106 protein-coding genes, 2 tRNA genes, 2 pseudogenes and 1 riboswitch are annotated in these 107,497 nt (G+C 63.3%); of the genes and pseudogenes, 81 read left to right on the top strand and 29 right to left on the bottom strand.

Going from position 1 to position 107,497, the window contains the following annotated elements; translation table 11 throughout:
• Positions 1-131 precede the first annotated feature (131 nt).
• Both J8G26_RS13335 and J8G26_RS13330 read right to left on the bottom strand, forming a co-directional pair.
• Complete coding sequence (locus J8G26_RS13335; RefSeq protein ID WP_210569477.1) at positions 132-992, bottom strand: HAD-IIB family hydrolase; 861 nt, start codon at positions 990-992, stop codon at positions 132-134.
• On the bottom strand, positions 992-2,620 hold the full coding sequence (locus J8G26_RS13330) for a peptide chain release factor 3 (RefSeq protein ID WP_210569475.1): 1,629 nt from the start codon (positions 2,618-2,620) through the stop codon (positions 992-994). The genes J8G26_RS13335 and J8G26_RS13330 overlap by 1 nt, the downstream gene beginning before the upstream one ends.
• A gap of 156 nt (positions 2,621-2,776) precedes the next feature.
• A riboswitch (S-adenosyl-L-homocysteine riboswitch) is annotated at positions 2,777-2,856 on the top strand.
• Between the two features lie 68 nt (positions 2,857-2,924).
• On the opposite strand from J8G26_RS13330, the gene ahcY reads away from it, so the two are divergent.
• From ahcY to J8G26_RS13310, 4 genes and pseudogenes are all read left to right on the top strand, one after another.
• A complete protein-coding gene (gene ahcY, locus J8G26_RS13325) occupies positions 2,925-4,361 on the top strand; it encodes an adenosylhomocysteinase (RefSeq protein WP_087743752.1) in 1,437 nt (478 codons plus the stop codon).
• 111 nt (positions 4,362-4,472) lie between these two features.
• The gene (locus tag J8G26_RS13320; protein WP_210569473.1) at positions 4,473-5,471 is read left to right on the top strand and encodes a TlyA family RNA methyltransferase; all 999 of its coding nucleotides are present in this window, start codon (positions 4,473-4,475) and stop codon (positions 5,469-5,471) included.
• The gene (metF, locus tag J8G26_RS13315; protein WP_087743757.1) at positions 5,468-6,319 is read left to right on the top strand and encodes a methylenetetrahydrofolate reductase [NAD(P)H]; all 852 of its coding nucleotides are present in this window, start codon (positions 5,468-5,470) and stop codon (positions 6,317-6,319) included. The genes J8G26_RS13320 and metF overlap by 4 nt, the downstream gene beginning before the upstream one ends.
• Positions 6,320-6,781: 462 nt before the next feature.
• Positions 6,782-7,117, top strand: a pseudogene (locus J8G26_RS13310) (septal ring lytic transglycosylase RlpA family protein); the annotation flags it as partial.
• A gap of 74 nt (positions 7,118-7,191) precedes the next feature.
• Here J8G26_RS13310 and rlmJ read toward each other — a convergent pair.
• Positions 7,192-8,079 (bottom strand): 23S rRNA (adenine(2030)-N(6))-methyltransferase RlmJ, encoded by an 888-nt coding sequence (gene rlmJ / locus J8G26_RS13305; RefSeq protein ID WP_087743760.1) that lies wholly within the window; start codon positions 8,077-8,079, stop codon positions 7,192-7,194.
• A 395-nt stretch (positions 8,080-8,474) separates the two neighbouring features.
• Here rlmJ and rplM point away from each other — a divergent pair, with 395 nt between their 5' ends.
• The 3 genes from rplM (at position 8,475) to erpA (ending at position 9,891) form a co-directional block, all read left to right on the top strand.
• Positions 8,475-8,906 carry a 50S ribosomal protein L13 gene (rplM, locus tag J8G26_RS13300; RefSeq protein ID WP_056414298.1) on the top strand — a complete coding sequence of 144 codons (432 nt, stop codon included), beginning with the start codon at positions 8,475-8,477 and terminating at the stop codon, positions 8,904-8,906.
• An 11-nt stretch (positions 8,907-8,917) separates the two neighbouring features.
• Positions 8,918-9,310 carry a 30S ribosomal protein S9 gene (rpsI, locus tag J8G26_RS13295; RefSeq protein WP_024814064.1) on the top strand — a complete coding sequence of 131 codons (393 nt, stop codon included), beginning with the start codon at positions 8,918-8,920 and terminating at the stop codon, positions 9,308-9,310.
• Positions 9,311-9,525: 215 nt separating this feature from the next.
• On the top strand, positions 9,526-9,891 hold the full coding sequence (gene erpA / locus J8G26_RS13290; protein WP_087743762.1) for an iron-sulfur cluster insertion protein ErpA: 366 nt from the start codon (positions 9,526-9,528) through the stop codon (positions 9,889-9,891).
• Between the two features lie 36 nt (positions 9,892-9,927).
• Here erpA and J8G26_RS13285 read toward each other — a convergent pair whose 3' ends face one another.
• On the bottom strand, positions 9,928-11,037 hold the full coding sequence (locus tag J8G26_RS13285; RefSeq protein WP_210569484.1) for an anhydro-N-acetylmuramic acid kinase: 1,110 nt from the start codon (positions 11,035-11,037) through the stop codon (positions 9,928-9,930).
• Between the two features lie 38 nt (positions 11,038-11,075).
• Positions 11,076-12,434 (bottom strand): M23 family metallopeptidase, encoded by a 1,359-nt coding sequence (locus J8G26_RS13280; RefSeq protein WP_210569471.1) that lies wholly within the window; start codon positions 12,432-12,434, stop codon positions 11,076-11,078.
• Positions 12,435-12,635: 201 nt separating this feature from the next.
• On the opposite strand from J8G26_RS13280, the gene tyrS reads away from it, so the two are divergent.
• Positions 12,636-13,868: a tyrosine--tRNA ligase gene (gene tyrS / locus J8G26_RS13275; RefSeq protein ID WP_087743765.1), complete on the top strand. Its 1,233-nt coding sequence runs from the start codon at positions 12,636-12,638 to the stop codon at positions 13,866-13,868.
• A 259-nt stretch (positions 13,869-14,127) separates the two neighbouring features.
• Here tyrS and J8G26_RS13270 read toward each other — a convergent pair whose 3' ends face one another.
• On the bottom strand, positions 14,128-15,123 hold the full coding sequence (locus J8G26_RS13270) for a LysR substrate-binding domain-containing protein (protein WP_087743767.1): 996 nt from the start codon (positions 15,121-15,123) through the stop codon (positions 14,128-14,130).
• A gap of 122 nt (positions 15,124-15,245) precedes the next feature.
• Here J8G26_RS13270 and J8G26_RS13265 point away from each other — a divergent pair, with 122 nt between their 5' ends.
• Positions 15,246-15,797 (top strand): DUF2917 domain-containing protein, encoded by a 552-nt coding sequence (locus J8G26_RS13265; protein WP_210569469.1) that lies wholly within the window; start codon positions 15,246-15,248, stop codon positions 15,795-15,797.
• 14 nt (positions 15,798-15,811) lie between these two features.
• Here J8G26_RS13265 and J8G26_RS13260 read toward each other — a convergent pair whose 3' ends face one another.
• The gene (locus tag J8G26_RS13260) at positions 15,812-16,210 is read right to left on the bottom strand and encodes a BLUF domain-containing protein (RefSeq protein WP_210569467.1); all 399 of its coding nucleotides are present in this window, start codon (positions 16,208-16,210) and stop codon (positions 15,812-15,814) included.
• 161 nt (positions 16,211-16,371) lie between these two features.
• Here J8G26_RS13260 and J8G26_RS13255 point away from each other — a divergent pair, with 161 nt between their 5' ends.
• The 3 genes from J8G26_RS13255 to J8G26_RS13245 all read left to right on the top strand — a co-directional run bounded on the left by J8G26_RS13255 (position 16,372) and on the right by J8G26_RS13245 (position 19,549).
• Positions 16,372-17,127, top strand: coding sequence for a Crp/Fnr family transcriptional regulator (locus tag J8G26_RS13255; protein WP_087743772.1), 756 nt, complete (start codon positions 16,372-16,374; stop codon positions 17,125-17,127).
• A 168-nt stretch (positions 17,128-17,295) separates the two neighbouring features.
• Entirely contained in the window at positions 17,296-18,726 is a 1,431-nt protein-coding gene (glmU, locus tag J8G26_RS13250; RefSeq protein ID WP_210569466.1) for a bifunctional UDP-N-acetylglucosamine diphosphorylase/glucosamine-1-phosphate N-acetyltransferase GlmU, read from the top strand.
• Between the two features lie 28 nt (positions 18,727-18,754).
• On the top strand, positions 18,755-19,549 hold the full coding sequence (locus tag J8G26_RS13245; RefSeq protein ID WP_210569464.1) for an ATP-binding protein: 795 nt from the start codon (positions 18,755-18,757) through the stop codon (positions 19,547-19,549).
• 113 nt (positions 19,550-19,662) lie between these two features.
• Here J8G26_RS13245 and J8G26_RS13240 read toward each other — a convergent pair whose 3' ends face one another.
• From J8G26_RS13240 to J8G26_RS13225, 4 genes are all read right to left on the bottom strand, one after another.
• Positions 19,663-20,730: a GGDEF domain-containing protein gene (locus tag J8G26_RS13240; RefSeq protein ID WP_210569461.1), complete on the bottom strand. Its 1,068-nt coding sequence runs from the start codon at positions 20,728-20,730 to the stop codon at positions 19,663-19,665.
• 124 nt (positions 20,731-20,854) lie between these two features.
• Positions 20,855-21,199 carry a chaperone modulator CbpM gene (locus J8G26_RS13235; protein WP_210569459.1) on the bottom strand — a complete coding sequence of 115 codons (345 nt, stop codon included), beginning with the start codon at positions 21,197-21,199 and terminating at the stop codon, positions 20,855-20,857.
• A 2-nt stretch (positions 21,200-21,201) separates the two neighbouring features.
• The gene (locus tag J8G26_RS13230; protein ID WP_210569457.1) at positions 21,202-22,200 is read right to left on the bottom strand and encodes a DnaJ C-terminal domain-containing protein; all 999 of its coding nucleotides are present in this window, start codon (positions 22,198-22,200) and stop codon (positions 21,202-21,204) included.
• 206 nt (positions 22,201-22,406) lie between these two features.
• Positions 22,407-22,895 (bottom strand): Lrp/AsnC family transcriptional regulator, encoded by a 489-nt coding sequence (locus J8G26_RS13225; RefSeq protein WP_210569454.1) that lies wholly within the window; start codon positions 22,893-22,895, stop codon positions 22,407-22,409.
• Positions 22,896-23,033: 138 nt separating this feature from the next.
• Here J8G26_RS13225 and glmS point away from each other — a divergent pair, with 138 nt between their 5' ends.
• Positions 23,034-25,019, top strand: a complete 1,986-nt coding sequence (glmS, locus tag J8G26_RS13220; RefSeq protein ID WP_210569451.1) for a glutamine--fructose-6-phosphate transaminase (isomerizing) — start codon at positions 23,034-23,036, stop codon at positions 25,017-25,019.
• Here the strand turns inward: glmS and J8G26_RS13215 are convergent.
• A complete protein-coding gene (locus J8G26_RS13215) occupies positions 25,006-26,040 on the bottom strand; it encodes a bifunctional nicotinamide-nucleotide adenylyltransferase/Nudix hydroxylase (RefSeq protein ID WP_210569448.1) in 1,035 nt (344 codons plus the stop codon). The genes glmS and J8G26_RS13215 overlap by 14 nt on opposite strands.
• A gap of 82 nt (positions 26,041-26,122) precedes the next feature.
• Positions 26,123-27,313, bottom strand: coding sequence for a methionine adenosyltransferase (metK, locus tag J8G26_RS13210; RefSeq protein ID WP_087743789.1), 1,191 nt, complete (start codon positions 27,311-27,313; stop codon positions 26,123-26,125).
• 132 nt (positions 27,314-27,445) lie between these two features.
• Between metK and J8G26_RS13205 the strand changes: the two genes are divergently transcribed.
• Both J8G26_RS13205 and J8G26_RS13200 read left to right on the top strand, forming a co-directional pair.
• The gene (locus J8G26_RS13205) at positions 27,446-28,294 is read left to right on the top strand and encodes a lysophospholipid acyltransferase family protein (protein ID WP_210569446.1); all 849 of its coding nucleotides are present in this window, start codon (positions 27,446-27,448) and stop codon (positions 28,292-28,294) included.
• A complete protein-coding gene (locus tag J8G26_RS13200; RefSeq protein WP_210569443.1) occupies positions 28,291-29,160 on the top strand; it encodes a lysophospholipid acyltransferase family protein in 870 nt (289 codons plus the stop codon). Before J8G26_RS13205 ends, J8G26_RS13200 begins: the two co-directional genes overlap by 4 nt.
• Positions 29,161-29,209: 49 nt before the next feature.
• Here J8G26_RS13200 and J8G26_RS13195 read toward each other — a convergent pair whose 3' ends face one another.
• Together J8G26_RS13195 and yihA are read right to left on the bottom strand one after the other, a co-directional pair.
• Positions 29,210-30,118, bottom strand: a complete 909-nt coding sequence (locus J8G26_RS13195; RefSeq protein WP_087743795.1) for an alpha/beta fold hydrolase — start codon at positions 30,116-30,118, stop codon at positions 29,210-29,212.
• A 50-nt stretch (positions 30,119-30,168) separates the two neighbouring features.
• Positions 30,169-30,912: a ribosome biogenesis GTP-binding protein YihA/YsxC gene (gene yihA, locus J8G26_RS13190; RefSeq protein WP_210569440.1), complete on the bottom strand. Its 744-nt coding sequence runs from the start codon at positions 30,910-30,912 to the stop codon at positions 30,169-30,171.
• A 72-nt stretch (positions 30,913-30,984) separates the two neighbouring features.
• Here yihA and J8G26_RS13185 point away from each other — a divergent pair, with 72 nt between their 5' ends.
• The 5 genes from J8G26_RS13185 (at position 30,985) to J8G26_RS13165 (ending at position 37,087) form a co-directional block, all read left to right on the top strand.
• Entirely contained in the window at positions 30,985-31,626 is a 642-nt protein-coding gene (locus tag J8G26_RS13185) for a c-type cytochrome (protein ID WP_087743801.1), read from the top strand.
• Between the two features lie 132 nt (positions 31,627-31,758).
• On the top strand, positions 31,759-33,897 hold the full coding sequence (locus J8G26_RS13180) for a cytochrome c biogenesis protein ResB (protein WP_210569438.1): 2,139 nt from the start codon (positions 31,759-31,761) through the stop codon (positions 33,895-33,897).
• Positions 33,898-33,905: 8 nt separating this feature from the next.
• Complete coding sequence (gene ccsB, locus J8G26_RS13175; RefSeq protein ID WP_210569436.1) at positions 33,906-35,240, top strand: c-type cytochrome biogenesis protein CcsB; 1,335 nt, start codon at positions 33,906-33,908, stop codon at positions 35,238-35,240.
• Positions 35,241-35,393: 153 nt separating this feature from the next.
• Complete coding sequence (gene msrP, locus J8G26_RS13170; RefSeq protein ID WP_210569434.1) at positions 35,394-36,398, top strand: protein-methionine-sulfoxide reductase catalytic subunit MsrP; 1,005 nt, start codon at positions 35,394-35,396, stop codon at positions 36,396-36,398.
• Positions 36,399-36,445: 47 nt separating this feature from the next.
• Complete coding sequence (locus J8G26_RS13165; RefSeq protein WP_087743808.1) at positions 36,446-37,087, top strand: protein-methionine-sulfoxide reductase heme-binding subunit MsrQ; 642 nt, start codon at positions 36,446-36,448, stop codon at positions 37,085-37,087.
• Positions 37,088-37,176: 89 nt separating this feature from the next.
• Here the strand turns inward: J8G26_RS13165 and J8G26_RS13160 are convergent, their stop codons facing one another.
• Positions 37,177-38,004 carry an MBL fold metallo-hydrolase gene (locus J8G26_RS13160; protein WP_087748156.1) on the bottom strand — a complete coding sequence of 276 codons (828 nt, stop codon included), beginning with the start codon at positions 38,002-38,004 and terminating at the stop codon, positions 37,177-37,179.
• 124 nt (positions 38,005-38,128) lie between these two features.
• On the bottom strand, positions 38,129-38,332 hold the full coding sequence (locus tag J8G26_RS13155; protein ID WP_210569432.1) for a lipoprotein: 204 nt from the start codon (positions 38,330-38,332) through the stop codon (positions 38,129-38,131).
• 12 nt (positions 38,333-38,344) lie between these two features.
• On the opposite strand from J8G26_RS13155, the gene cyaY reads away from it, so the two are divergent.
• Complete coding sequence (gene cyaY / locus J8G26_RS13150; RefSeq protein ID WP_210569429.1) at positions 38,345-38,674, top strand: iron donor protein CyaY; 330 nt, start codon at positions 38,345-38,347, stop codon at positions 38,672-38,674.
• A 141-nt stretch (positions 38,675-38,815) separates the two neighbouring features.
• Here the strand turns inward: cyaY and J8G26_RS13145 are convergent, their stop codons facing one another.
• The gene (locus J8G26_RS13145) at positions 38,816-41,215 is read right to left on the bottom strand and encodes a penicillin-binding protein 1A (protein WP_210569428.1); all 2,400 of its coding nucleotides are present in this window, start codon (positions 41,213-41,215) and stop codon (positions 38,816-38,818) included.
• A gap of 269 nt (positions 41,216-41,484) precedes the next feature.
• Between J8G26_RS13145 and J8G26_RS13140 the strand changes: the two genes are divergently transcribed.
• The 43 genes from J8G26_RS13140 (at position 41,485) to tatC (ending at position 82,683) form a co-directional block, all read left to right on the top strand.
• The gene (locus tag J8G26_RS13140; RefSeq protein ID WP_087743816.1) at positions 41,485-42,564 is read left to right on the top strand and encodes a pilus assembly protein PilM; all 1,080 of its coding nucleotides are present in this window, start codon (positions 41,485-41,487) and stop codon (positions 42,562-42,564) included.
• On the top strand, positions 42,561-43,181 hold the full coding sequence (locus J8G26_RS13135) for a PilN domain-containing protein (RefSeq protein ID WP_087743818.1): 621 nt from the start codon (positions 42,561-42,563) through the stop codon (positions 43,179-43,181). Before J8G26_RS13140 ends, J8G26_RS13135 begins: the two co-directional genes overlap by 4 nt.
• 3 nt (positions 43,182-43,184) lie before the next feature.
• Positions 43,185-43,853, top strand: coding sequence for a type 4a pilus biogenesis protein PilO (locus J8G26_RS13130; protein WP_087743821.1), 669 nt, complete (start codon positions 43,185-43,187; stop codon positions 43,851-43,853).
• Positions 43,850-44,392: a pilus assembly protein PilP gene (locus tag J8G26_RS13125; RefSeq protein WP_087743824.1), complete on the top strand. Its 543-nt coding sequence runs from the start codon at positions 43,850-43,852 to the stop codon at positions 44,390-44,392. The genes J8G26_RS13130 and J8G26_RS13125 overlap by 4 nt, the downstream gene beginning before the upstream one ends.
• Positions 44,389-46,527 carry a type IV pilus secretin PilQ gene (locus J8G26_RS13120; protein ID WP_210569426.1) on the top strand — a complete coding sequence of 713 codons (2,139 nt, stop codon included), beginning with the start codon at positions 44,389-44,391 and terminating at the stop codon, positions 46,525-46,527. Before J8G26_RS13125 ends, J8G26_RS13120 begins: the two co-directional genes overlap by 4 nt.
• Before the next feature lie 23 nt (positions 46,528-46,550).
• Positions 46,551-48,110, top strand: coding sequence for a hypothetical protein (locus J8G26_RS13115; protein WP_210569423.1), 1,560 nt, complete (start codon positions 46,551-46,553; stop codon positions 48,108-48,110).
• Positions 48,111-48,227: 117 nt separating this feature from the next.
• The gene (gene aroB, locus J8G26_RS13110; RefSeq protein WP_210569421.1) at positions 48,228-49,346 is read left to right on the top strand and encodes a 3-dehydroquinate synthase; all 1,119 of its coding nucleotides are present in this window, start codon (positions 48,228-48,230) and stop codon (positions 49,344-49,346) included.
• A 102-nt stretch (positions 49,347-49,448) separates the two neighbouring features.
• Positions 49,449-50,603, top strand: a complete 1,155-nt coding sequence (locus tag J8G26_RS13105) for a deoxyguanosinetriphosphate triphosphohydrolase (RefSeq protein ID WP_246881391.1) — start codon at positions 49,449-49,451, stop codon at positions 50,601-50,603.
• Positions 50,604-50,694: 91 nt separating this feature from the next.
• Positions 50,695-51,318, top strand: a complete 624-nt coding sequence (locus J8G26_RS13100) for a DUF1415 domain-containing protein (protein ID WP_246881390.1) — start codon at positions 50,695-50,697, stop codon at positions 51,316-51,318.
• Positions 51,315-52,262 (top strand): SAM-dependent methyltransferase, encoded by a 948-nt coding sequence (locus J8G26_RS13095; protein WP_246881389.1) that lies wholly within the window; start codon positions 51,315-51,317, stop codon positions 52,260-52,262. Before J8G26_RS13100 ends, J8G26_RS13095 begins: the two co-directional genes overlap by 4 nt.
• Positions 52,263-52,341: 79 nt before the next feature.
• A complete protein-coding gene (locus J8G26_RS13090) occupies positions 52,342-53,046 on the top strand; it encodes a transposase (RefSeq protein ID WP_087743838.1) in 705 nt (234 codons plus the stop codon).
• 175 nt (positions 53,047-53,221) lie between these two features.
• Positions 53,222-57,955: a glutamate synthase-related protein gene (locus J8G26_RS13085; protein WP_210569416.1), complete on the top strand. Its 4,734-nt coding sequence runs from the start codon at positions 53,222-53,224 to the stop codon at positions 57,953-57,955.
• 48 nt (positions 57,956-58,003) lie between these two features.
• Positions 58,004-59,482, top strand: a complete 1,479-nt coding sequence (locus tag J8G26_RS13080) for a glutamate synthase subunit beta (RefSeq protein WP_210569413.1) — start codon at positions 58,004-58,006, stop codon at positions 59,480-59,482.
• Between the two features lie 276 nt (positions 59,483-59,758).
• Positions 59,759-60,553, top strand: a complete 795-nt coding sequence (locus J8G26_RS13075; protein ID WP_087743844.1) for an amino acid ABC transporter substrate-binding protein — start codon at positions 59,759-59,761, stop codon at positions 60,551-60,553.
• Positions 60,554-60,724: 171 nt separating this feature from the next.
• Complete coding sequence (locus J8G26_RS13070; RefSeq protein ID WP_087743846.1) at positions 60,725-61,378, top strand: amino acid ABC transporter permease; 654 nt, start codon at positions 60,725-60,727, stop codon at positions 61,376-61,378.
• Entirely contained in the window at positions 61,359-62,150 is a 792-nt protein-coding gene (locus J8G26_RS13065; protein ID WP_282598173.1) for an amino acid ABC transporter ATP-binding protein, read from the top strand. The genes J8G26_RS13070 and J8G26_RS13065 overlap by 20 nt, the downstream gene beginning before the upstream one ends.
• Positions 62,151-62,474: 324 nt before the next feature.
• The gene (locus J8G26_RS13060; RefSeq protein WP_086928070.1) at positions 62,475-63,308 is read left to right on the top strand and encodes an ABC transporter ATP-binding protein; all 834 of its coding nucleotides are present in this window, start codon (positions 62,475-62,477) and stop codon (positions 63,306-63,308) included.
• Entirely contained in the window at positions 63,305-64,087 is a 783-nt protein-coding gene (mlaE, locus tag J8G26_RS13055; RefSeq protein ID WP_210569411.1) for a lipid asymmetry maintenance ABC transporter permease subunit MlaE, read from the top strand. Before J8G26_RS13060 ends, mlaE begins: the two co-directional genes overlap by 4 nt.
• A 33-nt stretch (positions 64,088-64,120) precedes the next feature.
• Positions 64,121-64,609 carry an outer membrane lipid asymmetry maintenance protein MlaD gene (mlaD, locus tag J8G26_RS13050; protein ID WP_114654717.1) on the top strand — a complete coding sequence of 163 codons (489 nt, stop codon included), beginning with the start codon at positions 64,121-64,123 and terminating at the stop codon, positions 64,607-64,609.
• Positions 64,610-64,671: 62 nt separating this feature from the next.
• A complete protein-coding gene (locus J8G26_RS13045) occupies positions 64,672-65,400 on the top strand; it encodes a VacJ family lipoprotein (RefSeq protein WP_236637002.1) in 729 nt (242 codons plus the stop codon).
• Between the two features lie 126 nt (positions 65,401-65,526).
• Positions 65,527-66,171: an ABC transporter substrate-binding protein gene (locus J8G26_RS13040; protein WP_114654715.1), complete on the top strand. Its 645-nt coding sequence runs from the start codon at positions 65,527-65,529 to the stop codon at positions 66,169-66,171.
• 16 nt (positions 66,172-66,187) lie between these two features.
• Positions 66,188-66,460 carry an STAS domain-containing protein gene (locus J8G26_RS13035; protein ID WP_210569407.1) on the top strand — a complete coding sequence of 91 codons (273 nt, stop codon included), beginning with the start codon at positions 66,188-66,190 and terminating at the stop codon, positions 66,458-66,460.
• Positions 66,461-66,564: 104 nt separating this feature from the next.
• Positions 66,565-67,503, top strand: coding sequence for an ABC transporter ATP-binding protein (locus tag J8G26_RS13030; RefSeq protein ID WP_210569404.1), 939 nt, complete (start codon positions 66,565-66,567; stop codon positions 67,501-67,503).
• On the top strand, positions 67,500-68,255 hold the full coding sequence (locus tag J8G26_RS13025; protein WP_210569402.1) for an ABC transporter permease: 756 nt from the start codon (positions 67,500-67,502) through the stop codon (positions 68,253-68,255). Before J8G26_RS13030 ends, J8G26_RS13025 begins: the two co-directional genes overlap by 4 nt.
• A 1-nt stretch (position 68,256) precedes the next feature.
• The gene (locus tag J8G26_RS13020) at positions 68,257-68,499 is read left to right on the top strand and encodes a BolA family protein (RefSeq protein WP_210569400.1); all 243 of its coding nucleotides are present in this window, start codon (positions 68,257-68,259) and stop codon (positions 68,497-68,499) included.
• 94 nt (positions 68,500-68,593) lie between these two features.
• Complete coding sequence (murA, locus tag J8G26_RS13015; protein ID WP_210569398.1) at positions 68,594-69,868, top strand: UDP-N-acetylglucosamine 1-carboxyvinyltransferase; 1,275 nt, start codon at positions 68,594-68,596, stop codon at positions 69,866-69,868.
• 2 nt (positions 69,869-69,870) lie between these two features.
• A complete protein-coding gene (gene hisG, locus J8G26_RS13010; protein WP_087748159.1) occupies positions 69,871-70,518 on the top strand; it encodes an ATP phosphoribosyltransferase in 648 nt (215 codons plus the stop codon).
• Positions 70,519-70,537: 19 nt separating this feature from the next.
• Positions 70,538-71,908: a histidinol dehydrogenase gene (hisD, locus tag J8G26_RS13005; protein ID WP_210569396.1), complete on the top strand. Its 1,371-nt coding sequence runs from the start codon at positions 70,538-70,540 to the stop codon at positions 71,906-71,908.
• Between the two features lie 91 nt (positions 71,909-71,999).
• Positions 72,000-73,136, top strand: a complete 1,137-nt coding sequence (locus tag J8G26_RS13000) for an aminotransferase class I/II-fold pyridoxal phosphate-dependent enzyme (protein ID WP_210569394.1) — start codon at positions 72,000-72,002, stop codon at positions 73,134-73,136.
• The gene (gene hisB / locus J8G26_RS12995) at positions 73,133-73,768 is read left to right on the top strand and encodes an imidazoleglycerol-phosphate dehydratase HisB (RefSeq protein ID WP_210569392.1); all 636 of its coding nucleotides are present in this window, start codon (positions 73,133-73,135) and stop codon (positions 73,766-73,768) included. The genes J8G26_RS13000 and hisB overlap by 4 nt, the downstream gene beginning before the upstream one ends.
• Before the next feature lie 52 nt (positions 73,769-73,820).
• Positions 73,821-74,498 (top strand): imidazole glycerol phosphate synthase subunit HisH, encoded by a 678-nt coding sequence (hisH, locus tag J8G26_RS12990; protein WP_210569390.1) that lies wholly within the window; start codon positions 73,821-73,823, stop codon positions 74,496-74,498.
• A 67-nt stretch (positions 74,499-74,565) separates the two neighbouring features.
• Entirely contained in the window at positions 74,566-75,312 is a 747-nt protein-coding gene (gene hisA, locus J8G26_RS12985) for a 1-(5-phosphoribosyl)-5-[(5-phosphoribosylamino)methylideneamino]imidazole-4-carboxamide isomerase (RefSeq protein ID WP_210569388.1), read from the top strand.
• Positions 75,302-76,180, top strand: coding sequence for a D-hexose-6-phosphate mutarotase (locus tag J8G26_RS12980; RefSeq protein ID WP_210569386.1), 879 nt, complete (start codon positions 75,302-75,304; stop codon positions 76,178-76,180). Before hisA ends, J8G26_RS12980 begins: the two co-directional genes overlap by 11 nt.
• Positions 76,181-76,401: 221 nt before the next feature.
• A complete protein-coding gene (gene galE / locus J8G26_RS12975; RefSeq protein WP_210569383.1) occupies positions 76,402-77,424 on the top strand; it encodes a UDP-glucose 4-epimerase GalE in 1,023 nt (340 codons plus the stop codon).
• A 78-nt stretch (positions 77,425-77,502) separates the two neighbouring features.
• The gene (gene hisF / locus J8G26_RS12970; protein WP_210569382.1) at positions 77,503-78,303 is read left to right on the top strand and encodes an imidazole glycerol phosphate synthase subunit HisF; all 801 of its coding nucleotides are present in this window, start codon (positions 77,503-77,505) and stop codon (positions 78,301-78,303) included.
• A 122-nt stretch (positions 78,304-78,425) separates the two neighbouring features.
• Entirely contained in the window at positions 78,426-78,815 is a 390-nt protein-coding gene (hisI, locus tag J8G26_RS12965) for a phosphoribosyl-AMP cyclohydrolase (protein ID WP_087748162.1), read from the top strand.
• Positions 78,816-78,835: 20 nt separating this feature from the next.
• Positions 78,836-79,210 (top strand): phosphoribosyl-ATP diphosphatase, encoded by a 375-nt coding sequence (locus tag J8G26_RS12960; protein WP_087748161.1) that lies wholly within the window; start codon positions 78,836-78,838, stop codon positions 79,208-79,210.
• Positions 79,207-79,593: a hypothetical protein gene (locus J8G26_RS12955; RefSeq protein ID WP_210569380.1), complete on the top strand. Its 387-nt coding sequence runs from the start codon at positions 79,207-79,209 to the stop codon at positions 79,591-79,593. The genes J8G26_RS12960 and J8G26_RS12955 overlap by 4 nt, the downstream gene beginning before the upstream one ends.
• Positions 79,586-80,617, top strand: a complete 1,032-nt coding sequence (locus J8G26_RS12950) for a patatin-like phospholipase family protein (protein ID WP_087743888.1) — start codon at positions 79,586-79,588, stop codon at positions 80,615-80,617. The genes J8G26_RS12955 and J8G26_RS12950 overlap by 8 nt, the downstream gene beginning before the upstream one ends.
• A 41-nt stretch (positions 80,618-80,658) precedes the next feature.
• On the top strand, positions 80,659-81,015 hold the full coding sequence (locus J8G26_RS12945; RefSeq protein WP_114654698.1) for a histidine triad nucleotide-binding protein: 357 nt from the start codon (positions 80,659-80,661) through the stop codon (positions 81,013-81,015).
• 89 nt (positions 81,016-81,104) lie between these two features.
• On the top strand, positions 81,105-81,347 hold the full coding sequence (tatA, locus tag J8G26_RS12940; RefSeq protein WP_086913273.1) for a Sec-independent protein translocase subunit TatA: 243 nt from the start codon (positions 81,105-81,107) through the stop codon (positions 81,345-81,347).
• A gap of 20 nt (positions 81,348-81,367) precedes the next feature.
• The gene (gene tatB, locus J8G26_RS12935; protein WP_210569378.1) at positions 81,368-81,829 is read left to right on the top strand and encodes a Sec-independent protein translocase protein TatB; all 462 of its coding nucleotides are present in this window, start codon (positions 81,368-81,370) and stop codon (positions 81,827-81,829) included.
• 56 nt (positions 81,830-81,885) lie between these two features.
• The gene (tatC, locus tag J8G26_RS12930) at positions 81,886-82,683 is read left to right on the top strand and encodes a twin-arginine translocase subunit TatC (protein ID WP_087743894.1); all 798 of its coding nucleotides are present in this window, start codon (positions 81,886-81,888) and stop codon (positions 82,681-82,683) included.
• A 136-nt stretch (positions 82,684-82,819) separates the two neighbouring features.
• On the opposite strand, the gene J8G26_RS12925 is transcribed toward tatC, so the two are convergent.
• Positions 82,820-83,965 carry a trypsin-like peptidase domain-containing protein gene (locus J8G26_RS12925; protein WP_087743896.1) on the bottom strand — a complete coding sequence of 382 codons (1,146 nt, stop codon included), beginning with the start codon at positions 83,963-83,965 and terminating at the stop codon, positions 82,820-82,822.
• Positions 83,966-84,104: 139 nt separating this feature from the next.
• Between J8G26_RS12925 and J8G26_RS12920 the strand changes: the two genes are divergently transcribed.
• Complete coding sequence (locus J8G26_RS12920) at positions 84,105-84,857, top strand: Nif3-like dinuclear metal center hexameric protein (RefSeq protein ID WP_210569376.1); 753 nt, start codon at positions 84,105-84,107, stop codon at positions 84,855-84,857.
• 97 nt (positions 84,858-84,954) lie between these two features.
• Positions 84,955-85,983 carry a 4-hydroxythreonine-4-phosphate dehydrogenase PdxA gene (pdxA, locus tag J8G26_RS12915; RefSeq protein ID WP_210569374.1) on the top strand — a complete coding sequence of 343 codons (1,029 nt, stop codon included), beginning with the start codon at positions 84,955-84,957 and terminating at the stop codon, positions 85,981-85,983.
• A 78-nt stretch (positions 85,984-86,061) separates the two neighbouring features.
• Here pdxA and mscL read toward each other — a convergent pair whose 3' ends face one another.
• Entirely contained in the window at positions 86,062-86,490 is a 429-nt protein-coding gene (gene mscL, locus J8G26_RS12910; RefSeq protein WP_086913264.1) for a large conductance mechanosensitive channel protein MscL, read from the bottom strand.
• Positions 86,491-86,634: 144 nt separating this feature from the next.
• Between mscL and petA the strand changes: the two genes are divergently transcribed.
• The 6 genes from petA (at position 86,635) to J8G26_RS12880 (ending at position 90,841) form a co-directional block, all read left to right on the top strand.
• Positions 86,635-87,231, top strand: a complete 597-nt coding sequence (gene petA, locus J8G26_RS12905) for a ubiquinol-cytochrome c reductase iron-sulfur subunit (protein WP_086913263.1) — start codon at positions 86,635-86,637, stop codon at positions 87,229-87,231.
• 11 nt (positions 87,232-87,242) lie between these two features.
• Positions 87,243-88,658 carry a cytochrome bc complex cytochrome b subunit gene (locus J8G26_RS12900; protein WP_086913262.1) on the top strand — a complete coding sequence of 472 codons (1,416 nt, stop codon included), beginning with the start codon at positions 87,243-87,245 and terminating at the stop codon, positions 88,656-88,658.
• 18 nt (positions 88,659-88,676) lie between these two features.
• Complete coding sequence (locus tag J8G26_RS12895; protein WP_210569372.1) at positions 88,677-89,438, top strand: cytochrome c1; 762 nt, start codon at positions 88,677-88,679, stop codon at positions 89,436-89,438.
• Positions 89,439-89,539: 101 nt separating this feature from the next.
• On the top strand, positions 89,540-90,151 hold the full coding sequence (locus tag J8G26_RS12890) for a glutathione S-transferase N-terminal domain-containing protein (protein ID WP_086913260.1): 612 nt from the start codon (positions 89,540-89,542) through the stop codon (positions 90,149-90,151).
• Positions 90,152-90,197: 46 nt separating this feature from the next.
• A complete protein-coding gene (locus tag J8G26_RS12885; RefSeq protein WP_210569370.1) occupies positions 90,198-90,713 on the top strand; it encodes a ClpXP protease specificity-enhancing factor in 516 nt (171 codons plus the stop codon).
• Between the two features lie 52 nt (positions 90,714-90,765).
• Positions 90,766-90,841: transfer RNA gene (locus J8G26_RS12880), tRNA-Thr, on the top strand.
• Between the two features lie 49 nt (positions 90,842-90,890).
• On the opposite strand, the gene J8G26_RS12875 is transcribed toward J8G26_RS12880, so the two are convergent.
• Positions 90,891-91,190: a hypothetical protein gene (locus tag J8G26_RS12875; RefSeq protein ID WP_210569368.1), complete on the bottom strand. Its 300-nt coding sequence runs from the start codon at positions 91,188-91,190 to the stop codon at positions 90,891-90,893.
• A gap of 228 nt (positions 91,191-91,418) precedes the next feature.
• Here J8G26_RS12875 and secA point away from each other — a divergent pair, with 228 nt between their 5' ends.
• From secA to J8G26_RS12855, 4 genes are all read left to right on the top strand, one after another.
• The gene (secA, locus tag J8G26_RS12870) at positions 91,419-94,172 is read left to right on the top strand and encodes a preprotein translocase subunit SecA (protein WP_210569366.1); all 2,754 of its coding nucleotides are present in this window, start codon (positions 91,419-91,421) and stop codon (positions 94,170-94,172) included.
• 97 nt (positions 94,173-94,269) lie between these two features.
• On the top strand, positions 94,270-95,499 hold the full coding sequence (gene argJ, locus J8G26_RS12865) for a bifunctional glutamate N-acetyltransferase/amino-acid acetyltransferase ArgJ (protein WP_210569364.1): 1,230 nt from the start codon (positions 94,270-94,272) through the stop codon (positions 95,497-95,499).
• A gap of 56 nt (positions 95,500-95,555) precedes the next feature.
• Complete coding sequence (locus J8G26_RS12860; protein ID WP_210569363.1) at positions 95,556-96,428, top strand: ATP-binding protein; 873 nt, start codon at positions 95,556-95,558, stop codon at positions 96,426-96,428.
• A complete protein-coding gene (locus J8G26_RS12855) occupies positions 96,421-96,840 on the top strand; it encodes an NUDIX domain-containing protein (protein WP_210569361.1) in 420 nt (139 codons plus the stop codon). Before J8G26_RS12860 ends, J8G26_RS12855 begins: the two co-directional genes overlap by 8 nt.
• A gap of 90 nt (positions 96,841-96,930) precedes the next feature.
• On the opposite strand, the gene J8G26_RS12850 is transcribed toward J8G26_RS12855, so the two are convergent.
• The 8 genes from J8G26_RS12850 to J8G26_RS12815 form a co-directional block, all read right to left on the bottom strand.
• Positions 96,931-97,149, bottom strand: a complete 219-nt coding sequence (locus J8G26_RS12850; protein ID WP_210569360.1) for a DNA gyrase inhibitor YacG — start codon at positions 97,147-97,149, stop codon at positions 96,931-96,933.
• A gap of 13 nt (positions 97,150-97,162) precedes the next feature.
• On the bottom strand, positions 97,163-97,918 hold the full coding sequence (gene zapD / locus J8G26_RS12845) for a cell division protein ZapD (protein ID WP_210569358.1): 756 nt from the start codon (positions 97,916-97,918) through the stop codon (positions 97,163-97,165).
• An 83-nt stretch (positions 97,919-98,001) separates the two neighbouring features.
• Positions 98,002-98,610, bottom strand: coding sequence for a dephospho-CoA kinase (coaE, locus tag J8G26_RS12840; protein ID WP_210569355.1), 609 nt, complete (start codon positions 98,608-98,610; stop codon positions 98,002-98,004).
• 2 nt (positions 98,611-98,612) lie between these two features.
• Positions 98,613-99,485 carry an A24 family peptidase gene (locus J8G26_RS12835; RefSeq protein ID WP_210569353.1) on the bottom strand — a complete coding sequence of 291 codons (873 nt, stop codon included), beginning with the start codon at positions 99,483-99,485 and terminating at the stop codon, positions 98,613-98,615.
• Positions 99,485-100,705, bottom strand: a complete 1,221-nt coding sequence (locus tag J8G26_RS12830; protein WP_087743915.1) for a type II secretion system F family protein — start codon at positions 100,703-100,705, stop codon at positions 99,485-99,487. The genes J8G26_RS12835 and J8G26_RS12830 overlap by 1 nt, the downstream gene beginning before the upstream one ends.
• Positions 100,706-100,725: 20 nt before the next feature.
• On the bottom strand, positions 100,726-102,462 hold the full coding sequence (pilB, locus tag J8G26_RS12825) for a type IV-A pilus assembly ATPase PilB (protein ID WP_210569351.1): 1,737 nt from the start codon (positions 102,460-102,462) through the stop codon (positions 100,726-100,728).
• A 124-nt stretch (positions 102,463-102,586) separates the two neighbouring features.
• Positions 102,587-102,663: transfer RNA gene (locus J8G26_RS12820), tRNA-Pro, on the bottom strand.
• Positions 102,664-102,709: 46 nt separating this feature from the next.
• Complete coding sequence (locus tag J8G26_RS12815) at positions 102,710-103,639, bottom strand: polyprenyl synthetase family protein (RefSeq protein ID WP_210569481.1); 930 nt, start codon at positions 103,637-103,639, stop codon at positions 102,710-102,712.
• A gap of 230 nt (positions 103,640-103,869) precedes the next feature.
• On the opposite strand from J8G26_RS12815, the gene rplU reads away from it, so the two are divergent.
• The 5 genes and pseudogenes from rplU to J8G26_RS12790 form a co-directional block, all read left to right on the top strand.
• Positions 103,870-104,181 (top strand): 50S ribosomal protein L21, encoded by a 312-nt coding sequence (rplU, locus tag J8G26_RS12810; protein WP_024814187.1) that lies wholly within the window; start codon positions 103,870-103,872, stop codon positions 104,179-104,181.
• Between the two features lie 15 nt (positions 104,182-104,196).
• Entirely contained in the window at positions 104,197-104,454 is a 258-nt protein-coding gene (rpmA, locus tag J8G26_RS12805) for a 50S ribosomal protein L27 (RefSeq protein ID WP_087743920.1), read from the top strand.
• A 167-nt stretch (positions 104,455-104,621) separates the two neighbouring features.
• Complete coding sequence (gene cgtA / locus J8G26_RS12800) at positions 104,622-105,692, top strand: Obg family GTPase CgtA (RefSeq protein WP_210569349.1); 1,071 nt, start codon at positions 104,622-104,624, stop codon at positions 105,690-105,692.
• A 93-nt stretch (positions 105,693-105,785) separates the two neighbouring features.
• Complete coding sequence (gene proB, locus J8G26_RS12795) at positions 105,786-106,928, top strand: glutamate 5-kinase (RefSeq protein ID WP_210569479.1); 1,143 nt, start codon at positions 105,786-105,788, stop codon at positions 106,926-106,928.
• Between the two features lie 90 nt (positions 106,929-107,018).
• A pseudogene (locus J8G26_RS12790) lies at positions 107,019-107,497 on the top strand (transposase); the annotation flags it as partial.

Genomic DNA, 107,497 nt, shown 5'->3' with positions numbered 1-107,497 from the left:
AAAGGCGCTGATCGAGAAGCTGGGGCTGGCGAAGCCACAGTGACATCGCCACGGCAGCTCGGGCAGGAGCTGCGGGTTGTTGCGAATGAATGCTATGAAAAATGAAGCTACTTGCGCTTTGGTGGCAAGCGCTACAGCCATTTTTGATTCAAGATCACCCGCGCCAGCTCGGCAAAGCCCGCGCCGCGCTCGCCCTGCGTCACATAGCGCGGCAGGTGCGTGAGCTGCGGCACAAAGCGCGCGATGTTGGCCACGCCCACGCTGTGCGGGAAATGCGCAAACATGCGCTGATCGTTGGTCGAGTCGCCCACGTACACCCAGCGGTCGATCTCGGCATCGAGGTCGCGCCCGAACAGTTCGCGCACGATCCAGCGTGCGCCCTCAAGTTTGTTGTGCGCCCCAAACCAGCCGTTGATGTGAATGCTGCTCACCGTGGCGTTCATGCCCGCACTGCGCAGGATGCGCACGGCGTGGTCGATGGCGTCTTGCGGCAGATGGGTGAATTCGCTGTGGTCGATGGCGATGTCGGTCTCGCGGCCCGGCGAATCGGTGGCGCGGCGGGCACCGGGCACCTCGCGCTCAATCTGGGCCAGAACCTGCTGCATGCGGGTGTAATTGGCGGCACGCGTGGCGGGGTCCTGTTGGTATATTTTTGATAGCTGCTGGCGCTTATTGGATAAGGGCTTGATGCCGATTTGACCATTATTTTCATCTGCGGGCAGCAGTGCCACCGCGCCGTTCTCGGCCACGATGGCATCCACGGGCCAGGCAGCGGCAAACGGCTCGCTCCAGCCCACCGGCCGGCCGGTGATGGGAATCACCTGCAGGCCGCTGGCCTTCAGCGCCGCCAGTGCCTGCAGCGCATCGGGCGTGATGGCGCCGTCGGTGGTCAGGGTGTCGTCGATGTCGGTGAGCACGCCCAGCAGCTGGCCCGGCGCCGGTGCCGGCCACTCGCTCAGGGGGCGCAGGAATGCCGGCACGGGCGCCGTCATCAGTGGTTGCTGTCCAGCGCCAGGCCCGCGTGCTCGCGCAGCGGATGAAAGTGGATTTTCGGAAACCGCTCCTGCGCCAGCCGCACGTCATAGGGGCTGGTGCACAGGTAGGCCAGCGCATTGGCCGCGTCGTGCGACAGGCGCATGGGGTAGGCGTCGGTAAAGGCGCGCAGGTCGGCCGGGCTGTCGGCGCTGATCCAGCGCGCGCCCGTGTACTGGCAGCCTTCCAGGCGCACATCGGCGTCGTATTCAGCCTTCAGGCGGTGCTGCACCACTTCAAACTGCAGCTGGCCCACGGCGCCCAGCAGCATGGGGCCGCCCACGTCGGGCCGGAAGACCTGGATGGCGCCTTCCTCGCCCAACTGCGCCAGGCCCTGCTGCAGCTGCTTGGTGCGCAGCGGGTTCTTCAGGATCACCGTCATGAACAGCTCGGGCGCGAAGAAGGGCAGGCCGGTGAACTGCAGGTTGGCGCCGTCGGTGATGGTGTCGCCCAGCTGCACGCCGCCGTGCGTGGTGAAACCGATGATGTCGCCCGCGTAGGCTTCTTCCACGGCTTCGCGGCGCTGGCTCATGAACGTGACCACGCTGGTGGGGCGCAGCTCCTTGCCAGTGCGCTGCACCTTGAGCTTCATGCCCGGTGTGTATTTGCCCGAGGCCACGCGCACAAAGGCGATGCGGTCGCGGTGGTTGGCGTCCATGTTGGCCTGCACCTTGAACACCACGCCGGCAAAGCCTTCGTCCTCGGGCTGGATGGTCTTGACGACCGGCTGCTTGTTCACCTGCAGCGTGCTCACGCGCGGGCCCGGCGGGGGCGACATGTCCACCACGGCATCGAGCACTTCCATCACACCGAAGTTGTTCACGCCCGAGCCGAAGAACACGGGCGTGAGCTTGCCCGCCAGAAAATCTGCGTGGTTCCACGCGGCCGAGGCGCCCACGGCCAGCTCCATGCTCTCGAGCGCATCGTCAAACGGCTGGCCAAAACGCGCGCGCAGCCGGTCGGCCTCGGCCAGCGGCACCACTTCAAAGTCTTTCGGGCCGCGATCGCTGCCGGGGGTGAACACCGTCATGGTCTGCGTGCGCAGATTGATGATGCCGCCAAAGCTTTTGCCCTGGCCCACGGGCCAGGTGATGGGGCAGCAGGGCATGCCCAGCTCGCGCTCGACCTCGTCGAGGATGTCCAGCGGGTCGCGCACCTCGCGGTCCATCTTGTTGACGAAGGTGATGATGGGCGTGTCGCGCTGGCGGCACACTTCGATCAGGCGGCGCGTCTGCGCTTCCACACCGTTGGCCGCGTCGATCACCATCAGGGCCGAGTCCACGGCGGTGAGCACGCGGTAGGTGTCTTCCGAGAAGTCCTTGTGGCCGGGGGTGTCGAGCAGGTTGATGACATGGTCGCGGTACAGCATCTGCATCACGCTGGAGGCCACCGAGATGCCGCGCTGCTTTTCGATTTCCATCCAGTCGGACGTGGCGTGGCGGCTGGCCTTGCGGCCCTTGACGGCGCCGGCGATCTGGATAGCGCCCGAGAACAGCAGCAGCTTTTCCGTCAGCGTCGTTTTACCGGCGTCGGGGTGGGAAATGATGGCAAAGGTACGGCGGCGCCGGGTTTCAGAGGCGTAGGACACGGGGGTTCCATAAGGTGGGCGGGGCGCAGGGGCCCTGCAGGGGAAAACGGTGGGCCAGACTCTGCACAGCGTGGGACAGGGCGGCCGAACCCGCGATTTTACCGGGCATGCGAGCGGCCGGGCCGGGGGCAACGCAAGTGCTTTTATAATCGCCGGCATCCGAGGAGCGTTGCAGCGCCCCCAGCTACTGGCGGGGCGTGAGGCTCGGAGTCATCCAGCAACGACGCTCATCCACTTATCGTGCGGTGAGCTCTCTGTGTCTCCCCGCGTCAAGTGGCTTTTCAAACATGCTTTGGAGCACACCATGAACGCACGCGTCAACGCCCCTGTCAACACCGACTGCATCATTGCCGACATCGGCCTGGCCGAATGGGGCCGCAAAGAGATCCGCATCGCCGAAACCGAAATGCCCGGCCTGATGGCCATCCGCGAGGAATTCGCCGCCAAGCAGGCCCTCAAGGGTGCGCGCATCACGGGCTCGCTGCACATGACGATCCAGACCGCCGTGCTGATCGAGACGCTGCAGGCGCTGGGCGCCCAAGTGCGCTGGGCCTCGTGCAACATCTTCTCGACGCAGGACCACGCCGCGGCCGCCATTGCCGCAGCCGGCACGCCCGTGTTCGCGATCAAGGGCGAAACCCTGGCCGAGTACTGGGACTACACCCACCGCATCTTTGACTTTGGCCCCGCCGGCAGCGAAGGCGAAGGCCCCAACCTGATTCTGGACGACGGCGGCGACGCCACGCTGCTGATGCACTTGGGCAAGCGCGCCGAAAAGGACGCCTCGCTGATCGCCAACCCCACCAGCGAAGAAGAAACCTGCCTGTTCGCCTCCATCAAAGCCAAGTTGGCCGTGGACCCGACCTGGTACAGCCGCAAGAGCGCACAGATCATCGGCGTGACCGAAGAAACGACCACCGGCGTGCACCGCTTGAAGGAAATGTCGGCCAAGGGCAGCCTGATGTTCCGCGCCATCAACGTGAACGACTCGGTAACCAAGAGCAAGTTTGACAACCTGTACGGCTGCCGCGAGTCGCTGGTGGATGGCATCAAGCGCGCCACCGATGTGATGATCGCCGGCAAGGTGGCCGTGGTGGCGGGCTACGGCGACGTGGGCAAGGGCAGCGCCCAGGCCCTGCGCGCCCTGAGCGCCCAGGTGTGGGTGACCGAGATCGACCCGATCAACGCCCTGCAGGCCGCGATGGAAGGCTACAAGGTCGTGACCATGGAATATGCCGCCGACAAGGCCGATATTTTTGTGACCACCACGGGTAACCGTGACGTGATCACCTTCGAGCACATGCAGGCCATGAAGGACCAGGCCATCGTCTGCAACATTGGCCACTTCGACAACGAAATCCAGGTGGCCAAGCTCGAAGCGCACTGCCAGTGGGAAGAGATCAAGCCCCAGGTGGACCATGTGATTTTTGCCGACGGCAAGCGCATCATCCTGCTGGCCAAGGGCCGCCTGGTGAACCTGGGTTGCGGCACGGGCCACCCCAGCTTCGTGATGTCGTCGAGCTTTGCCAACCAGACCATCGCCCAGATCGAGCTGTTCACGCACAGCGATTTCTACGAAAACGGCAAGGTCTATGTGCTGCCCAAGCACCTTGACGAAAAGGTGGCGCGCCTGCACCTCAAGAAGGTGGGCGCCATGCTGACCGAGCTGAGCGACGAGCAGGCCGCCTACATCGGCGTGCCAAAGCAAGGCCCTTACAAGCCTGACACCTACCGGTATTGAACCGTGCTTGCTGCTGCCATGCTCCTGTTTTTGGAGCTGGTAGCGCAAGCGGTACAAGGGCTAGAGCTTGTTTTTATTGAAATGAATCGTCTGCTGACGAGAGAGTGACGCATGCGCGCAGATGTTTTTTTGGTGGATGGAGGCCATGCGGCCACGCGCTCGCAGGCGCAGCGGCTGATTGCCTCGGGCGTGGAGTGGCGTCTGTCGCCGCTGGCGCCGTGGCAGAAGGTCGTCAAGAACGGTGATGAGATTCCGTCCGTGGCCGAGGTGCGGCTGCTTGACGATGCCGAGGCCAAGTACATCTCGCGCGGTGGGCTCAAGCTCGAAGGGGCGCTGCGGGCCACCGGCCTGTCGGTGGCGGGGCTGCGCTGCCTGGATGTGGGGCAGAGCACGGGCGGGTTCACCGATTGTTTGCTGCAGCACGGCGCCGCGCAGGTGATCGGCGTGGACGTGGGCCACGGCCAGTTGCACGAACGGCTGCGCAGCGATCTGCGCGTGGTCTGCGTGGAGGGCGTGAATGCACGGTCGCTGACGGCGCAGGCCTTGCAGCAAGCGTGTGAACTGGCCCTGTCCGAAGTCATCGAGGTGGAAGAGGACAACGAGACCCAGCCCGAGGCGCCCTACAGCTGGATGCGCAATGGCGGGCAGGTGGACGAGGCATACGACGACAGCAACGACGCCAAGGACCAGGACATCGAGACCTTCAAGTCTGAGCGCGCCGCCCGTGCCAAGGCGCGCGAACAGGGCACGCTGCCGGTGGAGCGCCGCCGCCGCGCCGAATGTGCTGATGTCGATATCACGCCGGTTTTTGACGTGGTGACGGGCGACCTGTCGTTCATCTCGCTCACGCTGGTGCTGCCCGCGCTGGTGCCGTTGCTGGCGCCGGGCGGCAGCCTGCTCATGCTGGTCAAGCCGCAGTTCGAGTTGCAGCCCGGCCAGGTGGGCAAGGGCGGCATCGTGCGCGATGCGGCGCTTTATGCAGTGGTCGAGCAGCGCATCCGCGACTGCTGCGCCGAGCTGGGCCTGCAGGTGCAAGCCTGGCTGGACAGCCCCATCAGCGGCGGCGACGGCAACCACGAGTTTTTTGTTTTTGCGAGGAGGGGCGCATGACCGCGGCCAACGCACCAGCCACCGGTTTGCCGGTGAGTTTTGAATTCTTTCCGCCCAAGACGCCCGAGGGCGCGGGCAAGCTGCGCGCCGTGCGCCAGCAGCTGTATGCGCAGCGGCCCGAGTTCTGCTCGGTCACCTACGGTGCGGGCGGTTCCACGCAAGAGGGCACCTTCGGCACCGTGCAGGAGATCCTGGCCGAGGGCGTGAGCGCGGCCTCGCACTTCTCGTGCGTGGGCGCCACGCGCGAGTCGGTGCGTGAGCAGCTGGCCACGCTCAAGGCCATGGGCGTCAAGCGCCTGGTGGCCCTGCGCGGCGATTTGCCCAGCGGCTATGGCATGGGGGGCGAGTTCCACTACGCCAGTGACCTGGTGGCCTTCATCCGGGCCGAGACGGGGCGCGATTTCCACATCGAGGTGGCCGCCTATCCCGAGGTGCATCCCCAGGCCAAGTCGGCCGATGCCGACCTGCAGGCCTTTGCCGCCAAGGTGCGGGCCGGGGCCGATTCGGCCATCACGCAGTATTTCTTCAATGCCGATGCGTATGAGCGCTTTGTGGACGATGTGCGCCGCCTGGGGCTGGATGTGCCCGTGGTGCCCGGCATCATGCCCATCATGGGCTCATCGCAACTGATGCGGTTTTCCGACGCCTGCGGCGCCGAGATTCCGCGCTGGATCCGGCTGCGCCTGCAAGGCTTTGGCGACGATACGGCGTCGATCCGGGCCTTTGGCCTGGATGTGGTGACTTCGCTGTGCGAGCAACTGCGCCAGCGCGGCGTGCCGGGGCTGCACTTCTACACCATGAATCAGAGTGCAACCACGCTGGAGTTGTGCCGGCGCCTCGGTTTGTAATGGGGCGCCTGGTGGCTTGGGCGTCGGGGGGCGGGTTGCGTTGTCGCTGGAGAAGGTGGATGCAATTGTTACCTCGCGGTGGGTGTGTTTGTTTTTTTTCTGGAAGAGGTGATGGATGCAACTGTCTGACCGGATACGGCGCTGGCGCGACCTGTTGGGCCCGGGGGTTGTTGCATGTGTTCTGGCGGCCTGTGCACCGATGCCGGTGCCAGAGAAGGTGGCTCGCGAAGCGGCCCCCTTGGTGGCCACTGAGGCCCCCCCCCCGAGGCGTCGGCCGAGCCTCGCAATGCTTGCGAGCTGGCCCAGCAGCGTGGCGCGCCCCGCTCGCGGTTTTGTGCGCCCTTGGCGGATAAGCCGGGCGAGCGGCTCCCCAAGGCCGCGTTGCCCGAGCCGGTTCGCAGCGATGCCGCCCGGCGCGGTGCCGCCGGCGCGGTGCCTCCAGAATCCCCGGTGGAATCCGTGCGCGAGAGCGACCAGCAGGGCCTGGCCTCGTGGTACGGCCCGCGCTTTCATGGCCGGCGCACGGCCAGTGGCGAGATCTTCAACCGCCGCGATTTCACCGCCGCGCACCGCACCCTGCCTTTTGGCACCCGGGTGTGCGTGCGCAGCCAGCTCACCGGCCGCGCCGTGGTGGTGCGCATCAACGACCGCGGCCCGTTTGCCATGAACCGCGTGATTGATGTGAGCCAGGCCGCCGCCCAGGAACTGGGCATGCAGGGCCTGGGCATCAAGCCCGTGGAGCTGTGGCTGCTGGAGGAAGGCGAGGGCGACTGTCCTCAGTCGGTGTCGGCGCCGTAGCCCCGTAGGGCCTTGACCGTACAAGAACCGCTGCCAACCCGCCCACTGCCCCGGTCGGGCGGGGGGCGCGGTTTTCAGCCGCCCGATTCGAGCGTGTGGGTGGCGTGCTTGTCTTGCGCCAGCAGTTCCACCATCTGGGGCAGTGCCGTCTTCAAGGCGGCCTTGAGGGTGAAGGGCGGGTTGATCAAAAACATGCCGCTGGCGGGCAGGCCGGGGCGCTTGACTTCGCCCTCCGCAGTCTCGGTGAGCTTGCTCGATTTGACGGTCAGCGTGGCGTGCAGCCAGCTCTTGCCCGCCTTGGTGGCCAGGGTTTTGAGGCGGCGCGGCAGATCGTGCGCTTCGGGGCGCGGAATGATGGGGTACCAGACGGCATAGGTGCCGGTGGCAAAACGCTTGAGCGAATCGGCCGCCATGTCCAGCACCTTGGCATAGTCGCTCTTCATTTCATAGCTGGGATCGCACAGCACCAAAGCGCGGCGGGCCGGCGGGGGCAAAAATTTGCGGATGCCTTCAAACCCGTCTTCGTGCAGCACGGCCACTTGCCGGCCGGCTTCCAACTGTGCCACGTTGCCGGCCAGCGCGCGCAGGTCGGTCGGGTGCAGTTCAAACAGCTTGAGCTTGTCGTGGTCGCGCAGTAGCCGCTGGATGATGAAGGGCGAGCCGGGGTACACCTTGGTGGTGGCGCCCTGGTTGAAGGCCTTCACCATGTCCACATAGGCCTGCAGCGCGGGCGTGAGGGCGGCAATGCCGGGTGCCGTGAGGCGCAAGATGCCGTCCCCCGCCTCGCCGCTGGTGCTGGCGTAGTCGCCATCGAGCCGGTACAGGCCCGCGCCCGCATGGGTGTCGAGCACGGTGAGGGCCGCGTCTTTTTCGGTGAGGTGTTGCAAGGTGGCAATCAGCACGGTGTGCTTGAGCACATCGGCGTGGTTGCCCGCATGAAAGGCGTGGCGATAACTGAACATGGCGCAATGGTAACGACTTGGGTAACGACTGGGCCCCAGGCCGTTAGGGGGGGCGCCTTGCATGCAACGCAGGGTTGCGGTGGAAAACCTTGCTGAGGGCTCGCCCATTGTGCATCTTCGCTGAAGGCGAAAGCCGGGATTGGCCGGGCGTCCGCAGGACCCAGCGGCCCAGCGGCGGCACCAGGCCCAGGCAGCGCCGACGGAGGCGAAGCGGACGCAGAAGCCTGTTTCAGGCGGGTTGCTTGCCTAAAAAGCGCGCAGCTTCGTATAATGGCAGGCTTCGCAGCGATTTAGTGGTCCCGCGGCGAAGATTCAACCCCACCTAAGAGGCTTCCGAAAGAGAAGCACCGACCGTGGAAAAGGACCCGCCAAACCCTCTTCATAAGAGAAAACTCATGACTACTACTTTCAGCGCAAAGCCCGCTGAGGTCGTGCACGAGTGGTTTGTGATTGACGCGACCGACAAGGTCCTCGGACGAGTAGCCAGCGAAGTTGCTCTCCGTTTGCGCGGCAAACACAAGGCCATTTACACGCCTCACGTCGACACCGGTGACTTCATCGTCATCATCAACGCCGCCCAGCTCAAGGTCACCGGCACCAAGTCCCTGGACAAGGTGTACTACCGCCACTCGGGTTATCCCGGCGGTATCACGGCCACGAACTTCCGCGACATGCAAGCCAAGCACCCCGGCCGCGCGCTGGAAAAGGCTGTCAAGGGCATGCTGCCCAAGGGCCCCCTTGGCTACGCGATGATCAAGAAACTCAAGGTGTACGGTGGTGCTGAGCATCCCCACACCGCCCAGCAGCCCAAAGCGCTGGAAATCTAAGGAGCCTTGAGATGATTGGTGAATGGAACAATGGCACCGGCCGTCGCAAGTCCAGCGTCGCCCGCGTGTTTCTGAAAAAAGGCTCCGGCAAGATCACGGTGAACGGCAAGGACATCCAGTCCTATTTCGGCCGCGAAACCTCGATCATGATTGCCAAGCAACCCCTCATGTTGACCAACCACGCCGAAACCTTCGACGTGATGATCAACGTGCACGGTGGTGGTGAATCCGGCCAGGCCGGCGCCGCCCGCCACGGCATCACCCGCGCCCTGATCGACTACGACGCGACGCTCAAGCCCGTCCTGAGCCAGGCCGGCTTCGTGACGCGTGACGCCCGCGAAGTGGAGCGTAAGAAGGTCGGTCTGCACTCTGCACGCCGCGCCAAGCAGTTCTCGAAGCGTTAATCCGCTTTTCCTGCTGCCAGCAAAGCCGCACTGGGTTCGCCTGGAGCGGCTTTGTTGTTTTGGGCGGGCGGAGACGGCCCTTGGTGATGCCGTGCGTAATGCTGTGTGAAGTGGGCAATGCCCCTATCGCCCTTGCGTCCAATGCGCCGGGTGGCGCAATGGCCGAGCGTTTTACCTTACTATTGCATCCAAATATTGAACCTCGGAGTCTCCCCATGAGCGCAGTTGCCGAAAACATCCAGACCGAAATGCCCACCCCCATCGTGTTCACCGACAGCGCGGCGGCCAAGGTGGCGGATCTGATCGCTGAAGAGGGCAATCCCGACTTGAAGCTGCGCGTTTTCGTGCAGGGTGGCGGTTGCTCGGGCTTCCAGTACGGCTTCACCTTTGACGAAATCACCAACGAAGACGACACCACCATGACCAAGAATGGTGTTTCGCTGCTGATTGACGCCATGAGCTACCAGTACCTGCTGGGCGCCGAGATCGACTACAAGGAAGACCTGCAAGGCGCCCAGTTCGTGATCAAGAACCCGAACGCCACCAGCACCTGCGGCTGCGGTTCCAGCTTCTCGGCCTGATCTGCCAGTCGGTTTCCTCTCTTCTTCTCTTCTTTCTCAGGCCGGGTAGACGGCCCCCAGAACACGGGCGCCTTGGGCGCCCGTGACGCTTTGGCGGCTGCCAGTTTGCCCCCGTACCGTCTGGCGAGCCAGCCAGGCAAAGGCGGCGGCCTCCACTTGCAGCGCGGGCAGGCCCAGGGCATCGGTCGGCAGCACCGATGCGCCCGGGAGCAAGGCCTGCAGGCGCTGCATCAGGTGCGTATTCAAGGCGCCGCCACCGCACACGGCGAGTAACTTGCTATTTTCTCCATAGCTTGATGCGCTTGTTGCACAAGCGCTGGCGGTCAATTCGGTCAATGTGGCTTGCACATCCACGGGCCGGGCTCCGGCGTGTGCCGCGAGCGCGCCCGCCAGCCAGGCCGGGTTGAACAGATCGCGCCCGGTGCTTTTGGGTGGTGGCTGGCGCAGAAAGGGTTCTTGCAGCAGTGTGGCCAGCAGGTCGGGCAGCACCCGGCCCTGGGTGGCCCAGGCACCATGGTTGTCAAACGCCTGGCCGGTGTGCAACTGGCACCAGTAATCCATGAGTGCATTGCCTGGGCCGCAATCAAACCCCTGCACGTTGCCATCGGCGCCCAGCACGCTGAGGTTGGAGATGCCGCCGATATTGAGCACCAGCACCGTCTCGTCCGTACGGCCAAACACCCCTTGGTGGAAGGCTGGCACCAGCGGGGCGCCCTGGCCGCCCGCAGCCACATCGCGGCTGCGGAAATCGGCCACCACGGCGATGCCTGTGCGCTCGGCCAGCAGGGAGGGGTTGTTCAGCTGCAGGGTGTAGCCCGTGCCGTCGAACTCCTGGGGGCGGTGGCGCACGGTTTGCCCATGGGCGCCAATGGCGCGCACGGCGCTGGCGCAGGTGCCCGTGCGCTCCAGCAGGCGGTGCACAACGTCGGCATAGGCCCGCGCCAGCGCATTGCCCGCAAGGGCCGCGCGGTGCAGTTCGTTGGGGCCAGGGGTGTTGAGGGCGAGCAGTTCTGCTCTTAAATCAGGAGCTAGCGGCGCTGACACATGGCCCACAACGGCCATTTTTTCTTGCGAAAAATCGGCCAGAACGCCATCGATGCCGTCGAGCGAGGTGCCCGACATGAGGCCGATGTACAAGCCGGGTATCTCCTGCAACTGCACCAGAACGGCGTGCCGGCTGCGGCTTATTCCGCGCTGGCCTGCTGCACCAGGGCGGCGGCAGACAATTGCACGCGCATGAGGCCGGCCAGTCGGTCGAAGGCGGGCCGCGCTGCCTTGGACACCGGGGCGGCGGATTCGCTTTGCTGGGCGATGGTCTGGGGGTCTTGCTGCTGTCCGTTCACGCGGAATTCGAAATGCAGGTGTGGCCCTGTGGCCCAGCCCGTGGCGCCCACGGCGCCGATGGTCTGGCCCTGCTCGACGGTCTGGCCCTTTTCCACATCCATGCGGCTCAGGTGTGCGTACACGGTTTCATGCTGGTTGCGGTGCCTCACGAAGACCACGTTGCCAAAGCCGTTTTGCACACCGGCAAACTCGACCACTCCGTCGCCCACTGCGCGCACGGTCGTACCCGTGGGGGCGGCATAGTCGGTGCCCAGATGGGCGCGCCACTTTTGCAAAATGGGGTGAAAACGCATCTTGAAGCCGCTGGAAACGCGCGAGAACTCCACCGGCGAGGTCAGGTAGGCGCGGCGCAGGCTTTCGCCGTCGAGGGTGTAGTAGGCCCCCTTGGCGGCGCCAGGGTCCTGGAACCATATCGCCTGATGGGTCTTGTCGTTGTTCTGGAACTCGGCGCTCAGCACGCGGCCGCTGCGCAGGGGCTCGCCGTCGGCTTCCAGGGTTTCGTAAACCACCGAAAAGCGGTCGCCCTTGCGCAGGGAGCGGTGAAAGTCGATGTTGCCCGAGAACACCTCGGCCAGCTGCACGGCCACAGAGTCGGGGATGTTGGCAGCATCGGCGGCGTCAAAGAGCGAGCTGCGGATCACACCGCCCGCCAGGCGGCTGCCGGTGGTGAGGGGGGCGGACTCGATGCGCGAGGTGAACATTTCGCCCGTGCGTTCCACCACAAGGCGGCTGAAATTGCTGCTGTCGTCCTGGGCCCAGCGGGCCGTCAAGCGCAGCAGGCGGTGGTCGTCGGTGGTCTCGGCTGAGACCGAGCGTCCGGCGCGGCCCAGCAGGTTTTGGCGAATCTGTGCGTCTTGGCGCAGGAAGGCGGCGGCTGCCGGATCGGCCACGCCCATGCGCTGCAGCAAGGATTCGGCAGTGTCGCTGCTACGGGTCTGCTCCGAGCGGTACAGCGAGAAGCCGGGCGATTCCAGAGCCTCCAGCACCGGGTTGGCCGCCAGCGACTCGACGGCGTAAGTGATCTCGCTGACCGGAAGATCCGATGGATCGGGGGCCAGCGAGGCCACGGCAAAAGCGCCACCGCCGCCGGTCAGCAGCAGGGCCGCCACGGCGGCGGTGATACGTTTCGGGTGTGTCTGGACACTGTGAGTCAGCCGGGCAATCAATGCCATGCTGGCGGTGGTGAAGCCGTTAATCAAAGGTCTGTCCCCATGGTTGATGGTGCGACCGGCAGTTCTTCCCATGGCAAAGCGAGGGGGGCCGGGGGCACAAGCTGTCAGTTTGCAGGCTTTCGACAGGGCTACCAGGGTGTCGAAACGGCGAGACCACTAGAATCCGCCCACTGCAATGTGGGCTGAAGTATAGCGGCGCATGCTGTTCGGACATCCCAGAAAACCCTTATGAATCAATCTCTTGTTACAAAAAACCCGGTATCCGATGGTGTAAGGCAGGCCCTCGAAACCTCGTTGCGCGGCGTGGAAGAACTGCTGCCGCAGGATGAGTGGATCAAGAAACTGGCCCGATCCGAAGCCACAGGCCAACCCCTGCGCATCAAGCTGGGGCTGGATCCCACGGCGCCAGACATTCACATCGGCCACACGGTGGTGCTCAACAAGATGCGCCAGTTGCAAGATCTGGGCCACCAGGTCATCTTTTTGATCGGCGACTTCACCAGCCTGATCGGCGACCCTTCGGGCCGCAACAGCACGCGACCGCCGCTCACGCCCGAGCAGATCAAGCTGAACGCCGAAACCTACTACCGCCAGGCCAGCCTGGTGCTGGACCCGGCGCGCACCGAGATTCGCTACAACAGCGAGTGGTGCGAGCCGCTGGGCGCCACCGGCATGATCCAGCTGGCCGCAAAGTTCACTGTGGCGCGCATGATGGAGCGCAACGATTTTCACGACCGTTTCAAGGCGGGCAACCCCATTGCGGTGCACGAGTTTCTCTACCCGCTGATGCAGGGCTACGACTCGGTGGCGCTCAAGAGCGATCTGGAGCTCGGCGGCACCGACCAGAAGTTCAACCTGCTCATGGGCCGCCACCTGCAGCAGGAATACGGTCAGGAGCCGCAGTGCATTTTGACCATGCCGCTGCTCGAAGGCCTGGACGGCGTCGAGAAGATGTCCAAGTCCAAGAACAACTACATCGGCATCAGCGAAGACGCCAACACCATGTTCGCCAAGGTGCTGAGCATTTCCGACACGCTGATGTGGCGCTGGTACACGCTGCTGTCGTTCCAGTCGCTCGCGCAGATCGAGGCCCTGAAGGCCGAGGTGGCGGGCGGGCGCAACCCCAAGGACGCCAAGGTGGCGCTGGCCAAGGAAATCACCGCGCGCTTTCACAGCGCGGCGGCGGCCGACGCGGCCGAGCAGGATTTCATTAACCGCAGCAAGGGTGGCGTGCCCGACGAGATTCCCGAGGTGGCCTTGTCGGGCGCGCCGCTGGGCATTGGCGCTGTTCTGAAGCAGGCCAACCTGGCGCCTTCGACCAGCGAGGCCCATCGCCTGATCGACGGCGGCGGCGTGCGGGTGGATGGCGGCGTGGTCAGCGATCGTGGTCTCAAGCTTGATGTCGGCACCTACGTGGTGCAGGTGGGCAAGCGCAAGTTTGCCCGTGTGACTTTGGCCTGATTTTTTGATCAAAATGGCCGCTAGTGCTTGATAAATAAGCGCTGGCAGCTATCAAAATAAAAGCGCTGAACCCCGCTGGATCAGCGCTTTTTTGTTGTCAGAGGCTGAGAGTTTTTCGGCCGTGCCCGAAAGGCGCGTCAAAACGCGCCGGGTCTAGGCGCAAAACACAGCCATAGCTCGGGCTATGGCGAGTATTTGCAACGACGAACCGGTGTGTTTTGGCGTGCAAGGCGGGCATGGATGAAAGACTCTCAGCCTCTCAGTCCAGGTTGTCGTTCAAGTCCGGGTCCGGCACATCGCCAATCGCCTCGCGCGTGGCCTGCGCCTGGAGCTCCAGCCAGGCGCAGAACGCCTTGATCTCGGGCCGCTGGCTGCTGCGTGGCCCGACCATGAGCCAGTAGGCCAGCGGCGAATCGATGCGGTGGCCGGGCAGCACCTCCACCAGGTCGCCAGAGGCCAGCGCATCGGCAATCAGCGGCATGCGCGCCAGCGCCAGGCCCTGGCCTGCCAGCGCGGCCTGCACGATCTGCTGCGCATAGTTGAAGTAAAGCCAGCGCTCGGGCTGCAGCTTGGCCAGGTCGCGCCCCTCCAGCCAGCGGCGCCAGCTGAGCCATTCCAGGTGCTGGCTGCGGTGCGCGTCGCCCGCCTCGATCAGGGTGAACTGGGCCACGTCGGCGGGCGTGCGCAGGGGTTTGCCGCTTTTGAGCAGCCAGGGGCTGGCCACCACCGCCAGCTGCTCGCCAAACAGGCGCTGCCCGCCCTGCGTTCCGGGGCCGGGCAGGCTGTAGCGCAGGGCCAGGTCCACGTCTGAGGTTTCCAGATCGACCTGCACGTCGCTCGCATCGATGCGGATGTCGATGCCCGGGTTGTCGCGCTGAAACTCTTCCATGCGCGGAATCAGCCACATCGACGCAAAGCTGGCCCAGGTGGTGACGGCCACGCTGCGGCGTCCGGCCGTCTGGCGCACCAGGCGCACGGCGGCGTCCATGCGTTCGAGCGCCGGGCCCACGGCGCGCTGCAGCTGCGCGCCCGCGCCGGTCAGTTCCACCGCCCGCGTGTGGCGCAGGAACAGCGCCACGCCCACTTCGTCTTCCAGCGCCTGGATCTGGCGGCTGACAGCGGATTGCGTCAGCGCCAGCTCATCGGCTGCCGCGCGAAAGTTCAGGTGCCGCGCCACGGCCAGAAAGGCGCGCCAGTGGCCGGTGGCCACGGGGCGGGTGCGCAGCACGGCGGGGGCGTATTCGGCAGCAGGCATGGGGTGGGTTATTAATGCGTGGATGGAATGAATAGCGTAGCGCGTTTTCATTGGACTGTGTGCATGGGGCGGCGCACCATTCGGTCTCTTCAATACACATTGCTCGTGCCAAGGAGGCTGCCATGTCATCCCATCATGTTCTGAAATTGCAACAATCCGTTCAGGCCAGCCTGGCGGGCTGCGCGGCGGCCGGTGGCTGGAAACTGGCCGCTGGCCAGGCCGTTTCGCTGCGCACAAACACACCCGGCGTGCTGGAGATTGCCCGGGGCCGCGTGTGGCTCACCCTGGGCGGGTCGTTCAACCATCTGCCTGGTGCCGCGGTCGATCATGTGCTGCACGCGGGCGAGCGCCTCGCCATCGCGCCGGGCCAGCAGGTGGTGATGGAGGCGTGGAACCCATCCGGCGGCGGCGATGTTGCCGCATTCCGCTGGGAGGCCGGGACGGCACCGGCCAAGGCACCGGCTGCCAGCGCGGTCGCCCGCGACTGGGAAAATGGCGTGGTGCAACCACTGCGCGACCTGGTGCACGCCCTGGCCCAGGGCAGGCGGGCCATGGGCGCAGCAGTGGTGAATGTGGCGGGCGCGGGCGGGCGGTGTGCCGCTGGCCTGGCGCGGTTTGTGGGGCGTTGGATCACCCACCAGCGCCAGCGGACAACCTGCTCTGTGCTGCCGTGAACCATCCTTTGAACTTAGCGCACCAGCTCGCCGCGCACGGTATCAAACGCGGCCAGCGCTGCGTCTCCGTCCAGGGTCTCCATGCGGGCCAAGGCGTCCACGTCTTCCACCGTGCTGAAGGCCAGGCTGAAATGCTGAAAGCGCCGCCCCGCCAGCGGGCCGTGGTGCAGCACCTCGACGTTGATGTGGCGCGGGTCGTTGCGAATGCGTTCAATGAGTTTGAGCACGGCCTTTTGCGGGCCTTCCAGCTGCTGGCAAAAGCGCTGGCCGTCAAAGATCAGCAGCCCGGTGATGTTGTGTTGTGCATTGGCCAGGCGCGCGCGCCCGGCGATCTGTGCCACCACGCTCAGCGGTTGCGTGGGGGCGAGGGTGCTCACATAGAGAACCTCGTAGAGGGCGGAGCAGGGTTTCATAAGTGCGGCCCAATGTAGGGGGGGCCGACCCACCGCGCAATGTCAAAAGACATAGATGTAACCATCGATTGATCGACCGATCGCACCTCGGTGCCGCGCCTGCGGGTGGGCGCTGTTGCACGATCGGCGTGGGGGCTGCTCATCCCTAGAATCGGCACACCATGAATGCATCTCTGCCGTCCCACGCATGCCCTCCCTCGTGCCAGCAATGCCGCTTGCGCAAAACGGGCGCGTTCACGGCGGTCAAGCCCGAGGTGCTGGATTTCATTGAGGGGTTTCGCACCGATAGTGTGGCGGTGGCTGCCGGCGGTGCACTGGTGCGCGAGAACCAGACCAATGCCAAGCTGTTCACGCTGTATTCGGGCTGGGCGTTTCGCTACAAGACGCTGAGCGACGGGCGCCGCCAGATTCTCAATTTCTTGCTGCCCGGTGACCTGGTGGGGCTGCAGCAGGAGTTTGGCGATGTGTCCGCCCATGGCATCGAGGCGCTGACCGATTGCTCGCTGTGCGTGTTCCAGAACGACAGCCTGTGGGCGCTGTTTCGTGAGCACCCGCGCCTGGGTTACGACATCACCTGGCTGTCGGCCCATGAAGAAGGCCATGTGGACGACAACCTGCTGACCGCTGGGCGCCGCAACGCCACCGAGCGCGTGGCCATGCTGCTCATGCACCTGTACCGGCGGCTCGACCGCATCGGGCTGGTGGAAGATGGCTCGGTGGCGTTTCCGCTCAACCAGCAGCACATTGCCGACGCGCTGGGGCTGTCGCTGGTGCACACCAACAAGACGCTGCGGCGCCTGTCGCTGCTGGGCCTGCACGAGCTGAAGAACGGGCGGCTGCGCCTGCTCAACACCCGCGCGCTGGCGCGTATTGCCGAGTATTACGACACGCCGCCGCGGCTGATGCCGCTGCTGTAGGGGTTGCCTGTTGCGGCAAAAATGTGATCAAAATCGCCTCTAGCGCTTGCCAGATAAGCGCTGGCAGCTATTGTTTAACTAGCGTTTGATGCCCGGTATGCCGCAACCGATAATCCACGCCATGCCCGCGCACCGGGCTTGCGTTGCGCACACCAACATTTCTTTTCCATGACCTCACTCGACATCCTCATCATGGCGGCCGGCAAGGGCACGCGCATGAAAAGCCGTATCCCCAAAGTGCTGCAGCGCCTGGCCGGGCGCCCGCTGCTGCACCATGTGCTCGATCAGGCGGCCCACCTGCAGGCGCGCAGCGCCATCGTCATCACGGGCCACGGTGCTACAGAAGTGGAAGCTGCTACCGCAGGCGCAGCAAGCGCTACAGGCCAATTTGATCTGAAGTTTGTGCGCCAGGAGCCCCAGCTGGGCACCGGCCACGCCGTGCAGCAGGCCGTGCCGCAGCTGCAGGACGATGGCACGGTGGTCGTGCTGTCGGGCGATGTGCCGCTGACCCAGGCCGACACCCTGCGAGCGCTGGTGGCGGCCAGTGCCGGCGAACGATTGGCGCTGCTGACCGTGACGCTGCCTGATCCGACGGGCTACGGCCGCATCGTGCGCAATGCAGAAGGCGCCGTGCAAGGCATCGTCGAGCATAAAGATGCAACGGACGCCCAGCGCGCCATCACCGAGGTCTATAGCGGCATCATGGCCGTGCCCGCGCGGTTACTCACGCCCTGGCTGGCGCGGCTGAAGAACGACAACGCCCAGGGCGAGTACTACCTCACCGACATCGTCGCCATGGCCGTGGCCGACGGCGTTCCCGTGGCGGCCCACCGCATCACCGATGCGCTGCAGGTGGCCGGCGTGAACAGCCCGCTGCAACTGGCCGAGCTGGAGCGTGCCCACCAACTGCGCCAGGCCCGCGCCTTGATGGAGCAGGGCGTGCGCCTGGCCGACCCGGCGCGCTTCGATCTGCGCGACGATGCCCGCACCGGCGTGCGCGGCGAGCTGGTGTGCGGGCAGGACGTGGAGATCGACGTGAACTGTGTCTTCACCGGCCGTGTGGAGCTGGGCGAGGGCGTGGCCATCGGCGCGAACTGCTGCATTGCCAATGCGCGCATCGCGGCAGGCGCCGTGATCCACCCCTTCACCCACATCGACGGCGAAAAGCTGGGCGCCACCGTGGGCGAGGGCGCGCTGGTCGGCCCCTTTGCCCGCCTGCGCCCGGGCGCGCAACTGGGCCGCGAGGTGCACATCGGCAACTTCGTGGAAGTGAAGAACTCCACGCTGGCCGATGGCGCCAAAGCCAACCATCTGGCCTACCTGGGCGACGCCACCGTGGGCGAGCGCGTGAACTACGGCGCCGGCAGCATCACCGCCAACTACGACGGCGCCAACAAGCACCGCACGGTGATCGAGGCCGACGTGCACATCGGCAGCAACTGCGTGCTGGTGGCGCCGGTGACCATTGGCGCGGGGGCCACGGTGGGCGGTGGCAGCACCATCACCAAGGATGTGCCTGCGGGGGCGCTGGGCGTGGCGCGGGGCAAGCAGATCACCAAGGAATGCTGGCAGCGCCCCGCCAAGTTGCCCAAGGCATGAAGCGGGCTGAAATAGGCATGAAACAGGCATGACGCAGCCCGCCGCCAGCCCCGCCGAGGTCGCGCAACTGCGCGCCGCGCTGGCCCGCAGCCAGCAGCAGGTGGCCGACATGGCCGCCGCGCAGGACGAGTTCTTGCGCGCCGTCTCGCACGACCTGCGCGCGCCGCTGCGGCATGTCACCTCGTACGGCACGCTGGTGCGCGAGGTGCTGGCCGACCTGCCGCCCGAGGTGGCGCAGGGCGCCGAGGTGCAGGAGGCGCTGGGTTTTCTGGCCACCATGGACCAGTCCGCCCGGCGCATGGGGCTCATGATCGACGGCCTGCTGGCCCTGGTGCGCGCCAGCCGTGCGCCGCTGCACCCGCAACCCGTGCCGCTGGCAGATGCCATCGCCCGTGCGCGCGCGGCGCTGCCCCCCGATGGCGCGGGCCGCGCCGTGGAATGGCGCGTGGCCGCACAGTTGCCCACGCTGCAGGCCGACCCGGCGCTGCTGCAGGTGCTGCTGGTGCAGTTGCTGGGCAATGCCCTCAAGTTCACGCGCCCTGTGTCTCAGCCCTGCATCTGCGTGCAGGCCGATGCCGCGCCCGCAGGCCAGGTGGCCTTCACGGTGCAGGACAACGGCGTGGGGTTTGACCCCGCGCGTGCGGGCTCACTCTTCGGTGTGTTCCAGCGCCTGCACCGGGAAACCGAATTTGACGGCGTGGGCACCGGGCTGGCCCTGTGCCGCGCCATTGCGCAACGCCACGGCGCGCACATCAGCGCCACGGCGGTGCCGGGCGGCGGCTGCACGGTGCGGGTGGAGTGGCCGCAGGTGCCGGCTGTCTGATTTCTCCAGCCGCTGGTGCGTGCACCGGTAGCCGCCGGGAGTGTTTGCCGAATTCCTGGGCGGAGTGCCGGCGCCGGATTCGCGGGGTTGACCGGCGGCTGAACCGCAGGTGCCTACATCAGCGGCGCCTGCACCCCAGGCACCAGTGTCGGCATGGCACCGGCCGACACCCGGTTGCGCCCCGCTGCCTTGGCCTGGTAAAGCGCGGCGTCGGCGGCATTGGTCCAGGCGCGCAGGCCGTCGTGGCGGTGGTCGGCCGCTGCCACGCCCAGGCTGCTGCTGAAGCGCAGGGTGGGCAGGTCGTGCAGCTGCAGGGCCTGCACCTGTTCGCGGATGCGCTGGGCCACCACCATGGCATCGTCCAGGCGCATGCCGCGCAGCACGATGGCAAATTCGTCGCCGCCGTAGCGGCCTGCGCAGTCGGTGGCGCGCACGTTGCTCAGCACGATGCGCGCCAGCGCGCGCAGCACTTCGTCGCCCACGGTGTGGCCATGCTGGTCGTTGATCTGCTTGAAATGGTCAATGTCCAGCATCACCAGGCAGGCGGGCTCGCCGGTGGCGTGGTGGCGGCGCAGCGTGGCTTCGGCCTGCTCCTGCCAGTGACCGCGGCCACACAGGCCGGTGAGGGCGTCGATGCGCCCCAGCGCGTCGAGCTGCTGGTTTTGTTGCGACACCTTACGGATCAGGCGGTAGCTCATCACGCTGACCGACAGCGTGTGCAGCGCCATCACGGGCAGGCACGCAATGATCACCGGCATGGATGTCTCTGGCGCCCAGTGCAAGCCGGTCAAGGCCGCACTGGCCGCCGCCGCGCCCGCCATACCGGGCAGCGAGCGCGCCCACAGGCCGCGGATGCCGGTGGTGATCTTGTCCACCATGGTCAGGGTGAGCAGCAACACGCTGGGCAGCAAATTGAAGTGCATCAGCGGCACCAGAGACGCCACCAGCGCTGAATCGGCCAGCAGATTGCGAATTTCTGCGCGGTAGGGGTCGGCACTGCGGCGGCTTAACTGGTAGGCCACATGGGGCCAGACCAAGGCGATCAGCGCCAGGTAAAGCCAGCCCGGCAGGCTGGCCTGGCGTTCCCACAGCACCACGCCCACCACCACGCTGCCGAGCCCCATGCCCAGCACGCGCAGGGGGTAGACCCGGCGATGGAGTTGGCGTTTGGCATCGGACATGGTGGAGCGGTCAGGGGTTGCCGCCACTTTGGCGCGGCGTGTTGGGCGCAACAGGGGCGGGAATTCGTTACGAAAGCCTACATGAACGGCACCGCCAGCGCCAGCCATCAATGTCCATGGCATGTCACCCCGGCATGGGGCCGTGGCCCGTTGCGGCTTCCAGGTGTTGCAGGCGCTGGCGCAGTTGTGCCACTTCTTCGATCAGGTCAGCCGTGAGGGCGGCGAGCTCGGGGTCGGCGTCGAAGGTGGTTTCCAGCTGGGCCAGCCGGCGCGCGCGCACCACGGTGGCGCTGGCAAAGCGCCAGTGGCCGCCCAGGCTGTCGGCCTGCAGCAGGCCGGCCTCCAGCCGCGCGCTGACCCAGTTCGGCGCCACATGGCAGATGCGGGCCAGGTCCTCCAGCGAAAACAGCGCGGTGTCGTCCAGCAGTTCGCCCGGCTGCACGGTGGGGGTGTGGTGGGCAGTTGTCATGGTCAGGCTCCCGGGGTGGCGCGCGGGTCGAAGCGGGGAAAGGCCTTGGCCAGCGCGGTGTAGGCGGCGCGTTCGGCATCGCTGTGGGCCGGGGGCAGGGCGACGGTCAGTTCCAGGTACAGATCCCCGGGCGTGGCGGCCGGAATGCCCCGGCCCTTCAGGCGCAGCTTGCGCGCGGATTTCCAGTGCGCGGGCACGGTTACCTCCAGGGCGCCGGCGGGGGTTTGCACTTCGATGGCGGCGCCCAGTTCGGCCTCCCAGGGGGCCACGGCCACGGGCTGGTAAACATCGCGGTCGATGGCGCGCCAGCGGGGGTCGGGTTTGAATTGCACCTCCAGAAACAGGTCGCCCGCAGGCGCCCCGCCCATGCCGGGGCTGCCCTGGCCCGTCAGGCGGATAAGCTGGCCTTCGCGCACGCCCTTGGGTATCTTGACCTGCAGGTTGCGTTGTTCGTGCACCATGCGGCCCGCCTCGTCGAGCCGCGCGCCGCGCAGCGTCAGGCTGCGTTCGGCGCCCTGGTAGGCGTCCAGCAAGTCGAGCTCGATCTTGGCGTGGTGGTCGCTGCCGCGCGATGGCGGCGGTGCGCCTGCCCATTCGGCATCCCGTGGTGCTTCATGGTGTTGTGGGCCCCGGCCACGCTGCGCGCGCGCGTGGCGGCCAAAGAGTTGCTCGAAAAAATCGCTGAATTCGCCGTCGGGCCCGCCGGCTGCACCGGCCCCGTCGGAGAACTCGAAGCCCGCGTCCCAGTTGGGCGGCGGGCGGAAATCCTGCCCCGGGCGGTGTGGCGCCTGGCGGCCCAGGGCGTCGTAGGCTTCGCGCTTTTCGGGATCGGAGAGCACGGCGTTGGCCTCGTTCACCTCGGCCATGCGGGCTGCGGCGTCGGCCTCTTTGCTGACGTCGGGATGGTATTTGCGCGCCAGCTTGCGGTAGGCCTTCTTGATGCCATCGGCGGTGGCCGTTTTGCTGACACCCAGCACCTGGTAGTAGTCCTTGAATTCCATGCGGCGTTTCCTTCGCGGTGGGGCTGCGCGGGGCAGTTGCTGGGAGGCTGTCGGACTTGGAGCGTCGATTTGCAGCCGACGATTTCCAAGTCCGACAGCCTCCTATGGCTACTGTATGCCCCGGGCTGGCGCCGTGGCAATCCGGGGCGCTTGCCGCAGGTGGCATGCGTTCGGATTACTTCAAAAATGATAGCTGAAAGTGCTTGTCAGATAAGCGATAGAAGCACTTTTGTCTCAAATTTTGCGCGGCGCGTGGCAAAAAAGGCTTTGACGTTGCGCACATTGGCATCGCCCGTGAACAGGCGCTGCGACAGCGCCAGGTAGCCCGGCATGTCGCGCGTGTGCACCACCAGCACGAAGTCTGGGCCCGGCGACACGCGCCAGCACTGCTGCACGCAGTCTTCGGCCACGGCGCGGGCCTCAAAGGCGTCCAGCCATTCGGCGCCCTGGCGGTCGAGCGTCACTTCCACGATGGCCGACAGCCCGTGGCCCTGCAGCGCCGCCAGCCGGTCGGGTTGCAGCAGGGCCACCTGGCGCTCGATCAGCCCGGCATCGTGCAGGCGCTTGACCCGCCGCAGGCAGGTGGGTGGCGACACATGCACCTGCTGCGCCAACGACTGGTTGCTCTGCGCGGCGTCGGTTTGCAGAAGGTTGAGCAGCTGCAGGTCTGTGGCATCTAGCGATATTTGTTCCATGCATTGATTAGAAATGAATTTAAATTTCATTCATAACGACTGGTGAAATTTAAGTTCAAATCTTTGCAAATATCAATCGAATATTTTTCGGTAGGCTGCCTACCATCGCCCCATCTTTTTCCAATTGAGGCAACCACCATGTGCGGCATCGTCGGCGCGGTCTCCACGCGCAACATCGTTCCCATCCTCGTCCAGGGCCTGCAGCGGCTCGAATACCGGGGCTATGACTCGTGCGGCGTGGCCGTGCATGCCGCCAGTCTGGATGCCACGCGCCATGGCACGGCAGACGGTGGGCTGCAGCGCGCCCGCAGCACCGCCCGTGTGGCCGAGCTGCTGGAACAGGTGCAGGCCGACCACCTGGAAGGCGCCACCGGCATTGCCCATACCCGCTGGGCCACGCACGGCGCGCCAGCGGTGCACAACGCCCATCCCCATTTCAGCCACGGCACGGGCAGCGACGCCGCTGCCGGTCCGGCGCTGCCGGGCCAGCCAGCTGAAAGCGACCCGGCGCGGCCGGGCCGCGTGGCCCTGGTGCACAACGGCATCATCGAAAACCACGAAGAGCTGCGTGCCGCCCTGCAGGCGCGCGGCTATGTGTTTGTGAGCCAGACCGACACCGAAGTCATTGCGCACCTGGTGGACAGCCATTACAGCGGCGACCTGTTCGACGCCGTGCGGGCCGCCATCGCCGAACTGCAGGGTGCCTACGCCATTGCCGTGATCCACAAGGACGAACCCCATCGCGTGGTGGGCGCGCGTGCGGGCTCGCCCCTCATCCTGGGTGTGGGCAAGGATGCGAGCGAAGGGGGTTCTGCGTCCCGCGAGCATTTCCTGGCCAGCGACGCCATGGCCCTGGCCGGCGTTACCGACCAGATCGTGTACCTCGAAGAGGGCGACTTGGTGGATCTGCAACTGGGCCGCTACTGGATCGTGGGCAAAGACGGCGCGGCGTTGACGCCCGCACAACGCCCCGTGCGCACCGTGCAGGCGCACAGCGGCGCGGCTGAGCTGGGGCCTTACCGCCACTACATGCAAAAGGAAATCTTCGAACAACCGCGCGCCATTGCCGACACGCTCGAAGGCGTCGCGGGCATCGTGCCCGAGCTGTTTGACGGCGCGGGCCTGCATGGCGAGCCGGGCGCTGCCGCCTGGCGCGTGTTCAAGGAGATTGACAGCGTGCTCATCCTGGCCTGCGGCACCAGCTATTACAGCGGCTGCGCGGCCAAATACTGGCTGGAGGAAATCGCCGGCATTCCCACCCAGGTGGAAGTGGCCAGCGAATACCGCTATCGCACCAGCGTGCCCAACCCGCGCACGCTAGTGGTCACCATCAGCCAGTCGGGCGAGACCGCCGACACCCTGGCCGCCTTGCGCCACGCGCAAAGCCTGGGCATGCAACACACGCTGACCATCTGCAACGTGGCCACCAGCGCCATGGTGCGCGAATGCAAGCTGGCCTACATCACCCGCGCGGGTGTCGAGATCGGCGTGGCCAGCACCAAGGCCTTCACCACGCAGCTCGCTGGCCTGTTCTTGCTGACGCTGGCGCTCGCCCAGTCCAAAGGCCGCCTGAGCGAAGCGCAGGAAACCGCCCACCTCAAGGCCATGCGCCACCTGCCCGTGGCCCTGCAGGCCGTGCTGGCGCTCGAACCCCAGGTCATCAGCTGGTCCGAAGACTTTGCCCGCATGGAAAACGCCTTGTTCCTTGGCCGTGGGTTGCATTACCCCATCGCGCTCGAAGGTGCCCTCAAGCTCAAGGAAATCAGCTACATCCACGCCGAGGCCTATCCTGCGGGCGAGCTCAAGCACGGCCCCCTGGCCCTGGTGACCAGCGCCATGCCGGTGGTCACCGTGGCGCCCAACGACGCGCTGCTTGAAAAGCTCAAGAGCAACATGCAGGAAGTGCGCGCGCGCGGCGGCGTGTTGTATGTGCTGGCCGATGCCGACACCCACATTGAAAGCAGTGAGGGCATCCACGTCATCCGCATGCCCGAACACTACGGCCACCTCAGCCCGTTGTTGCATGTGGTGCCGCTGCAGCTGCTGGCGTATCACACGGCCTGCGCGCTCGGCACCGATGTGGACAAACCCAGAAACCTGGCCAAGTCGGTTACGGTGGAGTAATGATCAGAAAATGGTCCAGCATGTGGAAGTGGTCTTCAAAGAACTCTTCCTCCATCGCGGCCAGCTTTGCCACAGCAACCCACTCCACCTGCATGGCGTCGTCATCGGCCCGCACGGCCGGAAACGGCGCATCGCCCAGGTCGAAGTAATGCGCATGCGTGATGGTGCGTCCGCGCTGGCTGCGGTCGGGGTGGTCGAACACCGCCACCGACTGCAGCGCCGCTCGCATGCGGGCTTCGGGAAGTGTGCAATGGGTCTCTTCGGCCAGCTCGCGCAGGCATGACTGCCACACGGTCTCACGCTGCTCGATGAAGCCCCCCGGCACCGCTCGCTGGCCCTTGCCGGGCGCGTGGGCGCGGCGGATCAGCAGCACATGGTTCTGGCAGCGCACCACGGCATCCACGGTGACGAACACCGGTGGGTAGGGCGCTGCAGACCACGCCTCGCTGTAGCCGCGCAGCATGCGCCACTCTTCCTGCAGCGCAGGGTAGTGGGCGGTTTGGGCAAAGCGTTCCAGAAAGCCCAGGGTGCTTTCGGGCATCTGGGTGGCCAGGTCGTCCAGACTGGCACGCACGGTGCCAGGCGTGGCGCCAAAGTATGCATCGCGGATGGCCGTGGCATCGATGCGGCCCTGGCGGTCCACGTTGATCAGCTCCCAGCCAGGAAAGGCGCTCAGATAGCTGCTGGTCGCATCCTTGAAGTGGCCCACCAGGCCGATGCGCGCATCCGTCGGTGTCATCTGGGCCACGCCATTGCGCACGGCCCGCACCCACACGGCCTCGTCGTAGTAGTCGCGCATGGGCAGCACCTGCACACGGGCCCGGTCGGGCCCGGTCAGGGCGCCCAGCATCATGTCGGCGCGCTCATGCCAGGTGAATGGGTTCTTGGGCGAGCGTGCCTGCCAGGCCGACCCCATCACCACGATCACGCTGCGGGCGCTGGCGAGTGCACGCTGCAGCAAGGCCATGTGGCCGTTGTGGACGGGCTCAAAACGCCCGATGTAGATGGCGGTGTCGTACATGTGTCTCCGTTCTTTTGGGGCGTTCGGCACGTTGACGGGCCGGTCGCTGCCCACCGTGCCGCAGCACGGTGGGCTCAGACTCTCAGAGCCCCGCAGCCGCGCGCAGCGCCGCAGCCTTGTCTGTGCGTTCCCAGCTGAACTCGGGCTCTTCACGCCCGAAGTGGCCGTAGGCGGCCGTCTTTTCGTAGATGGGGCGCAGCAGGTCCAGCATCTGGATGATGCCCTTGGGGCGCAGGTCGAAGTGCTCGCGCACCAGTGCGGCCAGGCGCTCGTCCGACACCACGCCCGTGCCTTCTGTGTACACCGTGATGTTCATGGGCTCGGCCACGCCGATGGCGTAGGCCACCTGGATCTGGCACTGGCGCGCCAGGCCTGCAGCCACGATGTTCTTGGCCACATAGCGGGCGGCGTAGGCGGCCGAGCGGTCCACCTTCGTTGGGTCCTTGCCGCTGAAGGCACCGCCGCCGTGGGGGCAGGCGCCGCCGTAGGTGTCCACGATGATCTTGCGGCCGGTCAGGCCGCAGTCGCCCTGCGGGCCGCCGATGACAAAGCGGCCCGTGGGGTTGATCAGGTAGCGCGTGTTCTGCAGCCATTCCTTGGGCAGCACGGGCTTGATGATCTCTTCGATGACGGCTTCAGTGAAGCTGGCCTTCATCTTGGTTTGCGTTTCGCTCTGGTCGGGGTGGTGCTGGGTGGAGAGCACCACGGTGTCGATGCTGTGCGGCTTGCCATCCACATAGCGCATCGTCACTTGCGACTTGGCATCGGGGCGCAGGAAGGGCAGGCGGCCGTCCTTGCGCAGCTGGGCCTGGCGTTCCACCAGGCGGTGCGCATAGTAGATGGGCGCGGGCATCAGCTCGGGCGTCTCGTCGCAGGCGTAGCCGAACATCAGGCCCTGGTCGCCGGCGCCGGTGTTCAGGTGGTCGTCGCTCGCGTGGTCCACGCCCTGGGCGATGTCGTTGCTTTGCTTGTCGTAGGCCACCAGCACGGCGCAGCCACGATAGTCAATGCCGTAGTCGGTGTTGTCGTAGCCGATGCGCTTGATGGTGTCGCGCGCAATTTGAATGTAGTCAGGCGTCTGGGCATCGGACCGGATGCTGATTTCGCCCGCCAGAACCACTAACCCGGTATTGGTCAAGGTTTCTGCTGCAACCCGTGCTCGTGGGTCTACCTTGAGGATCGCATCGAGAATCGCATCCGAGATCTGGTCAGCCACCTTGTCGGGGTGGCCTTCGGAGACGGATTCCGAGGTAAAGAGAAAGTCGTTCGCCATTTGAATAAACTCCTGTGTTCCGGCATCTGGGGCGTTGCCCTCACCCCGAAGGAGCTTTGGCGAACGCTTTAGCAGATTTTTTTAACGTCGCCCTGCAAGTTGCTCATTTAACTCAGCGACCCGTCTATTTTAATGCCAGTCGTCTTTCGATTTTTTTCTGCATTTCCACTGTGGTTGCTGCATGTCATGGGTGCGGCCATGGGCTGGGTGGCGTTTTGTGCGTCGCCCGCGTACCGGCGCAGGTTCCTGGCCAACTCGGCGCTGGCCGGTTATTCGTTTGGCGCGGTGCGCGCGGCTGTGGCGCATGCGGGCCGCATGGTGGCCGAGTTGCCTCGGCTGTGGCTGGGTGCGCCCTTGCCCTGCGCCATGTCGAACGAGGCCTGTGTGGAGCAGGCCTACGCCGCCGGGCGCGGCATTGTGTTCCTCACACCTCACCAGGGCTGTTTCGAGCTGTCCGCGCAAGTCGCGGCGCGGCACTGGAGCGCGGCGCGCGGGCCCATCACGGTGCTCTACCGCCCGGCGCGCCAGCCGTGGCTGGCCACCGTGATGGCCACCGCACGCAATCGCCCCGGCATGCTGGCGGTGCCCACCACGCTGTCGGGTGTGCGCCAGATGATCAAGGCGCTGCGCCGTGGCGAAGCCGTGGGCCTGTTGCCCGACCAGGTGCCGCCCGATGGCCAGGGCGTGTGGTCGCCCTTTTTTGGCCGCGATGCCTACACCATGACGCTGGCTGTGCGCCTGGCCCAGCAGACCGGCGCGGCCGTGGTGCTGGCGCGCTGCGAGCGCCTGCCCTGGGGCTGTGGTTTTGTCACCCACTTCGAAACCTTGCCCGCGCCGCTCGATGAGCGGCTGGAGGCTGCTGTCTTGCAAATCAATCAGGCCATGGAACATCTCATCCGCCAATGTCCCGAGCAATACCTGTGGGGCTATGCCCGCTACAAGCAGCCGCGCGCTGAAGCCGCTGCCGGGGGCGCCGCATGACGGGGCGCCTGGGTGTGTGGTTCATGCGGGTGCTGGCGCATGTGCCCTTGCCCGCGCTGCGGGCGCTGGGCTGGTGTCTGGGCCAGTTGGCGTACCTGCTGGCCGTGCCGCGCCGCAAGGTGGCCCTGCGCAATCTGGCGCTGTGTTTCCCCGATGAACCCGTTGCGCAACGGCGCCGCTGGGCGCGCGAAACTTTCGTGGTGTTCAGCCAGGCCTGGCTCGATCGCAGCTGGCTGTGGTTTGCCCCGCGCGAGGTGGTGCAGCGGCGCGTGAGCTTGCAGGGTGCGCTGGCCGAACTGGAGGGCGACACCCCCACCATCATCTTTGCCCCGCATTTCTATGGCATGGATGCCGGGGGCACGGCGCTTACGCTGCACACGCCGCGCGCATTCACGTCCATCTTTTCCACCCACCCCGATCCGGCCGTGGATGCCTGGTTCATGGCGGGGCGCCAGCGCTTTGGCGATGTGCGCATGCTCAACCGGGCCGATGGCGTCAAGCCCATCATTTCCAACCTGCGCAAGGGCGGGCTGCTGTACCTGCTGCCCGACATGGACTTTGGCCGCAACGACTCGCTGTTCGTGCCGTTCTATGGCGTGCAGGCCGCCACCGTGCCATCGCTGCCCCGGTTTGCGCGGCTGGGGCGCGCCAAGGTGATTGCCATGGTCACCCGCCTCACGCCCACGGGCTACTGCGCCGAGATTTCACCCGCCTGGCCCGGCTACCCCAGCGACGATGTGGCGACCGACACGGCCCTCATGAACGCCAACCTGCAGCGCTACATCGACGTGTCGCCCGGGCAGTACTACTGGGTGCACAAGCGCTTCAAGACGAGGCCCGAAGGCGAGCCTTCTGTGTATTCCTGAAAATTTGAATCAAATTGGCCGCCAGCGCTTATATATCAAGCGCAGGCAGCTATTGTTTTGATTGCAAAAAGCGCTGCAACTCCAAGGCTACGCGTTCCGGGTGTTCATGGACGATCCAGTGCGATGCGCCTTCCACACGCTGCAACTGCAGCTGCGGCACCCAGCCCGGCAGACCGTCGAGCAGACCCGGCAGCAGCGCGGGGTCGTCCATGCCCCACAGCACCAGCGTGGGCACATCCACCGTCAGCATCGATTCGGGCAAGGTGATGGCTTGTGCGGCCGGGTCACCCGCGCGCGGTGGGCGCAGGGGGCTGGCGCGGTAGTAGTTGCAGGCGCCGGTCAGGCCGCGCTGCCACAGGTCGCGGTATTGGGCGCGCACGGCGGGGGTGAGCCAGTCGGGGGCGCGGCCATCGGGGGTGTTGAAAAAGGCGAACAGGCGGTGAAAGTCGTCTTCGGCCAGCAGCGCCTCGGCATCGGGTCTGCACAGAAAGTGCATGTACTGGCTGGCCGCCTGCTGCGCGGGGTTGTGCTGCAGTTCGCGCACAAAGGCGCCCGGGTGCGGCGAATTAAAGATGGCCAGCCGCTTGAGCCACTGCGGTTGCTGGTTGGCCAGGTTCCAGGCCACCGCACCGCCCCAGTCGTGGGCCACCAGGCATTCCAGCGCGCCGCCAGGGCATTCGGCGGCGATCAGCGCGACAAGATCCTGCACGAGGTGCCTGGCGCGGTAGGCCGCCAAGTCGGTTGGACTGCTGGATGCGCCAAAGCCGCGCAGGTTGGGCGCCACGCAGCGGTAGCCGCCGTTTTCAGGGCGCGAAAAATGCAGCAGCAGTTCGTCCCAGATGAAGGCTCCCTCGGGGAACCCGTGCAGAAACAGCAGCACCGGGCGCCCGGGTGCGCCGCTCACGCGGCATTGCAGGGTGATGCCATGCGGCAGGGCCAGGTCTTGAATAGAAATCATGGTGCTATGCATTCAGTAGCTGCTGCCGCTTTATGCATAAGCGCCAGCGCCTAGTTTGGCTGAGAATCCTCTGGGGCTGCTGGGGCGGGCTCGGGCGCTGCTTCTGGGGCCTCGCCTGCGGGCAACACCGGGTGTGCCCATTGCCACAGCAGCTGTGCCACTTCGTCCACACCCTGCTTCTTGAGGGCCGAGAACATCTTCACCTCGCCGCCGCCCGCGTGCAGTCGCGTAATCGACAGGATCTTGGCCTGCTCGGCGCGCGTGAGCTTGTCGGCCTTGGTCAGCACGATCAGGAATTTCAGGCCTTCCTCGACGCGCGGGCGCACCACTTCGAGCAGGGCTTCGTCCAGTTCGGTCAGGCCCAGGCGTGGGTCGCACAGCAGCACGATGCCTGTGAGGCCGGGGCGGCTGACCAGATAGTTCACCATCACTTGCTGCCAGCGCACCTTGTCCGAGCGCGACACGGCGGCATAGCCATAGCCGGGAAGGTCGGCCAGAACCGCATCGGTCACGCCCTGCTTGCCCAGCGAGAACAAATTGATGTGCTGCGTGCGGCCGGGTTTCTTGGAGGCATACGCCAGCTGCTTTTGCTGTGTGAGCGTGTTGATGCAGGTGGATTTGCCGGCGTTGGAACGGCCCACGAAGGCGATCTCGGGCACGTCGATCGGGGGCAGATGGTGCAGTTGCGCGGCCGTGGTCAGGAACCTGGCGGTGTGCATCCAGCCCATGGCGATCTTGGCGTCGGGTGCGGGCGGAAGGGAGCCAGCAACTGGCGCGGTGGAGGTTGTCGTCATGGAAAATTCGAATGCGTTGGGGCCTCATTGTAGAATCGCCTGGTTTTGCGCACCTCAATACACACCCTCGATATGAAGTTGCTCGCCTCTATGCTGATGGCTGCCGCACTGGCAGCACCCGCTTTCCCGGCCTTGTCTGCGGGCGAAACTCCCGCGGCGCCGACCAAGGCGGCCAAGCCGGACCTGGTCAAGGGCGAAGCCAGCTTCACAGCGGTGTGCGCTGCATGCCACGGGGCAGATGGCAATTCCACCATTGCGGCCAACCCGAAGCTGTCGCAGCAGCACCCGGAATATCTGCTCAAGCAGTTGAAAGAGTTCAAGTCCGGCAAGCGCAACAACGCCGTCATGGCGGGCTTTGCGTCGATGCTGACAGAAGAGGACATGAAGAACATCGCTTACTGGGCAGCTTCCAAGCCTGCCAAGGCCGGCGCCGCGTCCGACAAGGACCTGGTGGCCCTGGGTGAGCGCATCTACCGCGGCGGCATTGCAGACCGCCAGATTGCCGCCTGCGCAGGCTGCCACAGCCCCAACGGCGCCGGCATTCCGGCCCAATACCCCCGCCTGTCGGGCCAGCACGCCGACTACACGGCGTCGCAACTGAAAATGTTCCGCGACGGTTCGCGCGCCAACAGCAACCAGATGACCCAGGTGGCTGCCAAGCTCAACGACCGTGAAATCAAGGCGGTGGCCGACTACATTGCCGGTCTGCGCTGAGGTTTTGTGATCTCTCCGGCCCCGCCAGGCGGGCAGCCTGGAACCAACCGCCAATAACAAACCCCAAAAAGGGCGGGCCCATCGTTCAGATGGCCCCGCCCTTTTCCTTTAGTGCCCGCGTTCACCCCTCTCATGTCTGACACAACCCAAGGCGTTCAAGTCCGGTCTGGCCCCCAGGCCCTGCGTGCAGGCATCGAGCTGCTGTCTTCCATGCGGTTTGCCATTTCGCTGCTGACGGTGATCTGCATCGCGTCGGTCATTGGCACGGTGCTCAAGCAGCATGAGCCTGCGGTGAACTACGTCAACCAGTTCGGCCCGTTCTGGGCGGAGCTGTTTGCGGCCATCCAGCTCAATGCGGTGTACAGCGCGTGGTGGTTCTTGCTGATCCTGGCCTTTCTGGTGGTCAGCACCTCTTTGTGCATCGCCCGCAACACCCCCAAGATCCTGGTGGACCTCAAGGTCTACAAGGAAAACATCCGCGAGCAAAGCCTCAAGGCCTTCCACCACAAGGCGCAGGCCGAACTCGGCGGGCCCGCGGAAGTCGAGGCACGCCGCATTGGCACCTTGCTGGCCGGTGGTGGCTGGAAGGTGCGGCTGCAGCAGCGGGATGCGGCCCAGGGCGCGGGCTGGATGGTGGCGGCCAAGGCGGGGGCGGCCAACAAGATTGGCTACATCGCCGCGCACAGCGCCATCGTGCTCATCTGCCTGGGTGGGCTGTTCGACGGCGACCTGATCGTTCGGGCCCAAATGCTGCTGGGCGGAAAAACACCGTATGCCGGCAGTGGCCTCATTTCCGAGGTAAAGCCCGAGCACCGCCTGTCCGAGCGCAACCCCACGTTCCGCGGCAACCTGGTGGTGGCCGAGGGCACGCAGTCGAGCACCGCCATCCTGAGCCAGTCCGACGGCGTTTTGTTGCAGGAGTTGCCCTTTGCCATCGAACTCAAGAAGTTCATCGTGGAGCATTACTCCACCGGCATGCCCAAGCTGTTCGCCAGCGAGATCGTGATCCACGACAAGGAGACGGGCGCGAAAACGCCCGCCCGCATCGAGGTGAACCACCCCGCCAGCTACAAAGGGGTCGAGATCTACCAGTCGAGTTTTGACGACGGCGGCTCGCACCTCAAGTTGCGCGCCATGCCCATGGTGGCGGGGGCCAAGCCATTTGATATCGAGGGCACGGTGGGCGGATCGACCGAGTTGGTCGGCAAGGGCGGTGCCACGGGCGGCGAAAAACTCACCCTCGAATTCACGGCCCTGCGCACGATCAATGTCGAGAACCTGGGCGGTGCAGCAGGCGCGACAGGATCGGGCGTCGATGTGCGCAAGGTCGATCTGCGCGAGTCGGTGGAGTCGCGCCTGGGTGCCGCCAACAAGACCGTGACCAAGAAAGAGCTGCGCAATGTGGGCCCCAGCGTGACGTACAAGCTGCGCGATGCGGCCGGTCAGGCGCGCGAGTTCCACAACTACATGCTGCCTGTGGACACCGGCGATGGGGTGCCCGTGTTTTTGCTGGGGGTGCGCGAGAACCCCGCCGATCCGTTCCGTTACCTGCGGGTTCCTGCCGACGACCAAAGCTCCATGGACGGGTTCATGCGCCTTCATGCTGCGCTGGGTGACCCGGCGGCGCGTGAGCAGGCCGTGCGCCGTTATGTGGCGCAGGCGGTGGAGGCGTCGCGCCCCGAACTGGCCGAGCAGCTGACGCAGTCCGCGTTGCGGGCGCTGGCGCTGTTTGCCGGCAGCAACGGGCCCGAGGGCAAAAAGGTGGGCGGCTTGCCGGCCATTTCTGATTTCATGGAAGCCAATGTGCCCGAGGCCGAACGCGCGCGTGCCGGCGAGGTGCTGGTGCGCATCCTGAACGGCGCCCTGTTCGAGCTGGCCCAGCTCACGCGTGAGCGTGCTGGCCTCAAGCCACTGGAACAGAGTGACCAGACACAGACATTCATGACGCAGGCGGTGCTGTCGCTCAGTGATGCGCAGATCTACCCGGCGCCGCTGGTTTTTGAGCTCAAGGACTTTACCCAGGTGCAGGCCAGCGTTTTTCAGGTGGCGCGCGCCCCTGGCAAAAACATTGTCTACCTGGGCTGTGCCTTGCTGATTCTGGGTGTTTTTGCCATGCTTTACGTGCGCGAGCGCCGCGTATGGGTGTGGGTGGCACCGCGGGGGGAGCAGTCGCACGCTCTGATGGCGCTGTCCACCAATCGCAAGACCATGGACGGCGACCGGGAGTTCGTCCAGCTCGCTGACAAACTGATCGGGGCTCGTCCCCACTGAGGCAACGCATGAATACCGCCACCACCACCATCTCTCTCAACGAGGGGTTCTTTTCCCGCCGCAACTGGTTCGACTGGCTGTTCGCCGCCATCGTGGCCACGGGGGGGCTGTATGCGCTGCAACGCTATGGCAGCTACATGGATGTGTACGAAAAAGGCATCCTGCTGGCTGCCATTCCCTGCACCGTGTGGCTGGGCTGGTTCTGGCGCCCGCTGCGGGTGTTGATGCTGGTGGTGGTGGCGCTAGCCCTGGTGGCCATCGGTCTGTACCAGCAAGATGGCGCGGGCAGCCTGGCACGGGCCGAGACCGTGTTCGGCCTCAAATACTTTTTGTCCAGCCAGTCGGCCATTTTGTGGATGAGCATGCTCTTTTTCATGAGCACGGCGTTTTACTGGATGGGCATGTTTGCGCGTGGCGAAGGCCACACCCTGAGCCTGATTGGTTCGCGCATTGCGTGGGTGGCCGTGGGCATGGCGCTTATTGGCACACTGGTGCGCTGGTACGAAAGCTACCTTATCGGCAGCGATGTCGGCCACATCCCGGTGAGCAACCTCTACGAAGTGTTCGTGATGTTCTGCTGGATGACGGCGGCGTTCTATCTGTACTACGAACAGCAGTACGGCACGCGCGCTCTGGGCGGCTTCGTGATGCTCGTGGTCAGTGCCGCCGTGGGCTTTTTGCTCTGGTACACCGTGGTGCGCGAGGCGCACGAGATCCAGCCCCTGGTGCCCGCCCTCCAGAGCTGGTGGATGAAGCTGCATGTGCCCGCCAACTTCATCGGCTACGGCACCTTCGCGCTGGCGGCCATGGTGGCCTTTGCCTACCTGATCAAGCAGCAGGCCAGCGAGACCCGGTGGTACAAGCTGGCGCCCCTGTGGCTGCTGGGCGTGGTGCTGTGCTTTGAGCCCATCGTTTTCCGCCAGGGCGCAACCGAGAGCGGCGGCAGCTACTGGATGGTCTATTTCGGCGTTTCCGCCCTCATCGTGGCGGGCATTCTGTTTGGCCGCAAGCGCATTGCGGCGCGCCTGCCGTCGTTCGAGATCCTGGACGATGTGATGTACAAGTCCATCGCCGTGGGCTTTGCGTTCTTCACCATTGCTACCGTGCTGGGCGCCCTGTGGGCCGCCGAGGCCTGGGGCGGCTACTGGAGCTGGGACCCCAAGGAAACCTGGGCGCTGATCGTCTGGCTCAACTACGCGGCCTGGCTGCACATGCGCCTCATGAAGGGTTTGCGCGGCACCGTGTCCGCCTGGTGGGCGCTGGTCGGGCTGGTGGTGACCACGTTCGCGTTTCTGGGCGTGAACATGTTCCTGAGCGGCCTGCACAGCTACGGCACGCTCTGATGGTGTGATGGTGTGATGGTGTGATGGGGTATCGGCCCTGCGGGGCAGCAACCCTTGCGTCTCGGGTGTAACCTGGGCGTTCCAGGGAACGAACTGGCAGTTGCTCGGCTCTACCGCACAGCCGTTTCCACCCAAGAATGACCGGAGCCTCCCATGCTGATTCCATCGCGCGATTCGGGTTTCAAGCACCCGCATTCCTCCGAAATCACCCCGCGCGCGGTCTACGAAGACCGTCGCCACATGCTCAAGCTGATGGCAGGCGGTGCCGCTGGCGCCGCGTTGGCTTCCTGGGCCGGCCGCGAGGCGCTGGCACAACAAGCCCAGGTGGTGCGCCCCGGCAAACTGGCAGCGCTGGCGGGCGCCCGGTCGACCGTGGCGGGGGGCGTCACCATGGAGAAGTTCACCGACTACAAGGACGCGAGCACCTACAACAACTTCTACGAGTTCGGCACCGACAAGGCCGACCCCGCCCGCAATGCCCACACCCTCAAAACCACACCCTGGACGGTGGAGGTGGAAGGCCTGGTCAAGAAGCCCGGCAAGTACGGCATCGAAGACCTGCTCCGGCTGAGCGCGCAGGAAGAACGCATCTACCGCCTGCGCTGCGTGGAAGGCTGGTCCATGGTCATCCCCTGGGTGGGCTACTCGCTGGCTGAGTTGATCAAGCGCGTGGAGCCGCAGGGCAGTGCCAGATACGTGGAATTCGTCACGCTGGCCGACAAGGCCACCATGCCCTATGTGGGCTCGCGCGTGCTCGACTGGCCTTACACGGAAGGCCTGCGCATGGACGAGGCCATGCACCCGCTCACCCTGCTGGCCTTTGGCATGTATGGCGAGGTGCTGCCCAACCAGAACGGTGCGCCCGTGCGCCTGGTGGTGCCCTGGAAATACGGCTTCAAGAGCGCCAAAAGCATCGTCAAGATCCGTTTTGTCGAGAAAGAGCCGGGCACCGCCTGGAACAAGGCAGCCAGACAAGAATATGGGTTTTATTCCAACGTGAACCCCAACGTGGACCACCCGCGCTGGAGCCAGGCCACCGAGCGCCGCATTGGCGAAGACGGCCTGTTTGCCAAGAAGCGCAAAACCCTGATGTTCAACGGCTACGAGGCCCAGGTGGGGCAACTCTACGCCGGCATGGACCTCAAGAAGTTCTACTGAACCCCGCCGCAGCTGCCCGCCAGGCCAAGCGACCGGTCTGCTGCGCCATGAGAAAACTCCTGCTCCATCCGGCGGCCAAGCCGGTGCTGTTCGTGCTGTGCCTGCTGCCCTTGTCGTGGCTGGTCTATGCGGCCGCCACCGACCGCCTGGGCGCCAACCCCGCCGAAGCCCTGATCCGCGCCACCGGTGACTGGACCTTGCGGGCCCTGTGCATGGTGCTGGCCGTGACACCGCTGCGCGTGATGACCGCCAGCCCGCAACTGGCGCGCTTTCGGCGCATGCTGGGTCTGTTTGTGTTTTTTTATGCGCTGCTGCACCTGTTGAGCTACAGCGGGTTTGACATGGGATTCGATCTTGCCGAGATCGCCCGCGACATTGCCAAGCGGCCCTTTATTCTGGTGGGCTTTCTGGCGTTTTGCCTGCTCATGCTGTTGGCGGCCACCTCGTTCAACCGCGCCATCCGGGCATTGGGCGGGCGCCGCTGGCAGGCCCTGCACCGGGCGGTGTATGCGGTGGCCGGGCTGGCGATCCTGCATTTTTTCTGGATGCGCGCCGGCAAGAACGACTTTGCGGAAGTGGCCGTGTATGGCGCCATCCTCGCGGCCCTGCTGGGCTGGCGTCTGTGGCGGCGCCTGGCCAACCGGAGCGCCCGGCCGGTGGGGCGGAGCAGGCCCGCCGCACCGGATTGATTGCTATTATAAATATAGCTGCTTGCGCTTTACCAGTAAGCGCTAGAGCCTATTTAGACTAAAACTTCAGGCGTTGACCGCTTGCAGTTTCAGGCGTTGACCGCTTGCAGTGCCGGCCGCAGTTGCCGGCTCACCGGGTCGATGTGGTCGGTCGGGATCTGGTAAGCGCGATCATCGAACAAATCAATGCCGCACATGAGGTTGTCGATCCAGTCCAGAAAATCGTTGATGGCCTTCTTGCCCATGATGGGCGCGCCATGCTGGGGCACCAGCATGGCGATGTCCAACTGGCGCGCCATGCGCACCCACAGCCGCAGGATCTTGTTGGACACCATGTAGCGCCGGTGAAAAGCCTCCATGCGCGGGATATGCGGGGCCAGATCGGTGACCGGAATACGCGCCTCGGCCCCCGACGTCATCGACACCCCGAGATCGCCCGTGAACAGGATGCGGCTGACCGGGTCGTAGAAATGGAAGTTGCCTTCGGAATGCATGAAGTGCGCTGGCAGCAGCACCAGTTCATGGCGCCCCAATGGCAGATGCCCGCCACCGTCCGGCACGCCGATCACCCGGTTTTCCGTCTTGCCCACTTTTGTGAAGTGCGGCGCAAACCGCTCCCACACCCGTGAAATCACCAGCGAAGCCTTGGTGCTGGTCATCCAGCGGTCGAGTGAGGCAATGATGTCCGGATCGGCGTGCGATGCGATCACATACGCCAGCTTGCTGGGCGCGAAATGCTTGGACATGGCCAGGAACAGTTCATTGAAGGCAAGGTTGCCGCCGGGGTCGATGATGGCGCCGGTGCCGTCGTCAACAATCAGGAACTGGTTGGCTTGAACCGCCTGCCCATCCTCCTCGATGAGGTCGGTGAACATCAGGCAGGCGTGATTCTTGTCGCGATAGAGTTCCAGGGCCATGTCGATGCTGCGGTGCAATAAAACACCGACTGTACGATGGCCCTATCTTCAGTGCTTGATAAAAATCAAGCCCGCTGTCCTTCACGCCGTTGACCCTGGCGCAGTGGTAGCGGGCCGAACGCCATTACTGCGGCACCGACGCGGGGGGCGTGGGGGTGGTTGCCGGTGCGGTCAGTACAGGCGAGAGGGTTTCAGGCAGCGTGGCGCGTTGCCTGGCCTCGGGCGCGCCGGGCAGGTACAAGGGGCCGCGCTGGCCACAGCCCGACAATGCCGCCGCACTCGCAGCAAGGGCAAGGGTACTGACTAGAATTTGGGAAGCTCTCAACATGCGTAAATTGTAATGACCGACCTTGAATTTCTGGACCAGGCTGAAAAACTGCTGCTCGCGGTGGAGCGCAGCTGCGATCGCATCAACGACACGGGCGACGCGGATGTGGACAGCCAGCGCACGGGCGGCATGGTGACGCTGACGTTTCCCAACCGCAGCCAGATCATCATCAACCTGCAAAAACCCCTGCATGAGGTGTGGATGGCGGCCAAGTCGGGCGGATACCACTACCGGTTTGACGGCGCTGTCTGGCAAGACACCAAAGGTGCCGGTGAATTCTTTGACCGCCTGAGCCAGGATGCCGCGCAGCAGTCTGGCACACCGCTTCGATTCGAGGCCTGACAAGGCGCATCGCTCTCTTCCCCCGCCACAATCGCTGTATCCGGCGGGATGTGCCCCAGCCTTGCCGGGGCAGGGCCAGGGGACGATGGTCAGATGGGATGTCCGTGCGGAGGGCGCCGCACGACTTGCGGGTGTGGAGATTCAGTTGCGGAAGAGATCGAGGATGCGATTGCGCTCTTCGGTCGGCGGCGGCGCTTGCGGTGCCACGGTGGACGCAGCGGTGCCCCGGTCTTCCAGGCCCAGGTTCGCCACCCCCGCATTGCGCGCATATTCCTCATAGAACCACTCACCACCGACATTCACCACCCCCGGCGGCACGGTGGTCTCCATGACGGGCACGCCCTTGAGTGCGCGCTCCATGAAATTGATCCATACCGGCAGGCTCAGCCCGCCCCCGGTTTCCCTGCTGCCCAGGTTGCGGGGCTTGTCGTAGCCAATCCAGGTCACTGCGGCCAGTGTGGGCTGGTACCCGGCAAACCACGCGTCTACTGAGTCATTGGTGGTACCTGTCTTGCCGTGCAGGTCCGGCCGCTTGAGGGTGGCTTGCGCCCGTGCTGCAGTTCCTGTGCGCGCAACATCCTGCAGCAGGTTGTCCATGATGAAGGCATTGCGTGCATCAATGGCGCGGGGTAGGTCGTTGACTGTGGGAGGCGGGTTTTCGGAGATCACGCGGCCTTTGTGGTCGGTCACGCGTGCAATCAGCCACGGGTTGACGCGATAGCCGCCATTGGCAAATACCGAGAACCCCGACGCCATCTGCAACGGTGTGACCGAACCCGCTCCCAATGCCATGGTCAGGTAAGCGGGATGCTTTTCAGCGTCGAAGCCGAAGCGGGTCACCCACTCCTGCGCCGTCTTGGGGCCGACCGCCTGAAGGATGCGGATGGAGACCATGTTTTTGGATTTGGCCAAACCCGTGCGCATGGTCATGGGACCGTCGTATCTTCCGTCGTAGTTCTTGGGTTCCCAGGGCTGGCCGCCGGTCACGCCCGCATCAAAAAAGAGGGGAGCGTCATTGACGACTGTGGCGGGAGTGAAGCCCTTTTCCAGTGCGGCGGAGTAGATAAAGGGTTTGAAGCTCGACCCCGGCTGGCGCCAGGCCTGCGTTACATGGTTGAACTTGTTCTTGTCAAAATCAAAGCCGCCCACCAGCGCATTGATGGCACCAGTGCGCGGATCCAGCGCCACGAAGGCGCCTTCCACCTCGGGCAACTGCGTGATTTCCCAGGTGTTCTTGGGCGTCTTGACCACGCGAATCACGGCACCCCGGCGAATCTTGATGTTGGGCGGGGCCTTGTCGCTCAGCCCGGACTGGGCTGGTTTGAGCCCGTCGCCCGTGATTTCAACAGTGTCCCCGTTCGCGCGCGCAGCCACGATCTTGCGTGCGGTGGCCTCCAGCACCACCGCTGCCATGACATCCCCGTTGTCAGGATGGTTGGCAAGCGCTTCGTCGATGGCGTCCTCCACCTCTTCTGGAGCGTTGGGCAGGTTCACGAATTGCTCGGGACCGCGATACTGCTGGCGTCGCTCGTAATCCATGATGCCGCGCCGCAGGGCCGCGTAGGCGGTATCCTGGTTGGCCGCGTTCAGCGTGGTGTACACATTCAGGCCGCGGGTGTAAGCCTCATTGCCATACTGGTTGAAGATCAGTTGCCGCACCATCTCGGCCACATATTCGGCGTGGACGCGGGTGTTGTCCTGTCCTGAGCGGATTTTGATTTCTTCCTTCTTTGCGGCCGCAGCTTCTTCGGCCGTGATGAAACCGTTTTCCTCCATCCGTTCAATGATGTAGAGCTGGCGTGACCTGGCGCGCTTGGGGTTGCTGATCGGGTTGTACGCAGAGGGCGCCTTGGGCAGCCCCGCCAGCATCGCTGCCTCGGCGATGGAAACCGACTTCAGCGGTTTTCCAAAATAGGCCTCGGATGCGGCGGCAAATCCGTAGGCACGGTTGCCCAAATAAATCTGATTCATGTAAATCTCGAGAATTTGGTCTTTTGTGAGCAAATGCTCGAGTTTGAATGTCAGTAATATTTCGTAAATTTTCCGCGTAAATGTTTTTTCTGATGACAGATAAACATTCCGAGCCACTTGCATGGTGATGGTTGAAGCGCCCTGGCTTTTGACGCGCCCCAAATTGGCAAGGACTGCGCGCAGCATTCCTTTGTAATCCACGCCGCCATGCTGGAAAAACCGGGTGTCTTCAATGGCCAGCACCGCATTCTTGACCACGGCGGGAATCTCCCGGATGGGTGTCAGGTTGCGCCGCTCTTCGCCAAACTCCCCCAGCAGCGCGCCTTCGGATGAGTACACCCTGAGCGGCAGCTTGGGCCGGTAGTCCGCAAGATCAGAGACGTCGGGGAGATTGGGGTAGGCCATGGCGAGCGCCACACCAATGACCAGCAGCAAGGCCAGCCCTCCAGCCAACCCGAGCCCGCCGATCCACAGGAAGGCGCGAAAAATCCAGCGTAGCCAGCCAGGGCGTCGGTCGGTCGCCGAAGCGTCTGGCTTGTGAGGTTGCTTGGGGGAGTTGGGGGGCGCCATATCGCTTCGGAAGGAAAAGAGCCGCCATTATAAAAAACGGCAATCTCGGGCTGGTTTATTGGGGACGGACCACGCAGGCGCGGGCCGCCCACAGTGGCGGATGACTACGTCAAGTGCATTGCAGCACGGTTAAGAATCGTCTGCTTTTGGCAACGCCCGAAAGAATGCGGGTGGCTAAAACGCTTTGCCCGAGAACTATCTTACTGATAGCATTCATGTGAAATGTTAAGTTTTGTTGCGTCATTTTGGCAAGTTACAGGAGACCAATTTTGATCTCAACGGGGTCTTTTTTTAGTCGCCAGTCCGCACCGCTGCTGGGTATCGACATCAGTTCCTCCAGCGTCAAGTTGGTGGAGCTAGGGCGCGACAAGGGCGGTGGGCTGGTGCTCGAGCGCTGCGCCATCGAACCGCTGGAGCGTGGTTGGATCACAGACGGTAACATCGAAAAATTCGATGAGGTTGCTGATGCATTGCGCCGGCTTGTCAAAAAGAGTGGCACCCGTACCAAGAACGTTGCCTTGGCGCTGCCTCCATCGGCGGTGATCACCAAAAAGATCACTCTGCCCGGTGGCATGACAGAGCAGGAGCTCGAGGTCCAGGTCGAGTCCGAGGCGAACCAGTACATTCCCTTTTCCCTGGACGAGGTCAGTCTGGATTTCTGCGTTATTGGGCCTAGCAAAAATGCGCCCGGCGACGTGGATGTGTTGATTGCGGCCTCGCGGCGGGAGAAAGTGCAAGACCGGCAAGGTCTTGCCGAGGCGGCGGGGCTCAAGCCAGTGGTCGTCGATATCGAATCGTACGCGTCAAGGCTTGCTGCTGGACGATTGATCGAAGCGCTGCCCAACAAAGGGGTGGACGCCCTTGTCGCATTGTTTGAAGTCGGGGCGCTTACCACGAGTTTGCAGGTCATCCGCAATGAAGAGGTCTTGTACGACCGGGACCAGGCATTCGGCGGGGCGCAATTGACGCAACTTATCGTGCGGCAATACGGGTTTTCCGTCGAAGAGGCCGAAAGCAAGAAGCGCAACGGGGACTTGCCAGAGGACTACCAAACAGCGGTGCTTCGACCATTTGTGGAAAGCATGGCCCAAGAAATTGGTCGAGCGCTGCAATTTTTCTTTACCAGTACGCCGCACAACCGTGTTGATCACATCATGCTGGCTGGCGGATCGGCGCCGCTGCCGGGTTTGACGGAGGCGGTCACCCGTCAGACTGGTTTTGCGTGCAGTGCTGTGAATCCGTTTGACGGAATGGAGATTGGAAGTTCCGTCCGTTTGAAAAAGATGGTGCGTGAAGCCCCTTCATATCTCACTTCATGTGGTTTGGCTATGCGGAGGTTTCTGCAGTGATTTTGATCAATCTGCTCCCGCACCGGGAGGCTGCGCGTAAACGCAGGCGCGAGGCTTTTCAGGCAACGATGTTTGCATCGTTTCTGCTGGGTCTTGCTATCGCAGGAGCTATCTATTGGTGGTTCCAGGTCATGATTACAGACCAGCAGGAGAGGAACAGTTTTCTTCAGCGTGAAATCCAGGTCCTTGATGGGCAAATCAAGGAAATTGCGTCCATCGAAGAGGAAATTGCTTCTTTGCGCGCACGGCAGAAGGCTGTGGAGGATCTGCAATCAGACCGGAATTTGCCGGTACATCTGCTGAACGAACTCGTCAGGCAGTTGCCGGATGGCGTCTACATCACCAGCATGAAGCAAGATGGCCAGACCATTTCCATGCAAGGCATGGCGCAATCCAATGAACGCGTTTCGGAGATGCTGCGCAACCTTACCAACAACACCCCCTGGTTTTCTAAACCGGAACTGGTGGAAATTGTCGCCAGCAACGTGGCATTGACACCTCGGGACCAGCGTCGTGTTGGTGCTTTCAATTTGAAATTTCAGCTCATGCGATCCAGTGAGGCGCAAAAAGCCATGGATGCTGCTAGCTCGACTGTTGCTGCCTCTGCGGGAAAGTAGCGTATGGCAAAAACACAAGCTTCAAAAATTGATTTCGCTGCACTGCAGAGCAATCTGCAGCGGCAGTTTAAAAATCTGGATCCCAAAGATCCATCGCTTTGGCCGGTTTTGCCGAAGTTTTTGCTCTGTGCATTCATCGCACTCGGTGTTGCTGCCGTACTCTGGTTTGTCCAACTGACAGATTACCAGGCAGAGCTTGAATCGGAGCGTGGCAAGGAAGTGGTTCTTCGCGAAGACTATACGAAGAAACTTGTAAAGGCTGTAAGTCTGGATGCGCTCAAGAAGCAGCGCGAACAGATACAGCAGTATGTGATCCAGCTTGAAAAGCAATTGCCCAGCAAGGCGGAAATGGCTGCCTTGCTGTCAGATATCAACCAGGCGGGATTGGGGCGGAGCTTGCAATTTGATCTATTCCGCCCTGGTCAAATCGTCGTCCGAGATTATTACGCGGAACTCCCGATTGCCGTGAAAGTGACGGGAAAGTACCATGACATGGGTGCATTTGCATCGGATGTTGCGCATTTGTCCCGTATTGTGACTTTGAACAATATTTCGATTGTTCCGGCGGGGAAGGAGGCTGGCATGTTGTCCATGGATGCCACCGCGAGAACTTTCCGCTACCTGGATCCTGAAGAGGTTCAGGCGCAAAAAAATGCCGGAGGAAAGAAATGATGTGGACCGGTCGTTTTGCTTTGATTTTATGTGCAGGGGTTTTAAGCGGTTGCGGTCCAGCGGGAGAGGATGAATTGCGCCAATGGATGGCCGATCAGCGCGCCACTACCAAGCCGCGCATTACCCCCCTTTCCGAGCCCAAGCAGTTCCAGCCGCAAGCATATACGGTAGAGAATGGTATTGAGCCGTTCAATCAACTCAAGCTCACGCAGGCATTGCGGCGCGATTCGGTTCAGATCGCCTCCAATGCAACGTTGATTGCTCCTGAAATGGCGCGCAGGAAAGAGCCATTGGAGGCATTTCCGCTGGACGCCATGACGATGGTCGGTAGCCTGAACAAAACCGGAACACCTACGGCGCTTCTCAAAGTCGATAATTTGCTGTATCAGGTTCGGGTGGGAAATTACCTTGGTCAAAATTATGGAAAAATTACCAAAATATCCGAAACGGCAATTAGTTTGCGCGAAATAGTGCAAGACGCCACCGGGGATTGGATAGAGCGCACCGCATCGCTTGACCTGCAAGAGGGAAAGAAATGACAACGAAAAATATCTGGATGATGAATCACTACAAAAGTGCGATCTTTGCGGTAGTGACTACGCTGGCAGCAACAGCTGCCATGGCACAAAGTGCCATCGAGGCAGTCACTGGCACGATGCAAGGTGGCGCAGAAGTGGTTCGTGTTGAACTATCTCAGCCACTCTCGGCAGTGCCTACGGGTTTTGCAATTCAGTCACCAGCGCGCATTGCACTGGATTTTCCTGGAACCACCAATGCAATGGGGCGGTCCGTTGTCGATGTGAACCAGGGAAACTTAAAGTCTATCAATGTCGTACAGGCGGGCGATCGGTCACGCCTCGTTTTGAATCTCAAGCAAGCCACTTCCTACCAGGCTGAACTGCAAGGCAAGACGCTTCTTATCTCTTTGTTGCCCGTTACCACTTCGGCAGCAGCTTCGCAGCAGTCCTCCACCACGATATTCGCAGAAAGCGGCAGCAGCGATACGCTTCCTTTGAAAGACGTTGATTTCCGCAGAGGTGCAGATGGTTCTGGTCGCATTGTTGTCGGCCTTGCCAACAGTCAGGTCGGTGTTGATCTTCACCGCCAGGGCAAGGGGCTGACTGTCGATTTTCTCCGCTCATCCTTGCCTGAAGGACTGCGTCGGCGTCTTGATGTGACAGATTTCGGAACGCCCGTTCAAATGGTGACAACATCCCAACAGGGTGACCGTGTGCGAATGGTGGTGGAACCCGTTGGCGACTGGGAGCACAGCGCCTACCAAAGCAATAACCAATTTGTTGTGGAAATTCGCCAAAAGAAGGTGGATTTGAGCAAATTGACCCAGGGGCCTGGCTACAGCGGTGAAAAACTCTCGCTGAATTTTCAGAATATTGAAGTCAGATCTTTGCTTCAAGTCATTGCAGATTTCACCAACTTTAATATTGTCACATCGGACACCGTGACTGGTGCCTTGACGCTGCGATTGAAAGATGTTCCATGGGACCAAGCCCTCCAGATCATCATGGATGCCAAGGGCCTGGGCATGCGCAAATCGGGCACCGTCTTGTGGATTGCGCCCAAGGACGAAATCGACGCGCGCACCAAGAAAGACTTTGAAGCTGCGCTGGCCATCCAGAAACTGGAGCCCCTCAAAACGCAAGCCTTCCAGCTCAATTACGCCAAAGCGGCAGACATGGTGACGCAGCTCACCACCAGCTCCAGCGGTGGCAGCGGTTCTACCACCCGCTTCCTGACCGAGCGCGGAAGCGCCATTTCAGAGCCCCGCACAAACCAGCTGTTTGTGACCGACACGCCCACCAAACTCGAAGAAGTGCGTCAACTGCTCTCAACGCTGGATATCGCAGTGCGCCAGGTTTTGATTGAAGCGCGCATTGTTGAAGCGCGGGACACGTTTGGTCGCTCGCTGGGGGTGCGCTTGGGCGGCACCGACCTGCGCGCCAATCGCGGTGGCGATGGTGGCTACAGCGTGGGCGGCAACAACCGCGTGGCGTTTGGCACCAGTTACAGCAATGCGGTGGCATCCAGCGGCGCGGGCGGCACCACCAGCACCGATGGCAATTTTGTCAACCTGCCTGCCAGCCTGTCCAACGTCAGCAGTGTGGGGAGTTTTGCCCTCTCCATATTCAACTCCGCTGCCAACAGATTCCTGACGCTGGAACTCTCGGCCATGGAAGCCGATGGCAAGGGCAAAATCGTATCGAGCCCGCGCATCATCACCGCCGACCAGACCAAGGCCTTGATCGAGCAGGGCACCGAATATCCTTATTCAGTGACCGCGCCCAACGGCGCCACCACCCTGGCCTTCAAAAAGGCGGTGTTGAAGCTGGAAGTGACCCCGCAGATCACCCCCGAGGGCAGCATCATTCTCGACCTGGACATCAACAAAGACAGCCGGGGCGAAACCACCACGCAGGGTGTAGCCATCGACACCAAGCACATCAAAACCCAAATCCTGATCGAAAACGGCGGAACCGTGGTGATTGGCGGCATTTTCGAAATGGAAGACACCAATCAGGAAAACAAGATTCCCGTGCTGGGTGATGTGCCGGTGGTGGGCAATTTGTTCAAGAGCAGGACAAGAGAGTCTTCTAAGCGTGAAATGCTGGTTTTCATTACGCCAAAGGTCATTACTGACCGTGGTCCAGTGCGGTAAATAGATTAATTGTTGGGGAAAAAATGAGAAATCTTTTCAGGATATTGACCGTGCCATTGGTGGCCGTTTTGGTGGCATGCGGTGGTGGGGGTGGTGACCCTGGCACTTCCGGCAGTGGTGGTGGCACAGGTGGTACTGCGAACAATGGGACTGTGACCGTTCAGGCGTACAGCCGTGTCACTGGCGCGGACGTGGCGGTGAATAACTTCGCGTCCTCCGATCCCACGGTGCGCGCCAGGGCGACCGTCAAAGACCCATCGGGCAATGCCATATCGAATGTCATCGTTACTTTTTCTGAAAGTGGTCCCGGCTTGCTGGCATTCATGCCGGGATCGGCGACGGCCCTCACCAATAGTGCTGGCGTTGCTGAGATCGATTTGAAGGCTGCAACCGTGACGTCGCAGGGGGCAACACAGCTTGTCGCAACGACCGCCGTGACCAGCAAAACGGGCACGGAAGTCTCTTTGGTTGGTAGGCAAAACGTGGCTATTTCTGGCGGTGTGGTACAAGATCCACAGGCAGCTGCCTCGGCCATCAATTTCACCAACGTCGCTCCCAGCGACAAATCCATCGTGATTGCAGGTGCTGGCGGTAACGGACGCTCTGAAGTAGCCCTGCTGACTTTTACCGTGGTGGACTCTAGTGGCTCACCGCTCCAGGACGTCGTGGTGGATTTCACCGCGGTGCCGGCTGACAGCGTGACCCTGAATGCCTCGTCTGGCACGACCAACGCTTCCGGTCAGGTCATTGCGACGGTGAACTCGAAGTCTTCGCCGACCTCGGTTATCATCAAGGCAGCGGTTCGTGACCGTAGCAGCATCAGCACGCAGTCCGACACGTTGACGGTCACAACCGGTGTGGCTACTCCGAGTGGTTTTGACCTTTCTGCCTCAAAGTTTAATTTGGACTACGATCTTTCCGGCGATTCGTCTAAGTTGACTGTGAGGATTGTTGATGCCAACGGTAATCCGGTCGCAGACGGCGTGCCCGTGGTTGCGCAAGCAGATTTTGGCGCTGTCGGAACATCCGGACGCGGTGGTTGCACTACCGTTAACGGTGTTTGCAGCGTGGACTACACGGTGCAGAACCCGCGCCCGACAGACGGTGAGCCCGTGACCGTTGTGTTCTCTACGCAGACGGGGCAGGGAACATTAATCAGCGATTCGATGCAGCTGTGGGTGACCTCGGTTGGTTGGCTTAACCTCTATGAAAAGGCACTTTCTGATATCGCGATTTCATATGCGGCACTTCCACCAAGTGAGGCCCTCCAGCTGTCATTGGCCGACAAAGCAACTTGTAAGTATGAAAGCGTGAGCTTGTTCCTGGGTACTGATAAAAAGTTTGCTGCGCCGACTGGCACTACTATCGCAGTGACTTCACTGAAGGAGCTTGCTACCCCGTCGGTAATAGCTGGCTCACCAACGCTGGATCGGTCCAGTGGTCGTACAGAAGTGCGATTGTCAGCCGGTGGTAAAGCGGGTAGCCCTGGCGGTAAAGACACTTGGATCTTCACGTTTACTGGAGGGCCTAGCAAGACCGTGCAAACCGTGCGATTGGATGTAGCTGCACCTAGTTGTCAGTAAGGTATAACGGTGTCTGGTATCCAACAAAAGTTTCCGCTTCCGCATTGGTTTATCTGACCTCTTTAGTTGAAATGATCCCCGCTAGCCGGGGATTATTTTTTGATGAATAAATTTCGCATGAAGCCGTTCGTATTTTTCAATGCCGAGAATGTGCGCATCCAGCTGGATGACCGTAGCTACGACATCCAAATCGGTCAAAATCTGCTGCAGGGTCTGAGCGGTGATGGGGCAGTGCCAGCAGGCACGGCTGCTTTGGTTGTGACTAACGAAACGGTGCAGCCCCTTTACGGTTCAAGGTTGGTCGCGGCACTGAAGCAACGCTATCCAGTCGTGCACACGGTGACGCTGCCAGACGGCGAGGAGCACAAAAACTGGCAAACCCTGAACCTGATCTTCGACGCCCTGCTGCAGCACGGCTGCGACCGCAAGACCGTGCTGTTTGCCCTGGGCGGCGGGGTGGTGGGCGACATGACGGGCTTCGCTGCTGCCAGCTATATGCGCGGTGTGCCGTTTGTGCAGGTGCCGACCACGCTGCTGGCGCAGGTCGATTCGTCGGTGGGCGGCAAAACGGCCATCAACCACCCGCTGGGCAAGAACATGATTGGCGCGTTCTACCAGCCGCAGCTGGTGGTGTGCGACCTGGCCACGCTCGATACGTTGCCGCCGCGCGAGCTCAGCGCCGGCCTGGCGGAGGTCATCAAATACGGGCCGATTGCCGACATGGACTTCATGGGCTGGCTGGAAGAGCACATGGATGCTCTGCTGGCGCGCGACCGCACGGCGCTGGCGCATGCTGTGCGGCGCAGCTGCGAGATCAAGGCCTGGGTGGTGGGGCAGGATGAGCGCGAGGCCGGGCTGCGTGCCATTCTGAATTTTGGCCACACCTTTGGCCACGCCATCGAGGCGGGCATGGGCTATGGCGCCTGGTTGCATGGCGAGGGCGTGGGCGCCGGCATGGTGATGGCGGCTGAGCTGTCGCGGCGCTTGGGCTTGGTTGACGATGCGTTTGTGGCGCGCTTGAAAACGCTGGTGCAACGCGCCGGGCTGCCCCTGCGCGGACCGGTGCTGGATGCTGCCGACAATGCCGGCCGTTATCTGGAGCTGATGCGCGTGGACAAGAAGGCGGAGGCGGGCGAAATCCGCTTTGTGCTGATCGACGGGCCGGGCAAGGCCTGCGTGCGCGCCGCACCTGATGCACTGGTGCGCGAGGTGATTGACGCCTGCTGCGCCGGGTGATGGGCAATCACCGGGTGTGTGACGCGTCGAGTGCTATTGAAGATATAGCTGTAGGCGCTTGCTGCTAAAGCGCTAGAGGGCAATTTGACTCAAAACTCATCCTTGGCTTGCTATGCCTGCGACCCCGCGCTGTCGCGCGGTCGCCGCTACCCCGAGCCCGCCGCGCCCACGCGCACCGACTACCAGCGCGACCGCGACCGCATCGTGCACTCGTCGGCGTTCCGTCGGCTGGTTTACAAAACCCAAGTCTTTCTGAACCACGAAGGGGATCTGTTTCGCACGCGGCTCACGCATTCGCTGGAGGTGGCGCAGCTGGGGCGATCGATTGCGCGCTCTTTGCGCATCAATGAAGACCTGGTAGAGGCCATCTCGCTGGCCCACGATTTGGGCCACACGCCTTTCGGGCACGCGGGGCAGGACGCGCTGAACGGCTGCATGCAGGCGCATGGCGGGTTCGAGCACAACCTGCAAAGCCTGCGGGTGGTGGACTATCTGGAAGAGCGCTACCCCGACTACGACGGCATCAACCTGACGTTCGAAACGCGCGAAGGCGTGCTCAAGCATTGCTCGCAGGCCAATGCGCAGCGGCTGGAGGCGAACGAGCCAGGCGGCGTGGGGGCGCGATTCTTGCGCAAGGAGCAGCCCAGCCTGGAGGCGCAGCTGTGCAATCTGGCCGATGAGATTGCCTACAACGCGCATGACATTGATGACGGCGTGCGCTCGGGCCTGATCACGCTGGCGCAATTGGCCGAGGTGCCGCTGTTCGACCAGTTCCGCCGCGTGGCGCAGGCCGAGCATCCGCATCTGGCGGGCGCGGCGATGGAGCGGCGCCTGCTGTATGAAACCATCCGGCGCATGCTGAGCGCGCAGGTGTATGACGTGATCCATGCCACCAGCGCTGCGCTGGCCCATGCTGCGCCGCGCACGCTGGCGGACGTGCGCGTGGCGGGCGCGCTGGTGAGCTTCAGCGCGCCCATGCGGGCCCAGTCGTCCGAGTTGAAGCGGTTTTTGTTCAAAAACCTCTACCGCCATCCCCAAGTGGTGGAGACCACCGGGCGTGCCCAGCGCGTGGTGACCGAATTGTTTGCTGCGTATGTGGCCGAGCCGCGCGAAATGAAACCGCGATTCACCCACCGGGCGCTGGAGGGCGATGCGCCGGCCCGCGCCAGGGCGGTGGCAGACTTTATTGCCGGAATGACCGACCGATTTGCCGTACGCGAGCACGAGCGCCTGACCGGCCAGCGCCTGCTGGGCTGAGGCGCTGTGAGCGGAACCGCCGCGGTGGCGGTGGGCCGGTAAAATTCACGGCCCCATTGTTGTCTTGTGTTGTCTTGTGAATCGATCTGCCATGAACCTTGCTACCCCTGCCTCGCCCCCTGTACCCTCTGAACGGGCGGGGCTGGTTACGAAGGACATGGTGCGCTGGCTGGAGCAGGCTGTGATCGGGCTGAACCTGTGCCCCTTTGCCAAGGGTGTGCACGCCAAGGGGCAGATTCACTATGTGGTGAGCGCTGCCACCGACGGCGCTGCGCTGGCGCAAGACCTGCGGCGCGAGCTGGCCGACCTGGCCGCAACCCCCGCGCAGGTGCGCGACACCACCTTGCTGATGGCGCCAGACTGCCTGCACGAATTTCTCGACTTCAATGATTTCCTGGCGGTGGCCGAAGCCGTGCTGGAAGAACTGGGTTTGGACGGCACCCTGCAGATTGCCAGCTTTCATCCACAGTTCCAGTTTGCTGGCACCGCTGCGGACGATGTGACCAACTGCACCAACCGCGCGCCGTATCCCACCTTGCACCTGCTGCGCGAAGACAGCATCGACCGGGCCGTGCAGGCCTACCCCGAGGCGGAAGCCATCTACGAGCGCAACATGGAGGTGCTGGAGCAGCTGGGCATGCCGGGCTGGCAGGCGCTGGATGTGGGGGCGAGCGTTGCCGTCGCAGCGCCTGAAACGCCGAAAGGGCAGGGATGAAAGCCGCGCACCCCCAGGGGACCACCAAGGCGACCACCAAGGCGACCACCAAGGCGGTCGCTACGGCACCCGCCAAGATCGCGGGCAAGAATTCTTCCGCTGCCGGTGCGGAGCTGTCCGAATTGCGCCCCGGCCAGTCCATTGAATTGCTCAAAGAGCTGCACATCCTCACGCGCGAAGGGCGCCTGAACCAGGATTCGCGCCGCAAGCTCAAGCAGGTGTACCACCTGTTCAATTTCATCGAACCCTTGCTGCAAGAGCTGTCGGCAGACGGCCACAGCCCCACGCTGGCCGACCATGGCGCGGGCAAGTCGTATCTGGGTTTCATCCTGTACGACCTGTACTTCAAGGCGCTGGGGCGCGGCCACATCTATGGCATCGAGTGGCGCGCCGAGCTGGTCGAAAAATCGCGCGCATTGGCGCAGCAGCTGGGCTTTGGGCGCATGTCGTTCCTGAACCTGTCGGTGGCCGAATCGACCGGCGCGGCCGGGCTGCCCGAGCGCATCGACATGGTCACTGCGCTGCACGCCTGCGACACCGCCACCGACGATGCCATTGCCTTCGGCCTGCAAAAGCAGGCACGCGCCATGGTCATCGTGCCCTGCTGCCAGGCCGAAGTGGCCGCCTGCCTGCGCCAGGGCAAGGCGCTGCAACTGGCGCGCACACCGCTGGCCGAGCTGTGGCGCCACCCGCTGCACACGCGCGAACTGGGCAGCCAGCTGACCAACGTGCTGCGCTGCCTGCACCTGGAAGCCAGCGGCTACCAAGTGACGGTGACCGAACTGGTCGGCTGGGAGCACAGCATGAAGAACGAGCTCATCATCGCCCGCTACACCGGCCAGAAAAAGCGCAGCGCCCAAGAGCGGCTGCGTGCCATCCTGCGCGAGTTCGGCCTGGAGCAGGCGCTGGGAGCGCGGTTTGGGCTGCCAGCCGACGACAATTAATTGGGGTCAGACTCCCATTAATTAATTGGGGTCAGACTCCCATTAAAATGACCCGCTCTGCCTTTTTCAGGAGCTCGCCATGGCCCGCCTGCCGCGTCTCACGCTTGCCGGTTACCCGCACCACATCATCCAGCGCGGCAACAACCGCCAGGTGATCTTTGCGGACCGGCAGGATTTCGAGACCATGCTGGCCCTGCTGGCCGACAACGCACAGAAGTTTGCCGTGGCCGTCCATGCCTATGTGCTGATGGACAACCACTTTCACCTGCTGGCCACACCGGCCACGGCCGAGGCGCTGCCGCTGATGATGCAGGCCGTGGGGCGCAGTTATGTGCGCTATTTCAACCAGCGCCATGGCCGCAGCGGCACGCTGTGGGAGGGGCGCTACCGCTCCACGCTGATCGAGACCGAGCGCTATCTGCTGGCCTGCATGGTTTATATCGACCTGAACCCTGTGCGCGCCGGCATGGTGGTGCAGGCGGGCGCCTGGCCGTGGTCCAGTTATCAACATTACCTCGGCCAGCGCATCGACAAGCTGGTCACGCCGCACGCCTTGTACTGGGCGCTGGGCAACACGCCTTTTGCGCGCGAGGCGGCCTATGCCGAACTGGTGCAGGCGGGCATCGGCAGTGGCGAGCAGGCGGCGCTGACCGATGCGGCGTTGCGTGGCTGGGCGCTGGGCGACGCCGATTTTGTGGCAGAGTTACAAAAAAAATCACCCCGCCGCGCCACCAAAGCCAAGCCTGGGCGGCCTGCGGCGATACAAAAAAATAGCGCCAAATAGGCATGTAGCGCTTTATCAGCAAGCGTTTGTAGCTATTAACTTTGATGTGTCCCTGAATTAAGTTGCTTTGGCTTACGGTGCGATTAATTGGAATCTGACCCCAATTTTTGTGCTTGCGTAGATATGTTGCATTGCACTAATCTTGCAGTCCCTGCGAAAAACATAGGAGTGCGCCATGACCACGGCTGCCGAGATCCAGCATCTGCAACAACACGGTTTGTATTCATCGGGTAACGAACACGACGCCTGCGGCCTCGGGTTTGTGGCCCACATCAAGGGCATCAAGCGCCACGACATCGTGACGCAGGCCTTGAAGATTCTGGAAAACATCGACCACCGTGGCGCGGTGGGGGCCGACCCGCTGATGGGTGACGGCGCCGGCATCCTGATCCAGATTCCTGACGCGTTGTACCGCGAGGAGATGGCCAAGCAAGGCGTGACCTTGCCTGCGGCCGGCGAATACGGCGTCGGCATGATCTTCCTGCCCAAGGAGCATGCCAGCCGTCTGGCCTGCGAGCAGGAGATGGAGCGCGCTATCAAGGCCGAAGGCCAGGTGCTGCTGGGCTGGCGCGATGTGCCGGTGAACGTGGACATGCCCATGTCGCCCACCGTGCGCAAGAAGGAGCCCATCCTGCGCCAGGTGTTCATTGGCCGTGGCAACGACGTGATCGTGCAGGACGCGCTGGAGCGCAAGCTGTATGTGATCCGCAAGACGGCCAGCGCCAACATCCAGGCGCTCAAGCTCAAGCACAGCAAAGAGTATTACGTGCCCAGCATGAGCAGCCGCACCGTGGTTTACAAGGGCCTGCTGCTGGCCGACCAGGTGGGCGTGTACTACAAAGACCTGTCCGACGAGCGCTGCGTCTCGGCCATCGGCCTGGTGCACCAGCGCTTCTCCACCAACACTTTCCCCGAGTGGCCGCTGGCCCACCCGTACCGCTATGTGGCGCACAACGGTGAAATCAACACCGTCAAGGGCAACTACAACTGGATGAAGGCGCGCGAAGGCGTGATGGCCTCGCCCGTGCTGGCGGCCGACCTGCAAAAGCTCTACCCCATCAGCTTTGCCGACCAGTCCGACACCGCCACGTTCGATAACTGCCTCGAATTGCTGACCATGGCCGGCTACCCCATCAGCCAGGCCGTGATGATGATGATCCCCGAGCCGTGGGAACAGCACACCACCATGGACGAGCGCCGCCGCGCTTTCTATGAATACCACGCCGCCATGCTGGAGCCCTGGGACGGCCCCGCCTCCATCGTGTTCACCGATGGCCGCCAGATCGGCGCCACGCTCGACCGCAACGGCCTGCGCCCCTCGCGCTACTGCATCACCGATGACGACCTGGTCATCATGGGTTCTGAATCGGGCGTGCTGCCCGTGCCTGAGAACAAGATCGTGCGCAAGTGGCGCCTGCAGCCCGGCAAGATGTTCCTGATCGACCTGGAGCAGGGCCGCATGATCGACGACGACGAGCTCAAAGCCAACGTCGTCAACACCAAGCCCTACAAGCAGTGGATCGAAAACCTGCGCATCAAGCTCGACAGCATCGACACCGGCACGGAGGTGGCAGTGCCACAGGCCGCCACGCTGCCGCTGCTGGATCGCCAGCAGGCCTTTGGCTACACCCAGGAAGACATCAAGTTCCTGATGGCCCCCATGGCCAAGAACGGCGAAGAAGGCATTGGCTCCATGGGCAATGACAGCCCGCTGGCCGTGCTCTCGGGCAAGAACAAGCCGCTGTACAACTACTTCAAGCAGTTGTTCGCCCAGGTGACGAACCCGCCGATCGACCCGATCCGCGAGGCCATCGTGATGTCGCTCAACAGCTTCATCGGCCCCAAGCCCAACCTGCTGGACATCAACCAAGTCAACCCACCGATGCGCCTGGAGGTGAGCCAGCCCGTGCTCGACTTTGCCGACATGGCCAAGCTGCGTGACATCGAGCGCCACACGAACGGCAAGTTCAAGAGCGCCACCATCGACATCACCTACCCGCTGAGCTGGGGCCGTGAGGGCGTCGAAGCCAAGCTGGCGTCGCTGTGCGCGCAGGCCGTGGACGCCATCAAGGGCGGCGCCAACATCCTGATCATCAGCGACCGCGCCGTGAGCGCCACGCAAGTGGCCATTCCCGCGCTGCTGGCGCTGTCGGCCATCCACCAGCACCTGGTGGGCGCAGGCCTGCGCACCACGGCGGGCCTGGTGGTTGAAACCGGCACCGCCCGCGAAGTGCACCACTTTGCCGTGCTGGCTGGCTACGGCGCCGAGGCCGTGCACCCCTACCTGGCCATGGAAACCCTGGCCGAGATGCACAAGGACCTGGGTGGCGATCTGTCCGCCGACAAGGCCATCTACAACTACGTCAAGGCAATTGGCAAGGGCCTGTCCAAGATCATGTCCAAGATGGGCGTGAGCACCTACATGAGCTACTGCGGCGCCCAGCTGTTCGAGGCCATCGGCCTGAACACGGAAACCGTGGGCAAATATTTCACCGGCACCGCGAGCCGCGTGGAGGGCATCGGTGTGTTCGAGATCGCCGAGGAAGCCATCCGCATGCACAAGGCCGCCTTTGGCGACGACCCGGTGCTCGAAACCATGCTCGACGCCGGCGGCGAATACGCCTGGCGCGCCCGGGGCGAGGACCACATGTGGACGCCCGACGCGATTGCCAAGCTGCAGCACAGCACGCGCGCCAACAACTGGAACACGTACAAGGAATACGCCCAGCTCATCAACGACCAGAGCAAGCGCCACATGACGCTGCGCGGCCTGTTCGAGTTCAAGATCGACCCCGCCAAGGCGATTTCGATCGACGAGGTCGAGCCCGCCAAGGAAATCGTCAAGCGCTTCGCCACCGGCGCCATGTCGCTGGGCTCCATCAGCACCGAGGCGCACGCCACGCTGGCCGTGGCCATGAACCGCATTGGCGGCAAGAGCAACACCGGTGAAGGCGGCGAAGACGCGGCGCGCTATCGCAACGAACTCAAGGGCATCCCGATCAAGAAGGGCGACACCTTGAAGAGCGTGATCGGCGCCGAGAACGTCGAAGTGGACTTGCCCTTGCTGGATGGCGACTCGCTGCGCAGCCGCATCAAGCAGGTGGCCTCAGGCCGCTTCGGTGTCACGGCCGAATACCTGTCGTCGGCCGACCAGATCCAGATCAAGATGGCCCAGGGCGCCAAGCCCGGCGAAGGCGGCCAGCTGCCTGGCGGCAAGGTGTCCAACTACATCGGCAAGCTGCGCCACAGCGTGCCCGGTGTGGGCTTGATCTCGCCACCGCCGCACCACGACATCTACTCCATCGAAGACCTGGCCCAGCTGATCCACGACCTGAAGAACGTGGCACCGCACGCAGGCATCAGCGTCAAGCTGGTGTCTGAAGTGGGCGTGGGCACCATCGCTGCAGGCGTGGCCAAGTGCAAGAGCGACCATGTCGTGATCGCTGGCCACGATGGCGGCACGGGCGCATCGCCCTGGTCGTCCATCAAACACGCGGGCGGCCCCTGGGAAATTGGTCTGGCCGAAACCCAGCAGACCCTGGTGCTCAACCGCCTGCGCGGGCGCATTCGTGTGCAGGCCGACGGCCAGATGAAGACCGGCCGCGACGTCGCCATCGGCGCGCTGCTGGGCGCCGACGAGTTCGGCTTTGCCACCGCTCCGCTGGTGGTGGAAGGCTGCATCATGATGCGCAAGTGCCACCTGAACACCTGCCCCGTGGGCGTGGCCACGCAAGACCCAGCGCTGCGCAAAAAGTTCTCGGGCAAGCCCGAGCATGTGGTGAACTACTTCTTCTTCATCGCCGAAGAAGTGCGCCAGATCATGGCCCAGCTGGGCATTCGCAAGTTTGACGACCTGATTGGCCGCACCGACCTGCTCGACATGCGCCAGGGCCTGGAGCACTGGAAGGCCCGTGGCCTGGACTTTGGCCGCCTGTTCGCCCAGCCCAATGTGCCTGCCGATGTGCCTCGCTTCCATGTGGATGTGCAAGACCACAACATCGAGCACACGCTGGACCGCAAGCTCATCGAGCGCAGCCAACCCGCCATTGAAAAGGGTGAGCGCGTGCAGTTCATCGAAGTGGCGCGCAACGTCAATCGCTCGGTCGGCGCCATGCTGTCCGGCGCGGTCACCCGCGTGCACCCCGAGGGCCTGCCGGACGACACCATCCGCATCCAGCTCGAAGGCACGGGCGGCCAGTCGTTTGGTGCGTTCCTTACGCGCGGCATCACGCTGTACCTGATTGGCGACGCCAACGACTACACCGGCAAGGGCCTGTCGGGCGGCCGCCTGATCGTGCGCCCCAGCATCGACTTCCGGGGCGACGCGGTGCGCAACACCATCGTGGGTAACACCGTCATGTACGGTGCCACCACCGGCGAGGCTTTCTTCAGCGGCGTGGCCGGTGAGCGCTTTGCGGTGCGCCTGTCGGGCGCCACGGCGGTGGTCGAAGGCACGGGCGACCATGGTTGCGAATACATGACGGGTGGCACGGCGCTGGTGCTGGGCAAGACCGGCCGCAACTTTGCGGCAGGCATGAGCGGTGGCGTGGCCTATGTGTACGACGAAGACGGCCAGTTCGACACGCGCTGCAACATGGCCATGGTCACGCTGGAGCGCATCCTGCCCGCCACCGAGCAGGAAGCCACGGTGCCGCGTGCCATCTGGCACAACGGCCAGACCGACGAAGCCCAGCTCAAGAAACTGCTGGAAGACCACAACCGCTGGACGGGCAGCAAGCGCGCGCGCGAACTGCTGGACAACTGGGCCGCATCGCGCGGCAAGTTCGTCAAGGTCTTCCCGACCGAGTACAAGCGTGCGTTGGCTGAAATTTATGAACGAAAAGTGATGGAAGAGCAGGCTACGCCTGCGGTGGCTGCTATCAAAAATGAGGTTGCTCCCGCCAAGTAAGGCGACGCCACCCACCTTCGCACAGCATTCATAGACAAGGACATCGTCATGGGAAAAACCACCGGCTTCATGGAATACGAGCGCATCGAAGAGGGCTACAAGCCCGTGCCCGAGCGCCTGAAGCACTACAAGGAATTCGTCATCGGCCTCGATGAGGACCAGGCCAAGGTGCAGGGCGCGCGCTGCATGGACTGCGGCACGCCGTTTTGCAACAACGGCTGCCCGGTGAACAACATCATTCCGGACTTCAACGACCTCGTGTACCACGCGGACTGGAAGAGCGCGATCGAGGTGCTGCACAGCACCAACAACTTCCCCGAGTTCACCGGCCGCATCTGCCCCGCGCCCTGCGAGGCAGCCTGTGTGCTCAACGTGAACGACGACGCGGTGGGCATCAAGTCCATCGAGCACGCCATCATCGACCGCGCCTGGGCCGAGGGCTGGGTGCAGCCGCGCCCCGCCAAGCACCAAACGGGCAAGAAGGTGGCCGTGGTGGGCTCCGGCCCCGCAGGCTTGGCCGCAGCCCAGCAACTGGCCCGTGCGGGCCACAGCGTCACGCTGTTCGAAAAGAACGACCGCGTGGGCGGCTTGCTGCGCTATGGCATTCCTGACTTCAAGATGGAGAAGTCGCACATCGACCGCCGCGTCAAGCAGCTCGAAGCCGAAGGCGTGGTCATTCGCACCAGTGTGTTCGTGGGCGCCGCCAAGGACGGCCTGGGCAAGGACTCCAAGGTGACCAACTGGGCCAAGGAAACCATCACCCCCGAGCAGCTGAACAAAGAGTTCGACGCCGTGCTGCTGACCGGCGGCGCCGAGCAGTCGCGCGACCTGCCCGTGCCTGGCCGGGACCTCGACGGCATCCACTTCGCCATGGAATTTTTGCCCCAGCAGAACAAGGTCAACGCGGGCGACAAGCTCAAGGGCCAGATTCTGGCGACGGGCAAGCATGTCATCGTGATCGGTGGCGGCGACACCGGCAGCGACTGCGTGGGCACCAGCAACCGCCATGGCGCGGCCAGCGTGACCCAGTTCGAGGTGATGCCCCAGCCCCCCGAAGAGGAAAACCGCCCGCTCACCTGGCCCTACTGGCCGCTCAAGCTGCGCACCAGTTCCAGCCACGAAGAAGGCTGCGTGCGCGAGTTCGCCATTTCCACCAAGGAGTTCACGGGCGAAAAGGGCAAGGTCAAGAGCCTGACCACGGTGCAGGTTGAGTTCAAGGACGGCAAGCTGGTGGAGGTGCCCGGCACCGAAAAGCACTACCAGGCCGACCTGGTGCTGCTGGCCATGGGCTTTGTGAGCCCCGTGGCGCCGGTGCTCGACGCCTTTGGCGTGGACAAGGACGCGCGCGGCAATGCCCGTGCCACCACCGAGTTCGACGGCGGCTACGCCACCAACGTGCCCAAGGTGTTTGCGGCTGGCGACATTCGCCGGGGCCAGTCGCTGGTGGTCTGGGCCATCCGCGAAGGCCGCCAGGCGGCGCGCGCCGTGGACGAGTTCCTGATGGGCTACTCCGATCTGCCACGTTGACCGGCCTTTGGCCATGACCGATCAGCGGCGCCTGCGGGCGCCGCTTTCAATTGCTGCGAAGTTAATAGCATCTAACGCTTGCTGGGTAAGCGCTGCAGGTTGATTTCATCAAAAATCAATGTGTGGCGGATGCCCTCTGCCCACCGACAGACGCCATCGGTGGGACAATCGCGGGTTTTCCTGGGGCAGGGCGTTCCGTGTCGCGCCACCGTGCCGGCATGGGCCGCGCCCTGATTTCCCTTTGTCCGTTCTTTTCTTTTCGAGAATCGCTACACCATGAAGAAAATTGCCGCTGTTGCTTTGCTGACCTTGGGCGCCGTGCTGGCGGGATGCTCCAAGCAGGAGCCCGCTGCGCCCGCCGCCGCACCCGCGCCAGCGGCAGTGACCAAGATCGTCGTCGGCCTGGACGACAACTTCCCGCCCATGGGTTTTCGCAACGAGAAGAACGAGCTGGTCGGCTTTGACATCGACATGGCCAAGGAAGCCGCCAAGCGCCTGGGTGTGGAAGTGGAGTTCAAGCCTATCGACTGGAGCGCCAAGGAGGCCGAGCTGTCGGGCAAGCGCGTGGATGCGCTGTGGAATGGTCTGACCATCACCGAAGAGCGCAAGCAGAACATCGCGTTCACCGCGCCCTACATGGAAAACCACCAGATCATCGTGGTGGCCGCCAACTCCGCCATCAAGACCAAGGCCGATCTGGCCGGCAAGGTGGTCGGCGCCCAGGAAGGCTCCAGCGCCGTGGATGCCGTGAAGAAGGAAGACGCCGTTTTCAAATCGTTCAAGGAACTCAAGACCTTCGGCGACAACGTGACCGCCCTGATGGACCTGACCACTGGCCGCCTGGAAGCCGTGGTGGTCGATGAGGTGGTGGGCCGCTACTACGTGGCCAAGAAGCCGGGCGACTACGCCGTTCTGGACGACAACTTCGGCACCGAGGAATATGGCGTGGGCCTGCGCAAGGACGACACCGACCTGCACGGCAAGATCGACAAGGCCCTGGCCGACATGAAGGCCGACGGCGCCGCCGCGAAGATTGCCGAGCAGTGGTTTGGCAAGAACATTATTAAATAAAGTACAACCCCCTGAGGCGCTGCGCGCCTTCCCCCTTCTCTCGAATTGCTGCGCAATTCGGGAAGGGGGACGCAGCCCTCGCTGCGGGGCGGCCCTTGCTCGGCTGCCCTGGCATGGGGAGCGCCAGTTGCAACGGTCACTGGAAAATTCTCTCGGAGCAGTCGCCACAGCATGGACTACGTTCTCTCCCTTCTGGGCCCGCTGGCGCAGGGCGCCGCCGTCACGCTGAAGCTGTTTGCTATCACGCTGGTGCTCGCGGTGCCGCTGGGCCTGGCGCTGGCGCTGGCGCGTCTGTCGCGCTTTGCGCCGCTGTCGACGGCCGTGAACGGCTACATCTGGCTCATGCGCGGCACGCCGCTCATGCTGCAGATGCTGTTCATCTACTTTGCGCTGCCGTTCGTGCCGGTGATCGGCGTGCGCCTGCCGGACTTTCCGGCCGCCGTGGCGGCGTTTGCGCTGAACTACGCGGCCTACTTTGCCGAGATCTTTCGCGCCGGCATCCAGTCGGTGGACCGTGGGCAGTACGAGGCCGCCAAGGTGCTGGGCATGAACTACGGCCAGACCATGCGCCGCATCGTGCTGCCGCAGATGGTGCGCAGCATCTTGCCGCCCATGAGCAACGAGACCATCACGCTGGTCAAGGACACGTCCCTCATTTACGTGCTGGCGCTCAATGACCTGCTGCGCGCCGCGCGCGGCATCGTGCAGCGCGACTTCACCACCACGCCGTTCATCGTGGCGGCGGCCTTCTATCTGCTCATGACCCTGTTGCTCACCTGGGGCTTCCAGCGCCTGGAAAAACGCTATGCCAAATTCGATCAGTGACACGACCCGTGACGTCCCCATGATCGAGGCGCGCGAGCTGCGCAAGGCCTTCGGCGACAACCCGGTGCTGCGGGGCGTGTCGCTGCGCGTGCGCCGGGGCGAGGTGGTGGCGGTGATCGGGCCGTCCGGCTCCGGCAAGAGCACCTTTCTGCGCTGCCTGAACCACCTGGAAACCATCGACAGCGGCCACATCGCCATCGAAGGCGAAGCGCTGGCCACCACCGATGCCCAGGGCCGCTGCAGCTACGCCCCCGATGCCGAGTTGCGCCGCATCTGCCGCAAGACCGGGATGGTGTTCCAGCATTTCAATTTGTTCCCGCATCTCACGGTGCTGGAGAACCTGATCGAGGCGCCCATGGTGGTGCAGGGCCTGGCGCGCGGCGCGGCAGTGGCCCGGGCCGAGACGCTGCTGGCGAAGGTGGGCCTGTCGGCCAAGCGGGACAACTACCCCGAGCGCCTGTCGGGCGGTCAAAAGCAGCGCGTGGCCATCGCGCGCGCGCTGTGCATGGAGCCGGACATCATGCTGTTCGACGAGCCCACCTCGGCCCTCGACCCCGAGCTCACCGGCGAGGTGCTGCGCACCATGCGCGAACTGGCCGAGGAGCACATGACCATGCTGGTCGTGACCCACGAGATGGGCTTCGCGCGCGAGGTGGCCCACACCGTGGCTTTCATGGACCAGGGCGAGCTGGTGGCAGCGCGGCCGGCGGCCGAGTTTTTTGCCGATCCGGGGCATGAGCGGGCGCGGGCGTTTTTGCAGCACATGCTTTGATTTTTGAATGAAATCGGTGCCTTGCGCACGTGGGATAAGCGCTAATAGCTATTTATTTAATAGCGTTATGGGCCTGGGTGCCTGGGTTGAAGCGATGCTTTGCCAGGCACACCCAGCCAAGACCCCGGTCCATGCAAGCCTGACCGCGCCCTGTCGGCAACGCGTGTCTGTGCGAGCAATTTTTAATAACCGTTGGGCATAGCTAAACGTCGCATGCCAACCACGGGTTTTAACGGTTGGCTCGGCAAAACGGAGGGGTTTCCCTTATGATGCTGGGCCTGCCGTCGGGGTCTCTGTCCTTGGCGGCGTTTTTTGTCTTGCACCATGCCATCCAACGATTCATCGCCTGCCAGCGCGCTGGCAGAGTTGCGCAACGTCACCTTCGGGTACGGCGAGCGCGTGATCCTGCGCGACCTGTCGCTGAAGATCCCGCGCGGCAAGGTCACGGCGCTCATGGGCGCCTCGGGTGGGGGCAAAACCACGGTGCTGCGCCTGATTGGCGGTCAATACCGGGCGCAGCAGGGCGAAGTCCTGTTCGACCACAAGGATGTGGGGCGCATGGATGCGGCGGGCCTGTATGCGGCGCGCCGGCGCATGGGCATGCTGTTCCAGTTTGGCGCCCTGTTCACCGATCTGAATGTGTTTGAAAACGTGGCGTTTCCGCTGCGCGAGCACACCGATCTGTCGGACGCGCTGGTGCGTGACATCGTGCTCATGAAGCTCCATGCCGTGGGCCTGCGCGGTGCGCGCGACCTCATGCCCAGCCAGATTTCGGGCGGCATGGCGCGGCGCGTGGCTTTGGCCCGCGCGATTGTGCTGGACCCTGAACTCGTCATGTATGACGAGCCTTTTGCCGGGCTCGATCCGATTTCGCTGGGAACGGCCGCGCAGTTGATTCGCCAGCTCAATGACGCCATGGGGCTCACCACCATCCTGGTGTCGCACGACCTGGAAGCCACCTTCGCGCTGGCCGACCATGTGATCATCCTGGGCCCCGGCGTGGTGGCGGCCCAGGGAACCCCCGACGAAGTGCGCGCCAGCACCGATCCGCTGGTGCACCAGTTTGTCAATGCGCTGCCCACAGGGCCGGTGCCCTTCCATTACCCCGGGCCCGCGGTGGCCAGTGATTTCGGTCCGCTGGACGGGAGGTCTGCATGAGCTGGTGGCGTCCTTCGGATGTGGGCCTGGCCGTGCGCGGCCAGCTGGCCGATGCGGGTTTGGCCGCGCGCCTTTTCTGGCGCTTGATCCGGCTGTTCCCGGTGGCCGTGCAGCGGCCCGGCCTGGTGCGCGACCAGGTGCACTTCCTGGGCAATTATTCGCTGGCCATCATTGCTGTATCGGGCCTGTTCGTGGGCTTTGTGATGGCGCTGCAGGGCTACTACACGTTGCAGGATTTTGGTTCCACCGAGGCGCTGGGCCAACTGGTGGCGCTGAGCCTGCTGCGCGAGCTGGGGCCGGTCATCACCGCTTTGCTGTTTGCGGGGCGCGCGGGCACCTCGCTCACGGCCGAAATCGGTTTGATGCGTGCCGGCGAGCAGCTGAGCGCCATGGAAATGATGGCCGTGGACCCCGTGCGCCGCATTCTTGTGCCCCGTTTCTGGGCCGGTGTCATTGCCATGCCGGTGCTGTCGCTGGTGTTCAACGCGGTGGGTGTGATTGGCGGCTGGGTGGTGGCCGTGCCCATGATTGGCCTGGACGGTGGGGCCTTCTGGAGCCAGATGCAGGGCGGCGTGGATATTTTCAGTGACCTGGGCAACAGCGTCATCAAGAGCCTGGTGTTTGGTTTCACCGTGACCTTCGTGGCGCTGCTGCAGGGCTACACGGCCAAGCCAACGCCGGAAGGGGTTTCGCGCGCCACCACGCGCACCGTGGTGATGGCCTCGCTGGCGGTGCTGGCGCTGGACTTCCTCCTCACGGCCATGATGTTCAGTATCTGACGCTGGCGCAGCCGGCGTGACAAGGAAAGCACGATGCAACAATCCAAAAACGATCTCTGGGTAGGCCTGTTTGTCATGCTCGGGGCCGCCGCGCTGGTGTTTCTGGCGCTGCAGTCGGCCAACCTGCTGCAGCTGAACTTTCAGACCGGCTATCGCGTCACCGCGCGTTTCGACAACATCGGCGGCATCAAGCCCAAGGCGGCAGTGCGCAGCGCGGGGGTGGTGGTCGGGCGGGTGGAGTCGATCACCTTTGACGACAAGACCTTTCAGGCGCGCGTGACGCTGGAACTGGAAAAGCAGTACGCTTTCCCCAAGGACAGCTCCCTGAAGATCCTGACCAGTGGTCTGCTGGGCGAGCAATACATCGGCATTGAGCCCGGCGCCGACGAAAACAATCTGGTGGCAGGCGACACCCTCACTGCCACACAGTCCGCCGTGGTGTTGGAAAACTTGATTGGCCAGTTTCTTTACAGCAAGGCGGAAGAGGGCGGCAAGCCATCGGACGCAGGCGGGAAAAAATGATGACATGGATGACTGCGGGCTTCACCCGCGCTGATGGACAGCCTGGGTTTGCTGGCGTGGGCATGCGCTGGTGCGCACTGGCGTTGGGCGCTTTGCTGCTGGCCGGTTGTGCTAGCGGACCGGGCGCCAATCCCCGCGATCCGCTGGAGCCCTACAACCGCAGCATGACCCGCTTCAACGACGGCGTGGATGAGTCGGTGCTCAAGCCCGTGGCCACGGCCTACAAGGACGTCGTGCCCTCCCCGGTGCGCACGGGGGTGAACAACTTTTTCGGCAACCTGGGCGATGTCTGGTCGTTTGTGAACAACGTCCTGCAGTTGCGCCACGAAGAAGCGTACGCCAGCCTGGTGCGTTTCAACGTCAACACGGTGTTTGGCCTGGGCGGGCTGCTCGACATTGCCTCGGAGATGGGGGTGGAGCGCAACCGGCAGGACTTTGGTCTCACGTTGGGGCGCTGGGGCGTGCCCACGGGGCCCTATCTGGTGCTGCCCCTGCTGGGGCCGTCCACGGTGCGCGATACCGCCGCATTGCCTGTGGACATGCAGGGAAATCTGGTGGGCCAGTTCGATTCGATTGCTGCGCGCAATTCGCTGTATGCGTTGCGGGCGGTGGACACCCGGGCCAGTTTGCTGGGGGCCGGGGCCGTGCTGGAAGGCGCGGCGCTGGACAAATACACGTTCACGCGGGATGTGTTCCTGCAGGTGCGCGCCCAGCGCGCAGGACGCCCCGGTGCCGACGATGCCAACGGCGACGACAACGGCGGTGTGCTGCCGCAAGAGTCCGACTATTGAGCGCCGGTCGCTGTTGCGTGTGCTTGCAACTGCTTGCGTAAGCGCAACACACCGACGCATGGCGTACATCCCGTCCGACCACAATGAATTGACATGCGACACAGTCGCCCGATGGAAAGAACTGACATGACGATGAATCGACGCACGCTGGGCCGCATGGCCGCAACACTGGCCGTGGCCTGCTCCGTGGCGGTGCCATGGGCCGCCTGGGCTGCCGACGAGGGGCCCGACGCGCTGATCAAGCGCCTGTCCACGGAAGTGATCGGCAGTGTTCGGGGTGACAAGGCCATCCAGGCGGGTGACATCAACAAGGTGATCGCCCTGGTGGACAAGGTGGTCATGCCCAACGTGAATTTCCGGCGCATGACGGCGGCTGCCGTGGGCCCGGGCTGGCGCCAGGCCAGCCCCGAGCAGCAAAAGCGCCTGCAGGAAGAGTTCAAGGTTCTGCTGGTTCGCACCTATGCGGGCGCTCTGGCCCAGGTGAGCGACCAGACCATCACCATCAAGCCCCTGCGTGCAGCACCCGAGGATAAGGATGTGCTGGTGCGCACCGAGGTCACGGGCCATGGTGACCCGATCCAGCTCGACTACCGGCTTGAGAAAACCCCCGGTCAAGGCGCCGGTTGGAAGATCTACAACCTGAACGTGATGGGTGTCTGGCTGGTTGAAACCTACCGCAGTCAGTTTGCCACCGAGATCAATGCGCGCGGCGTGGACGGCCTCATTGAAGCGCTGGTAACCCGCAACAAGACGAATGCCGCCAAGGGCTGACAGCGAGATCCCGCGCATGCTGGTACTTCCGTCCGAACTCACCCACGACCAGGCCAGCGCCTGCCTGCGCATGCTGGTGCAGGGGCTGAAGGTCCTCAAGGAGGCCGAGGTGGTGGTAGATGCCAGCGCGCTGGCCGTGTTTGACAGCTCCGCGCTGGCGGTGCTGCTCGAATGCCGGCGTGAAGTGCTGGCGGACCGCAAGACGTTTGTGGTGAAGGGCCTGCCCGCAGCGCTGGTCGGCATGGCCGGTCTGTATGGCGTGGATGGCTTGCTGCAGGTGGCCCACTGAACGGGTGCGCCGGTCGTCCAGACCCGCATTGACACCGTCCGGCGCCGGGTGTCGTTGGCGCCATGGCGCGGTACGCAGGCCAAGGCCTTAAAATCTAAGGCTTCATGCCCGCAGTCTCCTTCCAAGCCATCTCCAAGACCTTTGCCACCGCCAAAGGCCCCTTCCAAGCACTGAACCAGGTGAGCCTGGACATCGAGGAGGGCGAGTTCTTCGGGCTCCTCGGCCCCAACGGTGCCGGCAAAACCACCCTCATCAGCATATTGGCCGGCCTGGCGCGTGCCACCAGCGGGCGTGTGCTGGTGCAGGGCAGCGACGTGCAGCGCAACTACGCCGAGGCCCGGCGCAAGCTGGGCGTGGTGCCGCAAGAGCTGGTGTTCGATCCGTTTTTCAATGTGCGCGAGGCGCTGCGCTTTCAGTCGGGCTACTTCGGTGTGAAGAACAACGACGCCTGGATTGACGAACTGCTCGACAACCTGGGCCTGGCCGACAAGGCCAACGCCAACATGCGCCAGCTCTCGGGCGGCATGAAGCGCCGCGTGCTGGTGGCGCAGGCGCTGGTGCACAAGCCGCCCATCATCGTGCTCGACGAGCCCACGGCCGGCGTGGACGTGGAACTGCGCCAGACCCTGTGGCATTTCATCGCCCGCCTGAACAAGGAAGGCCACACCGTGCTGCTCACCACCCATTACCTCGAAGAAGCCGAGGCCCTGTGCGGCCGCATCGCCATGCTCAAGGCCGGGCAGGTGGTGGCGCTCAACCGCACGTCGGAGCTGCTCAAGGCGGCCTCGGGCAGCGTGCTGCAGTTCAAGACCGATGCGTTGCTGCCACCATCTCTGGCGGCCGTGGCGCGTGTCACCGGCCGCATTGTGCAGCTGCCTGCGCACGACGCGGCCGAGATTGAAAGCCATCTGGCCGCCCTGCGCGTGGCGGGCGTGGAAGTGCAGGACATGGAGATCCGCCGGCCGGACCTGGAAGACGTATTCCTGCAAGTCATGTCGGGCACGTCGGCTTCAAACATCCGTATGGAAGGGGTTGCGCTATGACCGGCTGGCAAACCCTGTTCTACAAGGAAGTGCTGCGCTTTTGGAAGGTCAGCTTCCAGACCGTGGCGGCGCCCGTGCTCACCGCCGTGCTCTACCTGCTGATCTTTGGCCATGTGCTCGAAGACCATGTGAAGGTGTACGACCGCCTCAGCTACACCGCCTTCCTGGTGCCCGGCCTGGTGATGATGAGCGTGCTGCAGAACGCCTTTGCCAACAGCTCATCGAGCCTGGTGCAGAGCAAGATCATGGGCAGCCTGGTGTTTTTGCTGCTCACGCCGCTGTCGCACTGGGCCTGGTTCGTGGCGTATGTGGGCTCGTCCGTGGTGCGCGGTCTGGTGGTGGGGCTGGGGGTGTTCATCGTCACGCTGGCGTTTGCGCGGCCGGAGTTTGCGGCGCCGCTGTGGATTGTGGTGTTTGCCTTGCTGGGCGCGGCGCTGCTGGCCACGCTGGGGCTGATTGCCGGGCTGTGGGCCGACAAGTTCGACCAGATGGCCGCGTTCCAGAACTTCGTCATCGTGCCCATGACGTTTCTGTCGGGCGTTTTCTATTCGATCCAGTCGCTGCCGCCGTTCTGGCAGACCGTGAGCCACCTGAACCCGTTTTTCTACATGATCGACGGCTTTCGCTACGGCTTCTTCGGCCAGAGCGACACCTCTCCCTGGCTCAGCCTGGGCATCGTGGGCCTGGCCTGGCTGGCCGTGAGCGCCCTGGCCGTGCACCTGCTGCGCACGGGCTACAAAATTCGGAATTGACATGACCGCAGACCAACTCAAAGACATCATCAGCGCCGGCCTGGCCTGCGAACACATCACGCTCGAGGGCGACGGCCGCCACTGGTACGCCACCATCGTCTCGGCCGAGTTCGAGGGCCAGCGTGCCATTCAGCGCCACCAGCGCGTGTACGCCACGCTGGGCGCCAAGCTGGCCACCGACGAAGTGCATGCGCTGTCGATGAAAACCTTCACCCCCGCCGAGTGGGCGGCGCAGTCGCAGTGACGGCTTCCATCGATTCACTCATTTATTGATAGCTGCTAGCGCTTTATGGATAAGCGCTAGAGGCCATTTTCATTCATATTTTTGGTTTTTCGAGATGGACAAACTCCTGATCCGTGGTGGACGCCCCCTGAATGGCGAGGTGCTGGTCTCCGGCGCCAAGAACGCCGCCTTGCCGGAGTTGTGCGCCGCCCTGCTCACGGCCGAGCCCGTGACGCTGCTCAACGTGCCCAAGTTGCAGGACGTGCGCACCATGCTCACGCTGATCCGCAACATGGGCGTGACGGCCGAGCGCTCTGACGACGGCACCGTGCGCATTGACGCCAGCGCGCTCAATACGCCCGAGGCGCCTTACGAGCTGGTCAAGACCATGCGCGCCTCGGTGTTGGCGCTGGGCCCGCTGCTGGCCCGCTTTGGCGAGGCCACGGTGTCGCTGCCCGGCGGCTGCGCCATCGGCTCGCGCCCGGTGGACCAGCACATCAAGGGCATGGCCGCCATGGGCGCCGAGATCGTGGTCGAACACGGCTACATGATCGCCAGGCTGCCCGCAGGCCGCACGCGCCTGAAGGGCGCGCGCATCACCACCGACATGGTCACCGTCACGGGCACCGAGAACTTTCTGATGGCCGCTGCCTTGGCCGAGGGCGAGACGGTGCTCGAAAACGCCGCGCAAGAGCCCGAGATTTCCGACCTGGCCGAGATGCTGATCGCCATGGGCGCGAAGATCGAAGGCCATGGCACCAGCCGCATCCGCATCCAGGGCGTGGAGCGGCTGCACGGCTGCACCCACCGCGTGGTGGCCGACCGCATCGAGGCCGGCACCTTCTTGTGCGCCGTGGCGGCCACCGGCGGCGACGTGCTGCTGCGCCATGGGCGCGCCGACCACCTGGATGCAGTGATCGAAAAACTGCGCGAGGCCGGTGCCGACGTGCAGGCGGTCGAGGGCGGCATCCGCGTGCGCAGCGCCGGCGGCGCCACGCTCAAGGCGCAGGGCTTTCGCACCACCGAATACCCCGGTTTCCCCACCGACATGCAGGCGCAGTTCATGGCGCTCAATTGCATTGCGCAGGGCACGGCCCGGGTGACCGAGACGATTTTTGAAAACCGCTTCATGCACGTCGATGAACTGGTGCGCCTGGGCGCCAAGATCCAGACCGACGGCAAGGTGGCGGTGATCGAAGGGGGGCCGCGCCTGTCGGGCGCCACGGTGATGGCCACCGACCTGCGCGCCTCGGCCAGCCTGGTCATCGCCGGCCTGGTGGCCGACGGCGAAACGGTGGTGGACCGCATCTACCACCTCGACCGGGGCTACGACTGCATGGAAGCCAAGCTGCGCGGCATCGGCGCCGATATTGAAAGAATGAAGGCATGAGCATGATCACCCTGGCGCTCTCCAAGGGCCGCATCTTTGAAGAAACCCTGCCGCTGCTGGCCGCAGCCGGCATCGAGGTGCTGGAAGACCCCGAAAAATCGCGCAAGCTCATCCTGCCCACCAACCAGCCCAACGTGCGTGTGGTGCTGGTGCGCGCCACCGATGTGCCGACCTATGTCGAATACGGCGGTGCCGACATCGGCGTGACTGGCAAGGACACCCTCATCGAGCATGGCGGCCAGGGCCTGTACCAGCCGCTCGATCTGCAAATCGCCAAGTGCCGCGTCAGCGTGGCCGTGCGCAACGATTTCGACTATGCCCAGGCCGTCAAAAAAGGCTCGCGCCTGAAGGTGGCCACCAAGTACACCAGCATTGCGCGCGACTTCTTTGCGGCCAAGGGCGTGCATGTGGACATGGTCAAGCTCTACGGCAGCATGGAACTGGCGCCGCTGACGGGCCTGGCCGATGCCATCGTCGATCTGGTGTCCACCGGCAACACGCTCAAGGCCAACCACCTCGTCGAGGTGGAGCGCATCATGGACATCAGCTCGCACCTGGTGGTGAACCAGGCAGCGCTCAAGCTCAAGCAAGCGCCGCTGCGCCGCATCATCGATGCGTTCGCCTCGGCTATTCCTGCGCCAAAGAACTGAATCTTCACCGCATCACACTATGACTTTGGTAGCTGCTCCCGCCCGCCTGTCCACCGCTGCAGCCACTTTTGAGGCTGATTTTGCCGCCCGGCTGCATTGGTCTGCCGACACCGATGCGGCCATCGAGCAGCGCGTGGCCGATATCCTGGCCGATGTGCAGCAGCGCGGCGATGCGGCGGTGCTGGAATACACCGAGCGCTTTGACGGCCTCACGGCGCCGGGCATGGCGGCGCTGGAGCTGACGCAGGCCGAATTGAAAGCCGCGTTCGATGCCATTCCCGCCGTGCAGCGCGACGCCTTGCAGGCCGCCGCCGCCCGCGTGCGCAAGTACCACGAGGCGCAGAAAAAGGCCTCGGGCGAGAGCTGGAGCTACCGCGACGAAGACGGCACGCTGCTGGGCCAGAAGGTCACGCCGCTCGACCGCGTGGGCATCTATGTGCCCGGCGGCAAGGCTGCTTACCCCAGCAGCGTGCTCATGAACGCCATCCCCGCGCATGTGGCCGGGGTGGGCGAGATCATCATGGTGGTGCCCACGCCAGCCCGCAGGGACGGCCCTTGGCCGACTTCGCTCGGCACCAAAAACCTGCTGGTGCTGGCCGCCGCCTACGTGGCCGGCGTCACGCGCGCCTTCACTATCGGCGGCGCGCAGGCTGTGGCGGCGCTGGCCTACGGCACGGCCACGGTGCCCAAGGTGGACAAGATCACCGGCCCCGGCAACGCTTACGTGGCCAGCGCCAAAAAGCGCGTGTTCGGCACCGTGGGCATCGACATGATTGCCGGCCCCTCTGAAATTTTGGTGCTGGCCGACGGCAGCACGCCGCCCGACTGGGTGGCCATGGACCTCTTTTCGCAGGCCGAGCACGACGAGCTGGCGCAAAGCATTCTGCTGTGCCCCGATGCGGCCTATCTCGACGCGGTGCAGCGCGAGATCGATCGCCTGCTGCCCAGCATGCCGCGCGCCGAGATCATCGCCAAAAGCCTCACCGGCCGCGGCGCGTTGATCCTCACGAAAGACATGGAAGAAGCCTGCGCCATCAGCAACCGCATCGCGCCCGAGCACCTGGAAGTCAGCAGCAACGACCCGCACCGCTGGGAGCCTTTGCTACGGCACGCCGGCGCCATCTTTCTGGGCGCCTACACCTCGGAGAGCCTGGGCGACTACTGCGCCGGCCCCAACCATGTGCTGCCTACCAGCGGCACGGCGCGTTTCAGCTCGCCTTTGGGTGTGTACGACTTTCAAAAGCGCAGCAGCCTCATCGAAGTGAGCGAAGCCGGCGCGCAGACGCTGGGCCACATCGCCAGCGTGCTGGCCCATGGCGAAGGCCTGCAGGCCCATGCGCGCGCGGCGGAGATGCGGCTCAAACCTTTACCAAAGTCACTGCAACGCTGACCGAGGCCTTGGTGCACGATGCCCGGATGGCTGCCGTGCCCATGATCCACCCATTCTTTTTTGTGGCTCCCAACACACTGGACATTGCTGAATGACCTCCGCCGCCGCTTCATCGACACCCCTCAACGCCCTGGCCCGCATCCGCCCCGACGTGCGCGCCATGCATGCCTACCGCGTGCAGCCCGCCGCGGGCCTGCTCAAGATGGATGCGATGGAAAATCCCTTCGGCCTGCCGCCCGCGTTGCAGGCTGAATTGGGCCAGCGCCTGGGCGCGCTGGAACTCAACCGTTACCCCGGTCCACGCAACGACGACCTGCGCGCCGCGCTGGCGCGCCACGCCGGCATGCCCGATGGCAACGCGCTGATTTTGGGCAACGGTTCGGACGAGCTCATCAGCCTGGTCTCGCTGGCCTGCGCATTGCCGCCCGAGGCCAACGGGGGCAAGCGTCCGGTGGCGCTGGCGCCGGTGCCCGGCTTCGTGATGTATGCCATGTGCGCCCAGCTGCAGGGTCTGGACTTTGTCGGCGTGCCGCTCACGCCCGACTTTGCGCTGGACGAGGCTGCCATGTTGGCCGCCATGGCCCGCTACCAGCCCGCCCTCACCTACATCGCCTACCCCAACAACCCCACGGCCACGCTGTGGGACGAGGGCGCGGTGCAGCGCATCATTGACGCCGCCGGCGCGCAGGGCGGCATCGTGGTGGTGGACGAGGCCTACCAGCCTTTTGCCAGCCGCACCTTTATCGACCGCATGCGTGCCGAGCCCGCGCGCAACGCCCATGTGCTGCTGATGCGCACGCTCAGCAAGTTTGGCCTGGCGGGGGTGCGCCTGGGTTACCTGATCGGCGCGGCCGCGCTGGTGGCCGAGATCGACAAGGTGCGCCCGCCCTACAACGTGAGCGTGCTCAATGGCGAGGCGGCGCTCTTTGCGCTGGAACATGCCGAGGTTTTTGCCGCGCAGGCGGCCGACCTGCGTGCCCAGCGCACGGTGCTGGTCAACGCGCTGCGCCAGATGCCCGGCATCGAAAAGTGCTGGGACAGCGAGGCCAACATGGTGCTGGTGCGCGTGGCCGATGCCGCCCGGGCCTATGAGGGAATGAAGCAGCGCAAGGTGCTGATCAAGAACGTTTCTACAATGCACCCATTGCTGGCCAACTGCCTGCGCCTCACGGTGGGCAATGCCGAAGACAATGCACAGATGCTGGCCGCACTCCAGGCTTCCTTATGACTTCCTCCGCACTCGTCACCTCCACGTCCCCCGACCCCCTGGCCGACCGCATCGCCGAGGTCAGCCGCAACACCGCCGAGACCCGCATCAGCGTGCGCGTGAACCTCGACGGCACCGGCCAGGCCAAGCTGCATACGGGCATCGGGTTTTTTGACCACATGCTTGAGCAGATCGCGCGCCACGGCCTGATCGACCTGGATATCGACTGCGCAGGCGACTTGCACATCGACGGCCACCACACGGTCGAAGACGTGGGCATCACCCTGGGCCAGGCGTTTGCGCGGGCCGTGGGCGACAAAAAAGGCATCACCCGCTATGGCCATGCCTATGTGCCGCTCGACGAAGCGCTCTCGCGCGTGGTGGTCGATTTTTCGGGCCGTCCGGGGCTGCACCTGCACATCCCGTTCACGGCCGGCAGCATCGGCGGCTTTGATACGCAGCTCACTTATGAATTTTTCCAGGGTTTCGTGAACCACGCGGGCGTGACGCTGCACATTGACAACCTCAAGGGTATCAACGCGCACCACCAGTGCGAGACGGTGTTCAAAGCCTTTGCCCGCGCGTTGCGGGCCGCATTGGCGCGTGACCCACGCGCTGCGGGCACCATTCCGTCCACCAAGGGTTCGCTGTGAAGTTTTTGAGTCAAATCGGGCGCTAGCGCTTGATGGATAAGCGCTAACAGCTATGAATATGGAAGCAAAAACAGTGGCGGTCGTGGACTACGGCATGGGCAACCTGCGCTCGGTCTCGCAGGCCGTGCAGGCCGCCGCCGAGGGCACGGGCTGGACCGTGCTGGTCACCCAGCGCCCCGAAGACGTGCGCACCGCACAGCGCATCGTGCTGCCCGGCCAGGGCGCCATGCCCGACTGCATGCGCGAGCTGCGCGAATCCGGCCTGCAGGAATCAGTGCTCGAAGCTGCCGCCACCAAGCCGATGTTTGGTGTGTGTGTAGGCATGCAGATGCTGCTGGACCACAGCGCCGAGGGCCCCAACGGTGGAACACCCGGCCTGGGCCTGATCCCCGGCGACGTGCTCAAGTTCGACCTGGCTGGCCGTACCCAGCCCGACGGCAGCCGCTTCAAGGTGCCCCAGATGGGCTGGAACCAGGTGCGCCAGGTGCCGCATGCGGGCAAGGTGCACCCCGTGTGGGCTGGTGTGCCCGACAACAGCTACTTCTACTTTGTGCACAGTTTCTACGCGGTGCCGCACAATGCCGCCCATTGTGCAGGGCAGGCCGACTACGGCGGTTGGTTTGCCGCCGCCATTGCACGCGATAATATTTTTGCCACGCAGTTTCACCCGGAGAAGAGCGCGGAGCACGGCTTGGCCCTGTACCGCAATTTTCTGCACTGGAACCCCTGACCTTCCAACTTTCAACCCCGTTCGGGCCGAGCCCTGGCTCGCCCTTTTTCCCCCGAACTTCACCACCATGCTGCTCATCCCCGCCATCGACCTCAAGGACGGCCACTGTGTACGCCTCAAACAAGGCGACATGGACCAATCCACCACCTTCGGTGAAGACCCCGCCGCCATGGCCCGCAAGTGGGTGGAGCAGGGCGCACGCCGACTGCACCTGGTGGATCTGAACGGCGCCTTTGCGGGCGTGCCCAAGAACCACGGCGCCATCAAGTCCATCCTCAAGGAGGTGGGCGAGGAGATCCCGGTGCAGCTGGGCGGCGGCATCCGTGACCTCGACACCATCGAGAAATACATCGATGGCGGCCTGCGCTACGTGATCATCGGCACGGCGGCGGTCAAGAACCCCGGTTTCCTGAAAGACGCATGCAGCGCCTTTGGCGGCCACATCATCGTGGGGCTCGATGCCAAGGACGGCAAGGTTGCCACCGACGGCTGGAGCAAGCTCACGGGCCATGAGGTGGTGGACCTGGCCAAGAAGTTCGAGGACTGGGGCGTCGAGTCCATCATCTACACCGACATTGGCCGCGACGGCATGCTCTCGGGCATCAACATCGACGCCACTGTCAAGCTGGCGCAGGCGCTCTCCATCCCCGTCATCGCCTCCGGCGGCCTGTCGAACATGGCCGACATCGAGCAGCTGTGCGCCGTGGAGCGCGAAGGCGTCGAAGGCGTGATCTGCGGCCGGGCCATCTACAGCGGCGACCTCGACTTTGCCGCGGCCCAGGCGCGCGCCGACGTGCTGGGCCATGCGGCCTGACCCTGCGGTTGCGGCCAGCGGCCTGGAGACGTTGCAGGGGCAACCCTGCATCCGGCTGAATACCGTTCATGGCGACAGCGCCCTCGTGGCCTTGCATGGCGCCCAGGTGCTGTCGTGGGTGGCCGGCGGGCGTGAGCGCCTGTACCTGAGCCCCCGGGCGGTGTTGGATGGCCAGTCGGCCATCCGCGGCGGCATACCGCTGTGTTTTCCCCAGTTCAACCAGCGCGGGCCCCTGCCCAAGCATGGGTTTGCGCGCAATCTGGCGTGGCTGCGCGTCCCTGCAAGCACGGAGGGCGACGCGCAGTCCACCGTGTGCCTGGCGCTGACGGACAGCGATGCCACCCGCGCCTGGTGGCCCGAGCGCTTTGCCGCGCGGCTGACGGTGGCGCTGGGCGCGGGCAGCCTGCGCGTGCAGCTGGCGGTGCACAACACCGGCAGCGCGGACGACCGGGCCTGGAGTTTCACCACAGCGCTGCACACCTATCTGCGCGTGGAGGATGTCGAGCGCGCCGAGCTGAGCGGGCTCGATGGCTGCGCGCGCTGGGATGCCCTGGCCGATGCGCACGGCGTTCAGCAAGGCCCGGTGACTTTTGCTGGCGAATACGACCGCGTGTTCAGCGCGCCCGCCGGGGCCATCCACCTGCACGCTGGTGCCCACAGCCTGCAGATCACCCAAAGCACCAGCCTCTCCAACACCGTGGTCTGGAACCCCGGGGCCGCCTTGTGCGCGCGGCTGGCCGACCTGCCGCCCGATGGCTACCGATCCATGCTGTGCGTGGAAGCGGCCCAGATCGACCAGCCCGTGGCGCTGGCGCCGGGGCAGCAGTGGCAGGGCTGGCAGCAGTTCAACCTGCTGCCGGCACTATAGGGGGCGGCCTCGGAGTCTGTTTGCGGCACATTGGGTACGGCGATTGGCGGTGCCGTGGCGCGACAGGGGGCATGTACGCTGGGTGAAAATGGTCTGGATGCGTTCGGTTTCGGCGCGCCAGGGCGCGGAAAGATAGCCGTGCCGATCCCCTGGAGCGGCGGGGCATTGCTGTCTTCTGGCCGAGTCTTCTGTCTCTTGAGTGGTTTTTGAAAGGTTTGTCTGTGATTCTTGTAACTGGCGGTGCCGGCTTCATCGGCTCACACACCTGCGTGGCGCTGGCCCAGGCGGGCATGCCCTATCTGATTCTTGACAACTTCGGCAACAGCCGCCGCTCGGTGCTGGAGCGCCTGGGGCGTATCACGGGCGCGCCGCCGCTGTGCATCGAGGGCGACGTGCGCGATGCCGATGTGCTGGCGCGCGTGTTCGCGCAGCACCCCATCGCCGGCGTGATCCACTTTGCCGCGCTCAAGGCGGTGGGCGAGTCGGTGCGCGAGCCGTTGCGTTATTACGACAACAACGTTGCTGGCACCGTGACACTGCTGCGCGCCATGCAGACAGCGGGTGTGCGCACACTGGTGTTCTCGTCGTCGGCCACGGTGTATGGCGAGCCTGCATCGGTGCCGATCCGCGAGGATTTCCCTTTGTCCGCCACCAACCCCTACGGCTGGAGCAAGCTCATGATGGAGCAGGTGCTGGCGGATGTGGACCGCGCCGAGCCCGGGCAGTGGCGCATTGCGCGGCTGCGCTACTTCAACCCCGTGGGCGCGCACGAGAGCGGGATCATCGGCGAAGACCCGCAGGGCGAGCCCGGCAACCTGATGCCGTATGTGGCGCAGGTGGCGGCGGGGCAGCGCGCCGTCTTGAGCGTCTATGGCAACGACTACCCCACGCCCGATGGCACCGGCGTGCGCGACTACATCCATGTGAGCGACCTGGCCGACGGCCATGTGGCCGCGCTGCGCTATCTGCGCGAGCATGCCGGGCTGCTCACCGTGAATCTGGGTACCGGGCAGCCGGTTTCGGTGCTGGAGATGGTGCGCGGCTTCGCGCAGGCCAGCGGCCGGGCCGTGCCCTACCAGGTGGTGGCGCGGCGGCCGGGCGACGTGGCGCAGTGCTGGGCCGACCCGGCGCTGGCCGAGCGGCTGCTGGGCTGGCGCGCCCGCCACGGGGTGGAGCGCATGTGCGCGGACGTCTGGCGCTGGCAAAACGGCGTGGCGCGCACGCTGGCGAGCACTTTGGCGTGAGGGCGGCGCGGCGGTGGCATGGCGCTTGCGTGGTATCTTGTCGCCCCCAACCAGCCTTGCTGACAGAGCTTTCTTTCCATGCTTGCAAAACGCATCATCCCCTGCCTTGACGTGACCGGCGGTCGTGTCGTCAAGGGCGTCAATTTTGTCGAACTGCGCGATGCGGGCGACCCGGTCGAGATCGCCGCGCGCTACAACGCGCAGGGCGCCGACGAGCTCACCTTTCTGGACATCACCGCCACCAGCGACGGGCGCGACCTGATCCTGCACATCATCGAGGCCGTGGCCAGCCAGGTGTTCATTCCGCTCACCGTGGGCGGCGGGGTGCGCACGGTCGAGGACGTGCGCCGCCTGCTCAACGCGGGGGCCGACAAGACCAGCTTCAACTCGGCGGCCATCGCCAACCCCGACGTGATCAGTGCGGCCTCGGCACGCTACGGCGCGCAGTGCATCGTGGTGGCCATTGATGCCAAGCGCCGCTCCGAAGACGATGCACGGCGCACGGGCCCCGATGGCCGGGCCGTGGGCCCCGGCTGGGATGTGTACAGCCATGGCGGGCGCAAGAACACCGGCCTGGATGCCGTGGCCTGGGCCACCGAGATGGCGCGGCGCGGCGCGGGCGAAATCCTGCTGACCAGCATGGACCGCGACGGCACCAAGGCGGGCTTTGATCTGGCCCTCACGCGCGCCGTGAGCGACGCCGTGGCTGTGCCTGTGATCGCCTCGGGCGGCGTGGGCAACCTCGACCACCTGGCCGACGGGATCCAGATCGGCGGCGCCGACGCGGTGCTGGCGGCCAGCATCTTCCATTACGGCGAATTCACGGTCGGGCAGGCCAAGCAGCACATGGCTGAGCGCGGGATTCCGGTGCGGCTGTAACCTTCCTCTGCTCATTATTTGATAGCTGCTAGCGATTTATACATAAGCGCTAGAGCCTCAAAAGGCTTCAAATACCCACGTTGGCGCCCGGCATGGGCACCCAAATCACCGAGAATCCCCCCATGAACTGGCTCAATGAAGTGAAATGGGACGCGCAGGGCCTGGTGCCCGTGATTGCGCAAGAGCAGGGCACGGGCGACGTGCTGATGTTTGCGTGGATGAACCGCGAGGCCCTGGCCAAGACGGCCGAACTGGGCCGCGCCGTGTATTTCAGCCGCTCGCGCAAGAAGCTGTGGTTCAAGGGCGAGGAATCGGGCCATGTGCAAACGGTGCACGAGATCCGCCTCGATTGCGACAACGACGTGGTGCTGCTCAAGGTCACACAGCTCGGCCACGCGCCCGGCATTGCCTGCCACACCGGGCGCCACAGCTGCTTTTTCAGTGTGCTCAAGGACGGCGCCTGGCAGGCGGTCGAGCCGGTCTTGAAAGACCCCGAATCCATCTACAAGTAACGGCAATGGACGACAAGACCATGAGTTCCAACGATTCCCTGGCGCGCCTGGCTGCCGTCATCGAAAGCCGCAAGCCCGCCCAGGGCGGCGACCCCGACAAGAGCTATGTCGCGCGCCTGCTGCACAAGGGGCCCGACGCGTTTTTGAAGAAGATCGGCGAAGAGGCCACCGAGGTGGTCATGGCCGCCAAAGATGTGGACCATGGCGCCGACAAGGCCAAAATCGTCTATGAAGTGGCCGACCTGTGGTTTCACACCATGATCGCGCTGGCCCACTACGGCCTCACGCCGGCCGATGTGCTGACCGAACTGGAGCGCCGCGAGGGCACCAGCGGCATCGAGGAAAAAGCCTTGCGCAAGGCCGTTGCGCGTGCTGCCGAGGAAGAATCGCCATGAACGACATCATCGATGTGCAGACCAACGACGAAAAGGCCGAGGGCCTGAAAGCCTGGGGCTGGGTCAGCTATGTGCTGCACCTGATCGTGGCCGTGGGCGCGGTCATTCCGGGCGCGCAGCCCGGTGCTGCGCTGCTCATCATCGCGCTCATCATCGACCTGGTGAAGCAGGGCGACAGCGCGGGCACCTGGCAGGCCAGCCACTTTGCGTGGCGCATCCGCACCGTGCTGTGGGCGGGGGTGCTGTATATCGTCACCGCGCCGCTGTGGCTGTTTTTCTTCTTCCCTGGCTGGGTGGCCTGGGGGCTGATCTCGATCTGGTTCCTGTACCGCATCGTGCGCGGCATGGTGGCCATGAACAAGAGCCAGGCCATCGATGCCTGAGGGCGACACGCTGGCCCCCATCAACCTGGCGCTGCAGGGCGGCGGATCGCATGGCGCGCTGACCTGGGGCGTGCTGGATGCGCTGCTGGAAGACGGGCGCCTGATGATCGATGGCATCAGCGGCACCAGCGCCGGGGCCATGAACGCCGTGGCGCTGGCGCATGGTTTTGCGCAGGCGGCGCAGCAGCACAAAGACCCGAAAGAGGCGCACGCCGCCGGCTGCGAACTGGCCCGTGCCGCGCTGGCGCGGCTGTGGGAAGGTGTGGGAACGCTGGGCAGCCTGATGTGGGGTACGCCGCTGGCGGCGGCCCATCCGATGCTGGGCATGATGAGTCGGTGGTTTTCGCCCTACCAGACCAATCCGCTGGACATCAACCCGCTGCGCCGGCTGCTGGAGCGCGAGGTGGATTTTGACCTGTTGTGCGCTGCCAAAGGCGCCCGGGGGCCCAAGGTTTTTGTGTGCGCCACCAATGTGCGCACCGGGCGCGGCGAAATCTTCTCGGGCGCACGCCTCAGCGCCGATGCAGTGATGGCGTCGGCCTGTCTGCCGATGCTGTTCAAGGCTGTGGAAATCGATGGGGAGCGGTATTGGGATGGCGGTTATTCCGGCAACCCCGCGTTGCACCCGCTGATCTACCAGACCGACACTTCCGACATCCTGCTGGTGCAGATCAACCCCACCGAGCACCTTGCGCTGCCCGACACGGCCCCCGAAATCATCGAGCGCATGAACGAGGTCACCTTCAATGCCAGCCTGCTGGCCGAATTGCGCGCCATCGAATTCGTGCGGCGTCTGCTGGCCGAGGGCAAGCTGGACGCGCGCCGCTACAAGAATGTGCGCATGCACCGCATCGATGGCGGGGCGGTTCTGGCCCCCTTTGGCGCCGACAGCAAGGGGCGCGCCGACATGGTATTTGTGCGCAAACTGTTCGATCTGGGGCGCGCGGCGGGCCTGGACTGGCTCAAAGCGCACCACCAGGACGTGGGCGTGCGACCCACCCTTAACATCGCCGACAATGTGTAGCGGTCAGTGCACCATTGCGCGCTGAGCAAGCCTTTTTTACCATGCACGATCCGAACTGCCTTTTCTGCAAAATCATCGCAGGCCAGATTCCTTCGAAGAAGGTCTATGAAGACGAGGAAATCTTCGCTTTCCATGACATCCACCCCTGGGCGCCTGTGCATTTTTTGATGGTGCCCAAGCTGCATATTCCCTCCATGGCCCAGGTGGCGCCCGAGCATGCAGGCCTGCTGGGCCGCATGATGGCCCTGGCGCCGCGCCTGGCGCTGGAGCAGGGTTGCAACCCTTATCCGGAGGGCGGCTATCGCATGGTGGTGAACACGGGGCTTGAAGGCGGGCAGGAAATCCACCATCTGCATATGCATGTGATCGGCGGTCCCCGTCCCTGGCTGAAGGGCTGAACGCGCTTGTCACTGGCGGCGGTGAAGGGACTTTGAACGCCTGTCACAGCCCCCGTCTAAAATGATTCCAATTCGTTAGGAGATATTCCATGGGCTCTTTTTCTATCTGGCACTGGCTGATCGTGCTGCTGATCGTCGTGATGGTGTTCGGCACCAAGAAACTCAAGAACATGGGTTCCGACCTGGGGGGCGCAGTCAAGGGCTTCAAGGACGGCATGAAGGACGGCTCCTCGCCCGACACCAACGCTGCCACTCCCCCTGCTGGTCAGGTGGCCAACCAGGCCGCCGCCGACAAGACCACCATCGATGTCGAAGCCAAGCAAAAAAGCTGAGTCCGGACGCTGGCGCTTCCATGATTGATATTGGCCTGTCCAAGATGGCGCTGATCGGCGTGGTGGCACTGATTGTCATCGGGCCCGAGAAGCTGCCCCGCGTTGCCCGCACGGTGGGCGCCTTGCTGGGCAAGGCGCAGCGTTATGTGGCGGACGTGAAGTCCGAGGTGAACCGGTCCATGGAGCTCGACGAGCTCAAGAAGATGAAGGACACGGTCGAGAACGCGGCGCGCGATGTGGAGCAATCCATCCAGACCAGCGCCAGCGAATTCGAAAAGGACTTGGCGCAGGCCGGCAGCACGGCCAGTGGCGAGTTGAACGATTCCTTTGCCGTGGTGCCGGCCTACAGGCATCCGGGCAAGAACTGGCGCCTGAAAAAGGGCGCCATGCCCCAGTGGTACAAGGCGCGCAGCGGCGTTCGTACCAAGGCCCTGTCGGGCGCGGCGCGCGTTGCGCGCTACCGGCCACAGAAATTCCATTGATGCTGCGCCCTGCCGCGCAGCGTTGGCGTTGCTGACGACGCCCGCGAAACTCCAACATGTCCGAAACCCCCTCCAAAGACGACGAACTGGCAGGCACCGAGCAGCCGTTTGTGCAGCACCTCATGGAGCTGCGCGACCGCCTGGTCAAGGCCATCATCGCCATCGGTGTGGCGGCTGCGCTGCTGTTTTTCTTTCCCGGCCCTGGCGCGCTCTACGATTTTCTGGCGGCGCCGCTGGTGGCACACCTGCCCAAGGGCGCCACGCTGATCGCGACCTCGGTCATCTCGCCTTTCATGGTGCCGCTCAAGATTTTGCTGATGTCGGCCTTTTTGCTGGCGCTGCCTTTTGTTCTGTGGCAGGTCTGGGCTTTTGTGGCGCCGGGGCTCTATTCGCACGAGAAAAAACTGGTGCTGCCCCTGGTGGTGTCCAGCACGGTGCTGTTCTTCATTGGCGTGGCTTTTTGCTACTTTTTTGTGTTTGGGCAGGTGTTCAGCTTCATCCAGGGCTTTGCGCCCAAGAGCATCACCGCGGCGCCAGACATCGAGGCCTACCTGAGCTTCGTGCTGACCATGTTCCTGGCGTTCGGCATGTCGTTTGAAGTGCCGATTGCGGTGGTCGTGCTGGCCCGCATGAACATTGTGAGCGTGGAAAAGCTCAAGGGTTTTCGGGGCTATTTCATCGTGATCGCGTTCATCATCGCGGCCGTGGTCACGCCGCCAGATGTGGTGTCCCAGCTGGCACTGGCGATTCCGATGTGCCTGCTCTACGAAGTGGGTATCTGGGCGGCCCAGATTTTCATCAAGCACACCCAGGCGCCCGAGGACACCGAAGAAGCGGCTTCCTCCTCTTCCTGATTTTCCTGATCTTTACAGGGGCCATACAGGCCCTGGTTTGATAGAAAAAGGCTTCCAGCGCTTACCCATCATGCGCTGGAAGCTATTTTTTTAGGAGCATCAGAAGGCGCGTTCCATTGCCTTCATTGGTGTCTTTTCAGCGCTGCACGGCACGCTGCGGCTTGGGGCGCATGCCTGGGGTGACGTTCAGGTCCACCACGGTATCGCCACGCTGCACGGCAAAGGGCGTGGCCGTGCCGGGCTTGAGCGCTGCCACGGCCGTGAGCAGTTCGGAGACGTTGCCCACGCCCTTGCCGTCAACCCGCACGATCACGTCGCCGGGGCGCAGGCCGGCCTGGGCGGCGGGGCCATCCTGCAGCACGCCGGTGATGATGACGCCCTCGGTGGCTTTCACGCCAAAGGTTTCGGCCAGCTCGGGCGAGAGTTCGTTGGGCTCCACGCCGATCCAGCCGCGGGTGACCCGGCCGTCCTTGACGATGCCGTCCAGCACCAGCCGGGCGGTGGACACCGGAATGGCAAAACCGATGCCCATGCTGCCGCCCGAGCGTGAGTAGATCGCCGTGTTGATGCCCAGCAGGTTGCCGTTCACGTCCACCAGCGCGCCGCCCGAGTTGCCGGGGTTGATGGCCGCGTCGGTCTGGATGAAATTTTCGAAGGTGTTGATCCCGAGCTGGCTGCGGCCCAGCGCGCTGATGATGCCGCTGGTCACCGTCTGGCCCACGCCAAAGGGGTTGCCGATGGCCAGCACCCGGTCGCCCACGGCCACCTGGTCGGAGTTGCCCAGCACGATCACGGGCAGCTTGTCGAGTTCGACCTTGAGGATGGCCAGATCGGTGTCGGGGTCGGTGCCGATCACGGTGGCGCGGGCACGGCGGCTGTCGGTGAGCGTGACCTCGATCTCGTCGGCGCCTTCCACCACATGGTTGTTGGTCAGGATGTAGCCGTCGGGGCTGATGATCACCCCGCTGCCCAGCCCCGCCTGGGACTGACTTCCCTGGTCGCCAAAGAAGAACTGGAACCAGGGGTCGTTGCTGCGCGGGTGCCGCACTTCCTTGCTGGTGTTGATGCTGACCACGGCAGGCGCGGCTTTGCGGGCGGCGCTGCTGAGGCTTCCGGCTTGCGGCTGCGCCGAAGCCGTGGCGGGCGCTTCGATCAGCGCAATGCCAGCGCCCGAGCGCATGGCGCCGCTGCGGATCCAGTCAGGTTGCAGCGTGGCAACAACGAAATAGGCCGCTACGAACACGGTGACGGTCTGGGAAAAAAGCAGCCAGAAGCGTTTCATGGAATGGGAAGGGTTGGCTAATAAAAAAAAGGCAGAAAAACGCAGCACGCCGCGCTGGGCATGGCGCAATTGCACGCTGGCGCAATTGTCCTCCAAGCCCACCACAGATGGGGCCGCGGCCGCGCGCGACAATAGGCACATGCGCATTTCCCGCCAACAACTGCAGCAGGCTTTCGATGCACTGCTGCAACCCGAGCGTTTCAAGGACTACGGCCCCAATGGCCTGCAGGTCGAAGGCAAGACCGACATCGCCTGCATCGTGAGCGGCGTGACGGCCAGCCGGGCGCTGATCGAAGCCGCCATTGCCCGCCGGGCCGACGCCATTTTTGTGCACCACGGCCTGTTTTGGCGCGGCCAGGATGGCCGCATCACCGGCTGGATGCGCGAGCGCCTGCGCCTGCTGCTGGCGCACGACATCAACCTGTTTGCCTACCACCTGCCGCTGGATGCGCACCCCGAGGTGGGCAACAACGCCCAGCTGGGGCGCGTTCTGGGCTGGACGGCTGACCAGCGCTTTGGCGAGCAGGACCTCGGGTTTGCCGGGCCGGCCACGTTTGATGGGGTGCAGGCACTGGCCGACCATGTGGCCCAGCGCCTGGGGCGCCCCGTGACGCTGGTGCAGCCGGCGGCGCAACGGGGCATCCAGCGCGTGGCCTGGTGCACGGGCGGGGCGCAGGGCTATTTCGAATCGGCCATCGCTGCCGGGGCCGATGCCTTTATCACCGGCGAAATCTCGGAGCCCCAGGCCCATCTGGCCAGGGAAATGGGCGTGGCCTTCATCGCTGCCGGGCACCATGCCACCGAGCGCTACGGCGCCCCCGCCGCTGCCGCGCTGGTTGCGCAGCAGCTGGGTGTGGAGCACCATTTCATCGAGATTGACAATCCGGCATGAGCGCTGCGGAATGCTCTGCTTGTCTTTTGCTATTTATTTAATAGCTTGTAGCGCTTAATACATAAGCGCTACAAGCTGATTTGACCAAAAAATCACCATGCAAGCCATCGCCATCACCCAAGGTGACCCGGCCGGTATCGGCCCCGAGATTGTGGCCAAGGCCTTTCGTGACGCGCCCGAGGTGCTGCGCGGCTGCTTTGCCGTGGGCGATCTGGCAACCCTGCGCCGTGCCGCGCAGTGCATCGTGCGCCCCGGCGTGCCGGAGTTGCCGGTGGCGTTGATCACATCGCCCGATGGCGCGTGGCAGGTGCCGCCGCGCTGCATGCCCGTTTTGCAACTGCCGGGCTTGCCCGGCCCCGTGCCGTGGGGCCAGGTGAGCGCCGTGGCTGGCCGTGCGGCAGCCGACTGTGTGGTGTGGGCTGCGCGCGCAGCCCTGCAAGGCCGCATTGCCGCCCTGGTCACCGCGCCGCTGCACAAGGAGGCGCTGTCTGCCGCCGGGGTGGTCTTTCCCGGTCATACCGAACTGCTGCAGGCCGAGGCGGCGGCCCATAGTGGCGTGCCGCTGTCAGCCATGCCGGTGCGCATGATGTTGGCCAGCGATGAACTGCGCACGGTGCTGGTCAGCATCCACCTGTCGCTGCGCGACGCCATTGCCGCCGTGACGCGCGACAACGTCTTGCAGACGCTGCAGATCACCCACGCCGCGCTGCTGCGAAGCCTGGGGCGTGTGCCCCGCATGGCGGTGGCGGGCCTCAATCCGCACGCGGGCGAAGGGGGCTTGTTTGGCCGCGAAGAAATTGAATGCATCGCGCCGGCCGTGGCCGATGCGCGCGCGCTGGGCATGGATGTGCACGGCCCGTTGGCGCCCGACACGGTGTTCATGCGCGCGCGCCACACAGCGCAGCGTGCCGGGGAGTTCGACGTGGTGCTAGCCATGTACCACGACCAGGGGCTGATCCCCGTGAAATACCTGGGGGTGGACAAAGGCGTGAACGTGACGCTGGGCCTGCCGCTGGTGCGCACCAGCCCCGACCATGGCACCGCTTTTGACATTGCCGGCCAGGGAATTGCCGACGCGGCAAGCCTGGTGGAGGCCGTGCGCGTGGCGCGCCAGATGGCCCCATAAAAACCAAAACGCCCTCTGCGGGGGGGCAGAGGGCGCAGGCCGTGGTGAAGCGGCAGCGGTGCCGCGCACCTGTAGCGATTAGCGCTTGAGGCTGTCGCGGATCTCGCGCAGCAGCACGATGTCTTCGGCGGGGGCGGCAGGAGCCTCTTGCGCAGCGGGCGCTTCGCGCTTGAGACGGTTGATCTGCTTGACCATCATGAAAATGATGAACGCAAGGATCAGAAAATTCACCGCTACGGTGATGAAGCTACCGTAGGCGAACACGGGGACGCCCGCCTTTTTGATCGCATCCAGCGTCTGCGCCGTGCCCGCCGGCACCTCGCCCAGCGCGAGGAACATGTTGGAAAAATCGAGCTTGCCGAACACCAGACCCACCACGGGCAAGATCAGGTCGGAAACCACCGAGTCGACTATCTTGCCGAACGCGCCACCGATGATCACGCCGACGGCCAGGTCGATCACGTTGCCCTTGATTGCGAATTCACGAAACTCTTGCATCATGCTCATAGTTATTTCTCGATTAGTTGCGAATGCGCAAGTATTGCCGAGTTCGCAGCGCTGTCAAGGCGGGCCAGTACATTGAAATACCCATTTTCACTCCGCTACAATTCCCCGTTGACCCCAATCTAGCGATGTTCATCGAGGATCCCCATGAGTGACACTCCAATCGACTCCAGCAAGCGGACGTGGATCATCACGTCTGCCTGCGCTGGTGCGGTGGGCGGCGTGGCAGCTGCCGTACCTTTCGTGAGTTCTTTCCAGCCCTCTGAGCGTGCCAAGGCTGCAGGTGCAGCCGTTGAGGTGGACATCTCAGCCCTCAAACCCGGAGAGAAAATCACCGTGGAGTGGCGCGGCAAGCCTGTGTGGATCCTGAAACGTACGCCCGAGCAGCTGGAGTCCCTGGCGCAGACCGAGCCCCAGTTGGCCGATCCCCAATCGGATCGCAAAGCCTATCCCACCCCCGAGTACGCCAAGAACCAGCATCGGTCGATCAAGCCCGAAGTATTTGTCGGTGTGGGCATTTGCACCCATCTGGGGTGCTCGCCCGGAGACAAGTTCCAGACAGGTCCCCAGCCATCCCTGCCGGATGACTGGCATGGTGGCTTCCTCTGTGCCTGCCATGGTTCCACGTTTGACGTGGCTGGTCGGGTGTTCAAGAACAAGCCAGCGCCCGACAACCTCGAGGTGCCTCCGCACATGTATCTCTCCGATACGCGTCTGATCATCGGCGAAGACAAGAAGGCCTGAAGGAGCACTACATGGCCCACGAATTCAAAGAAATCTCCCCCAACGCCTCGGCTGGTGCCAAGGTCACGAACTGGTTCGAAAACCGTTTCCCCACGGCGTTTGATGCCTACCGCGTGCACATGTCGGAGTACTACGCTCCGAAGAATTTCAATTTCTGGTACGTGTTTGGTTCGTTGGCGCTGGTCGTGCTGGTGATCCAGATCGTCACCGGCATCTTCCTGGTGATGCACTACAAGCCTGATGCGGCGCTGGCGTTTGCGTCGGTCGAGTACATCATGCGCGATGTTCCCTGGGGCTGGCTGATCCGCTACATGCACTCCACCGGGGCATCGGCCTTCTTTGTGGTGGTGTACCTGCACATGTTCCGTGGCCTCATCTATGGCAGCTACCGCAAGCCGCGCGAATTGGTCTGGATCTTCGGCTGCGCGATTTTCCTGGCGCTCATGGCCGAGGCATTCATGGGCTACCTGCTGCCCTGGGGCCAGATGTCCTACTGGGGTGCCCAGGTGATCGTGAACCTGTTTGCCGCCATTCCTTTCGTTGGCCCTGACCTTGCACTGCTGATTCGTGGTGACTTCGTGGTGGGCGACGCCACGCTGAACCGCTTCTTCAGCTTCCACGTGATCGCTGTGCCGCTGGTGCTGCTGGGTCTGGTGGTAGCCCACTTGCTGGCCTTGCATGACGTAGGTTCCAATAACCCCGATGGTGTGGAAATCAAGGCGCCCAATGCACCCAAGGATGCCAATGGCAAGCCGCTCGATGGTGTGCCGTTCCATCCTTACTACACAGTGCATGACATCTTTGCGCTGAGTATGTTCCTCATGGCGTTTACTGCGGTGGTGTTTTTCGCGCCGGAGTTCGGGGGCTACTTCCTGGAGTACAACAATTTCATCCCGGCCGACCCGCTGGTGACGCCGCTGCACATTGCGCCCGTCTGGTATTTCACGCCGTTTTACTCCATGCTGCGTGCCATCACCAGCGAGATGATGTATGCGCTGATTGCCTGCGTGCTGCTGGGTGCTGTCCTCGGCGTGGTCAAGGCTCGTCTGCCCGGTTTTCTCAAGGGTGGCATTGTGATTGCTGCAGCCGTGGCGGTCCTGCTCATGCTGTCGATTGACGCCAAGTTCTGGGGTGTGGTGGTGATGGGCGGTGCCGTGATCATCCTGTTCTTCCTGCCATGGCTTGACAACTGTGCCGTGAAGTCCATCCGCTATCGTCCGAGCTGGCACAAGTACCTGTACGGCATCTTCGTGATCAACTTCCTGATCCTGGGTTACCTGGGTGTGCAGCCGCCGTCCCCGGTGGGTGAGCGCGTTTCACAGGTTGGCACCTTGTTCTACTTCGGTTTCTTCCTGCTGATGCCGTGGTGGAGCCGTATCGGCGCAACCAAGCCAGTGCCTGACCGTGTCAACTTCACTGCGCATTGAGCCCTGGAGATAACAATAATGAAGAAACTCATCCTTACGTTGGTGGCCGTGCTGGGCCTGGCGGCAGGTGCTGCGCATGCCGCCGGTGGCAACACCATTGCATGGGACAAGGCTCCTAACAAGACCAACGACCTGGCTTCGCTGCAAAACGGTGCCAAGGTATTCGTGAACTATTGCCTGAGCTGCCATTCCGCCGCGTTCATGCGTTTTAACCGCCTGCGCGACATCGGCCTGACCGACCAGCAGATCAAGGATAACCTCCTGTTCACCACTGAAAAGGTGGGTGAAACCATGAAGGCGTCCATTGATCCGAAGCAGGCCAAGGAATGGTTTGGTGCCAACCCACCCGACCTGACCGTGATCGCCCGCTCGCGCGCAGGCCACGGTGGCACGGGTGCTGACTATCTGTACACGTTCCTGCGCACGTTCTACCGTGACGAAACCAAGGCTACCGGCTGGAACAATCTGCTGTTCCAGAACGTGGGCATGCCCCATGTGTTGTGGCAGCTGCAAGGTGATCGCCGCCCGGTTTTCGAAGCGCATGAAAGCCACGGTCAAACGACCCAGGTTTTCAAGGGTTGGCAGCAAGTCACCCCTGGTACCATGACGCCCCTGCAGTTCGATCAAACCATTGGCGACCTTGTGAACTACCTGCAGTGGATGGGCGAGCCAGCGCAGAACACCCGCGTGCGGGTGGGTGTGTGGGTGTTGATCTTCCTGGGTGTCTTCACGGTCATCGCCTGGAGGCTCAATGCGGCCTTCTGGAAAGACGTCAAGTAAGCCTTTGATCCGCTGACCGCGCGCCAGTCTGGCGCGGCGGGACTTTACAGAGTGGGCGCTTTTTAGCGTCCCACTCTTTTGATTTTTAGGAGCCTCTCACCATGATGGTGCTTTATTCGGGTACGACCTGTCCCTTCTCCCACCGTTGCCGCTTCGTCCTGTTTGAAAAGGGCATGGACTTTGAGATCCGCGATGTGGACCTGTACAACAAGCCCGAAGACATCAGCATGATGAACCCGTACGGCCAGGTGCCCATTCTGGTGGAGCGCGACCTGATCCTGTATGAGTCGAACATCATCAACGAGTACATCGATGAGCGCTTCCCGCATCCACAGCTGATGCCCGGCGACCCGGTGGACCGCGCCCGCGTGCGCCTGTTCCTGCTCAACTTCGAGAAGGAATTGTTCGTGCACGTGAATATTCTGGAATCGCGCGCGACCAAAGGCAATGAAAAGGCGCTGGAAAAAGCCCGCGCCCACATCCGTGACCGCCTGACGCAACTGGCCCCCGTGTTCCTCAAGAACAAGTACATGCTGGGCGACAATTTTTCGATGCTCGACGTAGCCATCGCCCCGCTGCTGTGGCGCCTGGATTACTACGGCATTGATCTGAGCAAGAACGCAGCGCCGTTGCTCAAATACGCAGAGCGTATTTTTTCGCGTCCGGCCTACATTGAAGCACTCACGCCATCAGAGAAAGTGATGCGCAAGTAAGCTTGGCGCCATCTGGCTCTCTCGACACTCGCACCCTAGCCACACCATGAATGCCCCGGACTCCACCTCCACGCGCCCTTACCTGATCAGGGCCCTTTACGAGTGGTGCACTGACAACGGGTTCACACCCTACGTGGCGGTGCGGGTGGATGGGTCCGTCCAGGTGCCGCGTGAGTTTGTGAAGGATGGCGAAATTGTTTTGAACATCAGCTACGACGCCACCAGTTCTTTGCAGTTGGGCAATGATTTCATCGAGTTCAAGGCCCGCTTCGGCGGAAAGTCGCGCGAAATTCTGGTCCCCGTGGGTCGGGTGATTGCCATCTACGCCCGTGAAAACGGGCAGGGCATGGCATTTCCTGCGCCGGTGGATGTGGCGGCTGCCACGCTCGACGGCGGGCCGGTTTCGGTCGCCCCGATCCTGGAAGACTCTGAGGGAAACACCGACGATCGTGTGGTGCAACTGGTTCCCAGCGACAGCACGGCTACCGAGGAAGGTGGCGACGATCCCCGTCCTCCGCGCGCTTCGGGCAGTGCCCGCCCCGCCCTCAAACGCATCAAATAGCGCAACACACGCCCCAAAATGCGCTGTATTTGCAGGATAAAATACAGCCTTCGCCGATTTAGCTCAGTTGGTAGAGCACCCGCCTTGTAAGCGGTAGGTCGTCAGTTCGATTCCGACAATCGGCACCATTTGTCCCCTAACGGTCTTGCGGCTCGCCCCCCTTTTTCTCGGGGCGACTCAGTTCTGGATCTTGAGGCGAATGGAGTTCACATCCCACCCCAGGCTTCGCAAATGCGCCTGCAACGCAGGCAGCAATTGGCGTATTTTTGCCGCCGCCGCATTGCTTTTGACCAGCAAACACCAGCTGTTTCCATCGATCGGACCCGCTTGTACGGCAGAGCGCAGCGCTGCCGGGATTAGCAATTCAATGGCTTGAAATCGTTCGCTGGAGTCCCGCGTGAGCGCCGCCAGCCTTGCCAGCGTTGGAGAATCCTCGCTGGCTTGCTGCAGGGTGATTGCGTAGTGGCGGCGGTTCATGGGTATTGTTGTACGGGGTGTGGTGAAGTCAGGGTGCATGGGATTATCGCGGACACCCGCTTTGCCCGGGGCCTTGGCAGCAGGCGGGTAAAATCCTGGGTCCGGAGTCTGTTGCCTGGTGTTGCAGTGCTTGCAATCACGGGCGGTGGGCCCACCTGAAATCAATTCATCTTAGGGGTTTCGGTCGCTTGACATGTTCTTTGGAGCATGGCGGGCGGTCCTGTTCGCATGGCCACCAACTTCCTTACCAAACTATTCGGCAGCCGCAATGACCGGCTCCTCAAGCAATATCGCAAGACGGTCACACGCATCAATGCGATGGAACCCGACTATGAGAAGCTGACCGATGACGCGCTGCGCGCCAAGACGCTGGAGTTCAAGGAGCGTGTGGCCAAGGGCGAGTCGCTGGACGACCTGTTGCCAGAGGCATTTGCCGTGGTGCGCGAAGGCTCCAAGCGCATCATGAAGATGCGCCATTTCGATGTGCAGCTGCTCGGTGGCATGGCATTGCACTACGGAAAGATCGCCGAAATGCGCACCGGCGAGGGCAAGACCCTCACCGCAACCCTGCCCGTCTATCTGAACGCACTGTCGGGCAAGGGCGTTCATGTGGTCACCGTGAACGATTACCTGGCCAACCGCGATGCCCTGTGGATGGGGCGGCTGTACAACTTCCTGGGGCTGACGGTGGGCATCAACCTGCCCAACATGCCGCGCGAGGAAAAGCAGGCCGCCTATGCCGCAGACATTACCTACGGCACCAACAACGAGTATGGTTTCGACTACCTGCGCGACAACATGGTCTATGAAGCGCGGGACCGCGTTCAGCATGGCCTCAATTTCGCCATCGTGGACGAAGTCGACTCCATCCTGATCGACGAGGCGCGCACGCCGCTCATCATCAGCGGCCAGGCCGAAGACCACACAGCGATGTACATCGCCATGAACAAGGTCGTTCCCCTGCTCGTGCGCCAGGAGGGCGAGGCTGATCCGCGCACGGGCGAAGGCGTGACCAAGCCTGGCGACTTCACTCTGGACGAGAAAACCCACCAGGTCTTCCTGACCGAGCAGGGCCACGAGTCGGCCGAGCGCATCCTGGCCAGCCAGGGCCTGATTGCTGAAGGCGCCTCGGTGTACGACCCCGCCAACATCACGCTCATGCACCACCTGTATGCAGCGCTGCGGGCCAACCACCTCTACCACCGCGACCAGCACTATGTGGTGCAAAACGGCGAGATCGTGATTGTGGACGAGTTCACCGGCCGCCTGATGTCGGGCCGCCGCTGGAGCGAGGGCCTGCACCAGGCGGTGGAAGCCAAGGAAGGTGTGACCATCCAGGCCGAGAACCAGACCCTGGCCTCCATCACCTTCCAGAACTACTTCCGCCTGTACAACAAGCTGGCCGGCATGACCGGCACGGCCGACACCGAAGCCTATGAGTTCCAGGAAATCTACGGCCTCGAAACCGTGGTCATTCCGCCCAACCGCCCCAGCAAGCGCGACGACCAACTCGACCGCGTGTACAAGACCACGCGCGAAAAATACGAAGCCGCCATCAAGGACATTCGCGAATGCCATGAGCGCGGCCAGCCCGTGCTGGTGGGCACCACGTCGATCGAGAACTCCGAAATCATTGACCAGCTGCTGATCAAGGAAGGCCTGCCGCACCAGGTGCTCAACGCCAAGCAGCACGCCCGCGAGGCAGACATCGTGGCCCAGGCCGGGCGCGCCGGCATGATCACCATTGCCACCAACATGGCCGGGCGCGGTACCGACATCGTGCTGGGCGGCAACATTGAAAAGCTGCTGGCAGCCGTGGAGACGGACGAATCGCTGGACGAGCCCACCAAACAGGCCCGCATTGCCGAAGTGCGTGCGCAATGGGCGCGCGACCATGAAAAGGTCAAAGAGCTGGGCGGGCTGCGCATCATTGCCACCGAGCGCCATGAATCGCGCCGCATCGACAACCAGTTGCGCGGCCGCTCGGGCCGCCAGGGCGACCCGGGTTCCTCGCGCTTTTACCTGAGTCTCGATGATTCGCTGATGCGCATCTTCGCCGGCGACCGCGTCAAGGCCATCATGGACCGCCTGAAGATGCCCGATGGCGAAGCCATCGAAGCGGGCATTGTCACGCGCAGCATCGAGTCGGCCCAGCGCAAGGTGGAGGCGCGCAATTTCGACATCCGCAAGCAACTGCTGGAATACGACGATGTGGCCAACGACCAGCGCAAGGTCATCTACCAGCAGCGCAACGACATCCTGGACGCGGCCGAACTGTCGGACGTGATTGCCGCGATGCGCGAGGACTGCATTACCGATCTGGTGCGCACGTATGTTCCGGCGGAATCGGTCGAGGAGCAGTGGAACCTGCCGGCCCTCGAAAAGGTGCTGGCCGACGAATGGCAGGTTGCGATTGCGCTGCAGCAGGAAGTGGAGGGCGCGCACAGCATCACCGACGACGAAATTCTGGAGAAGGTGCTGCAGGCGGCGCATGCGGCGTTTGACGCCAAGATCGAACAGGTGGGGCGTGACAACTTCACCCAGTTCGAGCGCGTGGTGCTGCTGCAAAGCTTCGATTCCAACTGGCGCGACCACCTGAGCGCGCTGGACTATCTGCGCCAGGGCATCCACCTGCGCGGCTATGCCCAGAAGCAGCCCAAGCAGGAATACAAGCGCGAAGCGTTCGAGCTGTTCCGCCAGCTCATCGACCAGGTCAAGAGCGAAGTCACCAAGATCCTCATGACCGTGCAGGTGCAGTCGCCAGCGCAGCTCGACCAGGCCGCGCAGGACATGGAAAGCCGTGCCGAAAGCATTGCCAACGTGACCTACACCGCGCCCACCGAAACGGGCGAAGTGGAGACGACGGTGGACGCCCAGACGCTGGCCCAGGCCTTGCCCGAAGGCGTGCGGGTGGGGCGCAACGACCCTTGCCCCTGCGGTAGCGGCAAGAAATACAAGCAGTGCCATGGCAAACTGGCCTGATTGACCAGAACCAGACGACACGGGCCGCGGCCCGTGTCTTCATTTGCGCGCCACGGTTTTCCGGATAATCGTCCGCAGTTTTTTGAGAAAGACCCCCATGCCCGTTCATCTACTTGCCCCCGTTGCCGCCGATCTGCATCCGATTGCCGGCGTCCGTATCGGTGTTGCCGAAGCCGGTGTCCGCAAAGCCCACCGCAAGGACCTGACTGTGTTCCTGCTGGACGAGGGCGCCAGCGTGGCGGGTGTTTTCACCCAGAACCGTTTTTGTGCGGCCCCGGTGCAGATCAGCCGCGAACACCTGGCCAGCGGCCAGCCCATTCGCGCCATGGTGATCAACACCGGCAACGCCAACGCCGGCACGGGCGCCGACGGTTTGGTGCGTGCTCGGGCCACCTGCATTGCGCTGGCGCGCCAGCTCAACGTGGCGCCCGAACAGATCCTGCCGTTCTCCACCGGTGTGATCATGGAGCCGCTGCCCCACGACCGCATCGAAGCCGGCCTGCCCGCCGCCCTTGCCGACGCACAGCCCGGCCACTGGGCGCGTGCGGCCGAAGGCATCATGACCACCGACACCCTGCCCAAGGCCTTCTCGGCCCAGGTGCAGATCGGTGGTGCCACGGTGTCCATCACCGGCATCAGCAAGGGCGCGGGCATGATCCGCCCCAACATGGCCACCATGCTCGGCTTCATGGCCACCGATGCCTGCGTGCATCCCGCGGTGATGCAGCAGCTGGCGCGTGAGTTGGCCGATGGCTCGTTCAACCGCGTCACCATCGATGGCGACACCTCCACCAACGATTCGTTCGTGGTGGTCGCCACCAACAAGGCGGCGCACGCGCCCATCATGGCACTGGACAGCGCTGACGGCAAGGCCCTCAAGGCCGCCATGCTGGGCGTGGCGCAAAAGCTGGCCCAGGCCATCGTGCGCGATGGTGAAGGCGCCACCAAGTTCATCACTGTGCGGGTGGAGGGCGGCAAGACCGGCGAGGAATGCCGCCAGGTGGCCTATGCCATTGCCCACTCGCCGCTGGTCAAAACGGCGTTCTATGCCAGCGACCCGAACCTGGGCCGCATCCTGGCGGCGGTGGGCTATGCGGGCATCGCGGACCTTGACCAGACCGGCATCGACCTCTATCTCGACGACGTGCATGTGGCCGTGCAAGGCGGGCGCAACCCCGCCTACCGCGAGGAAGACGGCCAGCGCGTGATGAAGCAAAGCGAGATCACCGTGCGCGTGCTGCTGGGCCGGGGTGACGCCGTGGACACGGTGTGGACCTGCGATTTCAGCCACGAATACGTGACCATCAATGCGGACTACCGCTCGTAAATTTGCTCCTCAAATAATAGCTGTTAGCGTTTTATCCATAAGCGCTACAGGCCAAAATGAACGAAAAATTTGAACACCTGATCGAGCGCGCCGAGCAGCTCATCGCGCGCATCGAATCCGTGCTGCCCCAGCCCCTGGGCGCGCCCGACTGGTCGGCTGCCATTGCCTGGCGCTACCGCAAGCGCAGCAGCGGGCACGGCACCCTAGAGCCCGTGCGCCATGTGGCGGCCATGCAGCTGGCGGACCTCAAGGAAATTGACGGGCAAAAAGAAAAGATCGAGCGCAACACCCAGCAGTTCGTGCAGGGCTTGCCCGCCAACAACGTGCTGCTGACCGGTGCGCGCGGCACGGGCAAGTCCTCGCTCATCAAGGCCTGCCTGAACGCCCATGCGGCCCAGGGCCTGCGCCTGATCGAGGTGGACAAGGCCGATCTGACGGATCTGCCAGACATCGTGGATGTGGTGTCCGCCCGGCCCGAGAAATTCATCGTCTTCTGCGACGACCTGAGTTTTGAAGACGGCGAGCCGGGCTACAAGGCGCTCAAGTCCATCCTCGACGGCTCGGTGGCCGCGGCCACGCCCAATGTGCTGATTTATGCCACCAGCAACCGGCGCCACCTGCTGCCCGAGTACATGGCGGAAAACCGCACCTACACCCACACCGACGATGGCGAGGTCCATCCCGGCGAGGCGGTGGAAGAGAAGATTTCGCTGTCGGAGCGTTTTGGCTTGTGGGTCAGTTTTTACCCCTTCAGCCAGGATGAGTACCTGACCATCGTGGCCCAGTGGCTGTCGTCGCTCGGCGTGCCGGAATCCGCCATCGCGGCGGCACGCCCCGAGGCGTTGGTCTGGGCGCTGGAGCGCGGTTCGCGCAGCGGCCGCGTGGCCTACCAGTTCGCGCGCGACTACGCAGGGCGGCACAGTGGCTGAGCGCAAGCACACCGAGGTGGCTGTGGGCATCTTGCTGCGCGCGGATGGCGCGATGCTCTTGTCCACGCGCCCGCCTGGCAAGCCCTATGCGGGCTACTGGGAGTTTCCGGGTGGCAAGCTGGAGGCGGGCGAAACGGTGGAGCAGGCCCTGCGCCGCGAACTGATCGAGGAGCTGGGGGTGACCATCGGGCCCGCCAGCGTCTGGAAGGTGACAGAGCACGACTACCCCCACGCCCTGGTGCGCCTGCACTGGTGCAAGGTTTCGGAGTGGACCGGAGCGTTCGAGATGCGCGAGGGCCAGACGATGGCCTGGCAGCAGATGCCTTTGAGCGTGTCGCCGGTGTTGCCCGGTGCTTACCCCGTGCTGCAATGGCTGGCCGAGGAACGTGGCCAGCAGTTTTCAGTGGAATAGCTACTGAATTAATAGCTGCCAGCGCTTATCCAATAAGCGCTGGCGTCGGATTTGACGCATATCCCTGGGTTGCCCGCAACCGAACTGCCGTCAGTGCTGGTGGCGCGGGTCACCATGCTGCGCATCGTCGGGTGGTGCTTCGGCGGGCATGCGAAAGTCCTCGCTGGCCCAGGCGCCCAGGTCTATCTGCTTGCAGCGCTCGCTGCAAAAGGGCCGATAGCGGTTCTGGGGGCTGTAGATGCTGTCGCCGCCGCACTGCGGGCAGGTGACAAGGCGGGTGGCTTCATCCGGTGGGGTTTCGGTTGCCATCTGCAGGCCTCCTTCAGGCGCAGAGCGTGAGCTCGAAAGCGGCATCTTCGGTGGACGACTGCAGGCGTCCATCGGGCTCCTGCCGCATCAGGCGCACCGACACGATCAGGCGGTTGCCGCTGATCTCCGGAATCAGCTCCAGCGCGGGATCGATGCGCAGGCGCAGCAACTGGAAGGTGCGGCCTTGCGGCAGGTTCTGCTGGAACTGGCCGCGCTCGGCCGCCACCTTTTGCGGCACGCCCGTGTCGCGCAGCAATTTGAGCAGCACGTAAATCGATTCCGCCAGGGGCGCGAGGGTGGATGCCCATTGCTCCAGCGCGTGCTGGCGCTCCGCCACGTCCTTGTGCTGCCACGCGTAATAGGCTGGCAGATCAAAGCCGCAAGTGCCGCCAGGAATGCCGATGCGGCTGCGGATGCTCATCAGCCAGTCGTTTTCGGTGAGTGCGTGGCCCGACTTGCCCGTCTGGTGGTTGAGCGATGTAAAGCAGTGGTCCAGCTGCGCCACCACGGCATCGAGTGCCGCCTCTGAAATGGAGGGATTGCCACGGTAGCTGTCGAGCTGGTGCTTGTGCTTCTCGATATCTTTGAGAACGTCGGATTTCAGGTCGGCACGCGCCGCCACGTCCATGATCTCAAAGATGGTGACGAGGGCAAAGTGATGGTCCAGCGGATGCTGGCGAGGAATCAGCTCTCCCAGCCGGCGAAACAACTGCTCCAGCCGCAGATAGGTTCTGATGCGCTCGTTAAAGGGGTATTCGTAAAGGATCACGCTGGCGGATTCCTGGGGGCTCAGTGGATGTTCTGACGCCGGTGGCGCACGGCATGGAAGTGGTTGCAAAGAACTCTATAGCATCATAGCCCGAACAGGCGGGCCAGTTGCAATGAATGGCTGCGCAGGGTGTCTAGCGCAATGCCATCGTTCAGAACCACGGCGTCTGCGGCGGCGCGCCGGGCTGGACGGTTTGCCTGTGTGTCCAGGATGGCTTGCACCGCAGCGCGCTGCAGTCCGTTGCGCGCCATGACTCGGTGGATCTGCGTTTCGGCGCTGCAATCCACCACCACCACGGCATCGAGCTTGCGCGCCCAGCGGCCCGATTCCACCAGCAAGGGAAGATCGAAGACGATGACGCGATGCCCTGCGGCCCATGCATCCTGTGCTTGCTGGTCGCCCAGCCGTGTGACCCAGGGGTGCACGATGGCTTCGAGCTGGGCGCGTGCCTGGGGGTTGGCGAAGGCCAGTGCGCGCATGCGGGAGCGGTCCATGGCGCCGGTGGCATCGATGGCGTCCGGTCCGAAGGCAGCCCGGATATCCGCAATGGCGGCGCCTGCGGCTGCAGTGACGCCACGGGCAATCGCGTCCGCATCGATCAGCGCTGCGCCGCAGGACTGGAGCATCTGCCCCAGCGTGCTTTTACCGCTGCCAATGCCCCCGGTCAGCCCCACATGCGTTGGCCGTTGCATGATCACAGGCCGAACAGATTCAGCACCGTTTGCAAAATGGCATGGGGCCCGAACACCATGGCCGTCAGGCCGGCGCCCACCAGGAAGGGGCCGAAAGGCACATAGCCGCCTTCACGCAGGTTGTTGAAGACTTTGAGGCCAATCCCCACCAGTGCACCGATCACGGAAGACATCAAAATGATGGGGACCAGCGCCTGCCAGCCAAACCAGGCGCCCAGCGCGGCAAACAGCTTGAAGTCGCCATATCCCATGCCCTCCTTGCCCGTGGCAAGCTTGAAGGCCCAGTACACCAGCCACAGCGAGAGATAACCCGCTGCGGCGCCTGTCACGGAAGCCAGCAGCGGAACATCGATCCAGCGCCCGGCCGATGCCAGCAACCCCGCCCAGAGCAAGGGCAGCGTGATGTCGTCGGGCAGCAAGGTGGTGTCCCAATCGATGAACGCCAGGGCCACCAGGGCGGCCGAGAAACCGCACCAGGCCAGGCCCGTGGGCGTCAAGCCCCATTGGTAGGCGCAAAATGCAAAAAGCGCGGCGGTGAGAATTTCTACCAGGGGGTAGCGCGCGCTGATGCGCACATGGCACGCCGAGCAACGCCCGCGCAGAAACAGATAGCTCAGCACCGGTATGTTTTCATACCACTGCACCGCATGCCCACACGAGGGGCAGCGTGAACGCGGTGTCCATAGATTGAAAGTGGCTTCGCTGCTTGCCGCGGGCGGAGCATGGGCGCCGCCAGCCGCGAATGCCACATGCTCCTGCGCCCATTGGTGCTCCATCATTTGGGGCAAGCGGTGAATCACAACATTGAGAAAGCTGCCCAGCAGCAAACCCACCAGGCCCGCGATGGCGGGTTCTGCCCAGATATCCACGCCCATCAGACGACCTGACCGAGCTTGAAAATCGGCAGGTACATCGACACCACGATGCCACCGATCAGGGTGCCCAAAAACACGATGATGATGGGTTCCATCAGGCTGGAGAGCCCGGCCACCATGTCGTCCACTTCCGCTTCATAGAAGTCGGCCGCCTTGCCCAGCATGTGGTCGATGGAACCTGACTCCTCCCCAATGGCGCACATCTGCAGCACCATGGAAGGGAAGATATTGGCATTGCCCATTGCCGCAGTCAGGCTGGTTCCCGTAGAAACCTCTTGCTGAATCTTGTCGGTCGCCATGGAATAGACCGAATTCCCTGAGGCGCCCCCTACGGAGTCCAGTGCCTCCACCAAGGGCACGCCTGCAGCAAACATTGTCGAAAGCGTCCGGGTCCAGCGGGCGACGCAGGATTTTTCCACCAGCGCGCCAAAAATGGGCATGCGCAGCATCAGGCGGTCCATGAACATCTGGACTTTTTCACTGCGGCGCCACGCCTGCATGAAGAAGTAAAACCCGCCACCCAGCACGCCGAAAATCAACCACCACCACTTCACGAATATTTCGCTGATGGCCATGACGAAAAGGGTGGGGGCGGGCAAATCTGCACCAAACGAGGTGAAGACTTCCTTGAAGGCTGGAATCACAAAAATCATGATCACGGTGACCACCACAAACGCCACAATCACCACCGAAATAGGGTACATGAGCGCCGACTTGATTTTTGATTTGATGGCCTCGGTCTTTTCCATGTAAAGCGCCAGACGATCGAGAAGCGCTTCCAGAATACCCGCTGCTTCACCTGCTTCGACCAGATTGCAATACAGGCTGTCGAAATACATGGGGTATTTGCGAAATGCACCATTCAATGAGGTGCCGGTTTCCACATCCGAGCGCACATCGTTCAGCAATTTGGTCACGCTGGCATTGGTGTTGCCGCGTCCCACAATATCGAACGCCTGCAGCAACGGCACCCCAGCCTTCATCATGGTAGCCAGTTGGCGGGTGAACAAGGCAATATCTTTGGGTTTGATCTTCTTGCCAGAGCGCATGCGGCGCTTCTTGATCTTGGTGGGGAAAACCCCTTGGCGCCGCAACATGGCCTGTACCTGATTGTCCCCTCCGGCACGAGTTTCCCCCCTGACAATCTTTCCGTTGCGGTCTTTGCCTTCCCACTCAAAGACGAAGTCCTTGATGTCGCGTTTGGATGCTGCGGTTGCCATAAAGCGCCCTCGGTTTTGAGTTATTCGTTGGTCACTGCCAGCACTTCTTCCAATGAAGTGAGGCCCAATTTCGCTTTATGCAGACCCGCGTCACGCAAAGAACGTACGCCTTCCCGTTTGGCTTGTTCCGCAATTTCCAGCGCGCTGCCGTCGCGCAGGATGATGCGCTGAATCTCTTCGGTAATTGGCATGACCTGATAAATCCCCAGACGGCCCTTGTATCCGTTGTTGCAGGCAGAGCAGCCAACAGGGCGGTAGGTTACCCAAGAGCCATCGATCTCATGCTCAGGAAAACCTGCATCCACCAGTGTTTCATGGGGAATATCAGCAGGTGTCTTGCAAACAGGGCAAAGCCGACGGGCCAGTCTCTGGGCCGTGATCAATATAACGCTGGACGCAATATTGAAGGGCGCAATTCCCATATTGCGCATGCGAGTCAATGTGGTGGGCGCGTCATTCGTATGCAAGGTTGAAAGAACAAGGTGTCCCGTCTGCGCCGCTTTGATAGAAATATCGGCGGTCTCCAGATCGCGAATTTCACCCACCATGATGATGTCCGGATCCTGACGAAGAAAAGACTTGAGAGCCACCGCAAAGGTGAGCCCGGCCTTTTCGTTGACGTTGACTTGGTTCACTCCTGGGAGATTGATTTCAGATGGATCTTCGGCCGTGGCGATATTGACACCAGGTTTGTTGAGCAAGTTCAAACAGGTATAGAGCGAAACCGTCTTGCCCGACCCGGTGGGGCCGGTGACCAAAACCATTCCGTAAGGACGACCGATCGCTGCCAGTAGGCGCTCTTTCTCCACGGCCTCATAACCTAGCGCATCAATGCCGAGTTTCGCGCTGCTGGGATCCAAAATACGAATCACGATTTTTTCGCCAAACAGCGTGGGCAAGGTGCTCACACGAAAGTCGATGACCCGGTCGGGATCCACTTTCAATTTCATGCGCCCATCCTGGGGCACCCGTTTCTCGGAAATATCGAGGCGCGAAATAACCTTGATGCGGGAGGCTAATTTGTCCTTGATGGCAATAGGGGGGGATGCAATTTCGCGCAATTCTCCATCAATACGAAACCGCACCCGATACTGGTGCTCATAAGGTTCGAAATGCAGATCAGAGGCCCGCATATTGAAAGCATCGAGCAGCATCTTGTGCAAAAACTTGACGACTGGAGCGTCTTCAACGTCGCTTCCAGCATCCGTACTCTCCGTGGCTTCTTCAACAGTGACATCATCGAATTCAAAATCACCCCCGCCACTGATCAGCGTATCCATGGATTCGCTGGTGGATTTTGTGGTGTTTTCTACCAGACGACTTAACTTATCGTATTCTGCAATAATCCAGTCCACCCCCATTTGGGTGGTGAATTTGATTTTCTCGGCGGCTTCCTGATCCGTTGGATCTGCCGTGGCCACTATGAGCCGATTGTTTCTTTTGCTGAGAACAACCACCCGGTAACCGTTGCAAATTTTGGCGTCGAGCAGGTCTTTGGGAAGACGCAGTGGATCTATGGCGTCCAGGTCCAGCAATGGTGCGCCAAAAACAGCCGAAACGGTGTGCGCCAAATCCGAGGCGGAAACGACGCCTGAGCCGGTTAACTCAGCGATAAAGCTGGTGCGACTTGTCTGTGACTTTTTGTAAATTTCCTCGGCTGATTTTTGTGTCAGCTTTCCCGCCGATATCAGCGCGCGGCCCAATCCTGGGAGGGCTACTGAGGAGGCTTCTTTCTGGACAGTATCAACAGCGGCCATGTAACCCGGGCAATTAGTGGTGGAAGAAACCATCCTATCATCGCCGAACACTTGCGCCCTGTACAGCGCTGCCATATGGCAGTATTGCCACAGTGTGTGGAACGTGTTTGATGTGTGTTGAGAATGGTCGGGGTGAGAGGATTCGAACCTCCGGCCTCTACGTCCCGAACGTAGCGCTCTACCAGGCTAAGCTACACCCCGTGCATTGATACCGCTGATTACAATTTCTGGTCGATGCAACTGAAATTCAGGCGCGGCGCTCAAGCAATTGAGCTGCTAATTGTAGCAAGCTCGTTGCGTAGTTGCCCGCTGGCAACTGCTCCGCAGCAGCCATTGCGCGGCGGGCTTCCGCGAAGGCGGCTGTGCGCGCTGCTTCCAGCGCTCCGGTGGTTCGGACGATGGCTACCACATCGTCCAGGCGATCTGTGGAGCCTTCTTCAATGGCGTCCCGCACAATGGAAGCTTGCTCGGAAGAGCCTCGTTGCATGGCCACGATGAGTGGCAGCGTGGATTTTCCTTCGCGCAGGTCGTCGCCCAGGTTTTTCCCCATTTCCGCCGTGTCCCCGTCATAGTCGAGCACATCGTCAATGATTTGGAACGCTGTGCCCAATGCTTGCCCATACGTTGCGCAGGCCTCTTCGATGGGTGGGGGCGCTGCCGCAAGAATGGCGCCTAACCGTGCGCTGGCTTCAAAGAGTTTGGCGGTCTTGGAGCGGATGACTTGCAAGTACCCTGATTCATCCAGGGAGGCATCGTGCATGTTCATCAGTTGCAGTACTTCGCCTTCTGCGATGACGTTGGTGGCCTCGGACAGCACATCCATGACGCGCATGTTTCCAGTCTCCGTCATCATCTGAAATGAGCGCGAGTGCAGAAAATCGCCCACCAGTACGCTAGCGGGATTGCCGAAGGTCTGATTGGCGGTGGCGCGTCCCCTGCGCAGGGTGGAGGCATCCACGACGTCGTCGTGCAGCAAGGTGGCTGTGTGGATCAACTCGACGACTGCAGCCAGGCTGAACCGGTGCTGCCCCCGATAACCCAGGGCGCCACATATCAGCAGCAGCAGGGCCGGGCGCAGCCGCTTGCCGCCGGCTGCAATGATGTACTGGGAGATTTGCGCCACCAGGGGCACGCTGGACGTTAGACGCTGGGCAATGACGCGGTCCACTTCGCGCATGTCGTCGGTGATGATCGTCAATGGCGACGTGGCGGCGGGGATGATGGGGGAGGTCAAGATAGGGTGGCACGCAGAAAGTGCTGCGAATTATAGGAAGGCCTGCGCACAGGATGACCATTGCCGATGTGATTGCGGCACAGTGCGCGCAGTGGTTGGCTAATTTTTCGTCCGGTGGTATAATTTTTGGCTCTGCGGAAATCCGTCTGCAGAACTCATATCAAGAGGTCAACATGTACGCGGTCATAAAAACCGGCGGCAAGCAGTATCGCGTTGCTTCCGGCGAAAAAATTAAAGTAGAACAGATTGCTGCGGACGTAGGCCAGGAAATTGTGATCGACCAGGTTCTGGCTGTCGGCAACGGCGCTGAACTGAAGGTGGGTACTCCCCTGGTGTCCGGCGCAACCGTGAAAGCCACCGTCGTGGCGCACGGCAAGCACGACAAAGTGCACATCTTCAAGATGCGCCGTCGCAAGCACTATCAGAAACGTCAAGGTCACCGTCAGCAGTTCACCGAACTGCAAATCGGCGTGATCGCTGCTTAAAAAGGAGCTGATGTCATGGCACAGAAAAAAGGCGGCGGCTCTACGCGAAACGGGCGCGACTCCAAGCCAAAGATGCTGGGTGTCAAGGCGTTCGGTGGTGAACTGATCAGTGCTGGCTCCATCATCGTGCGCCAGCGCGGCACGCGTTTCCACCCCGGCAGCAATGTCGGTGTGGGCAAGGACCACACCTTGTTCGCCCTGGTGGATGGCCACGTGTCGTTCGGCACCAAGGGTGCGTTGTCCAAGTCCACGGTCAATGTGACTCCCGCCTGAGGTTGATTCCTCTGGCAGCAATCGAAGCCCCGCCCTGTCGGGGCTTTGTTGTTTAAGGCGTGTGCCGGTGCTATGGTGCTGGCCCGCGTGCCCCGCATGGACGGGGCTTTGCGCTTTCAGGAGGCATCGCCCGCCTGGCTCGCGCTCTTTTGTAAACTGGATACCCCATGAAGTTCGTCGATGAAGCCTATATTGACATTGCTGCCGGTGATGGTGGCAATGGCTGCGTGTCGTTCCGGCACGAAAAATACAAGGAGTTCGGCGGCCCCAATGGGGGTGACGGGGGGCGCGGGGGGCATGTGTTTGCCGTGGCCGACCCCAACCTGAACACCTTGGTGGACTTTCGCTATTCGCGCCGCCATGAGGCCAAGCGGGGCGAGCATGGCATGGGCTCGGACATGTTTGGTGCCGCAGGCTCCGACATCACGCTGAAGATGCCGGTGGGCACCATCATCACCGACGCGGAGACGGGTGAGGTGCTGTACGAGCTGCTCAATCCCGGCGAGGTCATCACCATCGCCAAGGGCGGCGATGGCGGCTTTGGCAACATGCGCTTCAAGAGCGCCATCAACCGGGCGCCGCGCCAGAAGACGCCAGGCTGGCCGGGTGAGAAGAAGAACCTGAAACTCGAACTGAAGGTGCTCGCCGACGTGGGTCTTCTGGGCATGCCGAATGCGGGCAAATCCACGTTCATCACGGCGGTCTCCAACGCGCGCCCCAAGATCGCCGACTATCCCTTCACCACGCTGCACCCGAATCTGGGGGTGGTGCGCGTGGGGCCCGAGCAGAGTTTTGTGGTGGCCGATATTCCTGGCCTGATTGAAGGTGCTTCTGAAGGTGCGGGGCTGGGTCACCAGTTCCTGCGCCACCTGCAACGCACCCGTTTGCTGCTGCACATTGTGGATCTGGCGCCCTTTGATGACGCCGTGGATCCGGTGGCCCAGGCCAAGGCCATCGTGAACGAGTTGAAAAAATACGACCAACAGCTTTACAACAAGCCGCGCTGGCTGGTGCTGAACAAGCTCGACATGGTGCCGGCCGATGAACGAGAGACGCGCGTCAAAGACTTCGTCAAACGCTTCAAGTGGAAGGGGCCGGTGTTCGAGATTTCTGCGCTGACGCGCGAGGGTTGCGAGCCGCTGATCCATGCGATCTTCCGCCATGTGCAGTCTGAGCAACGCATCGAAAACGAGCCGGTGGAAGTGGATCCACGGTTTGCTGGAGATGCACCCGTCTGACGGCATGGGCCTTTCGCGCAATCTGTTTTGCTATGTGTTTAATAGCTGATGGCGCTTGATTCATAAGCGCTAGAGGCCAAAATGAATCGAAAAATGGTTTCCAGCGTATTGCGAGATGCCCGCCGCATTGTGGTCAAGGTGGGGTCCAGCCTTGTGACCAATGAAGGCCGTGGTCTGGATGAAACCGCCATCGGCGAGTGGAGCCGTCAGCTGGCAGCCCTGGTGCGCGGCGATGGCGGCGGTGCACCCCGTGAGGTGGTGATGGTCTCCAGCGGTGCGATCGCCGAAGGCATGAAGCGCCTGGGCTGGTCCGCGCGCCCGCAGGAAATCCACGAACTGCAGGCCGCAGCAGCGGTGGGGCAGATGGGGTTGGCGCAGATGTACGAGACCAAGCTGCGCGAACAGGGCATGGGCAGCGCGCAGGTGTTGCTCACGCACGCCGATCTGGCAGACCGTGAGCGCTATCTCAATGCGCGCTCGACCTTGCTGACCTTGCTGCGCCTGGGTGTGGTGCCGGTGATCAACGAAAACGACACCGTGGTCACGGATGAAATCAAGTTCGGCGACAACGACACCCTCGGTGCGCTGGTGGCCAACCTGGTCGAGGCGGATGCGCTGGTCATCCTCACGGACCAGAAAGGGCTGTACACGGCCGATCCCCGCAAAGACCCTGCCGCGCAGTTCGTGCATGAGGCGCAAGCGGGTGATCCGGCCCTGGAAGCCATGGCCGGGGGGGCGGGCTCCAGCATTGGCAAGGGTGGAATGATCACCAAAATTTTGGCTGCCAAGCGGGCGGCGGGGTCCGGGGCGTCTACGGTGATCGCCTGGGGGCGGGAAGGGAATGTCCTGGTGCGCCTGGTGCAAGGCGAGGCACTGGGCACCTTGCTGGTGGCCCAGACGGCCAAAAAACAGGCCCGCAAACAGTGGATGGCCGACCACCTGCAAATGCGCGGCGCTGTCGTCGTCGATGCCGGTGCCGCAGCCAAGCTGCGCGACGAGGGCAAGAGCCTGCTGCCCATCGGCATGACGGCAGTGGAGGGCGATTTTTCGCGCGGCGAAGTGATTGCGGTGCGCGATCCGTCGGGGCGGGAAATTGCGCGCGGGCTGGCCAACTATGCGAGCGCGGAAGCCCGGCTGTTGTGCCGCAAACCGTCTTCCGAGGTTGAAAAGCTGCTCGGTTATGTCGCGGAGTCGGAGATGGTGCACCGCGACAACCTGGTGCTTACAGCGGGCTGATGCGCCCTTGTTAAGTCATGGGGACCTGAGGTTGCCCCTGAAAAGTGGAGTTCTTAACCCTTGTTGAAAATACCGACAAGGAGTTCAGAGATGAGTGACAAGCAGGTGCGTGCGCAGTACACGCGAGAGTTCAAGCAGGAGGCCGTTCGGCAGGTCCGCTCGGGTCAGGCGATTGCGGTGGTGGCCAAGGTACTGGGCATCCCCAAAGCGAGCCTGGGCAACTGGGTGCGGCTGTCAGCCAAGGGAGAATTGGACGGTGCGGGCGGTGGTGACAAGGGCATCCAAGTCTCGCCCGAGCAGATGGAGATAGCCCGGTTGCGTGCAGAGAATGCTCGCCTTCGCATGGAGCGCGACATCGCAAAAAAAGCCGCGGCGTACTTCGCGCAGGACACGCTGCGAGGTACGCCTGGATTCACCAAATGAGAAAGCTGTACCCGGTGAGTGTGTCCTGCGGGGTGCTGGAGGTCAGCGCGAGCGGGTACTTCAACTGGCTGCGCCGGCGTGAGTCTGGCCACGGTGGACCTGCCCGGCGTCACAGCGACGAAGCCCTGCTGGCGTACATGCGCGCC

The sequence above is a fragment of the Acidovorax sp. JG5 genome, from assembly GCF_017939685.1.
Lineage (GTDB): Bacteria > Pseudomonadota > Gammaproteobacteria > Burkholderiales > Burkholderiaceae_C > Acidovorax.
Note: the sequence above shows the minus strand (reverse complement) of the source record. Positions and strands in the feature narration are given on the sequence as shown.

What these genes read in the sequence shown, in the direction of transcription:
- pilB (WP_210569351.1), bottom strand. Translation starts at nt 102,462, where the DNA reads ATGGCCGCTGTTGATACTGTCCAGAAAGAAGCCTCCTCAGTAGCCCTC.
- J8G26_RS13130 (WP_087743821.1), top strand. Translation starts at nt 43,185, where the DNA reads ATGGCAAAAACACAAGCTTCAAAAATTGATTTCGCTGCACTGCAGAGC.
- J8G26_RS13065 (WP_282598173.1), top strand. Translation starts at nt 61,359, where the DNA reads ATGCCAAATTCGATCAGTGACACGACCCGTGACGTCCCCATGATCGAG.
- J8G26_RS13185 (WP_087743801.1), top strand. Translation starts at nt 30,985, where the DNA reads ATGAAGTTGCTCGCCTCTATGCTGATGGCTGCCGCACTGGCAGCACCC.
- J8G26_RS12890 (WP_086913260.1), top strand. Translation starts at nt 89,540, where the DNA reads ATGATGGTGCTTTATTCGGGTACGACCTGTCCCTTCTCCCACCGTTGC.
- J8G26_RS13025 (WP_210569402.1), top strand. Translation starts at nt 67,500, where the DNA reads ATGACCGGCTGGCAAACCCTGTTCTACAAGGAAGTGCTGCGCTTTTGG.
- tyrS (WP_087743765.1), top strand. Translation starts at nt 12,636, where the DNA reads ATGAATCAATCTCTTGTTACAAAAAACCCGGTATCCGATGGTGTAAGG.
- tatC (WP_087743894.1), top strand. Translation starts at nt 81,886, where the DNA reads ATGTCCGAAACCCCCTCCAAAGACGACGAACTGGCAGGCACCGAGCAG.
- hisB (WP_210569392.1), top strand. Translation starts at nt 73,133, where the DNA reads ATGACTTCCTCCGCACTCGTCACCTCCACGTCCCCCGACCCCCTGGCC.
- J8G26_RS12950 (WP_087743888.1), top strand. Translation starts at nt 79,586, where the DNA reads ATGCCTGAGGGCGACACGCTGGCCCCCATCAACCTGGCGCTGCAGGGC.
- aroB (WP_210569421.1), top strand. Translation starts at nt 48,228, where the DNA reads ATGAAGCCGTTCGTATTTTTCAATGCCGAGAATGTGCGCATCCAGCTG.
- proB (WP_210569479.1), top strand. Translation starts at nt 105,786, where the DNA reads ATGGTTTCCAGCGTATTGCGAGATGCCCGCCGCATTGTGGTCAAGGTG.
- rplU (WP_024814187.1), top strand. Translation starts at nt 103,870, where the DNA reads ATGTACGCGGTCATAAAAACCGGCGGCAAGCAGTATCGCGTTGCTTCC.
- J8G26_RS12815 (WP_210569481.1), bottom strand. Translation starts at nt 103,639, where the DNA reads ATGCGCGAAGTGGACCGCGTCATTGCCCAGCGTCTAACGTCCAGCGTG.
- J8G26_RS13245 (WP_210569464.1), top strand. Translation starts at nt 18,755, where the DNA reads ATGACGCAGCCCGCCGCCAGCCCCGCCGAGGTCGCGCAACTGCGCGCC.
- J8G26_RS13045 (WP_236637002.1), top strand. Translation starts at nt 64,672, where the DNA reads ATGCGCTGGTGCGCACTGGCGTTGGGCGCTTTGCTGCTGGCCGGTTGT.
- metF (WP_087743757.1), top strand. Translation starts at nt 5,468, where the DNA reads ATGACCGCGGCCAACGCACCAGCCACCGGTTTGCCGGTGAGTTTTGAA.
- J8G26_RS12885 (WP_210569370.1), top strand. Translation starts at nt 90,198, where the DNA reads ATGAATGCCCCGGACTCCACCTCCACGCGCCCTTACCTGATCAGGGCC.
- J8G26_RS12980 (WP_210569386.1), top strand. Translation starts at nt 75,302, where the DNA reads ATGCGGCCTGACCCTGCGGTTGCGGCCAGCGGCCTGGAGACGTTGCAG.
- petA (WP_086913263.1), top strand. Translation starts at nt 86,635, where the DNA reads ATGAGTGACACTCCAATCGACTCCAGCAAGCGGACGTGGATCATCACG.
- J8G26_RS13080 (WP_210569413.1), top strand. Translation starts at nt 58,004, where the DNA reads ATGGGAAAAACCACCGGCTTCATGGAATACGAGCGCATCGAAGAGGGC.
- secA (WP_210569366.1), top strand. Translation starts at nt 91,419, where the DNA reads ATGGCCACCAACTTCCTTACCAAACTATTCGGCAGCCGCAATGACCGG.
- tatA (WP_086913273.1), top strand. Translation starts at nt 81,105, where the DNA reads ATGGGCTCTTTTTCTATCTGGCACTGGCTGATCGTGCTGCTGATCGTC.
- J8G26_RS13235 (WP_210569459.1), bottom strand. Translation starts at nt 21,199, where the DNA reads ATGACAACTGCCCACCACACCCCCACCGTGCAGCCGGGCGAACTGCTG.
- J8G26_RS12835 (WP_210569353.1), bottom strand. Translation starts at nt 99,485, where the DNA reads ATGGGCGTGGATATCTGGGCAGAACCCGCCATCGCGGGCCTGGTGGGT.
- J8G26_RS13035 (WP_210569407.1), top strand. Translation starts at nt 66,188, where the DNA reads ATGCTGGTACTTCCGTCCGAACTCACCCACGACCAGGCCAGCGCCTGC.
- J8G26_RS13335 (WP_210569477.1), bottom strand. Translation starts at nt 992, where the DNA reads ATGACGGCGCCCGTGCCGGCATTCCTGCGCCCCCTGAGCGAGTGGCCG.
- J8G26_RS13085 (WP_210569416.1), top strand. Translation starts at nt 53,222, where the DNA reads ATGACCACGGCTGCCGAGATCCAGCATCTGCAACAACACGGTTTGTAT.
- J8G26_RS13205 (WP_210569446.1), top strand. Translation starts at nt 27,446, where the DNA reads ATGCCAGTCGTCTTTCGATTTTTTTCTGCATTTCCACTGTGGTTGCTG.
- J8G26_RS13320 (WP_210569473.1), top strand. Translation starts at nt 4,473, where the DNA reads ATGCGCGCAGATGTTTTTTTGGTGGATGGAGGCCATGCGGCCACGCGC.
- J8G26_RS13145 (WP_210569428.1), bottom strand. Translation starts at nt 41,215, where the DNA reads ATGGCGCCCCCCAACTCCCCCAAGCAACCTCACAAGCCAGACGCTTCG.
- J8G26_RS13240 (WP_210569461.1), bottom strand. Translation starts at nt 20,730, where the DNA reads ATGTCCGATGCCAAACGCCAACTCCATCGCCGGGTCTACCCCCTGCGC.
- J8G26_RS12850 (WP_210569360.1), bottom strand. Translation starts at nt 97,149, where the DNA reads ATGGCAACCGAAACCCCACCGGATGAAGCCACCCGCCTTGTCACCTGC.
- J8G26_RS13180 (WP_210569438.1), top strand. Translation starts at nt 31,759, where the DNA reads ATGTCTGACACAACCCAAGGCGTTCAAGTCCGGTCTGGCCCCCAGGCC.
- ahcY (WP_087743752.1), top strand. Translation starts at nt 2,925, where the DNA reads ATGAACGCACGCGTCAACGCCCCTGTCAACACCGACTGCATCATTGCC.
- J8G26_RS13195 (WP_087743795.1), bottom strand. Translation starts at nt 30,118, where the DNA reads ATGATTTCTATTCAAGACCTGGCCCTGCCGCATGGCATCACCCTGCAA.
- J8G26_RS13225 (WP_210569454.1), bottom strand. Translation starts at nt 22,895, where the DNA reads ATGGAACAAATATCGCTAGATGCCACAGACCTGCAGCTGCTCAACCTT.
- J8G26_RS13075 (WP_087743844.1), top strand. Translation starts at nt 59,759, where the DNA reads ATGAAGAAAATTGCCGCTGTTGCTTTGCTGACCTTGGGCGCCGTGCTG.
- J8G26_RS13060 (WP_086928070.1), top strand. Translation starts at nt 62,475, where the DNA reads ATGCCATCCAACGATTCATCGCCTGCCAGCGCGCTGGCAGAGTTGCGC.
- J8G26_RS12875 (WP_210569368.1), bottom strand. Translation starts at nt 91,190, where the DNA reads ATGAACCGCCGCCACTACGCAATCACCCTGCAGCAAGCCAGCGAGGAT.
- J8G26_RS12860 (WP_210569363.1), top strand. Translation starts at nt 95,556, where the DNA reads ATGAACGAAAAATTTGAACACCTGATCGAGCGCGCCGAGCAGCTCATC.
- mlaD (WP_114654717.1), top strand. Translation starts at nt 64,121, where the DNA reads ATGCAACAATCCAAAAACGATCTCTGGGTAGGCCTGTTTGTCATGCTC.
- J8G26_RS13215 (WP_210569448.1), bottom strand. Translation starts at nt 26,040, where the DNA reads ATGTACGACACCGCCATCTACATCGGGCGTTTTGAGCCCGTCCACAAC.
- J8G26_RS13155 (WP_210569432.1), bottom strand. Translation starts at nt 38,332, where the DNA reads ATGTTGAGAGCTTCCCAAATTCTAGTCAGTACCCTTGCCCTTGCTGCG.
- hisF (WP_210569382.1), top strand. Translation starts at nt 77,503, where the DNA reads ATGCTTGCAAAACGCATCATCCCCTGCCTTGACGTGACCGGCGGTCGT.
- J8G26_RS13020 (WP_210569400.1), top strand. Translation starts at nt 68,257, where the DNA reads ATGACCGCAGACCAACTCAAAGACATCATCAGCGCCGGCCTGGCCTGC.
- J8G26_RS12920 (WP_210569376.1), top strand. Translation starts at nt 84,105, where the DNA reads ATGCGCATTTCCCGCCAACAACTGCAGCAGGCTTTCGATGCACTGCTG.
- murA (WP_210569398.1), top strand. Translation starts at nt 68,594, where the DNA reads ATGGACAAACTCCTGATCCGTGGTGGACGCCCCCTGAATGGCGAGGTG.
- J8G26_RS13090 (WP_087743838.1), top strand. Translation starts at nt 52,342, where the DNA reads ATGGCCCGCCTGCCGCGTCTCACGCTTGCCGGTTACCCGCACCACATC.
- argJ (WP_210569364.1), top strand. Translation starts at nt 94,270, where the DNA reads ATGCCCGTTCATCTACTTGCCCCCGTTGCCGCCGATCTGCATCCGATT.
- J8G26_RS12925 (WP_087743896.1), bottom strand. Translation starts at nt 83,965, where the DNA reads ATGAAACGCTTCTGGCTGCTTTTTTCCCAGACCGTCACCGTGTTCGTA.
- glmS (WP_210569451.1), top strand. Translation starts at nt 23,034, where the DNA reads ATGTGCGGCATCGTCGGCGCGGTCTCCACGCGCAACATCGTTCCCATC.
- pdxA (WP_210569374.1), top strand. Translation starts at nt 84,955, where the DNA reads ATGCAAGCCATCGCCATCACCCAAGGTGACCCGGCCGGTATCGGCCCC.
- J8G26_RS13230 (WP_210569457.1), bottom strand. Translation starts at nt 22,200, where the DNA reads ATGGAATTCAAGGACTACTACCAGGTGCTGGGTGTCAGCAAAACGGCC.
- J8G26_RS13095 (WP_246881389.1), top strand. Translation starts at nt 51,315, where the DNA reads ATGAAAGCCGCGCACCCCCAGGGGACCACCAAGGCGACCACCAAGGCG.
- J8G26_RS13200 (WP_210569443.1), top strand. Translation starts at nt 28,291, where the DNA reads ATGACGGGGCGCCTGGGTGTGTGGTTCATGCGGGTGCTGGCGCATGTG.
- rlmJ (WP_087743760.1), bottom strand. Translation starts at nt 8,079, where the DNA reads ATGTTCAGTTATCGCCACGCCTTTCATGCGGGCAACCACGCCGATGTG.
- J8G26_RS13115 (WP_210569423.1), top strand. Translation starts at nt 46,551, where the DNA reads ATGAGAAATCTTTTCAGGATATTGACCGTGCCATTGGTGGCCGTTTTG.
- hisI (WP_087748162.1), top strand. Translation starts at nt 78,426, where the DNA reads ATGAACTGGCTCAATGAAGTGAAATGGGACGCGCAGGGCCTGGTGCCC.
- hisH (WP_210569390.1), top strand. Translation starts at nt 73,821, where the DNA reads ATGAATATGGAAGCAAAAACAGTGGCGGTCGTGGACTACGGCATGGGC.
- cyaY (WP_210569429.1), top strand. Translation starts at nt 38,345, where the DNA reads ATGACCGACCTTGAATTTCTGGACCAGGCTGAAAAACTGCTGCTCGCG.
- J8G26_RS13100 (WP_246881390.1), top strand. Translation starts at nt 50,695, where the DNA reads ATGAACCTTGCTACCCCTGCCTCGCCCCCTGTACCCTCTGAACGGGCG.
- rpsI (WP_024814064.1), top strand. Translation starts at nt 8,918, where the DNA reads ATGATTGGTGAATGGAACAATGGCACCGGCCGTCGCAAGTCCAGCGTC.
- J8G26_RS13120 (WP_210569426.1), top strand. Translation starts at nt 44,389, where the DNA reads ATGACAACGAAAAATATCTGGATGATGAATCACTACAAAAGTGCGATC.
- J8G26_RS12960 (WP_087748161.1), top strand. Translation starts at nt 78,836, where the DNA reads ATGAGTTCCAACGATTCCCTGGCGCGCCTGGCTGCCGTCATCGAAAGC.
- cgtA (WP_210569349.1), top strand. Translation starts at nt 104,622, where the DNA reads ATGAAGTTCGTCGATGAAGCCTATATTGACATTGCTGCCGGTGATGGT.
- J8G26_RS13040 (WP_114654715.1), top strand. Translation starts at nt 65,527, where the DNA reads ATGACGATGAATCGACGCACGCTGGGCCGCATGGCCGCAACACTGGCC.
- coaE (WP_210569355.1), bottom strand. Translation starts at nt 98,610, where the DNA reads ATGCAACGGCCAACGCATGTGGGGCTGACCGGGGGCATTGGCAGCGGT.
- J8G26_RS12830 (WP_087743915.1), bottom strand. Translation starts at nt 100,705, where the DNA reads ATGGCAACCGCAGCATCCAAACGCGACATCAAGGACTTCGTCTTTGAG.
- tatB (WP_210569378.1), top strand. Translation starts at nt 81,368, where the DNA reads ATGATTGATATTGGCCTGTCCAAGATGGCGCTGATCGGCGTGGTGGCA.
- J8G26_RS13260 (WP_210569467.1), bottom strand. Translation starts at nt 16,210, where the DNA reads ATGAAACCCTGCTCCGCCCTCTACGAGGTTCTCTATGTGAGCACCCTC.
- hisG (WP_087748159.1), top strand. Translation starts at nt 69,871, where the DNA reads ATGATCACCCTGGCGCTCTCCAAGGGCCGCATCTTTGAAGAAACCCTG.
- J8G26_RS12945 (WP_114654698.1), top strand. Translation starts at nt 80,659, where the DNA reads ATGCACGATCCGAACTGCCTTTTCTGCAAAATCATCGCAGGCCAGATT.
- mlaE (WP_210569411.1), top strand. Translation starts at nt 63,305, where the DNA reads ATGAGCTGGTGGCGTCCTTCGGATGTGGGCCTGGCCGTGCGCGGCCAG.
- hisA (WP_210569388.1), top strand. Translation starts at nt 74,566, where the DNA reads ATGCTGCTCATCCCCGCCATCGACCTCAAGGACGGCCACTGTGTACGC.
- msrP (WP_210569434.1), top strand. Translation starts at nt 35,394, where the DNA reads ATGCTGATTCCATCGCGCGATTCGGGTTTCAAGCACCCGCATTCCTCC.
- J8G26_RS13125 (WP_087743824.1), top strand. Translation starts at nt 43,850, where the DNA reads ATGATGTGGACCGGTCGTTTTGCTTTGATTTTATGTGCAGGGGTTTTA.
- J8G26_RS13255 (WP_087743772.1), top strand. Translation starts at nt 16,372, where the DNA reads ATGAATGCATCTCTGCCGTCCCACGCATGCCCTCCCTCGTGCCAGCAA.
- J8G26_RS13265 (WP_210569469.1), top strand. Translation starts at nt 15,246, where the DNA reads ATGTCATCCCATCATGTTCTGAAATTGCAACAATCCGTTCAGGCCAGC.
- J8G26_RS13000 (WP_210569394.1), top strand. Translation starts at nt 72,000, where the DNA reads ATGACCTCCGCCGCCGCTTCATCGACACCCCTCAACGCCCTGGCCCGC.
- glmU (WP_210569466.1), top strand. Translation starts at nt 17,296, where the DNA reads ATGACCTCACTCGACATCCTCATCATGGCGGCCGGCAAGGGCACGCGC.
- J8G26_RS12955 (WP_210569380.1), top strand. Translation starts at nt 79,207, where the DNA reads ATGAACGACATCATCGATGTGCAGACCAACGACGAAAAGGCCGAGGGC.
- ccsB (WP_210569436.1), top strand. Translation starts at nt 33,906, where the DNA reads ATGAATACCGCCACCACCACCATCTCTCTCAACGAGGGGTTCTTTTCC.
- J8G26_RS13160 (WP_087748156.1), bottom strand. Translation starts at nt 38,004, where the DNA reads ATGGCCCTGGAACTCTATCGCGACAAGAATCACGCCTGCCTGATGTTC.
- yihA (WP_210569440.1), bottom strand. Translation starts at nt 30,912, where the DNA reads ATGACGACAACCTCCACCGCGCCAGTTGCTGGCTCCCTTCCGCCCGCA.
- J8G26_RS13030 (WP_210569404.1), top strand. Translation starts at nt 66,565, where the DNA reads ATGCCCGCAGTCTCCTTCCAAGCCATCTCCAAGACCTTTGCCACCGCC.
- mscL (WP_086913264.1), bottom strand. Translation starts at nt 86,490, where the DNA reads ATGAGCATGATGCAAGAGTTTCGTGAATTCGCAATCAAGGGCAACGTG.
- J8G26_RS13070 (WP_087743846.1), top strand. Translation starts at nt 60,725, where the DNA reads ATGGACTACGTTCTCTCCCTTCTGGGCCCGCTGGCGCAGGGCGCCGCC.
- rplM (WP_056414298.1), top strand. Translation starts at nt 8,475, where the DNA reads ATGACTACTACTTTCAGCGCAAAGCCCGCTGAGGTCGTGCACGAGTGG.
- J8G26_RS13270 (WP_087743767.1), bottom strand. Translation starts at nt 15,123, where the DNA reads ATGCCTGCTGCCGAATACGCCCCCGCCGTGCTGCGCACCCGCCCCGTG.
- erpA (WP_087743762.1), top strand. Translation starts at nt 9,526, where the DNA reads ATGAGCGCAGTTGCCGAAAACATCCAGACCGAAATGCCCACCCCCATC.
- J8G26_RS13165 (WP_087743808.1), top strand. Translation starts at nt 36,446, where the DNA reads ATGAGAAAACTCCTGCTCCATCCGGCGGCCAAGCCGGTGCTGTTCGTG.
- hisD (WP_210569396.1), top strand. Translation starts at nt 70,538, where the DNA reads ATGACTTTGGTAGCTGCTCCCGCCCGCCTGTCCACCGCTGCAGCCACT.
- J8G26_RS12895 (WP_210569372.1), top strand. Translation starts at nt 88,677, where the DNA reads ATGAAGAAACTCATCCTTACGTTGGTGGCCGTGCTGGGCCTGGCGGCA.
- metK (WP_087743789.1), bottom strand. Translation starts at nt 27,313, where the DNA reads ATGGCGAACGACTTTCTCTTTACCTCGGAATCCGTCTCCGAAGGCCAC.
- J8G26_RS12900 (WP_086913262.1), top strand. Translation starts at nt 87,243, where the DNA reads ATGGCCCACGAATTCAAAGAAATCTCCCCCAACGCCTCGGCTGGTGCC.
- rpmA (WP_087743920.1), top strand. Translation starts at nt 104,197, where the DNA reads ATGGCACAGAAAAAAGGCGGCGGCTCTACGCGAAACGGGCGCGACTCC.